We start from the raw sequence: 110,545 nt of genomic DNA on the forward strand, positions 1-110,545 counted from the left end.
CGTGTACTACGGTCTTGAGGATAGCGACCTGCACGGCCGGAGGTAATCCCAATGGATCACCAGAACACGCACTCAGTCAGCGTGGCAGGCGTGATCATCGACGACCAAGGCCGCGCCCTCCTCACCCAACGCCGCGACAACGGCCACTGGGAAGCCCCCGGCGGAGTCCTCGAACGCGACGAGGACATCATCACCGGCCTACTCCGCGAAGTCCGCGAAGAAACCGGCCTCGACGTCGAACCCGTCACCCTCACCGGCATCTACAAGAACATGACCCGCGGCATCGTCGCCTTGGTCTTCCGTTGCAAGGTCATCGGCGGCCACCTCACCGAAACCGACGAGACTCGCTCATTCCGCTGGGTCGCCTCGGACGAAGTACGTACCCTCGCATCCGAGGCATTCGCCGTCCGCGTCCTGGACGCCCTGCGCAACGACCCGACGCCGGCCATCCGCCACCACGACGGCACCCACCTGCTCTAGAGCGTGTCTGACATTTCGAGCTGGCGGAGCCAGAGCATCAGGCAGCCGATGGTGGCGCCGGCCAGGTAGCGGCTGGCGAGCTTGTCGAACCGGGTGGCGATGGCCCGCCACTGCTTGAGCTTGCCGAAGCAGCGTTCCACCAGGTTGCGCTCCTTGTACGCCTCGGCGTCGAAGGCATAGGGACGGCCTCCGCGGCCGCCTTTACGCCTGCGGTTGGCGAGCTGGTCCCTGCGCTCGGGGATGACCGCCTGGATGCCACGCCTGCGCAGGTAGGTGCGGATCTTCCGGGAGGAGTAGTCCTTGTCTGCGATCAGGCGATCGGGACGGGTGCGCGGCCGTCCCGGCCCAATACGCGCAAGCCGCCGCCCGGCCATGACAGCCTCGAACGCCGAGCAGTCCACCACATTGCCGCCGGTCACATGCAACCTCATCGGAAGCCCGCGGGCCTCGGTGATCAGATGCAGCTTGGTGGTCAGCCCTCCCCGGGACCGGCCGAGCGCCCGCCGCCTTTGCGATCGCTTCGTATCGATCGTCCCGCCGTCGTCCCCTTTTACGCGCGCCAGGGTGCTGGTGAGCACGAGCGATGGTGGAGTCGATACTCACACTCCACTCCACATTGCCCACCGAGTCGTCCGTGACCCGCAGCTGCTCCAGAAGCCGAGCCCAGGTGCCGTCACCGTCCCACCGCTTGAACCGCTCGTAGCATGTCTGCCAGGGCCCAAACCGCTTCGGGATGTCCCGCCAGGGCGCTCCGGTCCGCAATCGCCACAAGATCCCATCGATCACCTGGCGATGCCCACGCCACGGACGACCACGACCATCCGTGGCCGGCAGTAACGGCTCGATCCGCTGTCAGGCCCTATCGGTCAGCTCACCACGTCGCACCACCAACGATCATGAACGATCATTCAACCGCAGCAGCGTGATCATTTGTCAGACACGCTCTAAGCCAGCACCGGGCGATCTCTCGCACCCGTAGCGCGGATCTTTGCCGAATTGTTCTCTTAGGTATCAAGGCGGCGGCGCGGCGCGCCGCCGCGCCCCGGCCCTGCGCCCGCCCGCCGTCCGGGCGTGCGGCCTGGGGGCCGGTCCCGGCCGGCGCGGGACTCCGGGCCGCCCGCCGCACACCTGCCCCGCCGTACGGACCCACGGGTCAGCGCGGGGTTGTCGCGCCGCCGCACAGATACAGCCCTCACGATCGCCACAGCATGGCTGGTCATGGTGCGCGGCTGGGGGCGATCGGGGATCCGTGCTTCGTGCCTCAGCACGGCTCGGCGAATGGGAAGGTTACGGTCTTTTCCAGCTGCGCAGCTGTAGCCAGGACATGGCCTAGGCAGCCCGCGGTCCCGGCTAGGTGCCCTTTCGATGGAAGGTGTGATCGCTCTATGTGGCAATGAGATCAATGATGGCGACGTGGAAAACACTCAACGCCCTGACCTCTAGGAAATGATTTTACGGCAAACATCATACCCTTGAACTGCGCAAACGTCAGTTGCCAGGCTGTCTCGACGCCCATAGCTTACGTGTCCCCGAACCCCTGCTGCCTCCCTCGGCGGACACACATGAACGGTGGCGTCTATGTCGCCTTGGCCTTGTGCATTGGCATCGTCGCGGGTCTGGTGGCGGGAAGGGCCTCCCCCGAAGCGTCGATAACGCCACGAGGAGGCACGGATAACGATCAAGGTGTCAAGCATCAAGCGAGGCCAGAGTGTCAACCATCAAGCGAGACAGGACAGCGGGCCCCAGCCATCCGGTGAGAACTTTCGTTACGGTTTCGAAGCGGTCCGCTCCGCGGCCTGCTGCCAACTGTCCGCCGAAGCAGGCGTGCGGCCAGTTCCGTCAGGTCCTGCCCCGGCGGACAGCCGCCGGTATCTACAAAGTGACAGATTCAGGCTTTGGCGCCACAATAAGATCCTTCTCTCGTCGACTTATACAGGGGAAGTTTGGTGCCGACAGCCCGCCCGGACGAAAACGATCTTCAGGTTCCACGCGCGACCCGTCTAATCAGAGAGGAGATAGCCAAGTTCTTGGCCTCGGAAGACCCGAACAACCCGTCGAGCAAGCTGGGCAAAGCGAAGGCCGCTATATATGCTTTCTATGATTACGATGGCGAGCCAATCTATGTGGGCCAGACTTCAGAGGGCGTTTCTTCTCGAATTGGACGCCATCTGACAGGGCAACGATCTGACGCGGTTGCAAAATTCGTTCTAGATCCGTTCGAGGTCGCTGAAATCCAGGTCTGGACGATACATGGGATCATCGTACCAGGAATGTCAACCAGCGAGAAAAGGGCTTTGCTCAACCGCTATGAGTCGACCGTATACCAGGAGCTCCGCAATCAAGCACGTTTCCGGGCTATCTTGAACGAGGCCGTTCCTGCGGAAATTCCTCCGGTAGAGCTTCCGGATTCTATTCGCGGGCGAATAATTCCCGACGAGCTTTGGGGCGATAGGAGGCATTCTGATGTTCGAATCGCACGGAGGGCTAACCATGTAGCTCGCTTGTCTCAACTTATCAGTGAGCGCCAGCCTAGTTCTGGGCTGCGACGAACCCTTCATCTTCAGACCCAACGCCTGGAATGGCTGAGCAACAAGCGCCTTGAAGACCTAAAAATCCCTCGATACCACCAAGAAGGAGAACAAACCGAAATTGAAGACGATTAGTAGAGTGAAGCCCGGCACTTGTCTATTTATCGTCCCTTAACGGCATCTCTCACTCGCTCGGCAGCTAGCTGAGGGTCTTCGTGCTCCCAAATGCGAATTACCAGCCAACCTGCTTCCCGTAACCTTTGGTCGGTGTCGGCATCTCGCTTCCTGTTGCGCTCTACCTTTTCAGACCAATAGCTGCCGTTTCTCACTGCCCGGGTATGATGTTCGGGGCAACCATGCCAGAAGCATCCGTCCAGGAAGACAGCGACCTTCGCCCGCGTGAACACAAGATCCGCTGTGCGGCGAAGATCAGAAACGGGTCGCGCCGACACCCGATACCTCACCCCCAACCGATGCACAGCCCGTCGAAGGGCTAGTTCGGGCTTAGTGTCGCGGCTCTTGTTCGCCTGCATGCTCGCCCTGCTTGCCGCAGTTGAGGCCCATGATGTCGTGTCTGGCACAGTGTGACACTAGCGCGCCGCGCGCGAACTAGAAGACAGAGGTGGGGACAACCTGCACTCACGTTCCATCCGTGTCTTAGTATCAGGGGCGTGACTCAAGCAGCGGTTCAGCACCCGTCCGCCTCCACAACCTCAGAACAGGCCAAGGCAGGAGAGGAAGCCACGTCCCCGACGGTGGCCGAGTTCTTCGCGGGGATCGGACTGGCACGCATGGGTCTTGAACGGGCCGGCTTCCGAGTTGTCTGGGCCAATGACATAGAGGAAACCAAACGAGAAACGTATCTCGGCCACTTCAAGGATTCACACAGCAAGGAGCACTACAAACTCGCGGACATCGCAGATATCGCCCAAGACCCCTCCGGAGAAAACTTTCCTCCTGTAGTCAGCCTGGCATGGGCATCGTTCCCTTGCACTGACCTGTCACTCGCTGGCGACCGGAGAGGCTTGGCCGGAAAGCATTCCAGGACCTTTTGGCATTTTACCGACATCCTCGAACGATCTGAAGATCTGCCCCCAGTCGTTGCTATTGAGAATGTTAACGGGTTCGCTACGAGCCATCGAGGTGCCGACCTAAGGGCCGCAGTCAAAAGGTTGGGTGATCTCGGGTACTGGGTTGACGTCCTGACTCTAGATGCGCGTAGCTGGGTGCCTCAGTCTCGGCCCCGCCTGTTCTTGGTCGCCTCTCTCAAGAAGGCAATACAAGAAGTAGAGCGTGACTACACTCTGAGGCCGCATTGGCTCGATCATGTATTTGACGACTCCAATCTTCGGACACAGCGTGCCTTCATCCCCTCCCCCCCTCTTCACAAGACCACAGGCTGGACGGAACTTGTAGAGGAAATACCGATCGAAAATAAGATCTGGTGGAACGAAGAACGAACCGCGAAGTTCATCGAGCAGCTTTCTGAAATACAGCTTAAGAGAGTATCCTCTTTGCAGGAAACCGGCTTGATCCACTATAGGACTGCCTATCGTAGAACCCGTGACGGGAAGCCGGCGTGGGAGATTCGCGCAGACGATATCGCTGGCTGCCTTCGAACGGCTCGTGGTGGATCCTCTAAGCAGGCCGTTGTGCGAATGGAGAGGGGTACGCTACACGTTCGATGGATGACTCGTCTTGAATATGCCCGCCTTATGGGTGCGGGCGAATACACTGTTCCCGAGCGCGATAGTCAGGCAGTCATGGGTTTCGGCGATGCTGTCTGTGTGGACGCCGTCGAATGGCTAGCCAAGAATTACCTTGAGCCTCTTCTCAAAGGTGACCTACTCATCGAAGGTGTGGAAACAACACCCGCTCTCTAATATATTCGGCCCTTCCGGTGGTCATACCTTGGTTGCTGTAGGTGGGCTCTGCTGAACGTAGGGAGGCTACGGCACTGACTAAGAAGAGCACGGGCCGCCTTGGTGTCGAGGACTGCTGCCGGCAGCCGTGAGTGGGGCAGGCTAGGCGGCGGATCCGCACTACGATCAGTACACGGCGGGCTGCGCTCGTGATAGCTAGAACGCGGGCCGTGTTAGCTCCGCAGCACGGCAGGCGACGCCTTCGTCCGGTGCCCGAACCCCATATCCGGAGTTGCTCGCCTTCGCCCGTCACGTCCTCCACGATGAGTGGAGATAACCCGGAAAATACCGTACATAAAAGATCATCTACACCAAGTACGACTCAGCGTGACGCCGTGACACCCAATGTCGCCACCGAATTGGAGACAGAGCCGAAGACCGTACAGTCCCCATGGCAACGCTGTGGCAGGGAGCTCACAGCCTCCTCCCACTCCGAACTTTTTCGATCATGCCAAGGAAACTGCAAATCCGACCAGCAACCATGACACAACCAGGAACTCTCGTGAGCGTAGATGGACCTGACGGAGATAGGGAGCGCGCGCCCTTCATGGCAGAGGACGCTGGAAGTCGCTAGCAATCGGCGCGATGGTCGTCATCTTGCTCATGCTTCTCGGTAGATGTAGCAGTCAGGGCACTCACTGGGGTGAAGGAGAGTCCTGTGACAACGTGAGCGTCGAGCTTGCGGTTGTGGTTAAGTTCTGACCGGCATCTGTCGAGGTGGTGACAGATGACTAGAGGACCGATACTGCAGTACCTTTAGTTGGCTCGGTAGACGGCCGATCGATGCCAGGCGTAGTACTTCTCGCGTTTTTTGTTCCACCAGGGCGTTGCTCGGCCAGCGAGCCGGGCTTGCACGTGTGAGGCCAGCGCAGAGCCATGAGCCGTTGACGGGCTGATCATCAGTTGTCCTCCAGTGGCAACCGAGACAAGACCTTCTTCGTAGAGAGCGTCACAGCCTAAGAGGCACGTAAGCATTCCAATGTTGGCAAGGTCTCTGCGTTCTTCGTCTGTGCAGTCCTTGCGCCTCTTGATGTGCGCGGCGATGAGGAGTCTGGGCGGCAGGTCCAGTCCGCACAGAGCACAGGTGCCCAAGGAAGAACCGGGTGGCATCAGGAGCAGTCGGAGGTTGGCTTGTTCGCCTCGTTGAGGAACCAAGCCTATGCGCTCAAGGGCGCCCTCGAAGGTGGTTGGGGGGTGCTGCGCTGCCGTGGGCGAAGTCGGCTTGTAAGCCATAGTGGGAAGCAGATCGACGATGGAGGGCGCAGCGAGATCCGCTTCGAGGAGGGCGGCATCGGCAGGGGTGTAGCCAGGCACCTTCAGATGCAGCCTGATGCGTTTATTCCGGTTTCCGTCCGAAGACCGCCCGATATGCCGTTGCCCGCGTTTCAGTTTCTGAAAGACCTCGCTTGTACCTGGCTCATCCAGCAACCGGATTGGTACGTCCAAGAGCCTTCGCTCAGACTCCGGCACGTTCGCCTTCTGCGTGGTCTTCGAATCCACCATCGCGTCCAGGAGGAGAGCGTCCATGTCGCGTAGTCGGCTGAGAAGCAGCACGAGAGCCGCATTGTAGTCGGAGTTCCGCGGCCGGCCTTGGGGGGCGTCCTTCCCCGGCCTGCCGCCCCCGCTTTCCAGAACCAGGGCCAGACCTTCTCCGTCTGACTCAATCGAGTAGGCGGCATTCAGGATCTTGCCACGATCATCACTGGGACGCATGAACCCACCATGTCACACCTGCCGGATACAGCGATGTGGGCATGCAATGACAGATTGCTAAGGCCGAGGCCTTGACTGGCAGTGATGGCAGTCGATGTGAAGATTTCGGCGCTGCGCCCGGTCCAGTTAGCAGCCGCCCCGTGGACGATCTTGTTTGCCCACCATTACAGTACTAGAGACTGTTGCTATCACAAGCCGATTGATCGAGCCTGAAGCGGGAGCTCGTGATCTCTAACCCCCTCGGGCGTGAGTGCTCGCCGGCGACGAACACCTCTGTCGCACCGTTCCGACCGGTAGAGCAGACCGCTTCACTCGTGTGCTGGCTCCTGGCTGGTGGCAGTGAGATTTGTTGCGGGTGCGGCGTTCGAGCAGGCAGGAGGAGGTCTGGTTGCGGGCGATTACCGTAGTTTGCGCTACATCATTGAATCGCGCCGTCCAAGCCGTGCGGCTATGGCACAATGGTGCGGGAACCGAGGACAACGGGATAAGTGGGAGAAGAAATGGTCGCGCCAATTCCAGAGCAAGTAGTACTCAAGTCTCTCTTCGATGAATTCTGTGCAAATGAGTATCCCGGAGAAAAAGTCGATGATGTCTTTGAGATTTACGGATCATCACAGATTTTGAAGCCGAGAGAAATCTCGCCGGATGAGCTTTCTGCTGGAATTGTGGATGGCGAAAAAGATGGTGGAATCGATAGTTTTTTTGTCTTCTTGAATGGTGCTCTTCTAAGTCCCGATGATCCCGTTCTTACGCCAGGCGACCCTTCGGTGAAGAAGATCGGTCATCGTCCACTTGTTGAAGTTTTCCTGATTCAGTCAAGGAACACAGATAAATGGAGCGAGTCGGTCTGGGGGAATCTTCTTTCTTCCCTGGATGTTCTCCTCGATCTGAGTACTCAGGACAGCGAGATGGAGGAGTTCTACAACGTAGCGGTCATCGAGAGTACAGGAATCTTGAGGCGTGCAGTAACGTCTCTTGCTGGCAAGTTCCCTCGAATCAAATTTAATCTTTTTTATGTGACGCGGGCACCCGAGGAGAACATCTCCGCAACCTTGAAAATGCGCGCCGCTCAGGTTGAGCAGCGCGTTGAGAGTAAGCTAACTACTGGCTCTAAGGTGAGCGCTACTCATGTCGGGGCGCAAGGGCTGTATAAAATAGCTGGAGAGGACTTTGGTCAGCCCGCAAAGCTTGAATTTCGTAACCTGATTCGGGAGAAGAGCTCTTACTTGGGTGTGGTTACACTCCGGAGTTACCTGGATTTCGTGCGGTCAGACCAAGGGAAGCTTCGAGATGAGCTCTTCGATTCGAACGTTCGAGATTTCGAGGGCGATAATTCGGTTAACGAAGCGATCGGGTCGACTCTGGCAACGGATGACGATGCCGAGTTCTGGTGGCTGAATAACGGTGTAACCGTACTAGGGACAGAGGTCGATGGGCCGCAGAACACGCTTACGGTCTCGCAGCCACTCATAGTGAACGGACTACAAACGACTCACGTTCTCGACGAGGCTGAAAGATCTGGAACGCTAAATCCTTCGCGACTTGAGGATGGAATAGTCGTACGCGTCATCGAATCAGATGATGAAGACACTCGCGATAAGGTAATTGCGGGCACCAATAGACAAACTCGGGTGCCGACCGTTTCCCTCTATGCAACCCAGCCTCTCCAGCGCGATATTGAACGTTATCTACTTGCTCACAACTGGTATTACGAGCGCCGCAAGAACCGCTACAAAAATCAGGGAAAGCCCGCCAAGAGGAGGATCACTATGAACCTCTTGGCGCAGGCGATGATTACATTGATGTTGGGTCAACCGGATACGGCACGTGCGCGGCCCTCCACTGCACTAGGTCGTGTGGCCGGATACGCATCGGTATTCCCTGAGGATTTGAATGTTAAGGCCTACTTGACAGCCGTGGAAATTATCAAAGCGGTGGACGACTTTCTCAGAACGGATGCCGCAAAAGAATTATTGGACGAGTACAGTAACACTCGCTTCTATGTGGCGGTCGGATACGAGATTTTGGCGCTAGGAATCAAGAACCCAAAGCAGATCCATTTCAAAGAAAACTATCATCGCCTTACCGCTCCGCTTGACATGGCGGTCGCCGGGAAGGCGTTGACGATCCTTGCCTTGACTGCCGACTCGTATCAGAAAAAGTTCTCCAAATTGTCGCGAGATTCCATATTTAAGAGCGTAGAATTTCGCGATCTCTACTTCGATGCGCTTGTGGAGTAATAGTTGTGAGGCTGGCCATGACTCTAGGATGATCGGTCCACCGAAGTCCAAGAGAGCGCTGTAGCGGCGCATGAGGATGAAGTCCATACGTCCGATGGCCAGACGGCCGAGACGCCCTGCGCCCTGACCGTTAGTACTCTATCGGTCTTCGATCCCTACGGTGCGATTGCAGAAGTCGTGAGCCAGTCGAGAAGCTCCTCCGGGGCGTCGAGCCGATGGAGAGCGCTAAGCTTATTTCAGGACCGAGCATCTGGACTTCCTGGACCTTCCCATCAAGCGGAGAGCTTGGGGTGAACGTGACGATCTATGGTCACTGACGGACGGCTGCCTTGTTGAGCCACCCAGCATTCAGCTATCCGGGTACTAGACGATTGTGGTTGGCTGCGGAATGGCCTCGGGTGAGTGACAACCGAGGCCGACAAGAGCGGACGCTGCCGGACATGGGGGAAGCTCCGGCGCTGGCTAAGGGGAGCGTCGGGTCTGCTGGGGATCTCGGTTCAGATGCTTCGCATCGAAGAAGTACGGCTGCTGCTGAGGTCAGCCGGCTGAGCGAGCTCGAAGCGGGGGGCTCGGGATCCCCAGCTCCCGCGGAGCCGGAGTGCTCGTCCGCGCGAATCCCTCTGTCACACTGTCCCGCCGTTCGCGCGGACGAGCACTCCGGAACGGCCGGGCTGCTCGCTTGTCGACACGACCTCTTGCCCACACAGGGGTGGGCGGCTCGTTGCGGGCGGCAGGGGTGGCATGGCGGATGTCCAAGTCAGGGAGGAAGCCGCGTGCAATTAGCCAGGGCGGGCAGGGGCCAGTCGGGGTAACTCGCGGACGGAGTGGTTCGCAGGTCGGATACGCAGCGCGAGGAGGGCCGCTCATCGGAGCCTGCGCGTCATCGGCGTCGTGCCGTTCCCGCAGCTGCTCCCTAGTTGCAGTTCTAGTTGCAATCCAGCGCCGTCCTACTTTGTTTCAGGCGGACCGGACAGGCCTGTTGATCCAGGTTGAACGGATCTGTACGGCCGAGATCCGAGCTGCTAATGCGGTTTGGGTCTACAGCCCATCCGGGGTTCAAATCCCCGAGCCTCCGCACCTCAGAGGCCCTTTCGCCGTAATCGCGAAGGGGCCTTTCTGCTGCACTGAAAGATCCACCACGGGAATGCCGGACCATTGCCGGTCCATCCGGCAGACGATCACGCCGAGCCGACCGCCTTACGACGCCCGGGAATCATCGCCACCGTGGCCTCCGCCGCGCGGGCCGGCGCGTCGAACCGCTCGGAGACGTACTCCTCCCGCATCCGAGGCAATCGGCATCCCTATACTATTTTAGTGACGCTTCGTAGTCAATCATGTACTCCTAGTAGGGTACGGTGACCTCATGCTCCTGCATGGATGAGGCGACTCCTTTGTGCCGTTCGCCTCGTCCCGCCGCGAGCAGACATCACCGGTGCCCGGCGCACCGGCGGCGAGCGGAGAGAAAAATGGCCATGGAAGATGTAGACGTCGCTCCCAGGCATGGGCGGGTAACGCATCCACGTTCTCGTGCGGACATCGAGTTCAATAGCGGCTGGCTGGCCAACGCGCTGGAAGGGGGCAAGTTCTTCCCGGCGACCCGGATCGGGCTGACCGACCCGGACGTGCCGACGGATGTTCCCAGCGGACCCAAGCCGGTACCGCCGGACGGGCAGATCGCCAGTGGCGGAAGCGAGCCGGAGGCGGTCAGGCTTGATGAGGTGCGCGACTGGCCGAAGGTCGATCTGCGCTCGGGGGCTGAGGTTCCGTTCCAGTGGAGCTTCTCGGCCAAGCACAAGACGCGCCGTTACAACTACTTCGTGACCAAGGAAGGCTGGGACCCCCAGGCGCCGCTGAGCCGCGACCAGTTCGAGCCCGAGCCGTTCGCGACCTACAAGCCCTACGGCGACATCCCGCAGTGGGAGATGCCGGACGCCAGCCAGGACCCGCACCTGGACAAGCCGCACACGATCAGGCTGCCGGAGCGCTCCGGCTACCACGTGATCCTCGGCGTGTGGGAGGTCGCCGACACCGGCCACGCCTTCTACCAGGTCATCGACGGCAACTTCACTCAGTAGAGCACGCCTGGGCCAGCCACCTGCCGGCCGGTCTTCTTCCCGGCCGGCCGGAAGGAGACCGGCGGCCTCGCGGCGTTCGGTGGCGGCGATCCCGTCGACGTAGCGTCCGGCGCGCCGTTCCCGCCCGTACTCGGCGGCCGCGGCCAGGACCGCGAACATGAAGGGAAGAAATCGACCGGGAACGCGCGGACGCACTGGCCGCGCTGGAGCAGGCGCGCGCCGCCGTGTCGGCCGCGCCAAGGCCCGCCTCAGCCGGGCTTGCTAAGCCGAGGTCGAGATGGTTGGCCATGCTTGGCGCGGGCCGGGATCAGCCGTCCGGGTCCTTTGGAGTCGCCTCCACGATGGACAGGACGGTACCGGTGGGGACGACGCGGGACAGCTGTAGATCGGCCGCCTCGAAAAGCCGAGAGAACTCCTGCGCCGTGCGCTCACGACCGACCAGGGAAGCCATCAGCAGAAGGTCGACGAGCTTCGCCTGGTGCGGGGCGTTGCCGGGGGGAACGACCGCGTCGATGACCAGGATCCGCCCGCCCGGCCGCATCGCCGTACGGCAGTTGCGCAGAATGGTCACGCACTGGTCGTCGTCCCAGTCGTGCAGGATGCGCTTCAGCAGGTAGACGTCCCCTTTGGGGACCTCGGTGAAGAAGTCCCCCACGGCCGGTTCCCAGCGGCCACCGGTCTCCGTCACGTCCAGCAGGTGGTGTCGCAGGACGTGCTCGGCGTCGAAGAGCACACCCCGCAGGCCGCCCCTACGGCCCAGCACCGCCAGCAGCAGCCCGCCCTGGCCGCCGCCGACGTCGACGACGACGCCCGAGTCGGGAAATTCGTAGGCCGCGGCGATCGGCGCGTTCTCCTGGGCGGACATGGCCGCCATCCCATGGTGGAAGATGGCCGCCGTCGCCTGATCTTGTGCGAAATGGTCGAAGAACGGCATGCCGAAGATGTCGTCGAACGCTGGGCCGCCCCGCTGCAGGCAGCGTTCCATCTCGCCGGCGGGCCGCCACATCGACTGGTCCGTGAGCATCAGTACGGCCGACCGCGCGGACAGGGGCGCGTCCGTGCGCAGCGCGTCCCCCGTAGGCGTGAGGCGGAACCGGCCGTCGTCCAACTCCTCGAAGATCCCGCGGGTCGCCGACACCCGCAGGGCCCGGTACAGGCTCTGTGTGTCGACACCCGTAAGCCGGGCCAGGTCTTCGACGGTACGCGGACCGTCCGCGAGATGATCTGCCACGCCGGTCGCGGCCATGGCCCGCAGGGCGGCGGGGTAATAGAACATGAGCGCTTCGTCGATCAGGAAGGACGCCGACGCCCGGCCGTCGGCGGGCGCGCTGTCCTGTTCGTGGCGGCCTTCCATCGAGGTGCCTCCCTTGGTGGGATCCGCGTGCTCTTCGCCGGCGCGACGGAGCACGCCGTCCGCCGATTCTGCGGTGTGGGACCTCGTTCGAGCCTAGGGGCCCGCCGGATTCTCGACCATTGGTCCAGGGGGCGATATCCGGCTGCACCGTGAGTGAGCATAGTGTCGCGCGCGTCACCGACCCGGTCGGCCGGTTCCGCGCGTTCACTGCGATCCGCCGCACAGGGGACGGCATCGTCAGGCCACGGTGAGCTGTTAGCCGACCCGCCTGATCTTTTGCCGCTGTCTTGACCATGTCTATGATTCCGGTGCCTGCGGGCTGGGTTGAAAGGAAGGGGTACTGGGGTGACGTAAATCAAGCGCACCATCTATCCCGTATTACCGCCGACCGGAAACTGATCGAGCGGCCCGGCCGTCGCTCACGTGGTGGAATGATCGACCGCCGAACGCCACATCGGCGCCACCGGCCGGCTCACCTGATCGCTTCTTGTCTGCGAGCCGTTGACCGTGCATACCCCTATCCCATCGACGGGTTCCGCGGTCGGCTCGCGCTTTCCGGTCCGGCCTATCAAAAGGCATGCTGCGCCGTTATCGATTCGGCCGCGTGACATCGGGAGGACGTTATGAGTGATCGTCTTGTGCGCACGGTGGAGGTGCCGGTAGGCGGGGACGAGATCGTCCGTGTGCAGATCCGCGAAGTGGACGAAACGCTCGTTCGGGTGGGCAGAGGCGACCGCCCCATAGTGCGGGCCCAACGATCGCTCGGGCAGATGCTGGACACCGTTCGCCCCGTGGCCGAGAGCTTTGTCACCCGGTTTCAGGACCTCGCCAACGCGCCGGACGAGATCGTGCTGGAGTTCGGGGTCTCGCTGTCGGCCGAAGCGGACATCGTCATCGCGAGCACGGCGACCGAGGCCAACTTCTCGGTGAGCCTGACGTGGAAACGCGGCGAGAGGCCGGGCGCGACCGGCGAGTGACCGGCAGGGGGGATTCGGTCCGGCCTGAGGTGCGGAGGAGACCAGATGGCGCAGACGGCACGGACCTGGTCGGGCAGCCCGGACGAGGCCATCGCCGCAGCGGTCGTCCAGGTCAGGGGACAGCACGGCGCGCTGGGGGGCGCGGGCTTTCTCATCACCCCGGACCTGGTGCTGACCTGCGCCCACGTGGTGTCGGACGCGCTGGAGAAGTCCCGGTGGGAACCCGTGGCCACGGGGACGCCGGTCATGGTGGAGTTCCCGCTGCGGGAGTCGCCGAACGGCGGTGACGGACGGCGGACGTGGCACGCCATGGTCGAGGACTGGGTGCCGATCAGGGCCGAGCGGACCGGCGACATCGCCGTCCTCCGGCTGCCCGAGCCCGTCCCCGGCACCCGCCCGCTCCCCATGGCCGACCCCGACAGGGTGCAGGGCGGCGAGGTGCGGGCGGTGGGATTCCCCCGTGACGCGCCGGGCGGGACCTGGTTCGACGGCAGGATCAGCGGCGCGACGGGCGAGGGCTGGATGGAGCTGTCGAGGGCCAGCGGACAGACCGTCCACGTCAAGCCCGGTTTCAGCGGCAGTCCCGTCTGGCACAACGGGCTGAGCGCGGTGGTCGGCCTGCTGGTGGCCGCGCAGCCGGCGGGCGACGCCCAGCAGGCTTACGCGCTGCGCACGCGGACCATCGTGCGGGAGATTCCCGGACTCGGCCCCGTCATCCGCCCGCCCTCCCCTTTCCGCGGCCTGAAGCCCTACGAGGAAGGCGACGCCGACCTCTTCTTCGGGCGCGAGGAGGACATCGCCGACGTCGTCACGGCCCTGCGCGGGGCGCGCACCGTGACCGTCTACGGACCTTCGGGCTGTGGCAAGTCCTCCCTGGCCCTGGCCGGCGTGGTGCCCCGGATGCGGGCGGACGGACACGAGGTGCTGGCGTTCAACGCGGGGTTGATCTCCTCCATGCGGGCCGCGCTGGCCACCGAGCTGTACGAGGCCGTCCGGTCCGGGCGGTACGGGCCCGCGCGTGCGGACGGCGCCGATCAGGTCGAGGCATGGCTCGCGGGCAAGGGGTTCGCCGACACGCTGCACCGTGTCCGGGGGACGATGTCCGGCGATCTGCTCGTCGTCCTCGACCAGGCGGAAGGGCTCCTGAACCGTACCCAAGCGGAGATCGACGAACTCGCCGACCTGCTGTTCCCACGGCACCGCCCGATCGGCGGGGTACGGATTCTGGTCACGTTGCGTTCCGACCTGATGGACCCGGTTCTGAGACACCCGCGCCTGGGGCCCGCGTTGCTCGGCGGAACGACGTTGCCGCTCGCGCCCATGTCCGGCGAGCAGTTGGAGGAGGTGATCGTCAAACCCGTCGAGCGGCTCGCGGCCGTGGCCTACGAACCGGGGCTGACCCGGCGCATCCTGGACGACGCGGGCGGCGAGCCGGGCATCCTCCCGCTGCTGGGTTTCGTGCTGCAGCAGTTGTGGGAACAGCAGGACGGCGGCTACCTGCGGAACGCGGCCTACGAAGAGATGCAGGGCGTGTCCGGCGCGCTGAGACACCACGCCGAGCAGGCATGGCACGATCGGGTCGACGGCGAGCCGGGCACGGAGGGGGCGGCGCGGCGGCTGCTCACCAAACTGGTGCGGATGCTGCCCGGCAGCCAGATCGTGCTGCGCCGCAGGCTCACCCGGGACGAGGTGGACGAGACACAGTGGGAGCTCGTGCGGGCGTTCGCCGAGCGGCGGCTGCTGGTATTGCACGGCGGCGAGGGCGAACCGGAGAGCGCGGAACTGGCCCATGAGGCGCTGATCACGGCATGGCCCGCGCTGCGGGACCAGGTGGCGGCGGACAGGAAGTTCCTGGCCGGGAGGGCGGAGCTGGCCCATGACCTGCAGCGCTGGCAGCACGGCGCGCAGTCCGCGGGCCTCCTGCCGACCAGGGGAGAACTGCAGGCGATCGACCAATGGCTGGGCGGGCGTGAGCGCGAACTGGCCGAAGAGGAACGTGAGTTCCTGGCCGCGGCCCGCCGGCGGATCCGGAAGCTACGACGGCGTACCCGCGCGGCGCATACCGCGGTGGCCATGGTGCTCGCACTGATCGTGGCCCTGGTCGGGTTTCTCGTCAACCAGATGCGGGTCAGCGCGGAGCGGGCGGACGAGAGCAGGTCACGCGCGCTGGCCGGTTCCACAGGGGAGATGGCCGAGGAGGACCCTGGGCTCGCGGCCCTGGCGGCCATCGCCGCGTACGACATCGCGCCGACGCAGGAGGCCCGTAACGCGCTGTTGCAGCAATACGATCGGCTCAAGGACGTCGCCTGGATGCTGACGGGCTCCGAGGGGCCGATCCTGGACACCGCGATGAGCGCCGACGGCACAGTGACGCTGGCCTCCTCCGAGCGCGGCCGCGCGACCCTGTTCATCCGCCAGGCCGGCGGCAGGGTCCTGCGCGAGCATCTCGGTCCCGCAGGCAGGTCGCTCTTCCCGCTGGTCAGCAGGGACGGCCGGCGCATCGCCTACATGCTGGAGGGGGACGACTCCATAACCTGGCACGATGTGCGTTACACGGCGCACGACATCGTTGTAGGACCAGCACATCGGCTGCGCGGCGCCGCATTCCGGGCATATATGTCGGGAGGACGGGTCGGTAGCTTCGACATCGTCGCCTTCTCACCGGGTGCGGATCGGATCGCCACGGTGGCGTTCGACGGACGGTTGCGGGTGTGGGACCTGGCGACACAGCGGCTCCAGGAGCTGCCGGGTCGTCTCCCTGCCTTGCGGCAGGTGTGGTTCGGCTCGGATGAGAACACGCTCGTGGCCGCGCGGCGGGACCGTGGAAACTCCCTGGTGTCCCTTGATCTCCGCACCGGCGACGTGCGGGAACTGGAAGATCCCCACAACGGCTCAACGTGGGGTGCGATGGACGCCGAGGTATCGGCGGACGGAAGCATCCTGGCGGTCTGCCGTGAGTCGTTCAAGCCACACGATAAACCGGTCTATCGGATCGTCCGCGTGTCCGACGGGCGGGAGTTGGTCCGCTACGCCGTGCCCTCGGACTCCTACGCCAGTTGCCGGCGCCCCGCCATCGACCTGACAGGCGAGCACGTCGCGATCGGTGACGTAGCCGGTCAGTGGCTGGTTTTCGACACTCGGTCGGGCGCGCCCCCCAAACGGTTCATCGGTCCTGAATTCACCTCCGGCCAGGTCGGTCCCCTGCTCGGCACGCCGAGCGACCTCATAGTGGTTCACACTGACGAGATCGGCGTGACCGGCTGGAGAATCTCCGCGGACGGCGGATTGCGGGCGTTGAGCCCGCCGGAACTACTCGACCGAGGTCGCACCATGGTCGTCCGCCTCGGAAAAGACGGCGGCAAGGTCGATGACCGGCTGGCGGTCATCGAGACCGAAGGGCAAGGAAGAACGCTCGCCGAGGTCCGCTTCGCCCCCATACCCTCCGACCCGAATCTGCTGTTGACCGTCAACCGTGCCGAGACGCTAGTTGCTGATATGGCCGACCGCAACAAGTTCGTGATCTACGATCTTCCGCGACTGCGCAAGGTGACCGAGATCACCACCCGTATGCCCCCGGTGCGCAAGGATGGGAAACACGAACAGGTGGAGTCCTTCTTCCTCACCGGTGAGGAACTGGTCACGGTCTCCGGAAGTGTGATCGAACACTGGAACGCTCGCGATGGCCGCCGCCTGTCCGATCCACTCGACATTCACGATCTTTACCCTGATCTCAAGGGATTCTCTGTTCAGCGGCATTACAAGCCGGGATATGTGCAGATCACCAACGCGGGCGACCATACCCTGCGCGCCGTTCGGCTGGCGGCCCGCGCGGAGAATCCGGATCTGCGGATCCGCCTCGGAATCGACGCGGCCACCGCATGGGTCGAGCCCAGCGGTCGCTACGCCATCGTGCTGACCCAGAAGCAGATGATCGAGCTGTGGTCGGTGCAGGACCGTCTGCGACCGCGGAAGCTCCTGCCTGCCACCGGACCGTTGTCCGCGGATGAGTCGAAGTTAGGGATCTTTTCAGATGGCGGATCGGAGAGTGCCGGATTCTTCCTGGCCTATGGGCGCTCCGTGCGCTTCATGAGAGTGACCGGCTCCGGTGATGTCGACGTGGCCTCCTACGTTTTCTCCGGCCGGCAGATCTTCGTAGCGTCGACTGAGGACGGGAAGGCCCTGCTGAGGAGACGCACGTCCGGAGGCGTTGTAGATCTGTTCCGGCTCGATCCTGACGTATGGAAATCTCACCTGTGCGATGTTTTCGGACGCGACCTCACCGAGGAGGAACGCCGCGGCCAGCTCCGGGGCGTGCCGGACGTCATATGCCCACCCCGGTGAACGACCTCGGCGCATGAGCTACAACCGACGCAGCGCCTGCATGGCCTCCTTCTCGATGCGTGAGAGATCGTGGAGGATGGCGCCGGCCTGGTCGAGGTATCCCGTGTCGCTGCTTTCTCCCGCCTTTGCGATCAACGTGGACACGTCCGTCCACAAGGTGGCGGCTTCGGCGTACAGCCTGTGGCCGGTGCGCAGGTCGTCGTCGTCGATCAGCCGGGTGCATTCGTCGAGGAAGTCGCGGTAGAGGGCGCGGAACAGGGCGCCGCCGGTGCCGCCCTTCTCCATGAGGAGGGCGGCCTGGGGGAGGTCCTGCTGCGGATCGTCGGCGCGTGGCAGCCATTCGGGCACCTGTTCGCCGGCCTTCTCGATGCCGCGGTGGCCCAGGTTCGCGATGGGGGCGGCGAGGAAGGCATCGGCGCAGTGTCTGATGGCGGGGATGATCTGCTCCTGCCAGGGGAGCGGGTGCGCGGGCAGGGTGATGGTGAAGGACCGGTGCCTGGCGGTCATCGGGCCGCGCTCCGCCCGCGCCTTGGCGAGGGCGGCCCGGCTGGTGCGCACCGCTCCTCCCTGCTGGTCGGTGTCCACGAGGTGGACGTCGTGCTCGTCGTAGCCGTACATGGCGACGACATGGCCGCCGAAGTGCACCTTGGAGCGGAAATAGTCCAGGTGGTACGAGTCCAGTTGGAGGCCGACCGGCCGGCCGGCGTCGATGGGGGCGGCCGCGTTCTCCCACGCCTTACGGGGTGAGGTGGTCTCCTTGGTCGTCAACGTCAGCCCCAGCCTTGCGGCCAGGTTTCTGGTGAGCTCGAAAGGCTTGACGCGGCCTCCGAGGAAGGGGAACGCCATGCCCTTGCCGTCCCAATAGACGAAGGACAACCCCGAGCCCAGCCCGAACAGCATGGGCTCGGACAGATCGAGCCCCTCATGCCGCAGCAGCACCCCCAGCGCGGTCGTCTCGCAGTGCTGCGTGCCGCGGGCCTCGCTGTCCTTCACGATGGTCATGCGTCGCTCTCCTCATACCGCCGCGGCGAACGGCCCCGCACCGTCACCATCCCTGAGACCTCCGAGATCAACCCTGGGGGTCGCCAGGAGCAGCATGGGGCCTCCCACAGTAGGAGACTCCAGGGCAGCGGGGCACCGGGGCAACCTGGCAGCCGCGGCCCCTGACGGCGGGCCGTCACGAACAGGGGGGCAGCGTGGGCAGGGGTTGTGCGGTGGTTTGGATGGAGGCGGCGGGGGTGGTGGGGCGCCATTCGATGAGGAGGACGGTGGCATCGTCGGCCAGGGTCGCGCCCGCTTCTTCGCTGAACAGGTCGTGGACCAGGCGGCGCAGCGCCTCGGGGGCGGACATCCCGGCCGCGGTGGTCCGGATGATGGTGTCGGCCAGCCGGTCCAATCCGAACAGCTCGCCCTCGGGGGTGCGTGCCTCGGTGACGCCGTCGGTGTAGCAGAGGATGCGGTCGCCCGGTTGCAGGGTCTCGTGGTGGACGTGTGGCCTGGCGCCGCCCAGCAGCCCCATGGGCGGGTCGGGCGAGCCGGACAGCTCCTTGACCACTCTTTCCCGCCGGAGCAGGAGCGGGGGCGGGTGGCCGCAGTTGACCCACTCCAACTGGCCGGTCAGGGTCTGCAGGTTCAGCAGCAGGCCGGTCATGAAGCGCCAGTCCGAGGAATGTTCGCGGATCGCGCCGTCGGCGAGCATGGCGATGTCGGTCAGGTCGCCGCCGGCACGGCGGGTGCTGCGGCAGGACGCCAGCCCCACGGCCGCCACCAGCCCGGCCATCAGATCGTGCCCGGCGGCGTCGAACAGCGAGACGTGGACCAGGCGGTTCATGATGGAGAAATCATAGGCGTCCCCGCCGAGCCGGTAGACGGGCTCGGCCGCGGCGCAGATCACCACGTCCTGGGTGGCGAAGGTCTGACCGGGTATGAACGCCCAGACCATCTCGGCCGACAGCCGCATCGGCTCGCGGCGGCGCAACTGGTTGAACACGTCGCTGTAGACGCCGTGGCTGACCACCAGCAACGCCACGACGCCGGCGAGCAGCTGACACCGTTGCAGCACCTGCTCGTCCAGGTGCTCGACGGTCAGTTCCAGCACGCCCAACCGGACGTTGCCGTCCACCAGCGGCAGCCACATCCGGTGCCGGTGCGCCGGCTCCCCCACCCGGATCAGCTCGCCGGCGGCCTGGTTGTCCTCGGCCGTCACCACGGTCAGCTTCCGGTAGGCCAGCCCGGCCACCGTGCCCTCGATCCGCACCACACCGGGCTCCCGCTGCTCGGCGAATCCCGGATCGTCCAGGTCAGGCGCGAAACCCGCGGGGTCATCGCCGCCCGCCTCCGGGGGCAGCGGCACCAGGACCCTCTCCTGCAGATCCGCCAGGTACACCACCACATGCCGGATCCCCAGCGGCCCGGCATGGTCGGTGATCACATCGGCGAGCCGGGCGGGCGGCTGGCTCCGTGCCACCCGCAGCAGCTCGGCCAGCACTTGTTCTCCTACCGACAGATCGGCAGATGCGTCGCCGTTCATGACCTTGACCCGTAACCCGCTCGATACGGCCGCCGTCCTGCGTCCTGTCCCACCGCAGTTCGGAGCCGTCTGCCCACTACGGTTGATACCCGCCAAGCTCCGCACCAACAATCGCCGGCCCAACGGATACGCCTCTGACCTGGGGGCTCGCCCAACTCGCCGGCGTCGTCAGAGGTCAGGACAGGGTGTCCTTGATCGCGATCTGGCCGTCCTGGATGACGAACTTCTGGTTGGTGTTGTTGAAGTCGCACCGCCACAGGTACACCTGGGTGCCGTTGCCGCGGCCGTTGGTGGCGTCCAGGCACAGCGGGTCGGCCGAACCGAGCGTGGACTTGAGCATGATCAGGTTTCTCCTGATGACCCAGAGCTGGTTGGCGTTGCTCACGCACTGCCACTGGTAGACCCGGGTGCCGTTGGCTCGGCCGTTGGAGGAGTCCAGACACGTCACCTGGCTCTTGCCGATGGTGTCCTCCACCTTCACGAGGCCGTCCTCGACGACGAACTTCTGGTTGGTGTTGTTGCCGTCGCACTGCCACTGGTACATCAGGACGCCGTTGCCGCGGTTGTTGCTGACGTCGACGCACATCGCGGTCGAGACCTGGCTGACGGGGCCGGGGGGCTCGTGGGCGGAGGCCACCGCGGGCAGGGGGGCGACCGCGCCCAGGGCGGTGGAGATGACGGCGGTGGCCAGCAGATGGCGAGCGAGCATGGCGGCCTCTCAGGGTAATTGATCAAGACATAGGCACCCTGTCACAGCGAGCCGTCATCGATCAATCACTGTCCGTGATCGTGTCCGCGTGCTGCCCGCGGCTGCGACCGGGGGCTGGTCCGAGGTCGCGTGGGCGGTGGCGTGAGGAGGCGGCGCAGGGCGAGCGGGGTGTGGCCCAGGTGTTCGCGGACGGTGCGGGTCAGGTGGGCCTGGTCGGCGAATCCGAGTTCGGCGGCGAGGGCGGCGAGGCCGGTGTCGCCCTCTTCTAGCCGGTCCATGGCCCGGGCGACGCGGACCCGGTTGCGGTAGCGGGTGAGCGACACGCCGACCTGCTGGGAGAACACCCGGCTCAGCCGGTACGGCGAGACCCGCAACGCCGCGGCCAGCGAGCACAGCCGCGCCCCCTCCGGCACTCCGTCGATGATCGCCGCGCGGGCCGCCGTGGCGAGGGCCCGGTGGTCGGGCCTCGGCCGCTCGGCCGGCGGCGGGGAGGTCAGCGCGACGAGACCGAGCAGTTCCTCCGTCAGCGCGTAGTCGATGTCGCCGCCCTCCGCGGCGGCGAGGACCCGGCGGTGGGCCAGGTCTAGGCGGGCGTCGACGTACACGCTCCCCCTGCCGGTGCGCCCGTCCCAGAGCGAGGGGGCGAAGCCCACCGAGGTGCAGACGTCGCCGCCGGCCGGATGGGCGAACCGCTCCTCCTCGCCCGGCGCGCCCAGATAGCCCATCGTGGGATCCAGGTCGGCGTCGGCGCCGTCGGCCCGCCGCCGGAACCGGCCGCGTCGTACGAGCACGAGGCGGTGGCCGTCGTGCGCCTCCGGCGCCGACCAGCGGGTGTGGTCGGCGCGGCAGGCCACCGTGCTCACGGTGAACTCGGGCCGGGCGGCGAGGGTGACGGCTGACAACACGCCGCCGAGCGTACGCGGGGGGTACGACGAAACGGCCCGCAAGAATCTTCAAGACCCCGCGATGCCCGGGGGCGGATGCTGGGCGGGCAAACGACAGCAAGGGAGTCGATCGACATGTCCGTCCAGGCAGAGCTCACCGCGATCATCATCGACTGCGCCGCCCCGAAGGCGCTGGCGCGGTTCTATCAGGACGTCACCGGCTGGCAGATCACCCACAGTGACGACGACTCCGCCTACCTGGGAGAGGGGCCGTTCCAGCTCGCCTTCCAGCGGGTCGACGGCTACCGGGGGCCGGGCTGGCCGGACGCCGCCAAGCACGCCCACCTCGATTTCAAGGTCGCCGACATCGCCCAGGCCGTCGAGCGACTGCTCGCCGCCGGCGCGACCAAGCCCGAGTTCCAGCCCGGCGGCGAGGACTGGACCGTCCTCGCGGACCCTGAGGGGCACCTGTTCTGCCTGGCCGCGAGCGACTGACCGTCCCCGCCGCGCCTCACGGGGTGAGGACGGGGTCCTGCCGTGCGGCGTGCTCCAGGAAGGCGCGGACCTCCTCCGTCTCCGGAACGCCGAGATCCCCGTAGAGGGTCGTCGCCTCTCCGGCAAGGTCGCCGACCTCGCGGCGCAGCGCGAGGGCGAGGTCGAGATGGCGCCGGGCCTCCTCCGGACGGCCGGTGCGGTCGAGCACGAGGGCGAGCACGCCGAGCGCCTGCGCCTCGCCCCAGGTGTCGCCGCCGGTCCGGGTGAGGTCGAGCGCCTGCCTGAGGTGTCGCTCCGCCTGGGCGTCCTGCCGCCGGCGCAGGGCCACGTTGCCGAGGGCGAGCAGCGCGCGGGCCCGTTCGCACGCCTCCTCGCACACGTCGAGGGCCTGGCGCGCGTGCTCCTGCGCCGGCTCGTCCTCGCCGAGCCGCCAGTAGGTCCACGCCAGGTCGCTGAGCGCCCGCCCCTGGACCTCGCGGTCGCCGAGCTTGCGGCTGCGCTGGAGCGCCAGGGTGTGCAGCGTGAGGGCGTCGTCGTGGTGCGCCTGCCGGTCGAGGAAGGGCCGCATGGCCAGGGCCAGCAGGCCGAGGCAGATCTCGGGCCCGTGGACGGCGGTCGCGATGATGTTGGCGCGCTCGGCGTCGAGCCAGGCGATCGCCTCCGCGGCGTCGCGGATGGGGGCGACGGGGGTGGCGGGCTGGGGGATGCCCTCCCGCTGGCCGACGCTGTGCGGGAAGAGCCGGTCCATCGCCGCGCGGGAGCGGTGCAGGTAGTAGGCGAGCAGCCGCATGACGGCGCCGTCGTCCTCGGCGATCGAGCGGGCGTGCTCGCGCAGCAGGTCGTGGAAGGTGTACCGGCCGGGTTCGAGCTGCAGGAGCATGTGGGCGTCGAGGAGCCCTTCGAGGAGCTCCTCGGCCTCCTCCTCCGGGATCCCGGCCAGCGCCGCGGCGCCGCACGGGTCGATGTCGCGGCCGGGCACCAGCCCGAGCAGGCGGAACATGCGCTGCTCGTCCTCGTCGAGCTGCTCGTAGGAGAGGGCGAAGGCGGCGGACACCCCGTCCAACAGCCGGCGATGGTCGCGCAGCCGGCCCGCCAGGTAGGACACGGTCCAGCGCGGGCGGTGCTGGAGGCGGGCGGCGGACATCCGGATGGCGAGCGGGAGGCGCCCGCACAGGCCCAGCACCTCGCGTACGGCGTCCGGTTCCCGGCGCGCGCGTTCGCCCACGATCCGTCCGAACAGCTCGGCGGCGTCCTCCTCGCCCAGCAGGTCGACCGACAGCGCGTGGGCGCCGTCCAGGTCGACCAGACGCCGCCTGCTGGTGACCAGCATGAGCGTGTCGGAGCGTCCCGGCAGCAGCGGACGCACGTGGTCGGCGTCGCGGACGTTGTCCAGGACGGCGAGCACGCGGCGGTCGGCCAGCTCGGCCCGCCACAGGGCGCTCCGCTCGGCCGGCGTGACCGGGATGCGGTCGGCGGGCACGCCGAGCTGGCGGAGGAGGGCCTCCAGCGCGGCGGCGGCGTCGATCGGCTCCCGGCCCGCGGTGTGGGCCTGCAGGTCGAGGAAGAGCCGGCCGTCCGGGTAGCGGGCGGCCAGCCGGTGGGCGACGTGGACGGCGAGCGTGGTCTTGCCGATCCCGGCCATGCCGTCGATCGTGACGACCGCAGGCCCGTGGTGGTCGTCCACGAGCCGCTCCAGCTCGGCGGTCCGTCCGGAGAAGTCGGGAATGTCGTAAGGCAGGAAGGTGGAGCGACGCGGCGGGCCGGGTACCGCCGGTGCGGGGCCGGCCAGGCGCAGGGCCGGGTCGTCGGCCAGGACCGCCCGTTCCAGCGCGGTGAAGGCGTGCCCGGGATCAAGGCCCTGCTCGTCCGCCAGGGCCGTACGGTACGAACGGGCCGCCGCCAGCGCGTCGGCCTGCCGCCCCGCCCGGTGCAGGGCCAGCACGAGGTGGCCGTTCAGCTTCTCGCGCAGCGGGTCGAGGGTCACCTGCGCGGCGAGCTCGTCGAGCAGCTCGCCGTGCCGTCCGGCGGCCAGCTCGCCCTCCACCAGGCGCTCGTACGCCGACAGCCGCCGGTCGTTCCACAGCTCCCGGACACCGGTGACGTAGTGCGCGTGCACGTCCTCCAGCGCCTCGCCGCCCCACAGATCCAGGGCTTCACGCAGCTCGCCGGCGGCCACCAGATCGGTGAACTCCTGCGCGTCGACCTGTCCGGGCTCCGGCCGCGCCACGTAGCCGCCGGCGCGTGTCTCCAGGAGCCCTCCCGCTCCCGCGCCACGCAGCACCTTGCGGATCGCGGTGATCGAGGCATGGATCTGCGAGCGGGCGGTGTCGGGCCGGTCGTGGCCCCACATCGCGTCGATCAGCCGCTCGATGCTGATCACCCGGCCGGCGTTGAGCAGCAGGTAGGCCAGCACGGCCCGGTGACGTGGGGCGATACCCGTCAGCGGCGCGCCGTCGACGGTCATCTGGACGGGGCCGAGCAGGGTGAAGCGCGGCATCGTCCCCCCATCACCGTCGCATCGTGCGCGCATAGCGAATGTATCAATCCGGACAACCACTCTGTTCTCACACGAAGTTCGCGCAAGACCCCAGACGGAGGACACACCATGGAAGCCCGGATGAAGAACCCCGCCACGATCATCCCCGCCGCGCTGAAGCCGATCCAGGAACTGATGAAGGCCGCGCACTCGCAGGGGCTCCCCCAGGAGCTCATGGAGATGATCCACCTGCGGGTCAGCCAGATCAACGGCTGCAGCTTCTGCGTCGACGCCGGCCTGAAGGGGCTGCGCAAGCTCGGCGCGAGCGACGAACGCATCGGCCTGGTCGCCGCCTGGCGCGAAACCCCCTACTACACCGACGCCGAACGGGCCGCGCTGGCGCTGGCCGAGGCCGCGACCCGGCTGGCCGACCGCACCGACGCCGTCCCCGACGACGTCTGGAACGACGCCGCCGACCACTTCGACGAGCGGCAGCTCGCCTCGATCCTGCTGATGACCGCCGTCACGAACCTCTTCAACCGACTGAACGCCCCGATCCGCCAGGTCGCAGGAGCGTGGTAAGCCCTTCGCGGGACGCTCACCGGCCGCCACCCCCGCCGGGCACGGGCTCGATCACCGTCCCGGGGTGGTCCGGGACGGGAGGCGACGCGCCGGTGACGCGAGTGAGGGCGAGCTTGGCCTCGTCCTCACTGCCGGGAACCGCCGTGTAGATGATGATCTTGAGGTCGGTGTCCGCGTCGGAGAGCACGTCGCAGTCGATGGTGATGTCGCCGACCTGCGGATGCCGGATCGTCTTGCGGTCCTCCGCGTGATGGCCGACCGCGCCGGAGTGCCACAGCGCGGCGAAGCGCGGGTTGCCGTCCAGCGTCCGGCGGATCAGCCCGCTCAGGCGCGGGTCGCCGGGGTAGCGGCCCGACGCGCGGCGCAGGTCGGCGACGATGGCCCGGTCGGACGCCTCCAGCTTCTCGGAGATGACGGGCCATCCCGCGAGACCTCCGCGGTCGGAGGCGACCGGGAACCGCGCGCGCACCAGGTTCCGGTCCTCCGGCGCGACCCCGGAAGGGTCGCCGAGCAGCGCCGCCCAGCCGCGGCTCCACCACAGCAGCCGCCAGTCGGCGGCGAACACGGCGACCGGCGCGTCCCCGAGCCGGGTGAGCACACGCTGGATCCCGGGCGGGATGTGGTCGCCGATCAGGCCGCTTCGGGGCGGCTGCAGGCCGGCGAGCCGGTAGAGGTGGTCGCGCTCCGCGCCGGTGAGCTGCAACGCGCGGGCCAGCGCGGCGGCGACCTGGGCCGACGGCGTGGTCGCCCGGCCCTGTTCGAGCCGTACGACGTAGTCGACGGAGACGCCCGCGAGGTCGGCGAGCTCCTCGCGGCGCAGGCCGGAGGTACGGCGAACCCGCCCGGCGGGCAGGCCGACCGCCGCCGGGGAGAGCCGGTCGCGCCAGGCGCGGATCGTCGCGCCCAGGCTCGTCTCGTGCGTGGTCATGCCCTCATTCTGCGCCGACGGCGCGACGCCAAGGTGGTACCAGCGGTCCTACCGGCGGAGTCTCCCTGGTTGTCCGCGCCCCGGGCGCCGATGCTCGCCTCATGACCATCACCTTCATCACCGGCGCCAACAAGGGCCTCGGTTTCGAGACCGCCCGCCGCCTCCGCGACCTCGGCCACACCGTCCTCCTCGGCGCCCGCGACCCCGGACGCGGACGGGCGGCGGCCGGCGAGCTCGGCGTGCGCTTCGTACGGATCGACGTCACCGACGACGCGTCCGTCGCCGCCGCGGCGGCCGACGTCGCCGCGCACGAGGGCCGCGTCGACGTCCTCGTCAACAACGCCGGCATCATCGGCCGGCGCCTGCCCGCCGAGGAGCTGACCGGGGACGTCGCCGCCGAGGTCTTCCAGACCAACGTCGTGGGCATCGTCCGGGTGACCGGCGCCTTCCTGCCCCTTCTGCGCCGGTCGGAGCGCCCGGCGATCATCAACGTGAGCAGCGGCATGGGGTCGTTCGCGCTGACCCACGACCCCGACCGCGTGGAGTCGAAGGTCGTCTCACCGCTGTACGCGCCCTCGAAGGCCGCGGTGACGATGCTCACGACGCAGTACGCCAAGGCGCTGCCCGGAATCCGGGTCAACGCCGCCGACCCCGGCTACACCGCGACCGACCTCAACGGGCACAGCGGCACCCAGACCGTGACCGAGGGCACCGACGCGATCGTCACGCTGGCGACCGAAGGGACGGACGCGGGCACGGGCCGCTTCATCGACCGCTTCGGGCCGATGCGCTGGTGACCGCCGCGCCGGTGCCTACGCGCCGGCGGGCAGCTCGCCGATCAACGCGACCTGTTCGCCGGTCCGCGGGCAGAACCAGGCCGCCCGGCCGTTCTCCGCCTTGGCGGTCAAGGGGTGGGAGTCAGGGTGTGCCGGACAATGCGGCCATACCGCCGGCAGCCTCGCCGACCACAGCGCTTCCACCGCCCATTCCTGCGCCTGATCGGCGAGCCAGGCCGTCTGCTCGGCCGGATCCGCGCCGAGCGTCACCGAGACGCCCTGCCCGCTGCCGCCGGGCTCGTACAGCATGACGCCCGCCAGTCCGTCCCAATAGAGCTCGGAAGGCTCGCGGATGTCGAAGGGCACCACGCAGGTCGTCCGCAGATCCCGGAGCACCGGTTCCAATGCCGCCGCGAGTTCCTCATGCACGTCACCATCGTAGGCCGGGCGGTGGCAGAAAAACTGCGCTATATGGCAGCCCCGGCGCTTTCCTGGAGTCGGAGCGCGGGTGAGAATCCTTGAGAACGCGGACATCGCGTCGATCCCTGAAGGCGGAAGGGAGAACATGACGCTGATTCGGCGAAGGTGAACCGATACGACCGAGCAGGGTGGCCGGCGCACGGTTCCGGATACGGGGCCGACGACGGGCGCGTGGTCGCGGGGGCGATCACGACGGCGCGTTGCCGCCGGTCGATGTCCGGGGAGAACGGGGTGTACTGACGAGGTTCGGCGCCGACGGAGGGCTGTGCGGGCGCCGGGCTCCGAGATCGAGCCGATTCTGACGCGGGCGAGCACGCCGGCGTCTTTCGCGTACCGGAAAACGGCGGCGGCCGCATGCGAAACGCGTCGTCGCTGAACCGGCATGCCCGGCGGAGTGGATTTTCCGGGCTCCCGCGGCCGGTTTTCCGATTCCTTTCACGACGAACGCCGTCGTGCCGTGGAAACGGTGCGGCGTGCCCTTTCTCGACGGACGGTCACGGGCGCACGCCCGTCCGTCCGGCGGGTTTCCGATGCTTTCCGAGCCAACCCGGAAACAGACGAAGGAGAAGGTCTCATGACCCGCTTGCTGACCACGTTCGGCGACCGGCTGCTCACGATGGTGGCCCCGCGCGCCGAGGCGGCCGCCGACCCGACGTACCTGCAGTGCCAGTGCTGGGACTGCGTGCTCTGGCAGAGGGTCTGCGGCCCGAGCGGCTGCGGAAACTGGTACCCCATCGGCCAGTGCTACGTCGACTGCTACATCGAGCGGCCCTGGACCTGCTGAGCAAGCGTCCCGCTCGACACCGAAGACGGCTCCCTTGTTCCGACGGAGGAGGACTCCGTGCTCGCATATGTCGCCTTATGCTGCCGCGTACTGCTCGCGGTCGTGTTCGTCGCCGCCGCCGCGACCAAGGTGCGCGGACGCCGTGACCTGGAGGAGTTCCGCGCGGCCGTGCGCGGGTTCGGCGTCACGGCCCGGTGGAGTTCCGCCGTGGCCGGCGTGGTCATCGCCCTGGAGTCCGCCGCCGCGGCCGCCATGCTCGTCGACGCCGTCGCGCCGGCGGGCCTCGGCCTGGCGGCGGGGCTCCTGGCGGCCTTCACGGCCGCGATCGTCTCCGCCCTTCGCAAGGGCACCCCGGCGAACTGCCGGTGTTTCGGCGCGTCCGCGCGTCCGCTCGGCACGCGGCACGTCGTACGCAACGGAATTCTCCTGCTCGTCGCGGTCGCGGGAGCCGTGACAACGGCGGGCGTGCGCGTGACCGCGGACGCGCGGGAGCTCGCCCCGTCGGTCCTCGCCGGGTTCGTCGCCGTCGTCCTCGCGCTGCTGGTGATCGCCTACGACGACCTGGCGTCCCTGGCGCACCCGCGCGGCGCGAGAGCCGTCCAGAACGCGAACCGATGAGATCCGCCGAGGTAAGGAGCCTGATCCGATGAGTTCGGTACTGATCGCCGCGGTCGTGGTCGTCGGCGTTCTCGGGGTGCTCAACCTGCTCCTGCTGTCCGCCGTGCTGCGCCGGTTGCGCGAGTACGACGAGAAGTGGACGCGGGCGGGCCTGGACCGCATCGTGGAGCGGAAGACGGGGCCGCGACCGGGAGAACGCGTCACCGACTTCGCCGCGACGACGATCGACGGCGCCGAGGTCTCCCTCGAGGCGTTGCCGGGACCGTTGCTGACCGGCTTCTTCTCCACCGGATGCCCCTCCTGCCGCGAGGAGATCCCCGGCTTCGTCCGGCACGCCGCGGACCTGCCGGGCGGCCGGGCCCAGAGCCTGGTCGTCGTCTCGGGCACGCGCGAGCAGGCGGCCGACATCATCGACGCGGTGCGCGAGGTGGCCCGCGTGGTGGTCGAGCCGCAGGACGGCCCGGTGGCGACCGCGTTCGGCGTGCACGGCTCGCCCACCTTCGTCCTGCTCGACCAGGACGGGACCGTCCGCAAGGGCGCGGTCAGCGTCCGCGAGCTGCTCGCCCCGGCCGCGGTCTGATGACCGGTCCCGCGAGGGGAGGACACGGCGGCGACGCGCCGTGGCGGGAACGCCTCGCCGCCGCGCTGGGCATCGCCTGGCACGCCCGGCCGGCGCTGCTGTTCGCCTACCTGGCCACCGCGATCGCCGGCGGCGCCACGCCCGTCGGCGTCGCGTGGCTGACCAAGCTCGTGCTCGACGAACTGGCACGGCGTGAGCGCATCGGCTGGCTCGTCGGCGAGGCCGTGCTGCTGGGCCTTCTCGGGCTGACGGCGGCCACGGTGCCGCAACTCTCCCGGTACGTCCAGGCGGAACTGGGCCGGGCCACCCGCCTTCGCGCGCAGGAACGGCTCTACGAGGCGCTGTCCCGGCTCCAGGGCCTGGCGCGGTTCGACGACCCGGCGTTCTTCGACCGTATCGGCCTCGCCCAGCAGGCGAGCGGGATGGCGCCGCAGATGGTCCTGGAGGCGTCGCTCGGCGGGCTGCGTGCGGCGGTCACCATGGCGGGTTTCCTCGGCTCGCTGCTCGCGGTGCGCCCGGCGATGGCCGCGGTCGTGCTGGTGTCCGCCATCCCCGCCGTGGCGGCCGAACTGGCGCTGAGCGGGAAGCGCGGGCAGATGCTGTGGACGACCAGCCCGATGGCGCGCCGTCAGATGTTCTACTCCCAGCTCATGACCGACAGGACCGCGGCCAAGGAGATCCGCCTGTTCGGCCTCGGCGACTTCCTGCGGCTGCGGATGCTCGCGGAGCTGCGCTCCCTGCACGGCGAGGAGCGCCGTATGGACCGGCGGGTGTTCGGCGTCCAGGTCGGCCTCGCGGCCCTGACGGCGCTGGTCTCGGGCGCCGGCCTGGTGTGGGGCGTCCTGCTGGCCCGCGCGGGCGAGCTGACCCCCGGCGACGTGATCGTCTTCGTGGCGGCGGTCGCGGGCGTCCAGGCCGGGCTGTCGGGGCTGGTCACGCAGCTCGCGAGCGGGCACCAGGCGTTGCTCAGGTTCGGCCACTTCGTCGACCTGCTCAAGGCCGCCCCCGACCTCGCCACGCCGCTCGCGCCGGCGCCGGCCAGGCCGCTGCGTGACGCGATCGAGCTGAGGGACGTCTGGTTCCGCTACGGCGACGACCAGCCGTGGGTGCTGCGCGGCGTCGACCTGCGCGTCCCCCGCGGCGGGCTGGTGGCCGTGGTGGGGCTGAACGGCGCCGGCAAGAGCACCTTGGTGAAGCTGCTCTGCCGGCTGTACGAGCCGACCCGCGGTTCGATCACCTGGGACGGCGTGGACATCCGCGACATCCCGGTCGCCGACCTGCGTGCGCGGATCGGCGCCGTCTTCCAGGACCACATGAACTACGACCTCAGCGCCGCCGAGAACATCGGCGTCGGCGACCTCGCCGCGCTCCGGGACCGCGACCGCGTCCGCGCCGCCGCCGCCTCCGCCGAGGTCCACGAGACCATCACCGGCCTGCCCTACGGATACGACACGCTGCTCAGCCGCATGTTCTTCATGAACTCCCCCTCCGACGGGGAGAAGGCCGGGGTGACGCTGTCGGGCGGGCAATGGCAGAGGATCGCCCTGGCCCGCGGCCTCCTGCGCGCACGGCCCGACCTGCTGATCCTGGACGAGCCCAGCTCGGGCCTGGACGCGGAGGCTGAGCACACCGTTCACCGGCGGCTCGCCGAACACCGCCGAGGAACGACGGGCGTCGTCATCTCGCACCGGCTGAACGCCGTACGTCCCGCCGACCACATCGTCGTCCTGGACGGCGGCCGGATCACCGAGGAGGGCACCCACGAGGAGCTGATGGCCGTGGACGGCGAGTACGCGCGGCTCTTCCGCATCCAGTCCGCGGGATACGCCGCCGCGCCGCGGGTGACCTCCTGAACGCGGGGGCGTCCACGGCGCGGGACGGCGGGGATCAGATGCTCCTGGATCGGTACCGGGTCGCCGTCGCCCTGGTCCTGCTGGCGCTCCTCACCCTGGCCGTCGCCCGCCTGCGGCGCGGACTGGTGGTCGTCACGGTGACCGGCACGAGCATGACGCCGACGCTGCTGCCGGGCGACCAGGTCATCGTGCGGAGGTGCGACGTCACCGGTCTGCGGGTCGGCGACATCGTCGTGCTCGAACCGCCGCGCCCGCCCAGCCCGTACGCCGTCACGGTCACCGCTCCTGACCGCGTGAGGCCGCGCTGGAACGTCAAACGGGTGGCCGCCCTGCCCGGCGACCCCGTGCCCGAGGAGGCGCGCGCCGCCGCCGGCGGGCTGCGCGTCGTCCCGGCCGGGTCCTTGGTCGTCATCGGGGACGGGACCGGCAGCCGCGACTCCCGGCACAACGGCTTCTACTCCGCCGGCCGCATCCTCGGCGTCGTCATTCGCCCAGGACGCCTCGCACGACGATGAGCCCGTGCGGGCTCAGGACGAGCGGCGCGCCGCCCCGTCCAGGCTCGCCAGCAACGCCGGGACGTCGTGGAGGGTCTGGATGGCGGGGATCCGCGGCGGGCGGCCCGTTACCCCGGAACGGTTCAGCCAGATGCCGTGCATGCCGGCCCGCGCGGCGGGGATCGCGTCCACCTGGAGGCGGTCGCCCACGTAGGCGATCCGCCCGGCGGGCAGGCCCATGCGCTCCCGGGCGCGTTCGAAGATCAGCGGATCGGGCTTGGCGGCCCCGGCCTCGCTGGAGACGATCAGCTCGGGCAGGTCCCTGGCCAGGCCGACGGCCTCCAGCTTGCGGCGCTGCTGGGCGGCGTCCCCGTTGGTGAGGACGCCGAGCAGCAGGTCGGGGCGCTGCTCGGCCAGCGCGTCCAAGGCCGGCCGCACGTCGGGGAAGAGCCGCCACGCCGCCTCGTAGTGCCCGAGGTACTCGGCGAACCACGCGTCGGCCTCCGCGTCGTCCCAGGCTCCGAGCCCGAGCTCGGCGGCGAGGGACACCACGCGCAGCCGCCGCTGAGCGGTGAAGGTCAGCTCCCCGGCCAGGTAGCGGTCCATGGCGTGCCGTTCCAGCTCGGCCCACCGCCGGCCCGCGCGGCCGAGGTCCACGCCGGGGACCTCCGCGAGCGTCTCGGCCAGTGCCGCCGCCGCGGCCGCGTCGTGGTCGAGCAGCGTGCCGTCGAGGTCGAACAGCAGTGCTTGGACGAAGGGTTTCATGCGGACGGCCTCTTCCCAGGTCTGTACGCGGCGGTCTCTCCGGCGGCGGTGCGCCCGCGCCGTCTCCGCAGGGCCTGATCGTGGCTCTGTGGCAGGCGCCGCTCTGGCGATGGTTCCCGCCGTCGCCGCCGGAAATCCAGGGCCGGAGCAGGGCGTCGCGGACCGCCGGAAGGCCTGCGGACATTTCAACCCGTCTGGCCGACGGCGTGTCGTTATGGGGGGCGGCAGCGCCGAGCCCCGTGCAATCATGTGTCTCGGTCCAGGGACCCACTCTGGAGAACAGGCAGCTTCCCATGGAAACCCCCCCTTCGGAACCGCCGCCGCTTCCCCGGCGAGACGAGGCCATGCGCTGCGCGGAAACCGACGGCGACCGTCGCTGCGTCCTGCCCCTGGATCACCCCGGTGACCACGTCTACCCCCGCCAGCCCGACACCTGACCCGCGCCCGCGGCAGGACGCGCCCGCACCGCCCGTCACGTGCTTGGATACCTGTGTGGCCGAAGGAGGCGGACAGTCGCGGGAGGAATGGGCGCGCGCGAGGCTGGCCGACGCGCGCGTGGCCAGGCTGGGGACGACCGGTGACGACCTGGCTCCGCACCTCGTCCCGATCACGTTCGCCGTCCAGGGCGGCCGCATCCTGACGGCCGTCGACCACAAGCCGAAGACCACCACCGACCTGCGGCGGATCCGCAACATCCGCGCGAACCCGAAGGTCTGCGTCCTCGTCGACCACTACGACGAGGACTGGACGCGCCTGTGGTGGGTCCGGGCGGACGGCCTCGCGACGGTGCTGCGGGACGAGGACGAGCGCCTCCCCGCCCTCGGCGCCCTGATCGCCAAGTACCCGCAGTACGCCGAGCGCCCGCCCGCCGGGCCGGTGATCGCCATCGACGTCGTCCGGTACGCCGCCTGGTCCTCCGGTGAAGGGACCACGCCACAGGGCTGACCCGCCGGTCGCCGTACGATGACGCCATGCGGATCTTCGCGGGCGTCGAGGAGCTGAAGGCGGCCCAGGGCGAGCACCTCGGGGACACGCCCTGGCGCGAGGTGACCCAGCGGCAGGTGGACCTGTTCGCCGACGCCACCGGCGACCACCAGTGGATCCACGTCGACGCCGAGCGCGCCGCCGCGGGCCCGTTCGGCGGCACCATCGCGCACGGCTACCTGAGCCTCGCCCTGCTGCCCTCGCTCGTCCGCTCGCTCTACCGGGTCGAGGGGCCGAAGATGATCGTCAACTACGGCCTCAACAAGGTGCGCTTCCCCACGCCCGTCCCCGTCGGCGCGCGCGTCCGCGCCGGCGCCGAGATCGTCGAGGTCAAGGACACTCCGTCCGGCGCGCTCGTCACCCTCCGCGTCACCGTCGAGGTCGAGGGCGCGGCGAGGCCCGCCTGCGTCGCCGAGACCCTGACGCTGCTCGTCACCGGCTGACCGGGCCCCCTTCACATACCGGAGTAGAGGATCGCGGCCTGAACCCGGCTGCGCAGGCCGAGCTTCCCCAGCATGCGGCTGACGTGCGTCTTCGCCGTCGCCTCGCTCATGTGCAGCGCACGGGCGATCTCGGCGTTCGACATGCCCCGCGTCACGCAGGCGAGCACCTCGCGCTCGCGCGGCGTCAGCACGCCGAGGTCCCGCGGCTCGTGCTCGTGCGTCCGGGTGAACGCCGTGATCAGCCGGCGGGTCACGGACGGGGAGATGAGCCCCTCGCCGCGCGCCACCAGCCGCACCGCCTGGACGAGCGCGTCGGCGTCGGTGTTCTTCAGCAGGAACCCGGCGGCCCCGGCGCGCAGCGCGCCGAACACGTACTCGTCCAGGTCGAACGTGGTCAGGACGAGCACGTCCGCGATACCGGCGAGCCGGCGCGTGGCGGAGATGCCGTCCAGCCTGGGCATGCGGATGTCCATGAGCACGACGTCCGGCCGCAGCTCCTCGGCCGCGCGCACCGCCGCCTCCCCGTCGGAGACCTCGCCGACCACCTCGATGTCGGACTCGCCTTCCAGGATCAGCACCACCCCGGCGCGCACCGCGGCGTGGTCGTCCGCCACCAGCACCCTGATCATCCGCGGTCCTCCGCCGTGATCAGCTTGGCCTCGAACGGCTGCGACTCCACGGTCAGCGTGGCCACGACCCGCCAGAAACGGCCGTCTTGATCGTCGGAGCCCGCCGTGAACGTGCCGCCCACCAGGGCCGCGCGCTCGGCCATGCCCACCAGCCCCGCCCCCGACCCCGGCAGCCCCGCCGGGCCGGTCGCGCACGGGTTCTCCACGGTCAGCACGACCTGGTCCTGCCCGTACCGGACCCGCACGTCCGCACGGCCCGTGCCGTGCTTCATCGCGTTCGTCAGGGACTCCTGGAGGATGCGATAGCCCGCCAGCTCGATGGACGGCGGCAGATCGCGCGGCGTGCCCGACACCGTCAGATCGACGGCCAGCCCGGCGCGGCGCGAGCGCGCGACCAGGTCGGACGCGTCCCTCAGGCGGTGGCCCGTCGTCTCGGGCTCCTCGTCCTCGGCGCGCAACAGGCCGATCATCGTCCGCATCTCGGCCATCCCGCGCACGCTGTTCTCCCGGATCGACTCCAGCACCTTACGCACCGCCGCCCGGTCCAGGTCCGTGCGGGCGATCACCGCCGCGGACTGGATCGCCACGGCGCTGAAGTGGTTGGCGATGATGTCGTGCAGCTCGCGGGCCATGCGGGTGCGCTCGGCCGTCACGGCCGCCTGCCGGTCCAGGGCGGCCAGCCGCGCGACCTGCTCCGCGCGGACGCGCTCGGCGATCACCTGGTCGCGGTGCTGACGGATGATCATCGCCGTGATGGTCGGCATCGTCAGCACCAGACCGGCCTGCACGCCGGCGACCGCCAACGCGCCCCAGTCCCTGGCGACGAACCCCACGACCGCGCCCGTCACCACGGCCAGCACGACCGTGGCGCCGAGCAGCCACGTGGCCAGGCGGCGCGGGCCGTACAACGTGGGGGAGTACAAGTTGTCGGTGAAGACCAGGACCGTGCCGAGCGAGGGTCCGACGCACAGGTCGGCCACCATGCCGGCCACGCCGACCACCAGCGCCGCCACGGGCCTGCGCCGCCGCAGGACCACGCCCGCGCAGGTCATCGCCAGCGGCACCGCCAGCAACGCCACCGGCTGGCCCCGGTGGACGTACGCGCCGCTGGCCAGCAGGACGAGCCCGAGGGCGAACACGGCGACCCCCATCAGGGCGTCCTGCCGGAACGGATTCATGCCTTTCATCGCACCACGTCCGCACTCCCCGCGACACCGTCCGTGTTACGGCACGCCCGTACATACAAGGATGTAGACGGGTTCATCATCGCCGACGACGACGGCCGCTCCGACATGGCCAAGGCTGGAGGTGTGATCGTAGCCGTCATCATCGGATGTGAGATCGGGTTCTGGATCTTGCTGGGCCTCGGCCTGCTGACACGCTACAAGCTGCGCCGGCGCGCTCTGAGCAACGCGTTCCTGATCGCCGTCCCCCTTGTCGACGTCGTCCTGCTCGCCGCCACCGTGATCGACCTCCGCGCCGGAGGCACCGCCGAGTGGACCCACGGCCTGGCCGCCGCCTACCTCGCCTACTCGATCGTCTTCGGCCACCGCACCATCCGCTGGGCCGACCAGATAGCCGCCCACCGCCTCGCCGGCGGCCCACCCCCCTGGAAGCCCCCCGCAGGCGGAATGGCCAGAGCCAAGTACGAATGGGGCATGTGGCTCCGGATCATCCTCGCCTACGGCATCGCGTGCGCCCTGCTCGCCTCGGCCATCTGGTTCATCGGCGACCCCTCCCGCACCGCCGCCCTCAGCGACTTCATGCTCGGCCTGGCCCGCGTCCCCGTGATCGCCCTCCTGTGGCCCCTCTCCTACACCCTGTTCCCCAAGAAAACCCGCGACCAGCCCCCACCCACCCCAACCCCCACACCTGACCGCGCCCTGCCACACCCCGCCCAAGACAGCTCAACGCGCCCCGACGCCGGCACGCACGGCCAGCCGCGTCACGCCCCCTGATCGAAGCGGCTTACGGCCATCCCCGGAGCAGATCACATCCAATGGGCCGAGAACGCCGTCAGGCCACCTGGTGCCGTCGAATCACCGGGGTGCCGTCAGTTCACCAAGTACCGTCAGGCCACTTGGTACGGCAGCTCCGCGTGCACCCGCCAGCCGCCCTGATACAGCCCGGCCCACGCCGACCCGCCCAGCTTCGCCGCGCGCCGCCGCATGGTCTCCACCCCTTGGCGGGCGCCGTGCGAGCCCGGCAACCGGCCCTTCAGCCGGTTGTCCACGGTGAGGACGATCCGATCCGCCCGGTACGCCAGCACGACCGTCGCGCTCGGCGCCCCGTGCCGCAGCGTATTGGTCAGCGCCTCCTCCAGGATCCGCATCCCGGCCAGATCCACAGGATCCGGCAGCGGCCTGGGCGTCCCCGCCACGTGCAGGCGTATCGTCAGCCCCTCCAGCCGCGACGACTGGACGAGACCGGCCAGAGTCGGGCGCGGATAGTCGTACTGGGTCCGCTGCAGCAACCGCCTGAGGCGCACGACCTGCTGCTCAAGCTCGTCCACAGTGCCGGACGGCCGATGCCGCCGCCTGACCAGCACGACCGCCACCACGATGACCGCGACACCGAGACAGGCCAGCCCGACGGCGACGACGATCGGCGTCGAGAACCCGGCGATGCCGTGAAGGGCTGGCTGGTCCATATCTCGACCCCGAAGTGCTCGCCACGTACAGGGATGTCGCGGTTGTCATTGCCACCCACCCCCACCGCCACGCCCACCCCCGAGAAACCTTGACCTCCTTTTGCCCACTTCCCCCAGACTCACCCAATAGATCCACCAAACCCCCCTTCTGTCCCCCGCCGCCGGTTGCCTCGCTGAACATCCCAGCAGCATCGACCCAGCGACCTCGACGGATCCCCCGGGCCTACGACCTCGGCAGCGCTGGTCCCTCGTCGCAGGGGGCCGCATGACCGTCATGACACCGTCCGGCCATCCAACTGTCCATATGCTGGGGCTTGTGGACGATGTCCATATGCTGGGGCCCGTGGACGACGAGACCTTCCTAGAGGAGACCTTCCAGCTCCGCACGGACTACATCCCTCTGTGCGACCTGCTGAAGTACTGCTCCATCACCGAAAGCGGCGGCGAAGCCAAGCACTTGATCGCCGAAGGCAACGTCCTGGTAGACGGCGACGTCGAACTCCGCAAAACCGCCAAGATCAGACCCGGCCAGATCGTCAGCGGCCTCGACTTCCAAATCCACGTAGTAGCCGCCCCCTAGCCCCACCCGCACACCACCCCTCCACCCCCACCGCCCCCACTCCGCCAACCGGTTCGGCACACTGCCCAAGACCCGCTATGCTTAGCGAGGCAGCCAGGCGGCCGTAGCTCAATGGATAGAGCATCTGACTACGGAATATACCGAATTTAGCGACGTACGGTATCCCATTTGACCTGGACGCCACACAGCGACGTACATGTGAAATCAGATTGCTAATCAGGGCTCTTGAATGGGCCCTTTTTCATTGCACGAAAGAGCCCCCGGTCCCTGCGCTACCGCGCGCGCAGGGACCGGGGGCTCACCCCGCCCGGTGTGGGGACCCGGGCGGGAGCCTGGGGGTTAGGAGGACGGGCTCGGCCGCGAGGGCGGCGGGACCGCCCCGGGATCGGGCAGCGGCCGGCCGCGGCGGCGCGTCTCGGCCTGTGCCTGCTCTTCGAGCTGGCGGGCGAGCTCGTCGAGGGTGTCGGCGCCGAGCACGTTCGCGATGCCGTACCGAGCCGCGGCCTCCTCCGACCAGGGGTGGCGCCGGATCGCGACCCACCCGCCGTAGAAGTCCATGACATCCCACGTGCGGCCGTAGCGGTGCTGAACCTGGGGGAGCGTCAGGGCACTCATATCGGCGCGTCGGCGACTAACGCTTCCTGCTTGCGGATCGTCTCGACCAGCTCGTCGAGGGTGTCGGCGTCGTTGGTGCGCCAGATCGCCGCGCCGAGGCCGGCGGGGACGTGCGGCCACGGTCGCAGGCGCGTGCCCCAGAACCGGCCGCTATCCGATTGGAACACCAGCCACCCCTCGACGGGCTGCTCCAGGCGCTTACAGTTGGTCATCAAGTCGGACCTCCGATGTCCGGCGAGGAGCCCGTACGGCGTGTCAGCGCCTGCGGGCTCCGCTTGTTTTCGCAGGGTACGTTACTTCCCCATGGTTCACCAGGGGTCATCAGTGGGTATCTGGGGCCACCACTGCCGACCTAGGGCATTGGTGTACACCGGCTTCTTGGACGTCAGGCCGAGCGACAGCAGGAACGAGCCGAGGGCGGGCTGCCACTTTTCGACCAGCCGGGCCAGCGTGTAGTAGGCCGTCGTGACGACCACCGTGACGACCTCGGTGACCGCCCCCTCGGGCAGGTTGAAACCGACCTTGGCGGCCTGGCCGAGCAGCACGCCCACGATGACGGGGACGACGGTGCGCAGGATCGATGCGAGCATGACGGGCTCCTTGGAGGGGTTGGGGGGTCAGGACAAGCGCAGCAGGACCGGCCAGGTCTTCGGGCCGACGATCCCGTCGGCCTCGATGCCGGCGGCCGCCTGGAGGCCGCGCACGCCCTCGGCGTGCGCCGGGGTGAACACGGTGTCGTCGACGCCGTCCAGACCGCCATAGTCCCTGGCGAGCAGCAGGTAGTGCAGGGTCTTCACATCCCAGCCCTTGTCACCCTGGCGCAGGACGGGCAGCTTCTTCACGATGACCTCCGTGGGGTCGGGGGCGGGGGGTGCCTCGCCGTCGATCGGCATGCCCTGGTCCACCCACGCCTGAAGACGGCTTCCGGGGCAGGCGGTAGCGAATCGTTCGCCGTGGCCGAGCATCTTCAACTCCCGGCCGGCGCGGCGGCAGGCTTCGTCGTACAGCCACCGCATGCTCCGGAGCGCGGCCGCCGTCGGCGTGTCTCGGCCGATGTAGGCCACGCTGTGGCCGGTGCGGTTGTGGCCTGGGCAGTGCGCGCCGACGACGAGCCAGCCGCGGCCCTCGTAGATGGTGCCGCTGTCCCGGACCAGGTGGTTGTATCCGATGTCCGACCAGCCGTTGCCGTCCATGTGGAAGTCCTGGATCGACCGCATGGTCTGGTCGACGGGCCCATCGGTGTGGTGGACGAAGAACTCCGTCCTGAGCGACCACGGCACGGTGTGGCGCTGGCGAGGCGCTCGGGCACCCCACGCGGCGCGTGACACGAGATCGATCTGCACGATCAGCCTCCTCTGGCGAACGTGATGACGGCGAGGATCAGCGACGCGAGGGCGATCAGCGCGGCGAGGGACGGCAGCGGCCAGCGGTTTCGCTCCAGCGCGCGGATCCGGGTCTCGTGGTCGAGGTGATCGCTGCGGATGTCCTCGTGTGCGATGGTGACCGCGTCGATCTTGTTGCCGAGCTGGTCGACTTTCCCGGACACCGTCCGGAGCTCGTTGTACACCTCGCGAGCTCCTATGGTCACTGAGCCGAGCGGCTCGGTTGTGGTCACGCGGTCTCCAGGGGTCAGGCGCGGCGGCGCACCGCCGCGGTGTGAAGAGGGCGCCGCCCGGGGCGTGCGGTTCCCCGGGCGGCACGATCAGGGGCGGTCAGCCGAGCATCAGGTCGGCGTTCTTCAGTGCGATGAGCGTCGCGTTGATCGTGTTCTTGCTGGACACGAGGCCGTCGTAGATCTGCTGAGCCCAGCTCTGCGAGTACGACGAGGGCGCGTTGCCGGAGGTGATGTTGGCCGCCGGGGCGACCTCGGCAGCCTGCGGGATGTCCGGGGGCAGCGTGCTGTAGTGCCTGCTCGCCGATCGGACGTACACCTCGCCGCCCGACACATACAGGTACGCGCCGCTGCTCGGCGCGGCCGGGGCCGACGCCGAGGGCACGAGGAAGGGGGCCGACGCCCGGGTGACGGGCACGCCGGTGACCCTCTTGACCTCGGCGGCCAGCGCGTTGATCTGCCGCTGGAGGTCACGCAGGATCTCGTTCTGGTCTGCGGGGTAGGGGTTGAGGCTCACAGTTCGACCTCCTGGTCTGTGATGAGGGTGAGCCGGTCCTTGCCGCCGGACCCCCGCTCGGCCGGGGTGAGCTCCCAGCCGATGATCCGCTGCCTCAAGTTGAAGCTCGCGCCGCCGTCGTCGGTGGGCGGGAACCACGGGTTCTCGAGGACGAATTTCGCCCAGTCGCCGCAGGAGTTCGGCCCGAACGTGGACTCCTTGCCGAGCAGGACATCGAAGGCGAACGTGCTCGGCGCCCCTCCGGCGCGCGCCGCGGCGTAGGCGGCGTAGTCCTGCACCACCTGCGGGTCGATGCTCGCGCCCGGGTGATTGATACGCATGTCGTAGATCGGCCACCCGGCCGCGACGTGCTCGGTGGTGATGAGCGTCGAACGGACAGGCTGGCTGCTGGAGGTGACGTCGTCGGCTGGTGGGGTGCCGCCGGTGACTCCGAAGCGGGTGCCGCCCCGCAGCGCGGAGGTCTCGATCCGCCAGGCGGTGATGTCGCCGCCGTCCGCGCCCTCGGAGAACACGTGCTCGGTGTCGGTGTTGCTGATCTTGGGAGCGCCCAGTTTCACCAGGCGCTGGATCGACCCTCCGACGACGGTCGGGTTGAGCACGTACTCCAGTCCGCCGCCCGCGCGGGCGTAGGTCTGGAGGAGCTGGCCGTAGGAGGTGCCGGTGTCGTCGGCGGTCAGCGGGCGGGACACCCCGGCTGTCCCCGCCGAGCAGGACAGGCCGAGGTTGGAGCCGGTGGCCTGCATGTCGGTGATGACGGCGCGGAACACCTCCAGCAGGTCGCCGTCGAAGTCGGGCGGGCTGGTGGGGTAGAGCCTCTGCCAGTGTCCGTCGAGGGTGGTGCCGCGCAGTTGCACGCCGACGCCGCCGCGGACGGAGCGGGCGGGCAGGGCGTCGGTAAGCCAGTGCATGCCCCACAGCGCGCCGCCGCGCCAGGAGTGCACGACGAGCCGGCCGGGGCCCGTGGCCAACTCGGTCCGGCCACGGGGGATGATCTCGGCGAGCTGGTCGGCCTCCCGGCGTGACGGCAGCGGCACGAACCCATCCCACGAGGTTTCCTGGCCGATGCGCCGGCCGAACCTCACCTGCCGCACGGTGGGCAGGTCGCCGACGTAGGAGCCGGTCAGGTAGTCGTGCACGGTGTAGCGGATCTCGGCGTCGCCGGCGGTCGGCGTGAAGGCCGGGAAGGTGGGTGGGGTCGGTGGCGGGCCACCCGAGCTGACCTTGCTGCCGATGATGATGGTGACGCCGACGTAGTTGCGCAGCTTCCCCTCGATGGCCGGAAACGCGGCTGCGCCGACTGGAGCCGAGGACACCAAGGACCGTGTGGCCAGAGCCGAGAGCACGAAGAAGGATGCCCGCTGCGACGCCCTGGGCTCGTACCCCGCGGGAGCGCCGAGGCTGTCGGCCGGATCCGATCCGTCCGGCACGCCGGATACGAATCGGATCTCCAGGCTGGATGCGGGCGTCGGCGTGATGCCGGGCGTGGAGGCCGCAGTGATGACGTTCACGCCGGACTCACCCGAGACGGCGACCTGAAGGGCGGCCGCGTCGGCGTTCTTCACCGCCAGGATAGCGAAGGTGCAGTCCGCGAAGCTCTCCGGCACCGGGATGGAGTAGGTCGCCGGCTCGCCGCTGGTCATGGTCCGCCGCCAGACCCGCACGCCGCCGTTGTCCACCCCGGTCCGCTCGGCGATCGGAGCGCCCCAGTCGCCGGACGGCGGGCCGAACGCGCTGATGGGGCCTACCCACGTGCTCGCGAACAGGATGAGCACGTCGCCCACCTGGGCGCCGCCCGGGCGGGCGATGGTGCCGGGCCCGTCGGAGATGGCGACGGAGACGTCACGCACGTCAGCGGGCACGGTTGTCGCCTCCTCGCGGGTCGATCAGATCCAGGCGTCGCGCCACAGCACCGTGACCGGCGGGGCGCCGCCCTCCTGGGTGGCGTACTCGATGGTGGTGGCGCCGCGGCCCAGCACCCACGAACCGACCGCCAGGGACGCGCCGGTGAGGTACCGGACCTTGGAGCTGCCGCCGATGGTCGCGGTGTTGTGCTCAGGGTCGATGATCAGCGTCTCGCCCGCGGCCACTTCGAGGTCGAACTCGATGACGCGCAGGATGGACCGGCCGTCGCCGAGGATCTGCTCGGAGGTCAGCGACGGCCCGTGCGCGGGCCCGGGCACGCGCACCAGCGGCCGGGTCTTCCGGTTGCCGGCGTTGAACACGTCGACAGCCGAGCCGTCGGGGATGGTCGCCGAGTGCAGGGCCCGCGAGTACAGCCGCGGATCCGACAGCTCCCACTGGACCACCGCCTCCACCCGGCCGAGGCGGAACCTCTTGTCGATGGGGGCGGCTCGGCGGATCACTGCGCCCCGGCCGACGTAGATGGTGTCCATGATACGGATCGCGAGCGGCAGTTCCTCGTCGGCCTCGGCGGCGGGCAGGCCGTTGAGGAAGTCCAGCGCTGCCTGTTCGATCTGGTCGCGCGGGGCCCGGATGCGGGTGGTCAGTGTGATGATCCGGGACTGGGGGAGCTTCTGGCCGGAGATGGATCCGTCGGCGGTCGGATGGGGCACGTTGCCGTTGTCGAGGGCGGGCAGGTCGACGGACGCCCCGTCGAGCTGGATGAACGGGTAACGGGTGCCGGATCCCAGCTTGAAGCCGTTGAAGCTGAGCTGTCCCGGTCCGTCGAGGTCGTCGCCCGCGTTGACGGGCACGGACACCGCGGGCGCGGGCATCGACCAGGGGGCGGCGATGAGGGGGGCGGCCACCGTGGCGTTCTTGAACGCCTGCACCGAGGGCGAGGGCATCGACCAGGGCGCGGACAGTAGCCCCGCCTCGACCGGGGTGACCGGGTCGCCGGTGAACACCTCGGGGGCGAGCATGGCCCACGGCGCCGCGATGACGCTCGGATGCTCGGTGACGCCTGTGGCCACGCCTGGGGCCGGCATCGACCAGGGGGCCGCGATGGTGCCCGGTGTCGCCTCCGCCGGGACCGACAGGGGGGTGAGGCGGCGGGGGCGTCCCTGCCGCCAGGGGATCGGCGGTCCGTCCTCGGTGGCCGCGCCGGACCCGCCGGACAGCGTGCGCCCGGCGCCGGAGTAGTCGACGGTCTCCGCGCGGGTGAGCGGGTACCAGGCGGCGAGGTTCGCCGTGCGCCGGGGCAGGTACGACCACGCTTCGGCCTCCAGCTCGGCCTGCGACAGCGCGGCACCGGACCAGAGCTTGACCGCGGCGAGGGCTCCGTTGAGCCAGTCGGAGCCGAAGCGGTTGCCCAGGTACAGGTTCGTGAGGGTCAGACCGGCGTTGCCGCCCGTCCAGGTGGAGACGGTGAAGCTGCTGTCGCCGGCGGCGCGAGACAGGACGGTGCCGCTGGTGCCGTTGACGAGAACGGCCCAGTAGTACCAGGTGCCGGCGGTGAGCGCGCGCGTCCCGGTCTCCTGCTCGGCCTCGTAGTCGAGGACGGCGGCGGTCGTGCCGTCAGAGTCTGTTTCCAGCGTGAACGCGTCGAAGACGGAGTTGCTGCCGAGCGACCAGATGGTGGATGTGACGTTGCGGTCGACGCTGATCTTCGCCCAGCAGGCGAGGGCCCACTGGGTTTGGACGCCGAGGGAGAGGGCCCGGGTATACGCCTGCCCGTCGGCTGAGAACCTGACCGCCACGTCGCGCCCCCTTAGGTGTCGGAGTAGGAGAGCCGGACCTCGGTGACGGCCACGTCGTTGACCAGGGTGTCGTTGGCGTGGCCGCCGAGGCGCGACACGCGTAGCCAGCACTCGTCGCCGGCGGCGATGCTGTCCAGGTTGCTGATCGTGATCGTGGCCTTGTGCAAGCGCTTGCTCGTGGTGCCGAGGTGGGTGTCGTCCACGGTGAGCGCCGTGGCGAACGCCTTGGTCTCCACGTCCTGGGAGTCCGACTCCTGGGTGATCGCGGCGAGCGCGACCTCCCAGCGGACCACGCCGGTCGTGGCGTTGACGGCGTACCAGATGATGTCGCAGGTCAGGTTGCCCGACCCGTAGTTGACCGCCTCGAACTTGAAGTAGGCCGTCTCGGTGGCGCCAGGGTCGAACAGCAGCCGCGTCACCGGGAAGTTCGTGCCCTGGACGCGGTCGAAGGCCGGGAAGGAGGAGGCGGCGAACTGCGCCAGCTCCGGATCGAAGTTCAGTCGGACCGTCGCCATGCTCGCCTCCTCACGGCGTCAGATCGAGGGCCGCGATGCCGTTCGCGTGCCAAGTGATGAGGAACGTGCCGTCCTGGGTCTCCTTCACCGCGCCGAACCACGTCGCCGAGATCAGGCGGTTGGAGTTCGACGGTGCGTAGATGATCAGGCCCTCGGCGGTGATGGTGGAGTTGTCGAGCTGGATGTTGTCGGCGTCCCACCGCATCGAGCCGGACACGGCGGCCAGCGTGGTGCCGGTGAGCAGTGGACCGCCGGAGGTGTAGCCGGCACCGGACGACTGCCCGCTGTTCCACGGCGCGGTGTTGTAAGCGGTGTCGGTGTCGAAGTTCGGCGTGACGCTGGAGCCCCAGAAGGCGGCCTTGTGCGTCTCGGCGGTGAGGTCGATGCCGAGGTTGCTCGCGTCCCACTGGTCGATGTGGGTGGCGACGAACAGGCCGGACGCGGACCACGCCATCAGGCACCTCCGGCGGTGTTGGCGCGGCCGCGGCCGCGGATGGTCTTCGCCTGCACCTGGGCGTCACTCGGGCGAGGCAACGACGGCGGGCCCTGGCCATCGGCGAACGCCCCGAACTCGGGCTCCAGGCGCGCCAGTTCCCTCTCTGCGGCAGCGCGCAGGTCCGGGCGCGCCTTGAGCAGGGAGCTATGGGCAAGGTCGTGTCGCAGTTGGCGCACCCGCGCGACGGAACGGATGAAGGCACGGAACTCGTGCATCTTCGCCATGGCGTCACGGCGCGCAGTGAGGGTCTCCTCGGAAGGGTCGGCCTCGTACGCCTGCTTGGCATCGGCGAGCGCTTCCTGGAGGACGGCGCACGCGTCGAGCATGTCGGCCTCACGGCGGGCCGCGATGGAGCGGGTGCGGGCGGTGGTCACGCGTTCACCGCCTTGCCGACCCCGGTGATGAGCGGGGCGTGGATCGTCAGGTCCTGGTGGTCGCCCCGCGCGTCGCTGCGGTTGGTGACCTGGGCGATGGCGCCGGAGTCGGTCCGCTCGGTGACCACGCGCCGCCGCCGGCCGTCCTCGTCACGGGTCTCACGGCGCCGCGGGCGGCCCTGGCCGGTGGCGAACTGCAACGTCTTGATCTTCTCGGCGAACGACAGTTCACCGTCGTTTCCGGGCACGCGGAACCGCCTTTCGTCGCTGGGTGGGGTCAGGGGGTGGCGAGGTACTTGAAGCCGAACTCGTTGCCGAGCCGCTGGGCGTCGGCCTCCTCGCGCATCACGGCGTTCGGCATGTTGACGACGACGGACGGCTTGCCACCGCCGGCGTCCTGCGGCGAGGAGTATGGGTCGCTTCCGCCGGTTGGCGCGGCCGGGGGAACCGACCCCGAACCCCCGCCGCCACGCTCGGGCTGGAGGCCCTCGACGGCGAGACCGAACTTTGCCCCGCCGAGGAGCCGCTTGAGCTGGGCCTCTTCGGGCGTGGCCTGGTAGGCGCTGCCGGAGATCGCGGCCTGGGCGGTGGCCGCGACGGCGTCGCCCATCTGCTTGCCGATGGTCTTCAGGTGGTCGAGCACGCCGCCCGCGCCGGACTCGATACCGACAGCGAGGCCGTCCATGGTCTGCTGGCCGATCTCGGCCATCACCTGGGACGGGCTCTTGATCTTCAGTTCCTTCTTGATGGCCTTGACCAGGGCGTCCACAATCTTCTTCATGACGGAGTCCAGCTTCTTGAGCTGGTCCTCCAGGCCCTTGAGGTAGCCCGCGCCGGCCTTCTTGCCCGTGTCGTACAGCGCGTCAGCGCCGATCTTCCCGAGCTTCTTCGACATCGAGTCGATCTGCTTCTGAGCCTTGTTGAGGGCCTTGATCTCCGAATCATCGGCCCCGACCAGCATCTCGGCGAGGCTGCCGCCGCCCTCGACGCCGGCGTCGATGATCTGCTTGAGGATCGTCTTGTTCAGGCCGCGCTTCGCCAGCTCCTGGATGTTCTTCGCGAAGTCCTTCATCTGCTGGAGCCGATCCTTCAGCCCGCTTGTCAGGTCGGACGCGCTGGTCGGGTCCTCGATGCCGGTGAGCTTCGCGAAGTCCTTCGCCGACTGCTCGATCTGCTTGGCGTACTCCTTGGCGTCGGCGATGCGCTTCAGGATCGCCTCGCGTTCGTCCGCGAGCTTCGACAGCTTCGTGGTGTTGGCCGCGATGAAGTCCACCATGGGGTCTGACTTCGGGGTCTTCCCGAAGCCGTCCTTGATGATCCCCGTCAGCTTCTCCAGCGCGCCCTTGAGCTTGTCCTCCGACCCGCGAATCCCGTCGATGAGGCCGTCGATGATGGCCTTTCCGGCGGGTTCGAGAAGTTTGCGGTCCTTGTCGATGGGGCCCTTGTGGTCCTTGATGAACTGGGTGATGTCCGCGAGGTTGTCACCCAGCTCTCTGACCTTGGACTTGATGCCGTCGATCAGGCCCTGGATGATGGACTGCCCGGCGGCCTTCAGGATGCTCCCGGCGTTCGAGAAGAAGTTCTTGACTTTCTCCGGGAGCTTCTTGACGAAATCGACAACGTCATCGATCTTCTGGCGGACGGTCTTCTTGACCTCGTCCCAGTCGACGCCCCAGTTCTTGAGAATCGCCTTCATCGCGCTGTTGATGATATTGCGGATTCCCGCCGTCGCGCCGTCGACGATGTTCCCGAGACCTTCCCAGACCTGGGACCAATCGCCCTTGATCAGGCCGGTGGCGGTCTTGAAAATGCCTTTTATTACTTTCAAGGCGCCCTCGATCAGTGCTCCGATGTGGTCGAGAGCGAAGGTGACGACGCCCATGATCTCGTCGCCCCACTCGTCCCACACGGCCTGGATGAAATCGAGCGCGGTGTCGACGACTTCGCCGATCTCTTTGAAAATATCGGAGAATCTGTCTCGGATGCCGTCGAGGGTTTCCTTGTTATCGGAGGCCCACTGCTTTATGTCGTCAACGATACCGCCGAATACTTCTCCGGCTTTATCGCGGATTCCGGTGAGCGTTTCAGAAAGTCCGGAGTCCTCGAATCCCTTCCACAATTCTTCCAGGGCGGGAAGAACTTTTTCGCCGATGAAGTTGGTGACGTTCTGCTCAAGGCCGCGCTTGAAGGCTTCGACCTTGGTGGAAGCCGTGTCCTGAAGGGTGTCGCCGGCGTCCTTCGCCGCCCCGTCGACCTCACCGATCGCGCCTGCGGCCGTCGACAGGTCGAGTCCGGAAAGAGCGCCGGCCATGTCTTCTGCTTTGGTCCCGAAGAGCTGCACGGCGAGCTGTGCGCGGTCGGCGGGGTCCTTAACGTCACGCAATTTGCCGAGAATCTTCTCAAGCGCATCATGGGCCTTCGGGCCGCCCTCGGCGAACGCCTGCGCCATATCCTTGGCGTTCAGGCCGAGTTCCTTGAGCGCAGGCGCGGCAGACAGGTCCTTAACCCGGATGTTCAGTTCTTTCAGACCGTCGGCGACGGTGTCAGAATCGCGGGCACCTGCCTTCAATCCTTGCACCATCAGGCCGAGCGCCTCGTCGGCGGTCAGGCCGAGATCGCGAAACTGCGTCCCATACTCGTTGAAGGTGTCGAGCAGGTCTTCGGATTTGTTGGCTCCGAGCTGAGCACCACGCACGATGACGTCGAAGGCGGCTTCCGCGTTCGGCGCGAGATCGTTGCGCAGAATCTGGGAGACAGCCCGGGTGACCGCTGAGACGTCCTCGTCCATGATGGAGCCCACGTCCATGGCCCGTTCGGTCATGCTGGACAGGGACGACTCTGAGGCGTCGTCCATCCCGTCGAGGTTCTGGACGACCGACTTGATCGCGTCGGTGACGTCGCCCATGGATTCGCCGTAGGCGTCGGCGTACACCTTGCCCGCGACCTTGCCCAGCTTGCCCGCGTCGTCGCCGAACGCGCCCACCTGGGCGAACAGCTTCGCCTTGGCCTTCTCGGCCTCCATGGCCGATTCCAGGCCGCTCATTAGCGCGCCGCCGATGGCCGCGCCGGCCGCCGCCGCGGCGGCGAGCCACGGGGCGGCCTTGAGGGAGCTCATCAGCCCGGACATGGCGCCAGACATGCGGGAGCGGCCCGAGGACTCGGTGCCCTCGCCGAAGCTTTCGCCTGCGTCCTCGCCACCTTGGCGGGCTTTGTCCGCGGCATCGTCCACGCCGCGCTTCAGCTCGTCAGCAAGGGCCTTCCCGGCGCGGCGTCCCCCCTGCTCGGCTTCAGCTTCGGCTCGGTCGAACGCCTCCTCCAAGGCGGCGTCGAGGTCGGCGGCGAACTCGTCGGCCTCATCGGCCATGGCGGCCATGGTGGCGTCGAGCTGGGATTCCAGCCGATCCAGATCAGCGATGGCCGCAGCGGGGTCGAGGCCGTCATCGATGGCCTTGGAAATCTCGGCAAGGCTCTTAACGACGTCCCGCTCCATGGTCGCCGTCGCCCTGGAGGTCCCCGACTGGAGGCGGTTCATGGTCTGGTCGACCTGCGCGGCCCCCGAGGTGAAGCCCTTGTTGTCGAGCTCCATGAACGCGACCAGGTCGCCGACCTTGAGGGCCACCTACTCCACCCCCTCGCCTTCCTCGCGCGTAGGTTCCGGGCGGAGCGCGGCGGCCAGCCACGAGTCCAGGGAGAGCAGGGAGACGATGCGCAGGCGGAGCCACCGCCAGGAGCGGCCGGCGAGCAGGCCGGGCTGTTCCAGGTCGATCTGGTAGACCTTGTGCAGGTCGAGCTCTACGAGCTTCCAGCGCTCGAAGATGTCCCCCCAGTCCGGGCCCTGGTCCGGCTCCGGGTTGTACCACTCGCGGAGGCCGGTTTCCGGGTCGATCGGGCCGCCGCCGGGGTCTCCGGGTTCTCGCTCGTCGAGGTCGAGTCCGAGGTCGCCGATCGTTTTGGGTCGCCGCCGGCCTCCCAGTAGAAGGCGGCGGCCTTCTCTCCGTAGACGTGCCAGATGACAGCGGTCTGGCCGACGACCTTCAGCGTCGAGTACGGCACGCCGTCGGCGACCAGCTCGTCGTAGACGTCGCCGAGGGCGGCCCGGTACAGGCCGGTCTCGGTCTCGTCGTCGACGACCTCCTCGTCGGCGTCGTCGCTGTCGGCGGCCTTCTTCTTGGCGTCGGAGAAGCGCGCGGTGAGACGCAGACCGACCTCGGCGGAGCAGGGGGCGACGCTGTAGGTCTTCTCCTTGCCGCGCACGAGGACCGGCAGGTCGAGGGTCTCGCCGAGGAATTCGGCGATGGGAGCGAAACGGGGCATGAGGGGACGGGCTCCTAGGCGGGCGTGAGGTCGGGGTAGGGGTCGAGCTGGGTGCGTGCGCCCTGGCCGCCGAGCTTGAAGTTGAAGGGCTCCAAGGCGGTCACGGCGCCGCCGCCGCCTCCGTAGTCGACGGTGACGAAGCCCTGCCAGGCGTCGGGGGCGCCGTCCTTGCGGTAGTAGCGGATCTCCACGTTGGAGCCGATTCCGACGAGGTTGCCGGCGTTGAGGATGGCCTGCTGGCCGGGGTCGGGGACGAACGTGACCAGGTTGGAGGCGTCGCGCTTGCGGCGGCCCTCGCACTCCAGGCTCCATTTGCGCTGGGTGACCTGGTCGGAGCCCCAGCCCCCACTATCGAAGTCGCTGTCGTCCTCCATGGTGGAGGCGATGGCTTCCTTGAGAGTGGTGAGGCCCTTCACCGGCGTCCACACCGGCGCCCCGGAGGTCCCGGTGTTGATTTCCAAGGCCCAGTCCTTGGCGAGCAGCGAACGGGTTGCCATGTGGTGATCTCCCTCATCCGGGACGGTGGGTGGTGACGTGATGGGTGAGCAGGCGGTAGGAGTCGGCGCGCTCCCACCTGCCGGACTGGTCCTGGCCGAGGGGGGCCACGATGTTGCGGGTGCACAGCAGCACGCCGGCCGCAGGGAGCTCCAGGCCCTGGAGGGCGTCGAAGACGGCGTCGGCGAGGTCGTCGGCCGAGCGGGGGTCGTCGGTGCCGCGCATGCGGACCTGAAGGCCGAGGGTGCCGTCGGGGCTGACCGGGTCGTCGGTGGACTGGTCGGCGCCGTAGGCCGCCAGGGCGATGGCCCGGTCGGGCGTGGGTGGCAGCGCGCCGAGCGTGATGGGGATGTCGCCGGGCTGGTAGGTGGCGGGCGGTGCGCGCCAGGTGCCCGCACCCGCGTCGTCGAGCTGGGCGGCGAAGGCGGTGAGGAGGTCGGTGGTCCAGCTCATGACAGGGCCCGCCGGACCTCGGCCGCCACGATCTCCAGCATGGCGCCCTGCTCGCGATTCCACGGGTCTTCCAGGTACTTCGCCTTGCGCCCGGCGTCGTGCCGGAGCGTCAGGTCCTCGTGCTGCCTGGTCGCGTATGGGGTGTCGTAGGAGACGGCGCCGGTCAGCGTCGCGGGGTCCACCGAGGCCGTCCCCGAGCGCTCCAGGGTGCCCTCCTCGTGGGGGACCTCGGTGCGGGACACCTGGAGGCCGTGCTCCATGGCGAGCCGGAGCCCGCGCACGGCGCCCTCGCGCGCCTTGCCCTCCAGGGGGCCGAGGTTGAGGGTCAGCTTGGCGGCCTGGGTCACTGGAGGCTCACCTCCAGGTGGTCAGGGGTCGGCAGCCCGCCGCCGTCGCGGCGTGCCACGGCGAGGACGGTCGAGGCGCGGCCGTTGACGGTCACCCGCGAGCCGACAGGGCAGTCGGTGTCGAGCGGCAGGTACAGCGTGGTCTGTGATGTGACTTCACGGGCGTCGGGGCCTCGGACCATCTTCCGCTGATCGTCGGCGAAGCACGCCGCGGTGAAGGCAGTGCCGTACACCGGCCCGGTGGCGGACTCTCCGCGGTACGGTTCGATGCTCGCCTCGTGCGCGAGCATCAGCGCGGGCAGGCGGCCCATCAGCAGCTCCGCACGGTGTGGCCGAGCAGCCCGGCGCCCGCGAGGATCTCGGCGGCCTCCTGGGACATCCGCGGGTCGGCGGGGGTTCCGCCGGCGCCCGGCGTGCGAGTGAACGACGCCGAGCCGATCGACACGGTGGTGTAGACGGTGTTGGCGTCCTCGCCGGTGATGCCCTGGGCGTTCCACCAGGCGGCCAGCGCGCACGTGGCGTCCCGCAGGGCCTTGATGACCGTCGCGCCCGTCGGCATGCCGTCGAGGTTGACCTCGTACACCGCGGCGACCAGCACCACGTTGTCGAGGAAGCGGGTCGCGCCCTCCAGAAGGGCCTGAGCGTTGAGCGGCGGTGCCGCGCGCATCCAGTTCGCCAGGTCGGTCGTGGTGGCGTACGAGCGGCCGCGTGCGGGCGCGGGGGCGACGGTGGCCTTCTGGTACTGCACGCCCCGCCCGGTGCCGGTGACAGTCCACATGAACTGCCAGATCCCGGGCATCGTGTACGTGACCTCGTACGACCACACGGCGTTGCCGTTGGAGGGTGTTGGCTCAAGACCCGTGGTCACATCTCCCTCAGGTGGGATGATCGCGAGCGTGGCCGAGGTAGTCCCGTCGGCCGGGCTCACGGTCAGCTCGACGATCTGGGAGTCTCCGACATCCGGCACGGCGGCCACCTCCTACGGGGTGAGGGTGACGATGAGCGTCGAGGTGTCGCGCACGCTGGTCGTGAGTCGTCCGGGCCCCGTCGGGCCGCCTGCGCGGATGAACGCCTCGGCGGTGATCGAGCCGGTGCCCGCCGCGCCCTTGCGGCCCGTCGAGACGAACGTCGCCGCGGCGGCGAGCAGGCCGGCGCCGGAGCGTCCGGCCGTGCCGGAGCCGGTCAGGGCGGCCGAGGCGGCGATCGTGCCGGAGCCGCGCCGCGCGGCCGTGCCCGAGGAGGTGAGAGCGACCGTCGCCGAGATCGCCCCGGTTCCTGCTCGCCCCGCGACCCCGGACGACGTCAGGGACGCGCTGGCCGAGGTGTTGCCGGTCCCGGAGCGCCCTGCGACGCCGGAGGAGGTGAGCGTCGCGGTGGCCGAGAGGGATCCGGTGCCGCTGTGCTCCTCGGCCACGGGGGCGGCCGTGAAGGTCAGCGCGATGGCGTACCGGTCGAAGGCTCCGTCGGTCCACGTGCACGAGGGGCTTTCGGCGGCCAGGCCGGCGTTGGTCTTGTACGCGGTGAACTGGGTGCAGCCGCTGCTGCCCGACCCGATCGTGACCTCGGTGGCCGGGGTGTACCCCGACGACCAGAGGGGGGAACTGGGGGCGGGGGTGGCCAGCCGGTGGAGCAGCGCGGCGGCGACGACCAGCTCGCCGGTCTCGGCGAGCGCGCCGGTGGCGATGGCGGGGGTGGCCGCGCCGACCGAGGAGTTGATCTGCGCTCCGGCTGCGACGTCGAACGCCTGTCCGCCGCGCCAGCGCATCCAGCCGACGACGCAGTTGAAATCGCCCGTCGTCTGGATGGTGACCGTCGACCCCTCGCCGCCGACGGCCTTCCTGTAGAACCCGTAGGCGCCCTGGTTGTTGACCTGGGAGGCGTTCGACGGACAGGTGAAGTTGGTCGGAGTGGCTACGACGGTGTCGCTGTTGGCGAACAGGATGTCGATGTCGCCGACGGCAGGCGCGGAGCCGAAGTCGATGACGTGGCCGGCGTTGCCGTCGGCGAAGGCGAAGGTGTCGGAGTCGATGGGAGTCCACCCCATGGCGAGCCCCCGATCAGGTCAGCGAAACGTCGACGTCGGCGAGCTGGTAGGTGCCGCCGGCCGCACCGTAAGACTCCGAGCTCGACAGAGGGCCGGCGCCAAGGAACGTCCCACCGGTCGCCTCGGTCCACAGGCCGAAATGGGTGATCGTGGTCAAGGCGGGGATGTTGAAGGTCGGCGCGTTGGAGTCGTCCAGGTTGCCGCCGGACGCCGGGTTCCACGCCTTGGCCTGGCGGGCGTAGGAGCCGCCGGTGACCTCGCTGGCCCCGGTGGTGCCCGGGTCGGCGGTGTGCAGGGACACGAAGTCGGCGGCGGCGCCGAGGGCGTCCAGCGCGATGTTCTTGCCTGCGGGGCTGAGCGCCACGGGGCGCCCCCTTCCTGTCTGATCATGTTTGACGCACGCGGGTGCGGGCCCCGACGAGTCCCCTCAGCCCTGACGCAACCCGTCACCCGCGCGCGCGTCTGCGGGGCCGCTCAGGCGTCGAGGATGGCCGCGGTGATGTTGGACGGCGTGGTGCCCGACCAGTTGACGTGGACGCTGCCGTCGGCCTGCCGGAACTCGGGCCCGAACGGGCCGTAGATCCGATAGGCACCCGCGGGGCACGCGCCGGCCTGGTAATCCGGGATCGCGAGCGCCTGGCGGCCGATCGTGCCGGGGGTGAGGAACGTCGGGGTGACGGCCGCGTCGTCGCCGTTGAGGACGAACAGCAGGCGGTGCTCCTTCCAGGGGAAGGAGTTGCCGTCGGTGGCCTCGATGGCCGCGTCCACGGCGGTGGGGTCGATACCGGCCTCGGTGAGGGTGGTGGAGGCGGTAATGGGCGTGCGCGCCATGAGCTACTTCTCCTCGTCGGCCTGGTCGCGGCCGTAGCGGTCGATCAGATCGGCCTTGCTGGTGGCTTCGGCCTCGCCCCGGTCGGCTCCCTGGCTGACCGCGTAGTCGACCCATGCCGCCTTGGGCGCGGACTGCGGCGGCCGGGACCGCTCGGCCACGACCGTGGCGGGCTGGCCCTCGACGAGGACGCGCTGGGCGACCTCGGTCTCGGCGGCCTGCTGCTCATCGGGATCGGGGGACACCGGGCCCGGGACGATCGGCGCCGGGGGGACGGCGTGCGCGCCCGGGGAGACGACCTGCGGGCCGTGCGGATCGGCCTGGCCGGCGTTGGTCGGCGGCAGGAAGTCCTCGGGCCAGGGGTCGACGGCGGCGTCGCGCAGGGGCGTGCCGAGCCGGACGCGTTCGACGTCGCGGGAGTCGACCGGCGGCTCGTGGGCGGCCTCGATGGTCTCGCCGTCGACGGTGTAGCCGGCACCGCGGCAGTAGGCGATGACGGCGGGGTTGTCGGTCTCGGCGACGCCGTTCTCGAAGACGACGTCGCCGATCGTGCCGTTGTACCCCTGGACGGGGGCGGTGATCCGTGCCATCGGGCGGCCTCCGATCAGGCGCTCTTGAGGTTGCGCAGCACGGCGGCGGCCTTGGTGGCCTTGAGGACGACGGCGGCCGGGCCGAGCTCGACCTCGCCGGTCTTGACGGCGCCCGCGTCGCTGAAGTTCGGCAGCCAGGTCTGCACGAGCGGGGCGCCGGCCATGGACACGCCGTGGAAGCCGTCGAGGCCGAAGCGAACCGCGTACAGGTCGCCGAGGTTGGTGATGTTGCCGCCGCTGCCCGCGCCGTCGGCGTCCTTGGTGGCGAGCGCGATGACGTCGTTGTTGCTGCCCGCCTTGGCGCCGAGGTCGATGAGCGGGATGCCGTTGTAGGAGGTGACCGGCCTGCCGAAGCTGTCGGTCGTCTTGTCGATCTGCTCGGCCCAGGCGGCGACGTACTTGAGCAGGGCGATGGTCTTGCGGTTGCCCATGATGGCGTCGGGGGCGCCGTCCATGAGGGCGAGCCAGGAGTCGATGTGCGCCATGACGGCGAGCGCCTCGGCCTTGGTGTCGACCGTGGTGAGGTCGATGTAGCCGGTGGTGACGCCGTTGGACAGCGGCAGGTACTCGGTGCTGGTGCCCGTCAGGATCTTGTTCAGGCCGTCGAAGCCGTTGGTGTCGACGGCGCTGTCGCCGTTGATGACCTGGTCGTTGAAGAACGCGCTCGCGGCCTTGATCTTCTGCGTCATCTGGAGCGCGGTCTCGGCGCCGGCGGCCATGCGGTTCAGCACGCGGTCGATCTGGAACGAGCCGCCGAGCGGCTTCAGGTCGACGATGTACCGCTGCTTGGTGACCTCGGCCGGGGTGTATTCGCTGTTGATCGCGCGGAAGGCGGCGGTGGGCTGGGTGATGAGCCGCTGATAGCCGTAGGTGAGCGTGGCGCCGTTGCCGGCGCCGGAGACGACGTCGTCGAAGGTGAGCCGGTCGAGCAGGAAGTTGTTCTTCTGGAACTCGTCGATGACCTTGATGTCGACGTCGTCGGTGGTCATCAGCTTCGCCTGGGCGAGCGAGACGGGCATCGGTTACTCCTGATTCGGGTCAGCCGCCGCCCGTCTTGGCGAGCTTGGCGGTTATCGCGTCGGTGAGGGTGTCGGCTTGGCCGGCCTTGCCGGGGCGGCCGGGGGGTTCGGCGCCGCCGCGGGGCGCGGGCGCGGTGTCGGCGCGGTAGATCGGGTTGTCCTCGATCGCGCGCTTCATCAGCTCGCGGAGCTTGGCGTCGAAGCCGTCGCCCGAGGGGTCGAGCTTGTCGAGCTGGGTGAGGAAGGATCGGGAGTCGGTGAGCTTGGCGGCGTCGGCGCCGACCTTGGCGGCGGCCTTGAAGACGGCCAGCTCGGTCTTCAGCGCCCTGTTCTCGCCGGTCAGGTTCCCGACCTGGGTGGCGAGCTGGGCGGGGTCTGTGGGCTGGTCGTCCTTGACGAGGCCGAGGGCCTTGCCGATCTGCTGGGCGAGGTCCTGCCGGGCCTGGTCGGCGGCCTGCTGCTTGGCGTTGACACGGTTGTTGGCCGCCTCGCCGCGCAGGTCTCGGATGAGCTTCTGGACGTTCTCGGGCAGTGAGGCGACGTCGACCCCGCTGTCCTGGCCGCCCTGCTGTCCTTGCTGGCTGGGCTGTTCGCCCTGATCGGAGCCCTGCGAGCCCGTGTTCTCGGTGCCGGGCTGTCCGGTGTTCTGCCCGCCCGGGTCGCCCTCACCGGACCCGCCGGCGAGGAGGTAGAAGGGCGTGCCGTTCTTGCGGTAGCCGAGGAGCGCGCCGGGCGTCGTCGGCAGGGGGTGCTGCATGCTGGTGCCCTCCTGGGGCGTTGGTGTGGCGGGCTCCTGGCCCGTCATGATTCGGGTTGTGCAATATCGCCCTTTTCGGGCATCCATTCAGGATCAACCTGATGGAACGATCTACGCAGGGCCGTACGGTTCGGGCATGCAGCCTCAGCAGCCCCCCGCGCCCGGCCCGTGGCCCCCCGCTCCTCCTCAGCAGCAGTGGGGGCCGCCTCCGCTGTATCAGCCGCCGATGCCGCCGCCCGCTCCGAAGCGGAAGAGCCGCGTGCCGCTGGTGCTGGGGGTGATCGGCGCGCTGGTCGTGGTGGGCATCGTTGCTGCGGTGCTGGACGGTGGGGAGGAGCCGGCCGCGGCGCCGAGGGCATCGGCGAGCAGCGCGCCGCAGATCACCTCTGGGATTCCGAAGCCGGACGGCCAGCAGACCGAAGACCTGCTGGCCGGCTTGCGGCAGATCGACAAGGAGCTCGACCGGGCCCGATCGGTGGACCGTGCGCGGAACACCTGCGCGGACCTGCTCGCAGGGGAGAAGCGCAGTGCGATCGTGGAGAAGACGCGGCTGCGCTTCGACGGCACTGCCCAGATCGATACGGCGGACGCCCAGGCGATCGTGAAGCTGATCGAAGACAGCGGCTGGTGCCGCTAGAGCGCGAGCACGTAATCGGGGGCGTACAGCGCCGGGTCGAGCAGGGCGCTCGCGGGCGTGCCGGCGGCGTAGGCGTCGCGCAGGATGGCCCACATGAGGGCGCCCGCGCGCACGCCGTCCGCGCCCGCGGCCTCCTCGTCGAGGAACCCGGCCGCGGCGAGGTCGTCGGTCCAGACGTGGCCGAGGAGCCGCCCGTCGTGGTCGCGCAGGGCCGCCCGCCGCACGGGGCCCTGCGCTTGCCAGTCGTAGGTCTGGGGCGTGGAGACGTTGACGGGCGTCAGCGCGTCGAGGTACTCACGCTCGTCCTTCACCGTCGCTCCTCCTACCTGTAGTCGCCCCACGGGTTCGGCTGCCATCCCTCGGGCCGCTGGTAGTCGTCGGGGACGATCTCCAGCTCGATGTACCAGTCGAGGAGCCGCTTGTAGGCCGCGTGGACGATGAAGCGGGTGTTCCGCCGTAGCAGGATCTCCCGCTCGTCATCACCGTATACCGACAGCGGCATCATGTTCAGGCCCTCGTGCCCCTTGGGGGCACGGATGACCAGGTGCAGGTTGCCGTGGAAGCCGGCGCGGCGTCCGACGGCCGTGGACAGGTAGCTCTTCTCGCTGATGACCCGGCCGATGAGCGACTTGACGCTGGCGGGGTCGTTGAGGTCGATGCCGAGCCAGTCGAACCACGGCTTGCCGACGTCGCGGTGCAGGATGACGTCTTCGGGGAGCTTGGACTTGCTGATCGCGGAGTCGAGGTCCCGGATGACCTTGCTGATGTCGTCGTCGCGTTTGCGGGTTTCGTCGCGGAGGACGTTGTTGATGCGCTGGAAGCTGCTGCCGGAGTACCGTTCGGCGGCGGCGGCCTCGTCGTAGGTCAGCTTGGGGATGGGCAGCTTCTCGTGCGCCCAGCGGATGCCTTCGCCGTCGGTCTGGTGGCGGAGGGCTTCCTTCATGCCGGGCGTCTTGCGTGCCCCGGTCTGGCGGCGAGCGCGCTCGGCCGCTTCGGCTTTCGCCTTGGCGGCGGCCTCCCGCTCGGCCTTCTCCCGTGCGGCTCGGGCTTCGGCTTCGCGGCGCGCCTTCTCTGCGGCCTCCTCGGCCTGTCGGCGGGCCTTGTCTTCGGCCTCTTTGCGCGCACGCTCCTCGGCTTCGCGCTGAGCCTTCTCGGCGGCTTCCTTCGCTGCTTGCTGAGCCTTGTCAGCGGCTTCTTTGGCGGCACGCTCTGCTGCCTCGCGGCGCGCCTTCTCCTCGGCTTCCTGGGCGGCACGTGCTGCGGCTTCCGCCTCGCGACGGGCCTGCTCTTCGGCTTCGCGCTGAGCTTTCTCGGCGGTTTCCTGGGCGGCGCGCTCCTCCGCTTCGCGTTGTGCGCGCTCGGCGGCCTCTTCTGCGTCCCGCCGTTCCTGCTCTTGGGCTTCGCGTTGCGCACGCTCAGCCGCCTCGCGCTCAGCCTGCTCTTCGGCCGCGCGCCGCCGGGCTTCCTCGTCCGAGCGAGGCGGCTCGGCCTCGGGCGCGGGGCGCGGGGCGCGGGAGCCGTCGTCGAGGGCGGGCTGCACGGGCGGCTGGAGGTCGCCGACGGGCCCGCCGGCCGGGCCGCCCTTCGGCGGGGTGTTCCCGGCTCCGGGCTGCTCGCGGTAACGGAGCCGCTTCAGGTCGGGGTGGGCAGCGAGGTGGTCGCGCAGCTCGGCCTGCCACTGGCGGACCTTGGCGTTCGCGGCCTTTTTGCCCTCGGGGGTGAGCGCGGTGTTGGCGCGCTCCTTGTGCTTGCGGATCTGCCGTTCGATCTCGCGCTGGCGCTGGCGGGCCTGGTCGCCTTGCGGGTCGGCGGTGTCCCGGAGCTGCTTGGTGAGGCCGGGCAAGTAGGCCGAGACGCTGTGCCGGCAGTTGGGGTGCTGAAACCCCTTGGCTCGCGCGCCGTCGAGGGTGTCGACGACGTCGACGGTGATCATCTCGCCGTCGCGGGTGGCGTGCTGGACCTGGACCTGCCCCGTGGGCCCGGAGATGGCGAGCACCTTGCCCTCGTAGGGGCGGCAGAGCTTGCACTCCTGGGAGTGGTCGGAGGCGATGACGAGGTTGACGCCGATGGAGGTGAGCCGGTCGGTCTGGCCCTGCACGGCAGCGCGGGCGGCGTTGGTGCGCGTGATCATCTCGGCGTAGCTGGAGAGCTTCCAGCGGCGGCCAGCCGAGTCGACGAACGAGGTGACCCCGCGGTCGACGAGCTTCTGCCATGCGGCCTGTGCGGCCTGCCGCCGGGTGAAGGCGCCGGAGACGATGCGCGCCGCGGCGGCGGCCTGCACCGAGCGGTAGGCGTCGAGGGTAGCCCGGAGGATGTTGCCTTCGACGCGGCCGAGATCGCGGTGCAGGGCGGCGGCGATGTTCTCGATGACGGGCGCGCCCGGGAACTCCTGCTGGGCTGCGCGCGCGGCCTGGCCGATGCCGGACCGCGGGAACCATCCCTCGGGGAGGTCGGTGAGCGCCGAGCCGTAGCCGTCGCGGTATGCCTGGCCGATGGCGTCGCGGATGACGCGCGCGCGGGTGGCCTGGAGGGTGGAGATGAGGAGCTGGGCGGAGCGGCGCAGCGCGCCGACGGCGTCGAGCTTGGTGATCTGGTACGGGGAGTCGAGTTCGTCGTCGAGGCGGTCGGCGATCTGCTTGTTGAGCGCGGATTCGAGATCGCGGTAGAGGTCGGCGACGGTGGCGGCGATGTCGTCGAGGAGGTCCTGGTCGACGGCCACGAGGACCTCCTCGGGCAACTCCCAGAACTGGGAGATGCTGGGAGTTACTGGGAGTTGGGCCCTCCGGCCGGCGGCCCGGCGGCCGGAGGGACATCCTCGGGTGGCGGTTCCTCGGCGCCCGCGGGCGGCTGGTCGCGGGGGCGCACGGCGAGCGGGTCGCCGACGGGCGCCCCCTCGTCGTCCTTGATGCGCTGCACCTCTTCCCGCACCTGGTCGTCATCCCAGTCGGGATGCAGCATGCGGACCTTGGTGTCGAGGGAGGCGGCGCGGGCGGCCTCGAGGAGCTGGAGGGTGCGGGCAACGGACTCGGCGTCCTGAGAGACTGCCGAGCCGAACTCGACGGTCGGCATCACCGGTTCGACGCTGGACCAGCCGAGGGAGCGGTCGAGGGCGAGGGTGGCCTCGACGATGCGCCGGAGCGCGGGTGCCCAGTATTGGATCTTGCGGTCGCGGGTGACCATCGAGCGGCGTTCGCGCGCGGCGACCTCGGTCGCGGTGGCGGCGACGTCGCCGGCGAGGCCGAAGGTCTGCGCGGAATACCCGGCGGAGCGGACGGCCTGGCCGATGATGGACTCGGCGCTGGCCTGGTGTTCGGCGACGCGGATGGCGAATTGGCTGAGTGTAATCCCGCCGCCCTGTGTCGGGTCCATGTCGAGCTCTTCCCAGATCTCGCATTCCGCGTCGAACGCGGCGCCCTGTCCCGGGCCGAGGCTGGTGAGGTAGCCACGAGGGACGATGAGCCGGGCCCGGGCGAGGCGTATGTCGCGCATCCAGCTCGTCCACACCTGGTCGAGGGCGTCGAACAGGTCGTAGCAGGGGGCGGCGTAGTCGGAGCGGCCGAAGGGCAGGCCGCGGTGCTTGCGGTTCGGCCGCATGTTCGGGATGTGCGTCGCGGTGAGCAGCGGGCCGATCTTCGTGTCTTGCCGGCCGTCGGCGTCGGCGCCGCGGGTCATCTCGGCCACGTCTTCGCGCGAGTCGAGGGGGACGGGCTGGCCGAGGTTCTTGCCGGTGCCCTCGAACAGGGCGTAGGTGATGAGGCCGGGCTCGTGGTGTTCCAGGAAGCGCATCACCTGGTCGCCGTTGCGCTCCAGCTCGCGCCAGAAGGTGACCTCGGTCAGGCGGCCCCAGCGGAAGGTCGGGATGGCGGCGTCGCCGTGCTCGATGGCCCAGATGGGGCGCTGGGCGACGTCGCCGTCCCAGCAGAGCTTGATGTAGACGTCGCCGAGCCCGGAATCGACCTCGGCGGCCTCCAGTAGCCGCATGTGCACGCCGCCCTCTTCGAGGATCTCCTCCAGGCGCTCCTGCGTGGTGGCGTCCTCGACGGTGAACGTGGGGGGTTCGCTGAAGAGGAGGTCGGCGCTCGTGGCCGCGATGTCGCCGGCGAGCGGGACGTGCAGGCGGGAGTCGGGCCGGGTGAGGTCGTGGGATTGGGCCCACATGCGGTGGACGTACTGGTGCCAGTGCTCGCGGTCGCGTTCGGGCTGGGCGGCGCGAGTGTAGTAGGTGGCGAGGCGGGTCTTGTCGCCGGAGTACCAGGCGTCGGCTTCGTCGTAGTCGCGGTAGATGTCGGCGAGGGCGGGCGGTGGCCATGCCGTGTTGGGCGCGGGGAGCGGCATGGCGTCGTCCTCCTCAGGCGTCGGTCTGGCGGATGCGCTCGGCGATGCGTTGGCGGGTCTCTGGGGTGCGCATGGCGTGCGCCACGAGGGCGAGGAAGACAGCGGGAAGCATGAAGAGGGCGCCGATTCCTGCGAGCTTCCAGGAGCCGTACCAGACGGCTGCGAGGAAGATGAGCCATGCGCCGCCCGTTATCCACAGTGCGTAGCTGCTGTAGCTGCTCGCCTTCCTGTGGATCTTCGCGATCTGTTCAGGGGACAAGTCGCTCATGAGGGACTCTCCGAGGGGTGAGAGATCGGGCACGAGAAGTGTGGTTCCCGCAAGCTACCGGTGGGTTCAGGCAGCGAGCGAGAGCGCCGGCCGCACCAGCGGACGCCACAGCCACGCCGAGGAGTGCAGGGCGTACCGCAGGGCGTCGCAGGAGTGGTCGTCGACCTTCAGGGGCTTGTCCTCACCCTTCTCGGCGGCCTTGTCGTCCCACGAGTACCCGGGCAGCTCGGCGAGGAGGCCCTCGCATGAGTGGTGGATGCGGAGCTGGTCGGCGCCGAGGAGGGTGGAGACGGTGCGGATGCCGTCGATGACGCTGTTGTTGGCAGCCGAGACGCTGGGCACCTTGTCCGACCAGAGCTGCGTCATGAACGAGGCGGCCGAGGGGTCGACGTAGATGCGCTCGGGCTGGATGCCGCGGGTCTTGCCCTGTTCCCGCGGGCGCTCGACGAGGGCGAGCCATGCGCGCAGCTCGCGCGAGTATTCGCCGTCGGTCAACTGCCGGCGGGCGGTGCGCGAGTCGTGCCGGTACTCGGCGACGACGTGCAGGCGGCGGTCTTCGCCGAGGCCGACGGCGAGCGCGGCGAAGGGGTTGACGGTGCCGTAGTCGATGCCGAGGGAGAACCATCGGTCGATAGCGGGCAGGTCGTCTGTGACGTGGTGCTGGTCGTCGAACATCTCGTAGATGGCGCCCTCGGCGAGGCACCAGGCGCCTTCGATGAAGCGGCGGTACCAGAGGCCCACGTACTGGGCCTTGAGCCGGGCGATGTACGACGGTTCGAGACTTGGGTTGTCGTCGAGGCTGAAGTGCCAGTGCCGCATGCCGATCTCGGCGGCGCGGGCGATGAAGTCCCGCTTCAACCAGTGCCCGGGGCCGTCGGGGTTGGTGGTGGCCAGCATCTTGGCGCCGGGGACGCGCAGGCGGGACAGGAGCATCATCCAGAACGACTGTGGCAGCAGCGTGGCCTCGTCGACGTAGGCGAGGCCGATGGTGGCCCCGCGGATGCGTCCTTCGGCGCGGGCGTCGGCGGCGCCGATGAGGTGCACGGTGCGGCCGAGGATGACGGCGGTCGTCGACCCGGTGGTGTGGTGGATCTGGCCGGCGAGCATGCCGAACAGGTGGCTGCTCTGCAACGGGTCGATGATGTTGCGCTCGATGGTCTGGAGGGTGCGGCCGACGATGACGACGAGGCCGTGGTCGGGCGCGGCGAGAAGCGCGATCAGGAAGGCCAGCAGCGAGGCGATCGTCTTGCCCGAGGAGACCGCGCCGGACCACAGGGCGATCTGTGGTGTGGTCTGCGCGCCGACCACGGAGCGGATCTGCTTGGGCGACAGGACTCGGGTAACGGCGTCAAGAAGCATCGGCGGGCGGTGGTTCGTCGAGGGCGTTGGCGGCGACGTCGAGGGCGGCGGCGAGGGCGCCGAGCATGCTGCGTGCCTGCGCGGCCCCGTTGTCGGTGTCGAGCTTGACGAGCTGGGCGTGCTTGTCGACGGCGATGCCGAGCGAGGTGTAGGCGGCCTGGACGTCGCGTAGCGGCGGGAGAGCGAGGTCGACGACCTCGGCGCCGTCGCGCCCGTTGGTCACGACCTGGTAGGCGGACCAGGCGCGCTCACGCAGCCGCTGGACGTCGTCGAGGAGCTGCTCGGACAGCTCGGCGCGGCGCGCCCTCATATCGGCGACGCGCGCCCGCGTGGCGCTTTCGGTCTGCGCGCGCGAGAAGGCGTCGCGAATGCCGTTGTCGCTGGCGATCTTTCGGACGGTGGCGTCGCTCACGCCGTGCTGGCGGGCGATGCCGCGACAGGATTTCCCGCCGGCGCGGATGGTCTCCAGGATGGCGGCGCGGAGCACGGGGTCGAGGGGCGGGGGCACACGCGGTCACCCCCTGACGCGGGTCATGGTCTTCGGGCACTTCGTGCAGCGGTAGGTGTAGACGTTGCCGATGCACTCGACGAGGATCCAGAAGTGTGTGAAGGGGAGGCACATGGGCACCCCCGAGAAACGCGAAAGCCCCGGGCGTGACCTCCGGGGCTGTTCGTGATCAAGGCATGAAGTATCAGGGGCGATTATCCACAGCCCTCCGAGCTGCGTCAACCTGAACGATCATCGAGTGCCCGTGACCGCCTCGCGGGCCCTGGTGATCTGCTCGTCGGCGGACATGACGCGCCGGGCGAGGTTCTCCCAGTCGGTGAGCGGCCAGCAGGGTTGCCCGCGCCACCAGGTGCCGACCTCGCGGTGCGGCGGCTCGCAGGCGCCCTCGCAGACGATGGCGATGTGCTGCTCGCAGGTGGGGCAGAACCGGCGCGGGTGGCCGTGGCGGCAGTCCTGCTCGGCGAGCAGGTTGCGGATGCGCCAGGTGCGCGCGCCGCCGGCCGGGGCCTCGGCGGTGACCCCGCGGCACCAGGGGCAGACGACGTCGAGGAGCTGCCCGTCGAGGACGAGAGCGAGGGTGCGCGCGGTCTGGTCGACGAGGCGGCGGGCGATGGGGGCTGCCCAGTCGGCGATCTCGTCGGGCAGGTGGGCGGCGGCGTAGTCGAGGTAGGGCCGGGCGTCGGCATAGGCGGTGCTCGGGTACTCCAGGGGCGCCAGGCCGTGGTGCTCGGTGACCGCGTCGGCGAGCTGTACGGCGTCCCACAGGATGCTCGCCATGGTGTCCAACACCCCGACGTCGACCGGCGCCGGGTGCTCGCCTGGCATCACGCCGACGCGTTCGAGGCGTTCGATGCGCGCCTGCTGGTCGCGCTCCTCGGCCTGCTCGGGGGTCAGGTGCGGCTGCCGCCAGGGCCGCGCCGTTCCCGGCAACCGGGACTCTGCCAGATCGTCCCAGTAGTGCGCAACCCAGACCAGATCGGCGGCGACGGCCGTGGTGAGTTCAGAACGGGCAGCGGTCGTCATCAAATCCCCCTGGCGATTTATCGGGTACCTCGGTGGGTGGTGCGGCCGGAATAGGAGCCCCGCATTTGTGGGCCACTAATACGGGATATCTGCGTTTGGCTCGGATATTCCATTCGTAGCGGTATTCGAGTTCTTTTCTTCTGCTGTCGCCGACGAGGTCGTATGTCGCGCGGCCCTGGGCGATGGCGATCACCTCGCCCATTTCGTCGACGGGCGCCAGATCGACGACGGCGTTCATGGCGGCGCGGTCGGCATCCAGGCCGGCGAGCACCGTGGCTCCGCAGGCGCACTGCCGGGCGCCGGCGGTGCGGAGGTTGCCGCCGCCCTTGGCGAGGAGCCAGGCGGGGATCACAGGGCGTCCTCGGGGTCGAGAAGGAGCCCGGTGGCGGGGTTGACTCGCGCGCCGTCGACGAGGATCCAGTCGGGCACCGGGGCGATCAGGTCTGAGGGGTCTCTCGGGTCGGTGTCGGAGGCGGAGTGTGCGCCAGTGCGCCACCCCCCTTTAGGGGGGCGCACTGGCGCACTCCCGCCGATGGGGGGTGGCGCACTCGTGGCGAGGTGGCGCACTGAGCCTGTGACCTGCGGTTTGAGTGCGCCACCCCCCTGGCGCACTGGTGGCGCACTGGACTCGGGTTCGTGATCTTCGCCGGAAGAGGGTGGCGCACTGAAAGTGCTGGTCACAGAGTCAGTGCGCCGATGATCTGTAAGGAGTGGCGCACTCGACGGTCCTGACACCGCCCAGTGCAGGGTGCTCCCGCGCGCCCCATCGGCTGCCCGCAGCAGTCCCAGGGAGACCCCTCTCTTGATCGCCTTGCGGACCTCGTTGCGGCCGAGGTCCTCGCCGAGGGCGTCCTCGATCTGCCGCTTGGAGGAGCCCGGAGACAGCGTCAGCCACTCGCTGATCGCGTCGATGACGACGTCGCTCTTGGCGTCCTTGCGCGAGCCTCCGGCGATCTCCAGGCACCGCGCGGCCGGGTCGAAACTGAGCAGGGATTCGGGCACATCGACGTCGCGTCCATAGGCGGAGAAGAAACGCTTCGCCGAGGGATCCATTTCCCCGTCGTCGCTTTTCTCGCGCACGAGCCGCCATTCCACGTCCGGCCAGTCGCGCAGGCGCGACGCACCCCGGGACCGCTCGCCCTGGTGCCCCATGTGGTGCACGAGAACGGCCTCTTGGACTCCCGCCTCTTTCAGCATTTCGTCGAATGCGACGAGGAATCGCCCGGCCTCTTTGTCCTCGGAAAGGCCGAGGGCGTCGAGAATGGGCGCGAGGCAGTCGAGGATGACGACGGTGGCGCCCGCGGCGCGCAGGTCCGCGGCCCACTCCGATCGCGTCTGCGGGTCGAGCAGGTCGAAGCTCGACAGCCGGCCGCGCAAGGAGACGACGGCCGCCGCCGCGGTGTTCTGGACGCGCTGGTCGCGCAGCCACCGGCGCACCATGCCCTCATCCAGCTCGTCGTCGAGGAGGACGACCTTCCCGGCGAACGGCTCGACGTCGAACTTGCCGAGGAACGGGGTGGAGTCGACGAGCGAGCGCAGCAGGTTGCCGACCATGGTGGTCTTGCCGGCCTTGAACTGCGCGGCCAGCACGACCCGGCCACCCTTCGGCCACAGGCCCTGCACGCGGTAGGCGACGGGCTCGTCAGGCACGGCGAGGAAGTCGTCCAGGCCGACGATGGGCGGTCGGGTGGCGACGCCCCCGCGGGCCTTACGGGCGCGCCGGGCCGCCTCCTCGCGGATGCGGATCCGGCGCAGCTCGGCGGCGACCTCGCGCTCGAACGCCAGGGCCTCCAGGTCGATCGCTTCGGCATCTCCCGAAGTGATGTCGCCCTCGTCGTCGACCTGGCTTTTTGCCACCTCCGGCAAGAAGGTGTCACCGGCGAAAGGGGGCGGCTCCGCGGTACGGTTCTCGCTCGGCGCGATCAGCCCCGCCAGGGCGTCGCCGGGCGCGAGCCGGGTGTCCACGTCGGCGCGCACCGCGGCGAGGTCGGCGGCGCGCACCTGGGCGACCGCCCAGGCGAGGATGCCCATGAACTCCCCGCGCGCCTGAACCCGGGTGAGCGTGCGCTCGCTGCCGTCACGGCTGGTGGCCATGGCCCGGGTGAACGCCTCCAGCAACGCCGTGGCGGCCTCCAGCGCCGGGTACAGGCCGGCGGCGGCCTCGCGCATCGCCCCCGCGGTGGCGCGCAGCGCGATCCCGTGCCGAGACTCGCCGGTCGCCAGCGCGGTGGCGACCTGCGTCAGCACGCCGTGCAGCAGCTCGGGGCGCTCGCGCGCGGTGTGCCGGTCGAGGAACGCCTTGACCTCGCCGTCGGTGGCCGCGTCCGCCGAGTCGCCGGCGTCGGGCAACTCGGCCGCGACGGGCTGCGGGAGCAGGGGCAGCGAGCCGGTGCGCACCCAGTGATACCGGCCGCCCTGCTCGTGCTTCTCGTGCGTCGAGGGCGCGACGACGACGATGCCGTTCTTCCCGCGCACCTCGCCCCAGCCCTTCCCGAGGCCGCCGAGGCGGTTGCCGAGGACGCGGCCGGGCGGGGCGAGGTAGAAGTAGTGCCCGCGCCGCTCGTCGGTCGTCCTGGTGGACTGGAACGGGCCGGGGACGACGCCGAGCGCGGCCACCATGAGCGAGGGCAGCGCCTCGGGCCGGTCGACGTCGAAGACGATCGCGCCGGACCGGCCGACGTGCAGGGCGAGCGCGTCGTCGGTGCCCGCGAACCAGGCGATGATCCGCTCGGCGTCGCGCGAGCTCTTCGACGGCCAGCCCTTGCCGAGGACGCTCCCGGCGTGCTTGGTGGCCTGGTCGACGGGGAGCACGTACCAGCCGGCGCGCGCGTAGGCGAGCGCGGCGCCGAGGGTGTCGGAGTCGTCGTCGACCTCGGGGATGTGCAGGTCGGTCACGCGGGGGCCTGCGCGGTCGATCTGGAGTGCATGAGGCGGCCTCCCTGCGGTCGTCGGGGTTTGTCTGCGTGCCCGCCCGGGGCTCGAACCCGGGTGCCTGCCAGTCGGGCGGGGGGCCTACTCCCCTTCGGGCAGGAGCGCCCGTACCTTCTCGGCGGCCTCTTCGAACGCGGTGTGCGCCCCGTCGAGCGCTCGCCACGCCTCCGCCAGCTCGGTGTCGCCCTCAGGCAGGTCGTTGACCTTGATGCCGTACTCCAGCGCCTCGTACAGGCCGCCCTCCCAGGCGACCTTGAAGGCCACGTCCTGGCGGCTGTCGAATCGGCTCACGGTTGATTCCTTTCGGTTGAGCAAGGGGCGAGGCCCCTGCGCCACCCCCTCCCGAGGAGTGGCGCAGGGGCCGGGTTCCCGCGCTGGCCGCTTCCCCGCGACCGGCGGGAACAGGGGCCCGCGCCATGCCGGCCACCGCGAGACGGCGGCACGGCGCGGGGGCGGGGGCGCCGGGCGCTGTAACCGGTCGACGCCCCCACGATCGGAAGATCAGAGCTTCAGTGCCGCCCGCTGCTCGGGCGTCAGGCTGGCCAGCGCGGCCTGGAGCGCCCCCGCGTCGACGTCGGCCGGGGCCGGCGCCGGGGCAGGCGCAGGCGCCGCCTGCTGGGCGGCCTGCTGCTGGTCGAGGACGTTGTACCTGTTGTCCACCGCAGCGGCCGGGGCCTGCCCGCCGTTCAGGAAGTCGTTCGCGGCGGCGGCCGACGGCGGGGTGTACGTCGCGCTGTACAGCTTCGGCGGGTTGAAGCCCCTCTTGGTCGCCTCGCCGTCCCCGGTGTAGGTGATGGCCAGCGTGCCGCCGACCTCCAGCCCCTTCGCCCCGGCCCGGCGCACCGCCTCGCGCACCGCGGCGAGCATCTTGGCCTTGATGTAGAACGTGCGCTCGCCGTTGTCGTCGTCGACCTCCGGGTCGCGCAACGTCGTCTGGACGGTGACCAGGAGCTGCTGCATCGGCTTGCCGTCGTTCCAGAACTTCGGCTCGCCGGTGTTCAGGTCCTTCTGCTGCTCGACGCGCGGCGACTGGGTGATCTGCCCGGACACGGTGGTGCCGACGACGTCGAACTTCGCGGCGGCGATCCCGCCGCCCATGAGGAACTCGTTGGCGGTCATGGTCATGGTTTCTGTGCTCCTTGGCTACTGTGCGATGAGATCGGTGAGGGACGAGTCCGGCGCCGTGGCGTCGGGGTGACCCGGGCAACCCCGGGCCAGGTCGGTGGAGCCCGGGGCGAGCCACGGGCAGGAACGGCACCAGGCGGGCGCGCGGCGCAGCAAGGGCAGCGCGGCGGCGCCCAGGGCCGAGGTGAGCTTGGCGATGCCGTCGACCTTGGACACGGTCTCCAGCGCGAGCGCCTGGTCGTACGGCTCATGCCAGAAGTGGCGCTGCTTCCACTCCTGGTCGCGGGGGAGGAAGTAGATGGCGACGTTCTTGACCGGGAAGCCGAGCTGCGCCCAGCCGGCGCCGTAGGTGTGGACCTGGCGCTGGTACTGGTCGCCGGGGCCCTCGGCCTTGTACTTGCGCAACGACGGCCCGCCCACGATCTTCCAGTCGATGACCGTGCCGTCCACGTACAGGTCGGTGGTGCCGTCGATGTCGTCGCCGTTCACCTGCCCGACGACGACCTTCTCCTCGACGTGGTATCGGGGGATGCCGTCCTCGCGGAACGAGGGCAGCGCGTGGTTGGCGAGGGCGAAGATGATCGTTAAGGCGTCGTGGACGGCGGTGCCGATGAACGGCTTCCAGGCCACCGTGCGCGAGGCGTTGGTCTCGGGGTGGCCGAGCAGCTTGTAGCCGAGGCGCAGGTCGCACGGGATGCCCATCTCGCTCGGCCCGATGCGCGTCTGAAGCGAGCGGGGCGCGTTGGCGATGGCGGACTCGATGACGCCGTCCAGCTCGGCGACGAGGGCCTCGACGGGCGTGCTCACTGGAGGGGTCCCTCGAACGAGGTGACCGTCTCCGGCGCCTCGTGCGCCACCTCGACCATGTGGGTGATGCCGTCGGCCGTGGCGATCGTCTCGGAGACCGGGGAGCCGAAGGTCGAGGTGAGGATCTCGCGAATCTCGGCGAGGTTCTCGGCGGGCACCAGCCAGACGGTGACCGTGCCGGACCCGTCGGGGTGGCGTTCGCCAAGGGCGAGCGTGCTGGGGATCATCGGGTCTTCTCCTTGCGGTACTCGTCCTCGGTGGCGGCGTCCAGCTCGGGCCCGCCGCGCACCGACACCCGGGTCTGCTCGGCCAACTCGTCGAACAGGGCGGGGTCGCGGCCGGCGAGCCGGGACAGCATGCGGATGTGCCAGTCACGGGACATCGAGCAGATGAGCTCCGTGCGCTCGACGGTGGTCACCGCGCCCCCCAGGCGGCCGCCGTGCGGGCGATCCTGGCGAGCCCGGCGGCCACGTACAGCAGGAAGCGGACGCGCAGCGGGAGGGCGATCACGGGGCGTTCTCCGCGGGCGGCGTCAGCGCGAGGACCACCCGGTAGGCGCGGCGCTCGCCGGGGTCGCAGATGATCCGGTCGCCCACCAGGTGGCCGTACATGCCGGTGACCTCGCCGCACTGCGAGCAGTGGTAGTGGGAGTCCGGCTGGTCGCAGCACGGGCTGTTCGCCTCGGTGAGCAGTTCGGGCCGGGGGCGGTCCTGCGGGCGGCCGAGGCCCAGCTCGGCCGGGTTGATCGCGTTCACGGAAGTCCTGCTTTCGGGAGGAGAGGGGAAGGAGGGGCGGCCCGTCCCCACGCGGGCCGCCCCGGGGGGCTACTCGCCGCGCGCCTGGCGGATCTGCTCCCAGAACGTGGCCCGGTCGGCGTCGGTGGCGAGGAAGCTCGCGAAGTCGTGCAGGTCGGCGTCGGGCTGGGCGGCGAGGGTCGCGGAAATGTTCATGGGTTCCTGCTTTCGGGAGGTGGTGTCTCGCGGTGTGTGCAACACGATACAAGTCGATACAATACGATGCAAGATGAGGCGAGGAAGTTTTTCGCCATCGCAGGAGGTGCCTACTATTTCAGCAGGTCAAACGGCGAGAAGCCAGACCTGGCACCTGTCGTCCGGCGCCGCGTCCGCGCGCAGAATCTGTGCAACTCGATCAGATCGGCGGCGGTGCGATCTTCAGCGTCAGCCCCTGGCCGAGCTCGACCTCGTCCAGCCCGAACGCCACCACCGTGCGTGCGACCGCGGCCGCCGGCGCCGTGTGCATCCCCGCGGCGACCAGCCGCGCCAGCAGGACGGCGATCGCCACCTCGGCCGCCGGCCACTCCTGTGGCGTGCCACGCCCGCGCGGGCGGGGCTGGAGCAGGCCCTCCTCGACCCAGCGCATGAGCGTGGTGCGCGGGACGCCCGTGGCCTCGACGACGGCCTTGGCGCCCCTAGTCACCGCGCACCTCGGCGTTGCTCTGCTCGCCCCTCGCCTCGGCCTCGCGGTCATCGAGGAGGTCCGCGAAGCTCCGGTCGTGCATCGCGGCGTGATATCCGTCGTCGACGCCCTGCCGATACAGCGCGGTGAGGACCTGCCGCCACACGTACACACGCTCGTGCGCGTTGGAGGACGCGGCACCTGCGAGCGTGCGCATCGCGTTGGTCAGGTCAGGCGCCATGGTGCACCTCGGCGCGTTGGCCCGGCTCGCCGAGCCAACGCAGAATGGTTGCGGCGTGCGACAGCACGCAGTTATGCCCTTTCTCAACGCGGTGGACAGTCGACGCGGCCAGCCCCATCCGTTTGGCTGCCGCACGCTGGGACAGTCCGCGCGCCCGGCGCGCCTCGCGAAGTAGCAGCGGTAGGGCGGCGATCACCTCAGCCAGCTCTGCGTACGGCGCCAGGTCGCCCTTCGGGCTAGCCACGGTGCACCTCGGCGCGCTGGCCCGGCTCGCCGAGCAGCGTCTCGACGAACCCGGCCACGCCCACGCAGGTGTCCCACGTCGACACCGTCACCCGGTCGCCGTCGCGCCGGGTGAGGGTCACGGTGGCCGAGCGGGGCAGGGCAGCGGTGAGCCCCCCGGCGGCGGGCGTGACGCCGAGGGGCTCGGTCGTGCGGGCCGTCATGCGGACCGCCTTTCTTCTTCGGGGGACATGGGGGCGGTCACGGCCAGCCACGCCTGCACGCGGACCTGAGTCTGTTTCGACAGCAGGCCGCGCCGCATGCTGTTGAGCGTCGAGCAGTTCGACCCGGCGGCTATGGCGACCTGGGACCAGGTCAAGCCGAGCAGTTCCTTGCGGGCCTTCATCTGCTCGTACAGCTCGCGGGCGTCCACGGGGCCGCTCGGGACATGTGTGAGGGTGGCTAGCCACCGCTGGGCCCGCTCGCACACATCAGGGGAGGCCGTCCCGTCGTGCAGGTCGGCGAGCGACCGCAACGTGAGCCGCATCTGAGCGCGAACGTCGCGCCAGGTGAACCCCAGCGCCGCCCGGCGGTCGTCGACCTGCGCGTGCAACGCCTGGACGGCGTCGTCCCCCCGAACCGACGGTTCGACGACTTCGCCGAGCAGGACGACCCGGCCGCCCGTGTCGAGTTGCAGGCGGGGCTGGCGGGCGATGAGGCGGCCGATGGCGTGCGCCGGCCACCCGGTGAGCCGCTCGGTCTCCGCGATGGTGCGGCCGCCCGTGGTCAGGTAGGCCAGCACGCGCTCCGCGGACGCTGGGCCGGTCACGACGCGGCCTTGAGGGCGCGTTCGTACTTGCGCGCGGTGCTCTCGCTGATGCCGAGGCGCTTGGCCGCCTCCTCGACGGACTCGCCCCACGACAGCAACTCAGCGAAGTCCTGGACGCGGTACTCATAGGCGCGGCGGCGCGTCTCAAGGCCACGGCGCTGCGCCTCCAGCAAGGACGACGGGTCGCGCGGGAACTGCTCCAGCGTTCCGGCCACGCGGTGGCGGTAGTAGCAGACGCCGATCAGACCACGCCCGCGGTGCGGCCCCTCGGTGCCGCAGCAGACGCACTCGACGATCCGCCGGAGGTGCGGCGCACCGACACCAAGGCGTACCCGGGGAAACTGCTCCAACGTTCCGGCCGCGCGGTGGCGCATGTAGCAGGCGCGGTCGAGGCCGCGGGCGATGAGCGCGCCCTCGGTGCCGCAGCACGCGCACGCGCCGATCGAGCGGTCCTGGGAGCCCATCACGACGACTCCGGCCAGGCGACAGAGCCCAGCGCGGCCCGCTGCGCGGCGGGCAGCTCGACCAGAAGCTCGCCGAGGTGGTGGTGGCCGGCCGCGGCCAGCCACCAGGCGTCCACCTCGTTGTCGTCGCGCAGGTCGATCCCGGTGCGCTGGAGCAGCGCGACGCGCATGTCGGCCTTGGTGGCGTTGCCCCGGCCGGTGGCGTACTTCTTCAGCACGCTCGGCGGGACCACGGCGACGGGCAGCTTGTACAGGTCGAGCTCGTAGCGGATCAGCCACCACAGGCCGGCCGCCTCGTGGTGCCCGGCGCCCGACATCGACCCGTAGGAGGGGCCCTCGACGACGACGAGTTCGGCGCCGTCGATCTGGTCCCCCACGGCGGCGTAGATGTAGCGCAGGCGCTCGGTGCCGCGCAGGTCGCCGGGGCGGATCCGCGAGGTGTGCCGGGGCGCGGACAGGTCGGCCACGCCGGTGGCGGTAAGCGACAGGTCCAGTCCGACGACGGACCGCTTGGGGGCGTGGTCGTCGCACGGCTCGGTCTCGACCGGCATGGCGCACACGTTGCACACGAAGCCGCCGGGCGGCACGGAGGTGTCCCAGACGGGGGCGTAGAGGGCGGTCACGACAGCGCCACCATCCTCGGGCCGACCAGCATGCGCGCCGCGGCGTAGGTCGCCAGGGCGGTGGTGACGCCGCAGGCGAGGGTGAGGGTCCAGTGCCGCCGCCGGGCGGCCGCCACCGCGATGAGGGAGGCAGCCGTCGCGGCGGTGACCGCGATGAGGATTCCGGAGGTCACGGCGTGGTCCCGTTGATGACGCGGGCGACGGCGAGCTCGAACTCGGCAGTCGGGAGCGCCTTGTCGCCGAGATCGGCGAAAAGGTCCAGGCGGGCCGCCGCGTCATCGAGGAGGGTGGCGAGCGGTTCACGGGCGCGCAGCAGGTTGCCGATCAACTGGACGAGTGCCGGGTTGGTGGTATCGCCCTCGATCGAGCCATGGTGCTCGGTGCCACGCAGCTTGGCCGCGGCGGCACGCAGCTCCTCGGCCGGGGTCACGACGCGCTCCGGGGCTGGTCGATGACGGCGAGGATGTCCTTGGCGTATCGGCCTGCCACGCCGTTCGGCGAGCACCAGTACCGGAAGTCCTCGTCGATGAACCTGCGGATCCGCTCGATCTCCGCCACGAGCGCCGGCACGTCCGTACGAGCATGGACGATGAACTCGGTGTCGGCCGGTTCGATGATCCCGCCCGCCTCGTAGTCGTAGTTCCCCGCGACCACCTCGCCGTTGGAACCGGTGATCTTGTGGTCCGGCTCGTACGGGTTGGGGTCACGGTGGCGATGCGCCGGCATCATCCGGCCGTTGATGTTGGCGTCGCCTGACCACACGGGGTCGCCGAGGCGGCAGAAGGCGCACTGTCCTGGAGGCATGCCGAACCCGACCCCTGCGGTCAGGTAGACGTCCCCGCGTTCCCACGGTCCGGCGCTGGCAGCGTTGACGCGCGCCTTGATGGCGTTCAGCTCTTCGGGGGTCACGATCCACCGTCCCTGGCGTACGGGTCGCGGCCGACCGGCTCGCCGTCGGCCCGGCCCAGCGTGACGCCCTGCTCGGCGGCGTGCTCGCGGTGAGCCTCCTCGAACGCCTGGAAAGCGCCCTCCTGGCCAGGCGTCCACCCGGGCGGCAGGACCTGTGTCGAGCTGAGCACCCGCCCCTCGACCTGCGGGATCGGCGGCACCTGCCCGGCCGGGCTCGGCGCCTCTGGCGCCTGGCATCCTTCGGGGGAGTGGGCGACGCCCGGCACGCCCGGCAGGCCACACGCGCACGGCCGCGCGGGCGGCTCCAGGCGGCCGCCCGTGGAGTACTGGGCGATGCTCTCGGTAAACGAGCCGGGCAGGGACGAGTGCGCCTTGTGGGCGTCGGCGTAGTTGTGCAGCGTGCGCCACCCCTCGGCGACCTGCTCGGACTCGCCGAGGGTGGCCTTCAGCGTGTCGACGACGACGCGGGGACAACGGGACACGGCGTAGTCGACGAGCGCCTGCCAGCCGCGGACGATGTCCTCGGCGTTGTCGAGCTGGCCGCGCAGGTGACTGGCGTGGACGTCGGTGAACATCACGCGGCCTCCTCGGCGTCGAGGTCGTCGGCGGTGGCGTTCAGGGCGTCGATGACCTGCTGGTCGGTGCGGTCCTCGGCGTCGTTCCAGTGGCCGATGATGCTGATCACCGTCTCGGCGGACAGCGGCTCCGGGGAGAAGTTCAGGCCGAGGTGGCCGATGAGGGCGCGCCCCGCCTCGACGGCCAGGGGGCCGGTCTCCTCCAGGAACGGCATGCAGGTGGTGACGTCGGCCCCGGCGGCGAAGCCGAGGGCGCCCGCGGTGCACATGCGGCAGCGGTCGACGGGCACGCCGTCGTCCTCGTGCTGCGCGAAGTCGAGGTAGGTCTCCCGGTTGCGCCCGTTGGCCTGGATGAGCTCGGCGGCGCGGCGCAGGACGGACTGCGGGGTGATCGTCGGGGTGCTCACGACTGCGGCTCCTCGACGATCGTGACCCGGAAGTCGGCGGGGGCGAGAGCGGTGTCGGCGGCGCAGTGGCCGCCGATGTCCTGGTAGCGCACGCTCACCTCGTCGTGGTGCTCGCCCGCGTCCAGAACGGAGAACACACGAACCGGCTCGCCCGCGTTCCACTTCGGGGTCTGCACGATCGTGCCGGGGGCGACGCCCGCGATCGGCACGGGCTCCGGCTCGTCGACGGGCCACCGCTCGTCCTCGGCGGTGCGGGCGGCCGCCCTGCGCAGCAGGGCGCCGATCTCGGGGGAGTCGCCGCCAGCCTCGCGCAGCCGCCGGCGGATCTCGGCGGCATCATCGTCAACCGGCTCGCGGTGCACCAGCTCGACAAGCACGTGCCGCCGGTGGACCTCCTCGGGGATGTCGTAGCCGTACGCGGCCCGCTTCGAGGTCTTGACGGTCGCCATCAGGAGTGGCGTGCCGTCGCCGTCGAGGTCGCTGTCGACCAGCGTGGCGAACCACAGGTCGCCGTCGGCGTCGCGCCACAGGTCGCCCGCCTGGACGCCCCCGGCCGGGGCGAGGCGCGTGATGGTGGCCCCGGGCTGGTCGATGGGGATCGGCAGGCATCGGCTGTATGCCTGGTCGTTGTCGTGGGCGACGTGCAGCACGCCGTCGGCGACGTGGTAGACGGTCGTCTCCAGCGTGATGCGGAGGCGCTCGCCGGGTCGATACTCTTGCATGTGGGACTGCTCCATTTCCTTGACCGGTCAAGTCGGTGTGGGGTGGTGCCGGCGGGCCTCGGGTCGTGGCGACGACCAGGGGCCCGATCTACGCCGAGCGGCGGATACGCCGGGCGCGGGGCGTGATGTCGGCCTTCTTCGCCTTGCGCGAGGCCGCGGAATTCTTGGCGAGCTGCGACATGTACGCGCTGCGGCGGCTGGCGGCGGCGAGGGGGATCTCCTCTTCGCAGACGATGCCCTCCTCGCGGATGACGCGCTCCCAGTAGGCGAGCTGGCCGCGGTTGGCCTCGGTGGCGGGGCGCGTGCGCTCGGCGCGGACCGGGGTGCGGGACCACGAGATGTTCACGGCGATGCGCGCGGCGGTGCTGCGCTGCTGCGGGGTGGACATCAGGAGGCCGCCTTGATGGCGCGGTCCCGCTCGTACTGCTCGTAGGCGGCGACGGGGATGCGGACACGGCCCGGCTTGGCGGGGTGGTTCTTGATGGCCCTCAGGCGGCCGTCGCGAATCGCGCGGGTGATTGTGAGGCGGGACAGCTTCAGCTTTATGCAGACCTCGTTGATCGTGTAGTACTCGTCCTCGCTTGCTTCCATGAGGGAGCCTCACCTTGTACTCTGGTGGATCTGTCTAACGATCTAACACGGTACATCTCGATTATCCACGATGCAAGACGATCCAAGAGATGTCCGATATCGGCCCGATAGGCAATGTAGGCGTGCCTAAGTTGCTGCAACGTGATACAACTTGATACATGAGCGAGGGTATTGAAGCCCCCGCGCGGCCGTTCTGGCAGCGCATGGAGCGCGAACGCAATCAGCGGGGCTGGTCGAAGCTCGAGCTGTACGAGAAGGTGCGCGAACAGCTCGGCGGATCCTTCTCGCGCATGACCCTGGACCGGCTCCGCACCCAGAAGCGCCCGCCGGCCGCCACCACCATCAACGCCATCGCCGAGCTGCTCGACATCCCATTGCCTGAAGCCCACGTGCTCGCCGGCCTCATTGAGACGAACGACATCCCCACCGAGCCGCACGGGGTCTCCGTCGAGCCGTCCGATTTCGCCGGTCCGGTGCCGGACGTCGTCTACGACCCTGAGATCGCCCGCCTGTACGAAGCGCTGCCGCCAGAGCGTCGTGAGCTTCTGGAACGCGTGCGCGAGAAGACCCGCACGCGCCTGGAACGTCAGTGGCTCCGCGCACATCAGGATCTAGAGGAGGCTCGCCAGGACTTCGCTGAGCTGGTGCGGGCCGAGGCTGAGCGGTCTCAAACCGACGAAAAATGACGAAATCGGTCCGCCGATTCGTTGATTTTTCAATAAAACACCGTTCCAAACGAGAGTATCCTCCCGTGTGCTTGTGCGGATTCAGCGCGTGATTCGCCGTTTGGGGGCGGCAAACTCATTTGCGCGCAAACGAAAACGGGAGGTCAGAAAGTGCGCGCCATCATCGCGGGCGCGATCCTCGCCTGGATCATCACCATCGGATACATCCCCCTGACGATCATCCTATGTCTGCACGAATGGGAATCCCTCCAGCGTGCAACCCTCGCCATCGCAAGCGTGCTAACCATCATCGCGTTCCACCGCGGCGGCGGTGAGTACAAGATGGGCTACAGCCGAGGCTGGCTCGACCGCGACAGCGGAATCAGACGGCACCGATGGTTCCGTCGTCGTCGATGAACACAACTCTCCGGCATCCGCCACCGCGAGCCTGACGCGCGGATGCGGGCCGGCCACGCTCGCATATCGCGGTGCGAGCGCGGCCACAGGCCCGTCCTTCAGAGCCGATCGCCCGGCGACAACCTCCGATGTGCCTCGCGGGCCCGCTCATCGCTCAGCTCCTCGCTGTAGCGGCCCACCATCCCCGGGGTCTTCCAGCCCAGGATCCGCTGCACGTCCCCCTCGCTCGCCCCCGCCTTCAGCAGGTTGTGCGTGGCCGTCCCCCGGAAGCGGTGCGGATGCACCACCCCCTCGATGCCGGCCTCCTCTCCGCGCCGCCGCAGCATGCGGTACACGCCCGCGTGGCCGAAGTGCTCGGTGCCCCGGCCCTGGACGCCCAGCCACAGCCACGGCGAGACCCGCGCCTTGGCGTGCGCCGAGCGCGCGCGGATGTAGCGGTCGAGCGCCGAGGCCGCCTTGGCACCGATCGGCGCCCAGTGCTCGTCCCCGCCCTTCAGCGTGATCCGCAGCCGCCGCCCGCGCAGGTCGACGTCCTCCACTCGGAGGTTGGCCAGGCCGCTCTTGCGGGCTCCGTTGTCGTAGAGGATCCAGACGATCGCGCTGTCGCGGCGTGCCTCGAACCCAGTGCCGGCGCACGTCTTCAGCAGCGCGCGGACCTCCTCCTCGGAGAGGTACTTGCGGATCTTGCGGGACACCTTGGGACGGTCGGACTTGTGCACCGGCGAGGGCTGGGTTCGCTCGGCCTGCTCCGGCGCGCACATCCAGTTCCACCACACGCCCAGGTTGCGGAAGCGAACGTCGGCGCTCGCCGGGCTGGTGCGCTCGATCTCGGCGCGCAGGAAGGCGCGCACGTGCTCGGCCTGCACGCCCTCGGCGTCGGTCGGGTAGCTGTTGCCGGCCAGGAAGGCGATGAACGCCTTAGCGGTGTCGGTGTAGGAGCGGACGGTCCGCGGCGACTTGTTGGCGGCCTCCAGGGCGAGCGTCCAGGAGTCGAGCAGGGTCTCCAGGTCCGCGCCGCGCGGCACGGCGGGCGCGCGGCGCCCGGGTCGCCGGCGCGTGCGGGAGGGGTCGAACGAGATCACTTCGGCCATGCCAGAGCCTCCAGAGGGGGAGCGCTACGGCCTATCGATTTGCCGTGCGCTGCCTGGAAGTAATACGCTCTAGCAGCGACGTACGACGGGGCGGGAACCTCCACGGAGGAGGAAACCGCAGGTCAACGGGGCAAAACGAGCGGCCGTAGCTCAATGGATAGAGCATCTGACTACGGATCAGAAGGTTAGGGGTTCGAGTCCTCTCGGCCGCGCCAGCTAGAAAGGCCCGTCACCAGGGAAAACCCGGGACGGGCCTTTCGCTTTGTCCGGACAATCTTCGGATCTTGCTAACACGCTTGCTAACGGGGAGCCACCAGGTGGCTCCCACCTACTCCCCAACCGCCTGCGCGAACACATCAGCCGCGGACGCCTCCGCCGCCCTGATCACGTGCGCGTAGACCCGAAGCGTGATGGACGGGTCCGCATGCCCAAGCCGAGCGGCGACCACATGCACTGGGACACCGGCCAGAAGCAGAGTCGTCGCGTGAAGGTGCCGAAGGTCATGCAGCCGCGCATGGGGTAGTGGGTTCTTGGGGTTGGTGCCCTGCTGGGTTGTTGTAGCGCTTGATCACTGTCGCTATGAGCGAGCTCACGGTGTCGGGATGGATCGGCTCACCCCATCCGGTGGTGAACACGTAGTCGTCGGTCCCTCGCCACTCCTTGCCGACGGCGAGCTTGTCGGCGGCCTGCCGTCAGCGCTGCTCCCGCAGTGATTGCACGGTCCCGTCGTCCAGGCTGACGATGCGCTTGTGCCCGCTCTTGGTGGTGCCCTCGATCCGCTCACCGTCGACGAACGCCGCCGACCCTTGATGGTGATCTGCTTGCCGTCCAGGTCCACGTCAGACCACCGCAGACTCAGCAGCTCCCGCGGCGAGCCCCGGTGTAGGCGGCGACGTGGAAGAAGGTGCCGGTGCGGGTGTAGGCGATGGCGTTGGTAGCCAGCTCGCTGTGATGAGCTCGGCGTCGGGGTGGTCGGGGAGGTGGGTGCGGGCGAAGCGGCGGGCTTCGCGTACCTGGTCGGTACTTCCGGGGAATGTGTGGAAGCCTCACCGACATCTGGGACCTCGGCCACCGCCGCATCGGCGAACTCGAAGTCGCCCTGATCTACATCGGCACACCCCACCCAGGCGACACCCTCACCAACGACGGCGCTTGAGACGTCGTCCAGAACTACGAGGTTCGGGCAGCTCGAACGCCCCAGCACACTAAATCAGCCGAGTCCTCGAGCTGTCGGACCTCGGTTGTGCTTGACGCTTCGGCCCCGCCTGAAGCTTTACATGATCACGACGTGGCGTGCCGGCACGGTGGTGCCGGGCTGGGTGTCCGTACGGCCGACGTTGCGAGCCATCGGCGATCCGTGAAGCAGCGCGGCGCCAGAGGGTGTGGTTTCCGGTGCCCTGCCCGTTGACGCAGCCGCGTCGACGAAAACGGAAGGCGCTGGCCGATCTTCAGTGCCCATAATGGTTGACATGAAGCTTGCTGAGGCACTTGCGCTTCGCGCGGATGCGGCGCGCCGCGCCGAACAACTGCGCGCCCGCATCGCCGCCAGCGCCCGCCCCGCCGCGACGTGCTGCGGCTGCGGCACGCCACAGTCACCTCCGCCGCGGACTCCGCCGCCGGTGACGGGCAGCGTGGGTTCCGGCAGCTGCGCTCGGAGCTGAAGATGATCCCGGCCCTGCCGGTGGCCGCGCTGCGCGCCGAGTCCGACGACCTCGCCCGGCAGGTACGCGAGGTCGACACGCTCATCCAGCGCACCAACTGGGAGGTCGACCTGCTGGACTGACAATTCAGGTGCGGAGCAGGTAGCCGACGTGGGGGTGTGCACGAACCCGCGAGCCGGCGGGCAATCCGGCTCACTCCTGGCGCGCCGAGGGCAGGCGCAGGCGTTCGACTCCCCGAGACACACACCGCATGCCCAGCACACCGCACAGGTGACGGCGCACAGGGCACGGCACACCACCGGGTGCAGATCCACGATGGCGAGGGCGGGCAAGGGCACTCCGCACCCCGATCACACGGCCACTGCTCAGCCATGACATCAGAGATCCGACGACCGTATCCGGCAAACATCCGCTCATGCCGCAAGTCCCACACCCAGCACGACTACGGGTTGATCACGTCAAACCCTCCACCGAGGCTGCAGAGTCAGGCATCAACCGAAGCAGGACAGCCGAGGCCTCGAGTCTGGATGAGGACTTTCTCTACGTCCTCAAGGGCAGCCCGCCTGCGGCGGCCTGCTGCGCGGTCACTGGCCGCCTGCTGCTCTCCGGCCGGTCGCGGCCAGCACCGCCCACGCGCGCGAAACCGCCAACAGCAACGGACACGGGGCAGACGCTCAGGGGGGAGATCGACCAGCCGATCCGATTTAGTCGAGAATAGTCATATTCCGAAGGAAACTGGGAGGGGCTCCTTCCAACCGTCGAGCAAGTTCAGCGATCTCTATAGCGACTCGCTGCATCTCGTCCCATAGTTCAAATTCTCGAAGTCTGTCCATAAGGTTTCCTAGAACATGGAGCAACGTCTGATCGCCCGCCACCCCATCGATCGCCCTCAGAGATCGTGCAGCTTTGACGGCCTTGCGGGCATAGCGCAACGCTTCGCGCTGATCCCCCATTTGAGCATGAGAACATCCCGCATTGTCGAGTGTCCGCGCATATTGCTCTAGATAGCCTGCCGGATCTCTACTCGCCAATTCACTATAGATTTCTATGGCCTGCAGTTCGCAATCTAAAGCATCTCGCGGCTTGCCAGATTCAGACAAACTTATGCCGAGATCCACGAGCACTCCTCCAATCGATCCTGAATGCAGCTCGGGCCCGGCCACAGATAATGACTTGAATAGATCAAGAGCTTCATGGCTACAGGGTATTGATTTACCGTAGTCACTAATTGCTGCGTACCGCTTCCCAAGTGATGCTAGCATATGGGCCAACGTACTAGAATGACGTCCTGGATTCATAGCGTCTAGTTCTCGATAGGCGTTTACGGCCTCGACGGTAATGAAAAGTGCTCTTTCGTGATAACCTGAAACCGAAAGTATCGTTCCGAGAGTCGTGAGACATTTAGCCCAATCTTCAGTGTATACGTTTGGATCGCTTCTGCGATAGGTTAGGAAGATATTTAGCGACTCCTCTGCTGTCTGCAGAGCGCCCGCTAAATCATTGCTGGAGGCCTGGCTTGACGACAGATTCATAAGAGCTCGACCAAGGTCGATATTGAAACGTTCGACCTCGCCAATTTTCGTCAGATCCTTATAAATATCAACACCCCTCGCGATGGAAGCCAGGGCTTCACTATGACGGCCAGCCCGTCTCCTCAATAGGCCCGTGTGCACATATATCTGAGCAAGAAGCCCTCCGTGAGCCAGTCGGTCGACAGAAACCAGCTCGCGAGCAATGTCCATGGCCTCGGACATTATTGATATTGCGTCCTGCATGCGATGCTCAAGCTTGCTGAGGGTCATGGCGTAGTTGATTAAGCTATTTGCCAGCGTGACATCATGTCGATTGGGATATGCCCTAGAAAGTCCCCTTAGAAGCTGGACCCCATCCTCGATGCTTGCTATTGCTTCACGCTGACAGCGAAGCTCTGCAAGACAATTCCCTTGATTGATAAGTGCCGAAGCGTAGTTATATTGATGAACATCGGGAGACTCGGTTATAACGTCACGATATATAGCGACCGCCGTTCTTACCTGTTCGAGAGCATCCCTATGAAGACCACGGTCAGCCATTCGCGACGCGAGAGCCATTTTGGCTCCAGCGAGCTCTGCTTGATGATCACCTGGATGGTCCGCCTCGGATGCCTCTAGCAACTGCACTGCTTCGCGAGCGAGCGCGAGAGACTCCTCGGAAGGGCTCAAGAGGTTTGAAAGATTGCAAAGGCTAACAGCCAACTCTGGCTGATGCCGTCCGGATAGTTGGACAATCTTTCTCCTTATTCTTACAGCCTCTCGAAGGAACCATACCCCCTTGTCGTCCACCCCCTTTTGGGACAGCACCGTGCCTAGGTTATTGACGATCCTGCCGAGCTCCGATATATCGAGGGATGGGGATTGAGCCCTATTTGCATAATATTCAAGGGCCAGTGTTGTGTGCGTTAGTGCGCCATCAAGATCTCCAGCTCTCAAATCTAGTGCACCTAAGACTCGATGCCAATATGCCTTTTGGTTGCCCCCCATATTATCGAGGTGCTCTGCAAGCATCTTCTCGACAACATGACGGCTCGCGTCGAGTAGGCTAGAGCTTTCCCAAGGTAGCGCATTGGCCATAAATTCGAGATCATCATGAGTAAGGACTTTTCTTTTCAGTGAGGCATGGAGAGCCTTCCCAGCATGAGTGCCGCCCTGAAGCGCTACCGACACGATTTGGTTGATCTGATACGGCACACTCGCCTCCACGGCACGAGCCAATATCCCGTATGCCTTGTCGTGATGACTGCAGGCTCGCGAGAGAAGGGTTAGCGCACGTTTCACCTGTAGAGGCGTCAAACTGGTGAGGCATAGTCGAACCAATTCCGAAGACTTGATCAATTGATCGACAACATGCCGCTCAGCAAGCAGATCGGGCCGCAACATCCCAACTGGTTCCCTGACTCCGGGGTATATCTGGCGCAGCCATCGCACCACCGCACCGATTCGCATGTCATCCGCTCGTGCGAGGTCGGGCACCAGTCTCACCACAGCCCGCACAGCCTCCTCATCATGATCTCGAGGATCCAGCAGGAGCGCCACAGCAGCGATCACCTGCTGCAGCACCGCGAGATCCATCCCCACCCCGGCACGCCGGGCGGTCTTGTCCCACAGTCGTCGCTCGTGCCCAAGCAACCGCTCCAACACCCCGAACTCCGCAGCAGCGCGTCCTCCCGCTGTGCCCTGTTCCTGGTCCAGCACCGCCACCAGCGCTGCAGCATGCAGCACCAAGACAGGCAACCGCTCCTCCGAATCCACGGTGAACGTCACCTGGGGCACTGGGCATCCAAGTGCAGCGGCGAAAGAAGGCAATGCCTCTTCAATCACTTGAAGGTCTTCGCGATTGGTATCCAAGGCCGGCGCCAACTCCAACACCGAAGTACGAGCCACCAGATCCCGAACTGCATGTGATTCGGTGTCTAGCTCAGTCCACCATTCACCAGCTTGTCGAGCCAACAGCAGTACCCGCAGCCGGCTCGCATGCCCAGCAGCTTCCAAACGGGCTACTTCAGTCAGCATCTCCGCCAGTTCGGACCGGGTCTCTGCGTAATCGACCAAGAGCAACACCCGCTGATTCATCTGGGCGGCCGCCCGGAGGGCCTCTACCTCGCGTCCCTGCCGAACTGGCAAGTACTCCCACTCCTCAAACGGCAGGGACTCGGCAAGATGCAGGGCCAACCGAGTCTTCCCCACCCCGCCCTGACCAGTCAGCAACCACACCGGACACGCATCTTCATTGCCGCACCAACCAGTCAGCGACTTCAACTCTTCTACACGCCCAGCGAACATCACCGCCCCACGCTCGGGACGCAACAGTTCCGCTACGCTTACACCTGCCGCAGCCACCTCACGAGTGGCCACCAAGGCCTCCCGACGCTTCTCCTCCTCCACGATCGCGGCCTGTTCAGCCGCTTTTATGGCCCGTCGTGCAGCGAGCCACTCGCTGACGTACGACCCGGCAGCCCCCGCCGCGATGACCCCAATGGTTGCTAATAGCAACTGCACCGCCAGAGGCCAGGTGGAGGGTGCCAACGGCACCACCGCCGCCACCACACCCACGACCATCAGCATGAGTACGAACCCGAACGGCCGCCGCCTGCGGCGTCCCTTTCCCATGCCTTAAGGATCGCCACTAATCGAGATCAACAAGCTTGAACATCTAGTCGCTTCAAGATTGTGACCAAGCACTGCAAGGGAACCACTGCAAGATGGGAGGTCTGGACACGTCTCGCAGATGCCAATTGGCAGCCGGAACAATCCGTACACACTGCTACCCAAGCCGTGTACAGGCAAGACCGCCGCGCCGTTCCTGGTGCTTGGGCCTTGGGGGCCCTGCACTCCGGGTCGGCTTGCTATCGAATGATCGTGTGGCCGTCGGGGGGTTGGTTGGGTAAGCTCGATGCGGGAGTCTCGCGACCTCCATCCCATGGACCGGAGCACTCACCCCCGCGAATTCTTCTGCCACAACATCTCGCCGTTCCCAGGCAAGCACCCCCGGAACGAGGCGGACGGCCCAGGCCATCGATACGGTCTGTATACAAAGCCTGGACCAAGGTGTGGAATGCACACAGTCGATCTTGCTGACCATGTGCTTACAGCGGCTACGGACGTCGATGAGTGAGGGTAAACCACCGTTAGGTGCGGCGCAGGGCGGATGGCTGATCTGGACTGTGTTGGACAGCCTCGCTCCCGCTACAGATCAGATGGGGCAACACGGTGGCTGAGGCCCGTGACGATCGCGTACTTCGGCGCCCGTCTCACGGGCTGGGTGATCGCCGGCAAGGTCCTCCTCCGTCGGGCCTTGCCACTGGGTGACCATGTCTGAGGTGACAGCAACGTCCCCATACGTCGACGCACCCGCACCCCCCGTCCACACGCGCCTGACCACGGTCTCGCTCAGGCGAGCAGGGCGATTGCTCCGCCTGAAAAGCGGCAGGTCATCCTGTCGTATCACCCGACTCGGCAGGTACGGGACATGCACGAGATGATCCTGCAAAGCATGCGGACTATGCGGGACGTTCGGGCAGCTCACGCGAAACGAACGAGCCATACAGCCGCCGCTCTCAAAACGCGGGTGCCAGTCAGGCTGCCGCGCGCCTTTCGCTCCTCGGGCCTATCGATTCACATCCCTGTCGCAGACTACGCAACCGATCAGCCGCGCACAGCGTCACACGTCCATGATCCTGCTCGCGACCCGCCAAGACCTTGACCTTTGCCGGCATATGGAACTGGCTCACCCATCTGAACTATGGCGACGTCCCTACCTGGGTGGCGAGCGTCGGCACGGTCGGCGCCCTCTGGTTCGCCGCTTCGACGATCAAGCACCAGACGAAGCAGATGGAAGATGACCGCAAACGGCGCGACGAGGAGGAACGCCAGCGCAAGGTAGATGCGAAGAAGACTCAACTCGGCCAAGCACGCCAGGTGATGCGCGACGTCCAACCGCTCCAACCGAAAGACGAGGCCCTGAACGCACTCGTCCGACTGGTTTTTTGCTTTCCACGTTCACGCGGTGCCTTTCAGCTCTGTGGGAGCTACCGGCGGGAATCTTCCCAGGAGAGCTTCAGAGATCGTCTGCGTCGTCGGGTGTCAGGGGCAGTGGCCGCCCGGCCTTTCTGGTGAGCTTGGAGAGCAGGTGTGAGAAGGCGTCCAGGCAGTGCCGGGCGGGTCATTGAGACAGGAGCAGGCCGCTGTAGGAACACCAGGAGGATGTCATCGGTGTTCGCTTAGATGGGCGTATGACTGCTCATGATGTGGCCTGTCTGCTGCCTGGCATTCCGGTGCTCCGTGACCTCTGCCGGTCGGTGGCGGTATTGGAGGCGATCCTGAGCCCTGACTGGGAGAGCCGATATCACTCCTTCGATGTGATGTGGAGCCCTGGAGAGGAGATGGCCTCGATGCGGAACGGGTCGGGAGATGAGTACTCCATCGTCTTCTCGGCGGCCGGTGCGTACATCCGCGGCTTCGACCATGAGGCGGTGATGAGCCCGTACATGGAGGACGGGCCGTGGCCGGGAGTGCTCGACTCGGTGCCCGGTGTCTTTCGTCACCTGGTGGAGGAGGCCGCGTTCTGTGACGAGGACGGTATGCCGGTGGTAACTGCCTGCCTGTGGCGTGAGGCACGGGATGAGCATTGGCGGGTGGGAGAGATCGAGTACCCGGACGGTGAGAACGACCCGGATGGAGCCGCTCGCCTGTTCGGACTGCTCGTCGATCCGTCGCCGGAGGCGTTTCAGCGGTTCGCCGAGGATTATTACGAGATCTCCGTGGACCTCGATGCTGTGCGGCACCTCTATGCTCTTCGCCCTCTCACGTCGGCAGTCGTCACCGCGTTGAACCCTGATCTCACCTTGGGGGATCTGGCCGAAGACCTCGCGGCGGCGAGGTATCCGTCTGTGGCCGGCTGAGTGATTGCTCTGTGGGGACTGGGTGAGGTGCCTCCAGGGCCAGCCCCCGTGAGATGAATGCTGTACAGCAGTCTGTACAGCGACATCGCCTCACTCGATCACACTCCACCAGCCCGTTTCCACCGCCTGAGCAGGCCGAGACGTCGCTGACGAGGTATCTGCTGCCCTTCCCTACGGATCAGAAGGTCGGGGGTTCGGGTCCACTCGGCCGCGCCAGATGGAAGCCCTGGTCATTTCAGCGATGGCCAGGGCGTTTGTGCGTTGGTGTTCGCATCCATACTGAAGGCGATTGATGCATCTGCCTGCGGGGCGGTCAGCGAGGCCGGGGGCCCTTCTTCTTGCGGCCGGCTAGTGCGGTCCGGCGGGCGGAGCTGTTCTGTGTGGGTTTTTGTGCTTTTCGTGGAGTCGGTTTCTCCGCGGGGGAGGCGGGGGGGCGGCCGCGTGAGCTGTTCACTGTGCGGCCGCGGACGATGCCGATGAAATCTTCGACCAGCTCGGTGGTCGCGTCCGTGGGCCAGGTCAGTGCGACCTGGGACTGCGGGGCGTCCGGCACCGGTCGGTAAGTGAGATCTCTGCGGTGGTGGAGGCGTGCCAGTGACAGCGGGACCAGGAGAATTCCGGTGCCGGACGCCACCAGCTTGATCGTGTCCGCCGTTGTGGCCGGGCGGGTGAACGCGGGTAGCCCGGGGCGGGCCGTCCATTCGATGGTGTCGTCCAGAGGGTGGAACACCTCCTCGTCGACGAGGTCGGCGATGGTCACCTCGTCGGCGGCGGCGATCGCGTGGTCCTTGGGCACCATGACCACCGTGGTCTCCACGTAGAGAGGGATCACGCTGAGTCCGTCCCGGTCGACCGGCAGCCTGACGAAGCCGGCGTCGGCGCCGCCGTTCCGCAGGACTTCCACCACTTCGGCGGCGGGAACCGCGACCAGGGTGACCGGCACGCCGGGCATTCTCTCGCTCCAGATGTCGACCCATTTCCCGAGTGTCACTCCGGGCGCGTACGCCAGTCGAAACATCCTGCCGGTCTCTCCATCAGTCACTTCCTCAGGGTACCGATGGCAGGGAAACCTGTTCCGGCTCACTACTCTTGACACCATGAGCTCGCCCAAACCGAAGAACACCCAGACGATGAAGCCTGTGACCGCGGCCAAGAAGCTGGGTGTGCCCCTCTCGGCCACTCCCGCCGAGTTCCAGGCGGGCGTCGTCTCCAGGGACGAGTTGAACCGGTTGCAGTCGACGCCACCCGCCTGGCTCACTGACCTGCGCCGTAACGGCCCGCACACCAAGCAGGTCATCGCCGCGAAGCTCAAGGTCTCCGTCGCCGGACTGATCAGAAACGGAGTCACCGGACCGCTCACCACCGCCGAGATCGAGGCGTTGAAAGCGGAGAACCCGGAGTGGCTGGAGCGCGAGCGGGCCCTCCAGATCGAGGTCCGCAAAGAAGCGCTCCGCCTGAAGCAACGCTAGAAAACCGAGATCCCGCACGTTCCACCTCAGACGCGTCTTCAGGCCGCCGTCACCGCGTCGCCGAGCGACCATCTGCTTGGTAACGAGCCTGGACGAGGCCGGCAGCGAACGACGATAACGGGATCCGGCCTTGTGTCTCAGGTCGCTCTCACGGGCGTGCGATAGGTTGCCTGCCATGGCTGAACTCGGGCCCGTCGCCTGGCCACCTGCCAGGATAAGGACCGAACGGCTCGTGCTTCGTGAGCCCGAGGTCCGAGACCGTGCGGCGCTCGTCAAGCTGTTCACCTCGCCCGAGGTGGGCGCCTACATCGGTGGGCCCCGGCCGCGTGACGAGTTCGAGCGCGCGTTGCCCGCCGTGCCCACGCGGCGCCCTGGCCTCTTCGTGGTCGATCTCGATGGGACGATGATCGGCATCATCGAGATCGACCGGCGCGACGCCGAGCGTCCGGGGCACGTCCGGCCGGATGGCGGTGAGGTCGAGGTCGGGTACATGTTCCTACCGGAGGCGTGGGGATACGGGTACGCCGCCGAGGCGTGCGCGGCGGCACTGGACTGGGTCGCCGACGCGCTGCCGGGCGAGCCGGTGGTGCTCACCACCCAGACCGCCAACGACCGCTCGATGCGCCTCGCGGCGAAGCTGGGGTTCACCGAGGTGGAGCGGTTCGAGGAGTACGGCGCCGAGCAGTGGTTCGGTGTGCGGTCCTCGGTCACGCTGTCAGGTTGAACTCGGCCCTTCTGTCGCATCATCTCGGCGCGGATGTCGTCAGAGGTCATGGCGCGGCTCGGTGAGTTGGGCGTGGAGGCGCCCGCGCTCGCGGGTGAAGCGGGTCCTGCGGCGGCTGCGGGCGAAGGCAGTGATGATCGGGATGCCGCGTGCGCCGGTCCGGCGGGCCACGCGGCGTACGTGTACGCCTGCGTCGCTGCGGTCATGGCCGGGACCGCAGATCACCCCGCCGACGAACCGGCGCGGCAGATTTCGAGGAGATTAAAAGTGCCTTTGAGCTGGGATGATGGGCTTATCTAAAGTCTTGTCCACATCGGCTCACAAGGTACTTCTCCCGTGAGGACCGTCGCGCGGTGGACGGCGACACCGTCTTACTCGCGCGGTCGTACGTGTCCCCCGCGTTTTCGGAGTGTCCATGGCTGGAGCGGTGGGTGTCTGTCTGGAGCTTTCGACTTCGTCATCACTGTGCCGGGGCGCGGGCGCGGTCTGGATGAGGACGAGGTGAGGAGTTCGGGGTGGGCACGGTCAGTGTTTTCGCGAGTGTTTGTGTTGATGGGGTCATGCAGGGGCCGGGGCGGGCGGATGAGGACACCAGGGGTGGGTTTCGGCACGGGGGTTGGGGGGTCGGGTACGCCGATGAGGTGATGGGGAGGTTCGTCGGGGGGATGGGGAGGGCGGCGGCGATGCTGTTCGGGCGGCGGTCGTACGACGATCTGCTGGGGTACTGGACGTCGGTGACCGAGCCCAACCCGTTCACCGAGGTGCTGGTGGGCTCGCGGAAGTACGTCGTGTCCCGGGAGGCAGGGGCTCGGCTCGTCCATCCCAACTCCACCCTGCTGGTGGGGGAGGCGGCCGGTACCGTCGCACGGCTGAAGGGCCGGATCGACGGTGTGATCAGGGTGCTCGGGAGCGGCGAGTTGGTGCGGTCGCTGCATGCGGCGGGGCTGGTCGACGAGTATGTCCTGCTGATTCACCCGATCGTGCTCGGCTCGGGCGCGCGGCTGTTCGGTGAAGGAGAACGTGCCGACCTGATGCTGCGAGAGGCGGTCACCACCACGACCGGTGTGCTGGTCGCGCGCTACGGGGTCACGTGACGAGGGAGGATCGGGACATGCGGTACATGCTGCTGTTTCATTACGGCGAGGCGAGCGAGGAGTCGATCGGGGCCGAGGCGATGGCCGCGGGGATGCGGGCCATGGCCAGTTACGCCGCGACGCTGGAGCAGGCCGGGATTCTGGTGAGCGGCCAGGTGCTGCGACCGTCGATCAGTTCGACCACGCTCACGCTGGTCGACGGGGAACCGCGGATCCAGGACGGGCCGTTCGCCGACACCAAGGAGCAACTCGGGGGCGTGATCGTCATCGACGTGCCGGATCTGGACGCCGCCCTGGAGTGGGCGCGGCAGGCGCCGCCGCTGGCGTGGGGCGCCGTCGAGGTCCGGCCCGGTGCCGTGCACATCGAGGGCGGGACGTGGGTCGCGTCATCGTGACCGGGGAGACGGCCGCGCACGTCGCCGAGCGCACCGCGCGGGCGTCCTACGGCCGGCTGGTCGCCCTGCTGGCCGCGCCGGCCGGCGACCTCCAGCTCGCGGAGGACACGCTGGCGCACGCGTTCGAGCAGGCTCTGACCACGTGGCCGCGCGACGGTGTACCGGACAACCCTGAAGGCTGGCTGCTGACGGTCGCGCGCAACCGGCAGCGGGATCTGTGGAAGTCCGCCGCGCACCGCCGCAACCAGCCGCTGGAGGCGGCCACCGACGCCGTCGAGCCACTGAATGACCTCGAACCGGACCGGATCCCCGACCGGCGGCTGGCCCTGCTGTTCGTCTGCGCTCACCCGGCCATCGCCGCCGGCGTCCGTACCCCGCTGATGTTGCAGGCCGTGCTCGGGTTCGACGCCGCCCAGATCGCGCGGGCCTTCGCCGTGCCCGCCGGGACGATGTCGCAACGGCTGGTGCGGGCCAAGCGGCGGATCAGGGACGCCGGAATTCCCTTCGTCGTTCCCGGGCGGCAGGCGATGCCCGAGCGGCTGCCGCCGGTGCTCGAGGCGGTGTACGGCTGCTACGCGCTGGCCTTCTCTGAGCGGGGCGAGGGGACGTCGGTCGCGGGGGAGGCCCGGTACCTGGCCGTCACGATCGCCGGGCTGCTCGGCGACGCGCCCGAGGCGTGGGCGCTGGCGGCGCTGCTCACCCTGGCCTCGGCGCGTGCCACGACACCCGGCGACCGGTATCTGCCGTTGCAGGACCAGGACCCGGGCGAGTGGGACCGTGACCTCATCGCCGAGGGTGAGTCCTATCTCCGGCTGGCCGAGCGTCCCGGCCAGGCGCCCGGGCGGTTTCAGCTGGAGGCGGCGATCCAGGCGGTCCACTGCGATCGGGCCCGGAGCGGCGCCACCGACTGGGACACCCTGTGCACGCTTTACACCGCTCTGGTCGCGATCGCGCCGAGCCTGGGCAGCCGGGTGGCCTACGCCGCCGTGCTGGGCCGTACCCGTTCGCCGCAGATGGGCCTGTCGGTGCTGGAGGCGTTGCCCGTCGAACGGGAACGGTTCCAGCCCTATCACGCGGCACACGGGGACCTGCTCGCCCGGCTCGGCCGGCACGAGGACGCGGTCGCGGCCTACACCCGAGCGTCCATGCTCAGCACGGACCCGGCCGTCCGGACCTTCCTCGAACGACGCGCCGAGGAGCTGTCCCGCTGACCGCCGGCGACAGGAGCCGGACTCCCCGCCAGGAGGAGCCCGGCCCTCTGCCGAAAGGCGACAAGACGGGCGAGATCGGTCAGGTGCCGGCGGAGACGGTGACCGTCAGGCGCCCTTCGACCGGAGCCTGACCGGGCAGGCGGACCGAGAGTGTTCCCGTGTACGTTCCCGGCTGGGTGAAGGTCCGGTTGGATCTCGCGGTGAAGGCGTCGTTGATCCGCATGTCGGGGATGCTCGCCTCCCGGGTGGTCGTCGGGGTGAGGTTCTCCTGCACGCCGTCGCTCCAGACGACGGTCGCCACGAGGTCGGCGGACGCGGCTCCCGGGGCGGTGACGGTCCAGGTCGCCCCGGCCTGCTGGCCGGTCCTGACGGTCACCGGGGCGCCGAGCGCCTCCGTCCGCCACGCCACGTCCGCGGTGGGGAAGAAGTTCGTTCCCTGGACGGTCAGGCGGCCGCCGGCCTTGGACAGGCGCGTTCTGAAGTCGGCGTAGTCGCGCTGTGCCTGCGGGGTCCATCCGGCCTCGGCGGTGGCGATGAGGCGGGGGAAGCTGTAGTACTGCGCCTGGCCGAGGCGCCGGATGAACTCGCCCCATAGGGCGGACTCGACGCCCAGCACGTTGGACTCGGCGACGCCGGGGACGAACGCGCCGGGGTTCCAGTTGTAGTGGCGATCCAGGCCGCAGACCCCGCCGCAGGCCCACGTGCCGCCCTGGGGCTGGCGGGAGTCCTGCTTCTGGGGCACGTAGGTGTTGGGCGCGGGGGAGAGGATCACCTTGGCGCCGCGGTTGTTCACCGCGTTGGCGACGGCCGTCAGGTCCCCGGTCCAGAACTGCACGACGGCCTTGTTCTGCGGCAGCGCGGTCCCGGCGTACTCATTCCAGCCGACGACGGTCTTGCCGAGGGACGCGATCTTCTGCGTGAAGGCGTTGACCATCTTCGTGTAGTCGGCGTGGCTCGTGACGTGCGCCTCGTCCCCGCCGATGTGCAGGTACGGCCCGGGTGTCATCGCGGCGATCTGGGTGAGGACGCGCTCGGCGAACTCGTAGGTCACGTCGCTGTTCGCGTCCAGTGACGAGTAGCCGACCGCCCCGGTGCCGTTGGCGGGCACGGTCGACTGTCCCGGCTGGAGCTGTGGCCGGGCGCCCGCGGTGTTGAGCTGCGGGACGGCGTGCAGCGCGGCGTTGGTGTGGCCGGGCATGTCGATCTCGGGGATCACCGTCATGCCGTTCTCGCCGGCGTAACGGACGATCTCGGCGTAGTCGGCCTTGGTGTAGTAGCCGGTGATGCCGGGCTCGGTGCCCCGGTCCGTCATCGCGGTGCCGCCGCTCACCTCGGTGAGCAGCCCGTAGTCGATGCCGGACGGGTTGCTCCGCGGGTCGTCCAGCGCGATGCGCCATCCCTGGTCGTCGGTCAGGTGCAGGTGGAGACGGTTGATCTTGAACTGTGCCGCCGAGTCGATGTACGCCTTGACCTCGTTCACCGGATAGAAGCTGCGGGCGACGTCGAGCATCATCCCGCGGTGCGGGAAACGCGGGTAGTCGGTGATCGTCACCGTGGGCGCCGTCCACGGGGCGGTGACGACGGTGTCGGACTCCAGCCACTGCGGGAACAACTGGCGCAGCGTCTGCACGCCGTTGAGCGCGCCGTTGGGCGTGTCCGCGCTGATGAGGACGCGACCGGCGGCGACGGTGAGCTTGTATCCCTCGGCCCCCTGGCCTGCGGGTCCCTTGCCCGGTCCGACGTCGATGACGATGGGCGCGGGCCCTGCTTCCGTCCCGACGACGGGCAGGGCGTATCCCGTCGACGGACGGAGCAGCCTGGCGAGGTACCCCGCGGGCGCCTGGGCTCCGGCTCCGAGCGCGACGACGCGCGTGTCCCTGTTCAGCGTGTACGGTGTGCCGCCGTTCTCCTGGACCGAGACCGGTTTGGGCAGCAGGCCGAGCGTCGGGGCGGGCGGCGCGGGCGGGGAGTCCCAGATCTGGAACTCGGAGATGGAGTACCCGTAGCCCGCCCAGCGCTTGCGGCCCTGCATCCGGACATGGGAGACGGGCGTCGTGGACCGCACCTCGATGACGTCGGTCCTGGGGCAGGTGCCGCGTTGCAGCGTGGCGACGTCGGTCCAGGTGGTGCCGTTGGTCGAGGTCTGCAGGACGAAGTCGCGGGCGCAGGCGTTGGGCCAGGTGAGGGTGACGTGGTCGACGACGGACGGCTGGGCCAGCTTGACCTGCACCCAGTTGTCGTCCTGGTACTTCGACGACCAGCGGGTGTTCGTGTCACCGTCGTTGACGTGCGCCGCGACGAAGGTGTCGCGGTCCAGCTCGACGCTGGAGGCGGTGGCCGTGCCGGCGAGGGCCAGGTTGACCGGGGCCGCCGCGGCGGCGACGGCGACAGGCCGGGCAGGCGACGCGGACGCCTCTGCCGTGCCGGCGGGGGAGATCGACAGCGTCGCGGCCAGGACGGCCGACAGGGCGGCGGGGATCGAGCGGTGTCTCGACCGCCAGGTTGGCAGGGGGGTTTCCGACATGGGGCTCCTTTGCGATGTCCGCCCGGCACCGCCGGGCGTGTCTCGGGCAGGCCTCTCGATAACGGTGAGTGTGGGCCCCGAGTCCCATTAGGTCAATGGACTTGACATAAATCCATGATGTGGATCAACGGGATGCGTGCTCCCGGGCCGGGTCCGCCTCCGGGCTGTCGGCCGTGACGTGGCCGCCGCACGCGAGGTGCCGACGGTCGGGCCGCGTGGAGATGGCGTTCCGGGCCCGCAGCGGGCTTTCGGACACGTTCCCCCTTGTCACCCACCCAGCGGCCCATTAACGTCAACTCTTAGGAATAAAGTGATCGGAGACCGAGTGACCACCCCACGCAACGTCCTCTTCCTGATGACCGACCAGCACCGGGTCGACACGCTTGGCTGCTACGGCAACCCGGTGGTGCGCACCCCGGCGCTGGACGACCTGGCCGCGCAGGGCGCCCGCTTCGACCGCTTCTACACGCCCACCGCGATCTGCACGCCCGCGCGGGCGTCCCTGTTCACCGGCCTGCACCCGTTCCGGCACGGCCTGCTCGTCAACCCCGAGCGCAACGGCGGCGCCCGCGACGAGGTCGCCGACGACCAGCCGGTCCTGCCCGCGCCGATGCGCGCGGCCGGGTACAACCTCGGGCACGTCGGGAAGTGGCACATCGGCCGTGAGCGTGGACCCGAGTTCTACTCCATGGACGGCGAGCACCTGCCCGGTGCGCTCAACCCGTTCCACCACCCCTCCTACGAGCGCTGGCTCAAGGAGAACGGCCACCCGCCCTTCGCGGTGCGGGACCCGGTCTTCGGCAAGGCCCCCAACGACTCCGGGCGCGGCCACCTGATCGCCGGGCGGCTCCTCCAGCCGGCCGAGGCGACCGTCGAGGCGTTCCTGACCGACCGCACGCTGGAACTGCTGGAGCGCTACGCCCGCGACTTCCACGACGGCGGCAGGCCCTTCATGCTCTCCTGCCACTTCTACGGCCCGCATCTGCCGTACCTGATCCCCGACGCGTACTACGACATGTACGACCCCGAGCAGGTGCCGCTGCCGGAGTCGATGGCCGAGACCTTCGCCGGCAAGCCCGACGTGCAGCGCCGCTACGCCGAGTACTGGTCGGCCGACCACTTCGACGCCGACGCCTGGCGCAAGCTGATCGCGGTCTACTGGGGCTACGTCACGTTGATCGACGACCAGGTCGGCCGGATCGTCGCCGCGCTGCGCGAGCACGGGCTCTGGGACGACACCGCCGTGATCTTCACCGCCGACCATGGTGAGTTCACCGGGGCCCACCGGCTCAACGACAAGGGCCCGGCGATGTACGAGGACATCTACCGCATTCCCGGCATCGTCCGCGTCCCCGGCGCCCCGCCCTGGGTCGTCGACGAGTTCGCCACGCTGGTCGACCTCAACCCGACGATCCTGGAGCTGGCCGGGCTACCGCCGCAGGACCCCTGCGACGGCGAGAGCCTGATTCCGCTGGTGAACGGCGAACCGGTGGACGGGCGAACCGAGGTGGTCGCGGAGTTCCACGGCCACCACTTCCCCTACTCTCAGCGCATGCTCCGGGACCACCGCCACAAGCTGGTGTTCAACCCCGAGAGCGTGCACGAGCTGTACGACCTGGAGAGCGACCCGCACGAACTGCACAACGTCTACACCGCTCCCGCCTACGCCGCCGTACGGCGCGACCTCACCGTGCGGCTCTACCGCGAGCTGCTGCGCCGCGGCGATCCGGCCTACACCTGGATGAGTTACATGTCCGACATCGGCGAGAACCGCGCTCCCGACGTCGACGGCGTCGCCGACGAGGTCGCCTGAGGCTTCCGGCGCTCTTTCCATCACCACCCCACCCCCCTCGAAAGGACCTCCATGAGGCGTCCTCGCAGGCTGGCCGCGGCTTTCACCGCGGCGCTTGCCCTTCTCATCTCCGCCGCCTGCGGTTCCTCCGGCAACGGGACGGGCGCCGCGGAACCTAAGACGGTGAGGTTCGGCTACATCGCCGACTTCGCCGGCGCCGCCGTACTGGCCACGGCCGACAAGCAGGGCCTGTGGGCCAAGCACGGCCTGAAGCCCGACCTGAAGGTCTTCACCAACGGACCACTGCAGATCCAGGCGCTCGGCTCGGGTGACATCGACTTCGGCTACATCGGCTCCGGCGCGACCTGGCTGCCGGCCAGTGGCAAGGCGAAGATCATCGCACCGAACATGCTCGGCCAGGCCGACCGGATCGTCACCCACGCCGACTCCGGGATCACCTCCGTCGCCGCTCTGAAGGGCAAGAAGATCGGCGTGCCCGAGGGCACCTCGGGCGACATGATCCTGCAGCTCGCGCTCAAGGAGGCCGGCCTGACCGTCAAGGACGTGCAGAAGGTCAACATGGACCCGAGCACGGTGGTCACCGCCTTCTCCGCCAAGCAGATCGACGCCGCGGCCATCTGGTACCCGTTGATCGACACGATCAAGAAGAACGCGCCCGGCCTGGTCGAACTGACCAAGAGCGAGGACTACTACCCGCGGCTCAGCTTCCCCAGCTCCTTCGTCGCCCGCAACGAGCTGGTCGCCGACGACACCGCGACGGTGACCAAGGTGCTCAAGGTCATCCAGGAGGCCGACGACTGGATCGCGGCCAACACCGCCGAGGCGGAGACCCTGACCGCCACGTTCCTGAAGGTCCCGGCCGAGCAGTTCAAGGGCGCCGCCGCGGTCACGAAGATCCTGCCCACCGCCGAGCTGGTCAAGTTGACCGAGGACGGGTCGGTCGCCGGCTGGTACAAGGGCCTGGCCGACATCTTCGTCGCCATGGGCAAGCTGCCCCAGTCCCCCGACCCCGCCACCTATTTCACCGCCGACCTGTACAAGTCGGCGCGCTCCGGATGACGTGCGGCGACCGTGCGCCACATCCGGCGAAGCGGTCGCCCGCCATGATGCTCTGGCACGGCGAAGGGCCGGATGAACAGGGGGGCCGCCCTGTTCATCCGGCCCTTCGTCTCGGCCGGGGTCCGGGCGGCCGGGGTGACCGGCCGCCCGTCCGGGGTCAGGCGGCCGGCGCGGCCGGCGCCTGGTGATAGACCGAGTGCCAGACCTCGTTGCGGATGCGCCCGAACTCCGGCGACAGCCGGATCTCCTCGGTCCGCGGGTAGGGCAGGTCGACGTCGATGACCTTGTAGATCCGCCCGGGTCGCGCCGCCATGACGACCACCCGGTTGGCCAGGTAGACCGCCTCGTCGACGTCGTGGGTGATGAACATGACGGTCCTGCGCTCCTGGCTCCAGGTGCGCAGGAGCTGGTCCTGCAGCTGCACACGGGTCAGCGCGTCCAGAGCCCCGAAGGGCTCGTCCATGAGCAGGACCTCCGGGTTCACCGCGTAGGCCCGGGCGATGGCGCAGCGCTGTTTCATGCCGCCGGACAGGGTCTTCGGCAGCGCGTCGGCGAAGTCGGCCAGGCCGACCAGGTCGATCGCCCGCTGGGCCCGCCCACGCCGCTCCTCGGGAGAGATCGCGGAGAGCTTGAGGCCGAACTCGACGTTCTTGCGTACGGTCAGCCAGGGGAAGAGGGCGTACTGCTGGAAGATCACGCCGCGGTCCGGCCCGGGTCCGGCGACCGGACGTCCGTCGATGAGGATCTGGCCGGTACCGGGGTCGATCAGCCCGGCCGCCATGCCCATCAGTGTGCTCTTGCCGCAGCCGGACGGCCCGACGACGGTCACGAACTCGCGGTCGGCGATGTCCAGGGAGACCTCGCTGAGCGCGACGAAGTCGGTGTCCTTGAGCGGGAAGCTCTTCGACACGCCCTGGAAGGAGATCTTCTTGCTGTTCATCGGCGTTCCTGCCATCCGGTGAGGCGACGCTCGGCCAGGAGCAGTAGGCGGTCCATGGCCAGACCGAGCACGCCGATGCTGATCAGACCGACGAAGATCGTCGGAAGGTCGTAGTAGAGCTGGGCCTGCTGCATCCGGTAGCCCAGCCCCTCCTGGGCGGCGATCAGTTCGGCGGCGACCAGGGTGCCCCACGCCGCGCCGAGACCGATGCGCATGCCGACGATGATGAACGGAGTGGAGGCCGGGACCACGACCTTCAGGAAGATGACCCGGTCGGAGGCGCCCAGCACGCGGGCGGCGTTGATCAGGGTCTTGTCCACGTCCATCACCCCCTGGAAGGTCGCCACCACGCTGGACAGGAAGGCCGCCAGGAAGATGACGAAGATCTTGGGGGTCTCGCCGATGCCCATCAGCAGGATCGCCAACGGGATGATCGCCAGCGGCGGGATGGTGCGGAAGAACTGGACGTAAGGCTCGATGAGGCCGCGGGCGGTGCCGTACCAGCCCATGAGGAAGCCGACCGGGACGGCGAGCGCGGTCCCCAGCGCGAAGCCGGTGAAGACCCGGCGCAGGCTGGCGAGGATGTCGGCCGGGAGGGTGCCGTCCGCGATCAGCTCGGCGCCTCGGACGGCCACGTCGACGGGACCCGTGAGTCCCTGGATGCCGGATCTGGACAGCAGGGTCCAGATTCCGAGGCCCAGCACCACGGCGATCACGTTGAGGGCGATGCCGCGGACCGGCCCGCGCGCCCGGCGGCGTCTGGGAGTGGGGGTGGGGGTGTCGGGAACGGTCACGGCGGTCATGGCCACTGGTCAATCGTCACTGGGAATATCCTCTTCAACGGGACGTGAGCCGCTCGGCACGGTCGGATACCAGGTGGGCGGCGGTGATCGGGCAACCCCCGCTTCCGGGGCGGCGTCGTCTGCGCCACAGGCCCGGCAGCCGTTCCCCGTGGGTTTCCCTTGGCCACCACCCTTCGGGACGGCGGAGCACCGGACCTCGGCGCCCCGCGGCCGATGAGCTCTTCCATTTTTTCCGAAGCACGGTCAAAATTACCTCACCGGCGGTCGGACGTGAACCCCCACTCGCAAGGACGGAGACGACCGGCGAGGCCACCCGGCGTCCGCCGCGCGAGGGACCACACCGCACGTGATCACTGAGAGGACGGGATGACCAGCTGCTGCTCCCCCGGGAGGGAACCCGCGCGGACACCTGTGACGGTCCCGGCGCCCCCGTACCGGATCGGCCTCACCGCCGAGGCGGTCGCGTCTCCGGGCCGCCACGACCCCGCGGCGCCCCCGGAGGGCATGGTGACCATCCCGGGCGGGACGTTCCTCATGGGCGGCGAGGATCCGGACGGCTGGGCGGCCGACGGGGAAGGACCCGTCCGGGAGGTGACGCTGCGCCCGTTCCTGATCGACGCGATGTGCGTGACCAACGCGGAGTTCGCCCGGTTCGCCGAGGACACCGGGTACCGGACGGAGGCCGAACGGTTCGGCTGGTCCTACGTCTTCCATCTCTTCGCCGACCGCCGCCACGCCATCGACGGCCACGTGCCCGGCGCCCCGTGGTGGCTGGCGGTCACCGGCGCGACCTGGCGTTCCCCCGAGGGCCCCGGCTCCGCCGTCGCCTCCCGGCAGGACCACCCCGTGGTCCACGTCTCCTGGAACGACGCCGCCGCCTACGCCGCCTGGGCGGGCAAGCGCCTGCCCACCGAGGCCGAGTGGGAGATGGCCGCCCGCGGCGGACTGGCGCGGGCCCGCTATCCCTGGGGGAACGAGCTGACGCCGGACGGTGCGCACCGGTGCAACATCTGGCAGGGCCGTTTCCCGCACGCCGACACCGCCGAGGACGGCTACGCGGGAACCGCTCCGGTCGACGCCTTCCTCCCCAACGGCTACGGCCTGTACAACACCTCGGGCAACGTCTGGGAGTGGTGTGCCGACCGGTGGAGCACCGACTGGCACACGGCCGGATCGTCCCGGACCCGGATCGACCCGCAGGGCCCTCCGGCGGGCACGGCCCGCGTGGTGCGCGGCGGCTCGCACCTGTGCCACGACTCCTACTGCAACCGCTACCGTGTGGCCGCCCGCACGGGGAACACCCCCGACTCCTCCACCGGCCACACCGGCTTCCGCTGCGCCGCCACCCCGCGACGCGTCTTCGCGTGAGCCGGACGGCGGTCAGAAGGCGGCGGGCTGCAGATGCAGGGGGACAGGCGGCTCCTCGTGCAGAAGCAGAGCGATCGCGCCCATGGCCGAGGCGTTCGCCCCGAGGTCGGCCGGCACCACTTTGATCCGCCGTGGCGACCTCGGCAGCGCCTGCCTGGATATCTCCGCGTCGATCGGACCGAGGACCAGGCTGCCCAGCGCGGCGAGCTCCCCGCCGATGACGACCTGTGCGGGATCGAGCTGCGTGACGGTACCCGCGAGCACCCGGCCGAGGTCCGTCGCGGCGGCCGCGACGACCTCGCACACCTCCGCGACCCTGTCCTGGGCCGCGGCGACCAGCGCGTCGACGCCGGCCAGCGCGACGCCCCTGGCCGCGCACGCCTCCAGCAGCGCCTGCCCGCCGACCCGGCCCTCCAGGCAGCCACGGCCGCCGCAGTGGCACAGCGGCCCGCGGGGATCGAGGGAGACGTGCCCGAGTTCCCCGGCCGCCCCGTGCGCCCCGCGCAGCAGCCTGCCTCCGCACAGGAAGCCGCCGCCCACCCCCACCGACCAGCGCACGTAGACCATGTCACGGACCAGTCTGGCCGCACCCCAGGTGGCCTCGGCCAGCGCCGCCAGCCTCGCGTTGTTGTCCACCATGACGCCCACGCCGAACTCCTCGGCGATCCGCCGCGTCATCGGCGCGTATCGGGCGGACACCGTCTCGGCGGGCAGGTCCGGCTCGCCGACGACGCCCACCAGGCCGACTCCCACCGACTTCAGCGCGCCCAGCCGTATCTCCCGTTCCTCGGCGACCCGCCGGACCAGGCGCACCGCGGCCTCGGTCAGCTCCTCGACTCCGGCCCCCGCGGGGACGTCCTCCGTCTCGGTCGCGACGACCTGGTGCGCCATGTTCGCGATGGCCATCCGGACACGCCGCCTGCCCATGTCGAGTCCCAGCAGGAGGCCGGCGGCGGGGTTGAGCGCGACCAGCGACGCCGGACGTCCGCGCCCCCGCGGCCCGGTGGGCACCGCCTCGGTCTCGACCACGGCGCCACGCTCGATCAGGTCCGAGATGATGGCGAACAGGGTCGTACGAGACAGTCCCGTGTGCTGGGTGAGCTGTGCCCGGCTCAGCGCCCCCGCTGAACGCAGCGCGGCGAGGACGGCGTCCTCGTGCATCTGGCGGAGCCGCTGAAGTGCGTCGACAGGGCTGGACATGGCACCATGATGATCGATCAGGGAAATCTGTCAACTTTCCGAGTTAAATACTAACACCGCGAGAAGGCAGGGCCGGGAGCCGCGACCTAGGCGCGAGGGCCGGTGCTCAAGACGGCGAACAGGCCCCGCGCGCGGGTGCCGTCCGGCATGTGCCAGGCGCCGGCGACGTGGCCGAGCGCGTGCGGAGGGAGAGGCGCGTTGTCAGGCGCGGGACGCAGGACCCGGTGCAGGCGGAGGACCGTACCTCGCGGCGCGGGCAGCTCGGTGCCCTCGGGGTCATCGGTGGCGGTGACGGTGAAGTCCGTGGGGGCGAGGCCGTCACCGATGTAGGAGTGGACGACCTCCGGGTCGGGGGTGTCGCTGGTGCTCTGGTCCTGGGCCTGGACCCGGCCTTCGATCAGGGCCGTCAACTGGGCGACCAGCACCGGGTCGTGGCAGCCGTCGTAGGCCCAGCGCCGCCCCAGCACTCCGTGCTCCATGGTGCCGACGAGGGCGTGCTCGGCCCCGTCGAGCGGGGCGCCGCGATAGGTGAGCGGCACCAGGTAGCCGGCCGGGTGAGTGCCGGACGTGTCGGTGACCACCATGAACTCGATCCCGACCTCGCCCTCCGGGTCGTCCAGCCGGAAGCCGCCGACCTTGGCCAACTCCGGTCCGCCCCCGCCGCCGGAGTACCACGGCCGGGAGGGAAGCCAAGAGCTGAGCAGTTCCAGCTTGGTCGGCTTGAGGGTGGTGTGGTGAATAACGGCCATGCCGAGGGCTGCCTTCCGTTGCGGGCTGTATGTCGCGCTTGCCGTCCGATTGTCTGTCAGGCGGCGCGTACGCCTGTACGGCGAGTCCGCCGGACAGGCTGACAACACGATCTTCTAGCGGACAACGTGAGCGATCCGAAACCGTGGACTTCGCCGCAGGAACCACCCCCAGCGTCCGCGATCAGGAGAAACGATGAAGCTGCCTTCGTACACTGCCGCCCTCGTGGCGGCCGGCCTGTTCACTTCCTTGGCCGGAGTGTCCGGAGTGTCGGTGGCACAGGCGGCCGACGACAGGGCGCTTCCGAGCGTGGACATGGAAGCGACCGTCAAGGCCGCCCAGATCGATCCGCGGCGGCCGGACGACAAGCTGACGCCGGGCGCCAAGGCCGGTGTGCTGCTCGTCGAGCGGGCGCTGCGCGATCGGCGTCTGCTCGACGCGAAGTGGGTGGACGGGTACTTCGGCACCACGACGGTCGCCGCCTTCGCGAAGTTCCAGAGGTCGCTCGGCCTCACGGGCCTCGCCGCCAACGGCCTGCCGGGCAAGGCGTCGCTCACCAAGCTCGGGGCCGGCCGCTTCAGGGTCACCCACGTCATCGGCCCGGGCGGCCGGGTGTCCGCCGGGGGCTTCGTCCTCGGCACCCGGACGCGGAGCATGCTGGCCGAGGCGAAGCGGCTGCTCGGCCGCGACCTCGTGCTGTTGCAGGGGTCGTACAACCCCGGCGGCGACCCCACGTCCGCGGGTACCCACGACGGCGGGGGCGTCGTCGACATCTCGGTCAAGGGGATGAGTTCCGCCACCCGCACCACGGCCGTCCGCGCGTTGCGACGTGTCGGCTTCGCGGCGTGGCTGCGTAACCCCGATCAAGCCGACTGGCCGTGGCACGTCCACGCCGTCGCCATCAACGACACCGACCTCTCCAGCCAGGCGCAGCACCAGGTCGGCGACTACTACCTCGGCCTGAACGGGCTGTCCGGCCGTGGCCGGGACGACGGCCCGAAGGTGCCCATCCGCACCTGGGAGGAGTACCGGCGCCGCTGACCTTCCGAAATCCAGGCCGCACAGACACAAGGAGAACACCATGAACACGCTCACCAAGATCCTCACCACGGCGTCCGCCGCGATGGTGGTCGGCGGGACGGTGCTCGCCGCCGCCTCGCCCGCCTCGGCGGCGAGCCGCAACGGCGTCTGCGAGACCGGCGAGTTCTGCTACTACTTCAACAGCGACACCAAGGGATCGGTTTCCGACTTCGCCGGATCGGTCGGCGACTACGGAACCAAGCAGCCCTCCTGCTTCGACTTCAAGGGACCCGGCAACGGCAAGGGCAAGTGCGTCAAGAACTCCGCCGCCTCGGTCTGGAACCGCAGCGGCAAGACCGTCCGGGTGTACTTCAACAGCAACTACGGCGGCAGCATCTACCAGGACTTCAAGCCGGGCGCCAAGGGCAACCTCAAGGCGAGCCTCAAGAACCAGAACGCCTCACACCAGTTCGGCCCGTCGTCGTCGGCGCGCGTCAACATGTCGTACGCGCTGTACAAGACCAGTGGCGGCCACATCAGTTGCGGCTTCGACGGCTACACCAACACCCCCGGCCGGCATGAGGGCATCGACATCGCCCGCGGCATAGGCGCGGACGTCCACGCCCTGGTGGGCGGCCAGCTCATCTATCTCGCGCGCGGGCGCAACGGCGGCTCGGGGCTCTCCACGATCGCCATCTACAACGCCTCGCTGAACAAGACGATCATCTACCTGCACTCCGCTCCGCTGTCCTCCCTGCGGGTGGGCCAGCAGATCTCCCGCGGTCAGACCATCGCCGACGAGGCCTGGCACGGGGTGTCGTCCAGCCGGGCCGCGCACACCCACGTCGAGATGCGGCCCGGGCGGCAGAAGCTCGCCGCCAAGAGCGTCGGCGACCCGACGCTGAGCAACCCGAACCCGAACGCGTTCTGGGTCTCCCAGGGCTACAACGTCCGCTAGCGCGCCTCGGCCTCTGACGAAGAAGAGAAGGCGACTGTGTCTGTACGAATCACACGGCTGATCTCGCGGTTAGCCGCGGCGTCCGCCGCGATGGTGGTCGGCGGGACGGTGCTCGCCGCCGCCTCGCCCGCCTCGGCGGCGAGCCGCAACGGCGTCTGCGAGACCGGCGAGTTCTGCTACTACTTCAACAGCGACACCAAGGGATCGGTTTCCGACTTCGCCGGATCGGTCGGGGACTACGGGACCAAGCAGCCCTCCTGCTTCGACTTCAAGGGACCCGGCAACGGCAAGGGCAAGTGCGTCAAGAACTCCGCCGCCTCGGTCTGGAACCGCAGCGGCAAGACCGTCCGGGTGTACTTCAACAGCAACTACGGCGGCAGCATCTACCAGGACTTCAAGCCGGGCGCCAAGGGCAACCTCAAGGCGAGCCTCAAGAACCAGAACGCCTCGCACCGGCTCCTGAGCTCCACGCCGCCGACCGGATGCAAGACCGACGGCACGCACAGCAGGCTGCCCACGACGATCCTCGTCTACCGGAAATCCCTCAACCGCGTGGACCGGGTGGATTTCAAGACCTACATCAAGAACGTCCTGCCCAACGAGTGGCGGTCGCACTGGCCGCAGCAGTCCCTCAGGGCGGGGGCGATCGCGGTCAAGAACTTCGGCTGGTACTGGGCGCTGCGTTCGGCGAGCAAGACGCCGAGCGGCCAGTGCTACGACGTCACTGACCACACGTCCAGCCAGGTGTACAAGCCCGGCTCCGCGACGGCGGCGACGAACGCCGCGGTGGACGCGACGTGGGGCGTCCGGATGACGCGCGGTGGGAGCATCTTCAAGGCCCAGTACTGCTCCACGACGACGGCGTGCGGCAACTGGGTCACCGGCGACTGGATGTCGCAGACCGGCTCTCGCGACAAGGCCAACGCGGGCTGGAGCTATTCGAGGATCCTCAAGTACTACTACAAGGGGATCGCGCTCACTTCCTGAAACCCCCGGCGACCCTCCGGTTCATCGTTCCCCGCCGTGTGAACGCACGGCGGGGAACGGGCGTCACTCGACGATGATCTGGAAGTTGAGCGGCCGGCCTCCGGGGAACGCGACCTGTCCCGAACCGTCCAGCATCTTGAACCGCACGTAGCACAAGCCCGGGTTCCTGGGCGTGGTGATGTCGGTCTGGACGTCGACGATCTCTCCGGGGCGCGTGTCCTTGATGTGGACGTCGGAGATGGTCTGGCATTGGTCAGGTCGCTGCGGAAGGTCGAGGCGATGCAACGAATATCCCTTCCACCACACGGTCCCGGCGTTCTTGAGCCGCCACACCTTGGTCTGGGTCTGGCCGGGCCCGACACGCGTGCAGTCGGGGAGCGTGATGTCCCCGATGAACGTCGCCGAGTCACCCTGGTGCGCGGGCGGCGCCCACGGCGGGGTGGTCGGGCGCACCGGACAGTCGGCCGCCGACAGCGTGGTCTTCGATGGGCTGCCGGACGGGTCCAGAGCGCGCCCGTCGGTCCCGGAGCCGCGATTGACGGCGACCACGATGAGGACCGCTGCCACACCGGCCCCCGCGGTCGCGAGCGCGGCCACCGCCAGGCGGGTCGGCCGGAACCGCCCCCGGCCCGCCGGCGCAGGGGGGACCGGCTGGACGTCGCCCGCCATCTCGCCGGGCGGTGACGGCGTCAAGGTCTCCGCGCGGAGCGGAGGATCTCCCGCGCCGGCGGACCTGACCGCCAGATTCGCCCTCTCCCAGCGTTCGCGGTACGCGGCCGGGTCCGCGCCGCACGCCTTGACGAACTCGACGGTGGTCTCCCAGCTGGGGAGCCGGTTGCCCTTCGTGGCTTCGTGCAACGTCGTGTGCGAGATCGCCCCCGACCGGCCGGACATCTCCCGAAATGGTGGATTGCCGACTGATGCGCGAAGCTCTCGCAGCGCCGCCGCGAAGTCCTCGATGGCCCCCGCCCGTGCAGGCATGTCGTCCACCGGCCGAAGCTAACAGCGCCCACGCTCTTCACTCAAGCCGGAACCCCGGCGGCGATGGGGTCATCAGGTGGCGTAAGAGCCGTCCCAGGGTTCGCAGAAGCCGACGGCGTTCGAGTAGAGCTCGGCGACCTGCTCACCGTCGGGCAGCTCGCCGGCCTCACCGCGCTCTCCGCCGCAACCATCCTGTCCGGGGCTCGACGGAGGCGGCTTCACCAGTCGGTGAGATCGACGATGCGCGCGCAGTGCGGGTCGTCATCGTGCGGCGCGCTGAGCACGGCACGCAACAGGGAGATGATTTCGTAACCGCCGCGCAGGCCGTCGTCCTCGCGCAAGGGGATCTCATAGGCCGTCAACCGATCCGCCCGATGGCCGCCAGGAGCGCCGATCACCACCCTGACCGCCTCAGCCGGAAATGCCACCGGCAGAACGCCGCGGACATGCTCGGCGGCGACGAGTGGGGCCTGGAAGTAATGGAGCAGCAGGCGGACGATGTCCGCCTGCTGCTCCATGATGTCTTGGCGTGTGTATGTCACCCGTTGATCCAATCAGGGCACTTGTTCATGCCCTGGCAGTAGGCCGTTATGACGCCGATCTTCTCCCCGCGCCCCGCTCTTCTTGTCGACCTTCCCATTGAGACCGCGCCTGCGCGCATCACAATTCTCTGACTCGTGACCTCGCTAGTAGCCGATCCAGCCGATTGTCGGCGCCGAGAGGATCGAGCGATGTGACGACCGAGTGCGGTTACCCTTTTTTCGCCATGCGGCCACTGCCGCGCGCGTGGTCGGTGTTGCGGGCTTAGGGGTTATGGGGGGTACGGGGTACGGGGCTGGGTCAGAACGTGTGGGTGAGTTCGTGGACTATTAAGGCGCCGAGTTCGATGAGGCGGGGCTGGGGCATGCGGGAGGTCGGGCCGGAGAGGGCGATGGAGCCGATGCATCGGCCGTGGTCGTTCAGGGGGGCGGCGACGCAGGAGGCGCCGATGAGGGTCTCGTCGAGGTCGAGGGCGAAGCCGGCGTTGCGGGCTTCCTCCACGCGTTGGCGCAGCTCCAGTGGTCCCTTCGGAGCGCTCTCTGTGCCGCCTGAGTAGTTCAGAGTGCCGAGGACCTCGTCGAGGGCCGTGTCGTCGAGCGTCGACAGGTAGGCCCTGCCCACCGCGGAGCAGTGGATGGGGCGCACGGTGCCGAGGCGTTCGCGAAGGGTGAGCACCTCCGACGAGGGCTGGTACTGGACGTAGACCATGTTTCCGCTGGCGGGGGCGGCGAAGAGGGAGGCTTCGCCGGACGCGGCGGTCAACCGCTTGAGCAGGGGGCCGACCCTCTCGATCAGCTGCTCGTGGGCGGGGTGGTTGACGATCAGCCCGTAGAACCGCTCCGGGCGGATGGTGAACTCCTTGGTGGCGTCGTCGCGGGTGACGTAACCGGCGTCCACGAGGTCGCCGAGAATCCGCAGAGCGCTGCTGCGGTTCACGTTGACCAGCCGGCCCACCTCGGCCGCCGTCGCCGGCTTGGTGGCCAGTTGTTCGAGAACCATGAGGCCGCGCCTGATGTGCGACATGTTCCCGAGGTCGCCGTTGTCCCGCGATCGCTTCTCTGGCATAGAGATGATTCTCTCCTCACCAAGATCCTGGACTGACCGTGTTCACGGAATTTCCGCAACGTGCCGTGGGACGCGCCCCGGCCTGATCGGTGTTGCGCTGCCGACAACATAGCACGCACCTATCGGGCCGGAAAGCGCTCCGGCCCTGCTGGATCGCGCTCCCGTAACCAGGACAAGTGTCGCTTTGTCGCCCAAGACCCCCTTGACAGTCATCCGGAGGCTACCTAAGTTCAGCCATACGCGTTGCATTGATTGCAACTTCCCCGAGGAGCTGAGTGTGTCCGAGGTGTCGGAGGGCGTCCGGGTCGTCGACCAGGTCGCGACGGGCGGTGAAGTTCAGTTGGACGGCCTGTCGAAGAGGTACGGAACAGTCGAGGCCGTGCGCGGTGTCTCGCTGAACATCCGTCGCGGTGAGTTCTTGGCGATCCTGGGTCCCTCCGGTGCGGGGAAGACGACCCTGCTCAACATGCTCACCGGCTTCGAGAAGCCCACGACCGGCGCCATCCGCATCAACGGCAGGGACGTCGCGCGGCTGGCCCCGCACAAGCGCGGGATCGGCGTCGTGTTCCAGCACTACGCGTTGTTCAAGCACATGACCGTCGCCCAGAACGTCGGGTTCCCGCTGCGCATGCGGCGGATGTCGACGCGGGAACAACGCGGCCACATCCAGCACGCCCTTGAGCTGGTCAAGCTGGAGGGGTACGAGACCCGGTTCCCCGACCAGCTGTCCGGTGGCCAGCAGCAGCGCGTCGCGCTCGCCCGCGCCATCGTGTTCCGGCCGGCGCTGCTCCTCATGGACGAACCACTCGGCGCGCTGGACAAGCGCCTGCGCGAGCACATGCGCGTCGAGATCAAACGCCTCCAGCGAGATCTCGGCGCGACCGTCATCTACGTGACCCACGACCAGGGGGAGGCCCTGACGATGGCCGACCGCGTCGCGGTGATGAACGGCGGCACGGTCGAGCAGCTCGGGACGCCCACCGACCTGTACGAGACGCCGGTGAGCGCCTTCGTGGCCGACTTCGTCGGAGAGACCAACTTCTTCCGTGGCCGCACCGTCGCCGGCGCGGACGGCAAGGTCGGCGTCGAGCTCGACGGCGACCGGCCGGGCCACCGCTGGGAGGTGGAGAACGCGTCGTCGCTCCAGCCCGGCCGCGAGGTCGAGGTCGGGGTGCGCCCGGAGCAGATCTCGCTGCAGCCCGTGGAGAGCGCCGACGGCCCGGCCGTGCCGGGCACGGTGAGCGAAGTGCTGTACGAGGGCGCGACGGCCCTGCATGTCGTCGAGACGGCGATCGGCAACCTCAACGCGCGCCTCTCGCTGAAGAACCTCCGGGAGACCCGATGGGCTGTGGGCGACAAGGTCGCCGTCCACTGGGACGCCCGGGCGGCACGGGGCTACCACCCCGCGGGTCAGGCTTCGTCCCCGTCGTCGTGACGTCGCGGCGGCACCTCACACCACGCTGCCGGCCAGGACTCCAATCCGCGTCAGAGATCTGCATGACAGAAAGGTTCGGCTGATGAAGTTTTCTCGGAAGACCGTACTAGGGGCGGTGATCGCGGCCGGCACCCTGCTCACGACCTCCGCCTGTGGCGGAGGAGACGACTCGGCGAAGAGCGCGTCGGCCGGCAGCGTCGTCGTCCCCGATCCCGGCGGTGATCTAGGCAAGGCGATGAAGACGGCCTTCTTCGACCCGTTCGAGAAGCAGACCGGGATCGACGTCGTGCTCAGCCCGGGCGAGTTCGACGCGGCCGTCGTGCTCGCCGGTGTCAAGGCCGGCGCTCCCGCCTTCGACCTGGTGAATCCCAACGGCGCCGTGCTCAAGCGTTTCCGTGACGCCTCGGCGATCGAGCCGATCGACTACACGCAGTGGAAGGACGGCGTCCGCGACAAGATCTCCCCGGTGAAGGCCGCCGACGACGCGGTACCGGCCTACTACATCTCCGTCCAGCCGAGCTGGAGCACGGCCAAGCTCGGCGACAAGAAGCTCAACTCCTGGGCGGACTTCTGGAACGTCGGCGACTTCCCCGGGAAGAGGACCCTCGCGCCGGGCTCATGGGGAGCCGGCGGTGCGACGTTCGAGATCGCGGCGATGGCCGATGGCGTGGCGCCGAAGGACCTCTACCCGATCGACTTCGACCGGGCCTTCAAGAGTCTGGACCGGCTCAAGCCGGATCTGGTGAAGTTCTGGGAGACCGGCGCCGAGCCCATCCAACTGCTCACCGGTGGCCAGGCGACGGCCGCCAGCGCGTGGAACGGCCGCGTCGCCGGCGCCAAGGACAAGGGCGCGCCGGTGGACGGCACGTGGAACCAGTCGATCCTCCAGTACGACAACTGGGCGATCCTCAAGGGCGCCAAGAACGCGAAGAACGCACAGAAGCTCCTGGCCTTCATGATGGAAGCCGGGCCTCAGGCGGAGTTCGCCAAGGCGATCCCTTACTCGCCGGCGAACTCGGCGGCGTTCGACCAGCTCCCCGCCGACCGTGCGGCTCTGCTTCCGACGTCGCCGAAGAACGTCGAATCCGCGGTGACCCAGGACTACGAGTGGTGGACCGCCACTGCTCCGGGGTCGGACAAGACCAATGAGGAAGTCGCCATCGAGCGCTGGCAAGCGTGGGCTTCGAAGTAGCCCGCGGCCTGCCCGCGACCAAGACGACCTCGATCTAGGAGATCCATGTCGGTCGACAGCTCCCTGGAGCAGTTCACCGGTGGTCCGGCCATCCGCTCAGCGCGCCGGCCGGACCGGCGGTGGCTCACCCTCGTGCCGCTGCTCGCGGTCCTGACCCTGCTGTTCGTCGTCCCGCTGTTCTCCCTGCTGGTCGACAGCTTCCGCGGCGGGCAGGGGTTCACGCTGGAGAACTACGGCGAGCAGGTGACCTCG

124 protein-coding genes and 1 tRNA gene (1 of these 125 running past the window's edge) are annotated in these 110,545 nt (G+C 68.6%); 41 read left to right on the forward strand and 84 right to left on the reverse strand.

Going from position 1 to position 110,545, the window contains the following annotated elements:
• Positions 1-51 precede the first annotated feature (51 nt).
• The gene (locus BJ981_RS11380) at positions 52-480 is read left to right on the forward strand and encodes an NUDIX hydrolase (protein ID WP_184610599.1); all 429 of its coding nucleotides are present in this window, start codon (positions 52-54) and stop codon (positions 478-480) included.
• Here the strand turns inward: BJ981_RS11380 and BJ981_RS11385 are convergent.
• A protein-coding gene (locus BJ981_RS11385; RefSeq protein ID WP_375784436.1) for an IS5 family transposase occupies positions 477-1,326 on the reverse strand; the annotation gives its coding sequence in 2 pieces (ribosomal slippage) (positions 477-1,005 and positions 1,004-1,326; 852 coding nt in all). The genes BJ981_RS11380 and BJ981_RS11385 overlap by 4 nt on opposite strands.
• A gap of 1,100 nt (positions 1,327-2,426) precedes the next feature.
• Between BJ981_RS11385 and BJ981_RS11390 the strand changes: the two genes are divergently transcribed.
• Positions 2,427-3,143: a GIY-YIG nuclease family protein gene (locus BJ981_RS11390; protein ID WP_184610601.1), complete on the forward strand. Its 717-nt coding sequence runs from the start codon at positions 2,427-2,429 to the stop codon at positions 3,141-3,143.
• A gap of 26 nt (positions 3,144-3,169) precedes the next feature.
• Here BJ981_RS11390 and BJ981_RS11395 read toward each other — a convergent pair whose 3' ends face one another.
• The gene (locus BJ981_RS11395; protein WP_275422310.1) at positions 3,170-3,589 is read right to left on the reverse strand and encodes a very short patch repair endonuclease; all 420 of its coding nucleotides are present in this window, start codon (positions 3,587-3,589) and stop codon (positions 3,170-3,172) included.
• A gap of 90 nt (positions 3,590-3,679) precedes the next feature.
• Here BJ981_RS11395 and BJ981_RS11400 point away from each other — a divergent pair, with 90 nt between their 5' ends.
• Positions 3,680-4,891: a DNA cytosine methyltransferase gene (locus BJ981_RS11400; protein ID WP_239139382.1), complete on the forward strand. Its 1,212-nt coding sequence runs from the start codon at positions 3,680-3,682 to the stop codon at positions 4,889-4,891.
• 795 nt (positions 4,892-5,686) lie between these two features.
• Here BJ981_RS11400 and BJ981_RS11405 read toward each other — a convergent pair.
• On the reverse strand, positions 5,687-6,643 hold the full coding sequence (locus BJ981_RS11405; protein WP_184610604.1) for a hypothetical protein: 957 nt from the start codon (positions 6,641-6,643) through the stop codon (positions 5,687-5,689).
• 488 nt (positions 6,644-7,131) lie between these two features.
• Here BJ981_RS11405 and BJ981_RS11410 point away from each other — a divergent pair, with 488 nt between their 5' ends.
• Together BJ981_RS11410 and BJ981_RS11415 are read left to right on the forward strand one after the other, a co-directional pair.
• On the forward strand, positions 7,132-8,883 hold the full coding sequence (locus tag BJ981_RS11410; RefSeq protein ID WP_184610606.1) for an AIPR family protein: 1,752 nt from the start codon (positions 7,132-7,134) through the stop codon (positions 8,881-8,883).
• 1,466 nt (positions 8,884-10,349) lie between these two features.
• Positions 10,350-10,958: a lytic polysaccharide monooxygenase auxiliary activity family 9 protein gene (locus tag BJ981_RS11415; protein ID WP_204070382.1), complete on the forward strand. Its 609-nt coding sequence runs from the start codon at positions 10,350-10,352 to the stop codon at positions 10,956-10,958.
• Positions 10,959-11,265: 307 nt separating this feature from the next.
• Here BJ981_RS11415 and BJ981_RS11420 read toward each other — a convergent pair whose 3' ends face one another.
• Complete coding sequence (locus tag BJ981_RS11420; RefSeq protein ID WP_184610608.1) at positions 11,266-12,312, reverse strand: methyltransferase; 1,047 nt, start codon at positions 12,310-12,312, stop codon at positions 11,266-11,268.
• A gap of 638 nt (positions 12,313-12,950) precedes the next feature.
• Between BJ981_RS11420 and BJ981_RS11425 the strand changes: the two genes are divergently transcribed.
• Together BJ981_RS11425 and BJ981_RS11430 are read left to right on the forward strand one after the other, a co-directional pair.
• Positions 12,951-13,289: a CU044_2847 family protein gene (locus tag BJ981_RS11425; protein WP_239139383.1), complete on the forward strand. Its 339-nt coding sequence runs from the start codon at positions 12,951-12,953 to the stop codon at positions 13,287-13,289.
• Between the two features lie 45 nt (positions 13,290-13,334).
• Entirely contained in the window at positions 13,335-17,630 is a 4,296-nt protein-coding gene (locus tag BJ981_RS11430) for an nSTAND1 domain-containing NTPase (RefSeq protein ID WP_184610612.1), read from the forward strand.
• Positions 17,631-17,648: 18 nt separating this feature from the next.
• Here BJ981_RS11430 and BJ981_RS11435 read toward each other — a convergent pair whose 3' ends face one another.
• The 4 genes from BJ981_RS11435 to BJ981_RS11450 all read right to left on the reverse strand — a co-directional run bounded on the left by BJ981_RS11435 (position 17,649) and on the right by BJ981_RS11450 (position 21,774).
• Entirely contained in the window at positions 17,649-18,632 is a 984-nt protein-coding gene (locus BJ981_RS11435; protein WP_184610614.1) for a BtrH N-terminal domain-containing protein, read from the reverse strand.
• Between the two features lie 175 nt (positions 18,633-18,807).
• On the reverse strand, positions 18,808-20,118 hold the full coding sequence (locus BJ981_RS11440; RefSeq protein WP_184610617.1) for a PP2C family protein-serine/threonine phosphatase: 1,311 nt from the start codon (positions 20,116-20,118) through the stop codon (positions 18,808-18,810).
• A gap of 217 nt (positions 20,119-20,335) precedes the next feature.
• On the reverse strand, positions 20,336-20,869 hold the full coding sequence (locus BJ981_RS11445) for an RICIN domain-containing protein (RefSeq protein ID WP_184610619.1): 534 nt from the start codon (positions 20,867-20,869) through the stop codon (positions 20,336-20,338).
• 65 nt (positions 20,870-20,934) lie between these two features.
• Positions 20,935-21,774, reverse strand: coding sequence for a helix-turn-helix transcriptional regulator (locus BJ981_RS11450; protein ID WP_184610621.1), 840 nt, complete (start codon positions 21,772-21,774; stop codon positions 20,935-20,937).
• Positions 21,775-21,888: 114 nt separating this feature from the next.
• On the opposite strand from BJ981_RS11450, the gene BJ981_RS11455 reads away from it, so the two are divergent.
• Positions 21,889-22,248, forward strand: coding sequence for a VOC family protein (locus BJ981_RS11455; RefSeq protein ID WP_184610623.1), 360 nt, complete (start codon positions 21,889-21,891; stop codon positions 22,246-22,248).
• 16 nt (positions 22,249-22,264) lie between these two features.
• Here BJ981_RS11455 and BJ981_RS11460 read toward each other — a convergent pair whose 3' ends face one another.
• Positions 22,265-24,745 (reverse strand): AfsR/SARP family transcriptional regulator, encoded by a 2,481-nt coding sequence (locus tag BJ981_RS11460; protein WP_184610625.1) that lies wholly within the window; start codon positions 24,743-24,745, stop codon positions 22,265-22,267.
• 108 nt (positions 24,746-24,853) lie between these two features.
• Between BJ981_RS11460 and BJ981_RS11465 the strand changes: the two genes are divergently transcribed.
• Positions 24,854-25,306 (forward strand): carboxymuconolactone decarboxylase family protein, encoded by a 453-nt coding sequence (locus BJ981_RS11465; RefSeq protein WP_184610627.1) that lies wholly within the window; start codon positions 24,854-24,856, stop codon positions 25,304-25,306.
• Between the two features lie 16 nt (positions 25,307-25,322).
• Here the strand turns inward: BJ981_RS11465 and BJ981_RS11470 are convergent, their stop codons facing one another.
• Positions 25,323-26,234, reverse strand: coding sequence for a helix-turn-helix domain-containing protein (locus tag BJ981_RS11470; protein ID WP_184610629.1), 912 nt, complete (start codon positions 26,232-26,234; stop codon positions 25,323-25,325).
• 101 nt (positions 26,235-26,335) lie between these two features.
• Between BJ981_RS11470 and BJ981_RS11475 the strand changes: the two genes are divergently transcribed.
• Positions 26,336-27,031: an SDR family NAD(P)-dependent oxidoreductase gene (locus tag BJ981_RS11475; protein WP_184610631.1), complete on the forward strand. Its 696-nt coding sequence runs from the start codon at positions 26,336-26,338 to the stop codon at positions 27,029-27,031.
• Positions 27,032-27,046: 15 nt separating this feature from the next.
• Here BJ981_RS11475 and BJ981_RS11480 read toward each other — a convergent pair whose 3' ends face one another.
• A complete protein-coding gene (locus BJ981_RS11480) occupies positions 27,047-27,439 on the reverse strand; it encodes a hypothetical protein (protein ID WP_184610633.1) in 393 nt (130 codons plus the stop codon).
• Between the two features lie 625 nt (positions 27,440-28,064).
• Here BJ981_RS11480 and BJ981_RS11485 point away from each other — a divergent pair.
• The 5 genes from BJ981_RS11485 to BJ981_RS11505 are packed head-to-tail and all read left to right on the forward strand — an operon-like array spanning position 28,065 to position 31,840.
• Positions 28,065-28,274, forward strand: coding sequence for a hypothetical protein (locus tag BJ981_RS11485; RefSeq protein ID WP_184610636.1), 210 nt, complete (start codon positions 28,065-28,067; stop codon positions 28,272-28,274).
• Between the two features lie 57 nt (positions 28,275-28,331).
• Positions 28,332-28,892 carry a MauE/DoxX family redox-associated membrane protein gene (locus tag BJ981_RS11490; protein WP_184610638.1) on the forward strand — a complete coding sequence of 187 codons (561 nt, stop codon included), beginning with the start codon at positions 28,332-28,334 and terminating at the stop codon, positions 28,890-28,892.
• A gap of 28 nt (positions 28,893-28,920) precedes the next feature.
• Entirely contained in the window at positions 28,921-29,472 is a 552-nt protein-coding gene (locus BJ981_RS11495) for a TlpA family protein disulfide reductase (protein WP_184610640.1), read from the forward strand.
• A complete protein-coding gene (locus BJ981_RS11500) occupies positions 29,472-31,325 on the forward strand; it encodes an ABC transporter ATP-binding protein (RefSeq protein ID WP_184610641.1) in 1,854 nt (617 codons plus the stop codon). The genes BJ981_RS11495 and BJ981_RS11500 overlap by 1 nt, the downstream gene beginning before the upstream one ends.
• Before the next feature lie 38 nt (positions 31,326-31,363).
• Entirely contained in the window at positions 31,364-31,840 is a 477-nt protein-coding gene (locus BJ981_RS11505; protein ID WP_184610643.1) for a S26 family signal peptidase, read from the forward strand.
• A gap of 12 nt (positions 31,841-31,852) precedes the next feature.
• Here BJ981_RS11505 and BJ981_RS11510 read toward each other — a convergent pair whose 3' ends face one another.
• Entirely contained in the window at positions 31,853-32,584 is a 732-nt protein-coding gene (locus BJ981_RS11510; RefSeq protein ID WP_184610644.1) for an HAD family hydrolase, read from the reverse strand.
• Between the two features lie 492 nt (positions 32,585-33,076).
• On the opposite strand from BJ981_RS11510, the gene BJ981_RS11515 reads away from it, so the two are divergent.
• Together BJ981_RS11515 and BJ981_RS11520 are read left to right on the forward strand one after the other, a co-directional pair.
• Positions 33,077-33,529 (forward strand): TIGR03668 family PPOX class F420-dependent oxidoreductase, encoded by a 453-nt coding sequence (locus tag BJ981_RS11515; protein ID WP_184610646.1) that lies wholly within the window; start codon positions 33,077-33,079, stop codon positions 33,527-33,529.
• Positions 33,530-33,555: 26 nt separating this feature from the next.
• The gene (locus BJ981_RS11520; protein WP_184610648.1) at positions 33,556-34,011 is read left to right on the forward strand and encodes a MaoC family dehydratase; all 456 of its coding nucleotides are present in this window, start codon (positions 33,556-33,558) and stop codon (positions 34,009-34,011) included.
• Between the two features lie 11 nt (positions 34,012-34,022).
• Here the strand turns inward: BJ981_RS11520 and BJ981_RS11525 are convergent, their stop codons facing one another.
• Positions 34,023-34,640, reverse strand: coding sequence for a response regulator (locus BJ981_RS11525; RefSeq protein WP_184610651.1), 618 nt, complete (start codon positions 34,638-34,640; stop codon positions 34,023-34,025).
• Entirely contained in the window at positions 34,637-35,818 is a 1,182-nt protein-coding gene (locus BJ981_RS11530) for a sensor histidine kinase (RefSeq protein ID WP_239139384.1), read from the reverse strand. Before BJ981_RS11530 ends, BJ981_RS11525 begins: the two co-directional genes overlap by 4 nt.
• A 132-nt stretch (positions 35,819-35,950) precedes the next feature.
• Between BJ981_RS11530 and BJ981_RS11535 the strand changes: the two genes are divergently transcribed.
• On the forward strand, positions 35,951-36,598 hold the full coding sequence (locus tag BJ981_RS11535; protein ID WP_204070383.1) for a hypothetical protein: 648 nt from the start codon (positions 35,951-35,953) through the stop codon (positions 36,596-36,598).
• 113 nt (positions 36,599-36,711) lie between these two features.
• Here the strand turns inward: BJ981_RS11535 and BJ981_RS11540 are convergent, their stop codons facing one another.
• Positions 36,712-37,290 (reverse strand): sensor histidine kinase, encoded by a 579-nt coding sequence (locus tag BJ981_RS11540; RefSeq protein ID WP_184610655.1) that lies wholly within the window; start codon positions 37,288-37,290, stop codon positions 36,712-36,714.
• Between the two features lie 343 nt (positions 37,291-37,633).
• On the opposite strand from BJ981_RS11540, the gene BJ981_RS11545 reads away from it, so the two are divergent.
• Positions 37,634-37,870: an RNA-binding S4 domain-containing protein gene (locus BJ981_RS11545; RefSeq protein WP_311745392.1), complete on the forward strand. Its 237-nt coding sequence runs from the start codon at positions 37,634-37,636 to the stop codon at positions 37,868-37,870.
• A 339-nt stretch (positions 37,871-38,209) separates the two neighbouring features.
• Here the strand turns inward: BJ981_RS11545 and BJ981_RS11550 are convergent, their stop codons facing one another.
• From BJ981_RS11550 to BJ981_RS11670, 25 genes are all read right to left on the reverse strand, one after another.
• Positions 38,210-38,485: a hypothetical protein gene (locus tag BJ981_RS11550; protein ID WP_184610657.1), complete on the reverse strand. Its 276-nt coding sequence runs from the start codon at positions 38,483-38,485 to the stop codon at positions 38,210-38,212.
• Complete coding sequence (locus tag BJ981_RS11555; protein ID WP_184610659.1) at positions 38,482-38,697, reverse strand: hypothetical protein; 216 nt, start codon at positions 38,695-38,697, stop codon at positions 38,482-38,484. Before BJ981_RS11555 ends, BJ981_RS11550 begins: the two co-directional genes overlap by 4 nt.
• 96 nt (positions 38,698-38,793) lie before the next feature.
• The gene (locus BJ981_RS11560; RefSeq protein WP_184610661.1) at positions 38,794-39,075 is read right to left on the reverse strand and encodes a hypothetical protein; all 282 of its coding nucleotides are present in this window, start codon (positions 39,073-39,075) and stop codon (positions 38,794-38,796) included.
• Between the two features lie 27 nt (positions 39,076-39,102).
• Positions 39,103-39,828: a peptidoglycan recognition protein family protein gene (locus BJ981_RS11565; protein WP_184610663.1), complete on the reverse strand. Its 726-nt coding sequence runs from the start codon at positions 39,826-39,828 to the stop codon at positions 39,103-39,105.
• 2 nt (positions 39,829-39,830) lie between these two features.
• The gene (locus tag BJ981_RS37965) at positions 39,831-40,100 is read right to left on the reverse strand and encodes a hypothetical protein (RefSeq protein WP_184610665.1); all 270 of its coding nucleotides are present in this window, start codon (positions 40,098-40,100) and stop codon (positions 39,831-39,833) included.
• Positions 40,101-40,197: 97 nt separating this feature from the next.
• The gene (locus tag BJ981_RS11575) at positions 40,198-40,614 is read right to left on the reverse strand and encodes a hypothetical protein (protein ID WP_184610667.1); all 417 of its coding nucleotides are present in this window, start codon (positions 40,612-40,614) and stop codon (positions 40,198-40,200) included.
• Positions 40,611-42,473 carry a hypothetical protein gene (locus tag BJ981_RS11580; RefSeq protein ID WP_184610669.1) on the reverse strand — a complete coding sequence of 621 codons (1,863 nt, stop codon included), beginning with the start codon at positions 42,471-42,473 and terminating at the stop codon, positions 40,611-40,613. The genes BJ981_RS11575 and BJ981_RS11580 overlap by 4 nt, the downstream gene beginning before the upstream one ends.
• Positions 42,474-42,497: 24 nt before the next feature.
• Entirely contained in the window at positions 42,498-44,273 is a 1,776-nt protein-coding gene (locus BJ981_RS11585) for a LamG-like jellyroll fold domain-containing protein (protein WP_184610671.1), read from the reverse strand.
• A gap of 11 nt (positions 44,274-44,284) precedes the next feature.
• Complete coding sequence (locus BJ981_RS11590) at positions 44,285-44,788, reverse strand: hypothetical protein (protein WP_184610673.1); 504 nt, start codon at positions 44,786-44,788, stop codon at positions 44,285-44,287.
• Positions 44,789-44,798: 10 nt separating this feature from the next.
• A complete protein-coding gene (locus tag BJ981_RS11595) occupies positions 44,799-45,242 on the reverse strand; it encodes a hypothetical protein (protein WP_184610675.1) in 444 nt (147 codons plus the stop codon).
• Positions 45,242-45,658 carry a hypothetical protein gene (locus tag BJ981_RS11600; protein WP_184610677.1) on the reverse strand — a complete coding sequence of 139 codons (417 nt, stop codon included), beginning with the start codon at positions 45,656-45,658 and terminating at the stop codon, positions 45,242-45,244. The genes BJ981_RS11595 and BJ981_RS11600 overlap by 1 nt, the downstream gene beginning before the upstream one ends.
• Positions 45,655-45,906, reverse strand: coding sequence for a hypothetical protein (locus BJ981_RS11605; RefSeq protein WP_184610679.1), 252 nt, complete (start codon positions 45,904-45,906; stop codon positions 45,655-45,657). Before BJ981_RS11605 ends, BJ981_RS11600 begins: the two co-directional genes overlap by 4 nt.
• Positions 45,907-45,935: 29 nt before the next feature.
• Positions 45,936-49,277 (reverse strand): phage tail tape measure protein, encoded by a 3,342-nt coding sequence (locus tag BJ981_RS11610; RefSeq protein WP_184610681.1) that lies wholly within the window; start codon positions 49,275-49,277, stop codon positions 45,936-45,938.
• A gap of 173 nt (positions 49,278-49,450) precedes the next feature.
• A complete protein-coding gene (locus BJ981_RS11615) occupies positions 49,451-49,972 on the reverse strand; it encodes a DUF7426 family protein (protein ID WP_184610683.1) in 522 nt (173 codons plus the stop codon).
• A 14-nt stretch (positions 49,973-49,986) separates the two neighbouring features.
• Positions 49,987-50,469: a phage tail tube protein gene (locus tag BJ981_RS11620; protein WP_184610685.1), complete on the reverse strand. Its 483-nt coding sequence runs from the start codon at positions 50,467-50,469 to the stop codon at positions 49,987-49,989.
• A 13-nt stretch (positions 50,470-50,482) separates the two neighbouring features.
• Positions 50,483-50,920 carry a minor capsid protein gene (locus BJ981_RS11625; protein ID WP_184610687.1) on the reverse strand — a complete coding sequence of 146 codons (438 nt, stop codon included), beginning with the start codon at positions 50,918-50,920 and terminating at the stop codon, positions 50,483-50,485.
• A complete protein-coding gene (locus tag BJ981_RS11630) occupies positions 50,917-51,267 on the reverse strand; it encodes a hypothetical protein (protein ID WP_204070384.1) in 351 nt (116 codons plus the stop codon). The genes BJ981_RS11625 and BJ981_RS11630 overlap by 4 nt, the downstream gene beginning before the upstream one ends.
• Positions 51,264-51,578 carry a hypothetical protein gene (locus BJ981_RS11635; RefSeq protein WP_184610689.1) on the reverse strand — a complete coding sequence of 105 codons (315 nt, stop codon included), beginning with the start codon at positions 51,576-51,578 and terminating at the stop codon, positions 51,264-51,266. Before BJ981_RS11635 ends, BJ981_RS11630 begins: the two co-directional genes overlap by 4 nt.
• A complete protein-coding gene (locus BJ981_RS11640) occupies positions 51,578-52,234 on the reverse strand; it encodes a hypothetical protein (RefSeq protein WP_184610691.1) in 657 nt (218 codons plus the stop codon). The genes BJ981_RS11635 and BJ981_RS11640 overlap by 1 nt, the downstream gene beginning before the upstream one ends.
• A 12-nt stretch (positions 52,235-52,246) precedes the next feature.
• Positions 52,247-53,311 carry a hypothetical protein gene (locus BJ981_RS11645; RefSeq protein WP_184610693.1) on the reverse strand — a complete coding sequence of 355 codons (1,065 nt, stop codon included), beginning with the start codon at positions 53,309-53,311 and terminating at the stop codon, positions 52,247-52,249.
• 13 nt (positions 53,312-53,324) lie between these two features.
• Entirely contained in the window at positions 53,325-53,675 is a 351-nt protein-coding gene (locus BJ981_RS11650; protein ID WP_184610695.1) for a phage tail fiber protein, read from the reverse strand.
• A gap of 110 nt (positions 53,676-53,785) precedes the next feature.
• Positions 53,786-54,142, reverse strand: a complete 357-nt coding sequence (locus tag BJ981_RS11655; protein WP_184610696.1) for a hypothetical protein — start codon at positions 54,140-54,142, stop codon at positions 53,786-53,788.
• 3 nt (positions 54,143-54,145) lie between these two features.
• On the reverse strand, positions 54,146-54,730 hold the full coding sequence (locus tag BJ981_RS11660) for a hypothetical protein (protein ID WP_184610698.1): 585 nt from the start codon (positions 54,728-54,730) through the stop codon (positions 54,146-54,148).
• A 14-nt stretch (positions 54,731-54,744) separates the two neighbouring features.
• On the reverse strand, positions 54,745-55,749 hold the full coding sequence (locus tag BJ981_RS11665; RefSeq protein ID WP_184610700.1) for a major capsid protein: 1,005 nt from the start codon (positions 55,747-55,749) through the stop codon (positions 54,745-54,747).
• A 19-nt stretch (positions 55,750-55,768) separates the two neighbouring features.
• On the reverse strand, positions 55,769-56,554 hold the full coding sequence (locus BJ981_RS11670; RefSeq protein WP_184610702.1) for a hypothetical protein: 786 nt from the start codon (positions 56,552-56,554) through the stop codon (positions 55,769-55,771).
• 211 nt (positions 56,555-56,765) lie between these two features.
• Here BJ981_RS11670 and BJ981_RS11675 point away from each other — a divergent pair, with 211 nt between their 5' ends.
• The gene (locus BJ981_RS11675; protein ID WP_184610704.1) at positions 56,766-57,143 is read left to right on the forward strand and encodes a hypothetical protein; all 378 of its coding nucleotides are present in this window, start codon (positions 56,766-56,768) and stop codon (positions 57,141-57,143) included.
• On the opposite strand, the gene BJ981_RS11680 is transcribed toward BJ981_RS11675, so the two are convergent.
• The 31 genes from BJ981_RS11680 to BJ981_RS11825 all read right to left on the reverse strand — a co-directional run bounded on the left by BJ981_RS11680 (position 57,140) and on the right by BJ981_RS11825 (position 76,498).
• On the reverse strand, positions 57,140-57,454 hold the full coding sequence (locus tag BJ981_RS11680; RefSeq protein ID WP_184610706.1) for a hypothetical protein: 315 nt from the start codon (positions 57,452-57,454) through the stop codon (positions 57,140-57,142). The two genes, BJ981_RS11675 and BJ981_RS11680, sit on opposite strands and share 4 nt — an antisense overlap.
• Before the next feature lie 11 nt (positions 57,455-57,465).
• Complete coding sequence (locus BJ981_RS11685) at positions 57,466-59,862, reverse strand: phage minor capsid protein (protein WP_184610708.1); 2,397 nt, start codon at positions 59,860-59,862, stop codon at positions 57,466-57,468.
• A 44-nt stretch (positions 59,863-59,906) separates the two neighbouring features.
• Positions 59,907-61,478, reverse strand: coding sequence for a phage capsid protein (locus BJ981_RS11690; protein ID WP_184610710.1), 1,572 nt, complete (start codon positions 61,476-61,478; stop codon positions 59,907-59,909).
• Positions 61,479-61,491: 13 nt separating this feature from the next.
• Positions 61,492-61,746 carry a hypothetical protein gene (locus BJ981_RS11695; RefSeq protein WP_184610712.1) on the reverse strand — a complete coding sequence of 85 codons (255 nt, stop codon included), beginning with the start codon at positions 61,744-61,746 and terminating at the stop codon, positions 61,492-61,494.
• 66 nt (positions 61,747-61,812) lie between these two features.
• Positions 61,813-63,105 carry a PBSX family phage terminase large subunit gene (locus BJ981_RS11700; RefSeq protein ID WP_184610714.1) on the reverse strand — a complete coding sequence of 431 codons (1,293 nt, stop codon included), beginning with the start codon at positions 63,103-63,105 and terminating at the stop codon, positions 61,813-61,815.
• The gene (locus tag BJ981_RS11705; protein ID WP_184610715.1) at positions 63,095-63,613 is read right to left on the reverse strand and encodes a hypothetical protein; all 519 of its coding nucleotides are present in this window, start codon (positions 63,611-63,613) and stop codon (positions 63,095-63,097) included. Before BJ981_RS11705 ends, BJ981_RS11700 begins: the two co-directional genes overlap by 11 nt.
• Before the next feature lie 231 nt (positions 63,614-63,844).
• Positions 63,845-64,636 (reverse strand): hypothetical protein, encoded by a 792-nt coding sequence (locus tag BJ981_RS11710; RefSeq protein WP_184610717.1) that lies wholly within the window; start codon positions 64,634-64,636, stop codon positions 63,845-63,847.
• Positions 64,614-64,988: a hypothetical protein gene (locus BJ981_RS11715; protein ID WP_184610719.1), complete on the reverse strand. Its 375-nt coding sequence runs from the start codon at positions 64,986-64,988 to the stop codon at positions 64,614-64,616. Before BJ981_RS11715 ends, BJ981_RS11710 begins: the two co-directional genes overlap by 23 nt.
• Complete coding sequence (locus BJ981_RS11720; protein ID WP_184610721.1) at positions 64,985-67,531, reverse strand: bifunctional DNA primase/polymerase; 2,547 nt, start codon at positions 67,529-67,531, stop codon at positions 64,985-64,987. The genes BJ981_RS11715 and BJ981_RS11720 overlap by 4 nt, the downstream gene beginning before the upstream one ends.
• A gap of 117 nt (positions 67,532-67,648) precedes the next feature.
• Entirely contained in the window at positions 67,649-67,858 is a 210-nt protein-coding gene (locus BJ981_RS11725; RefSeq protein WP_184610723.1) for a hypothetical protein, read from the reverse strand.
• A 210-nt stretch (positions 67,859-68,068) separates the two neighbouring features.
• Entirely contained in the window at positions 68,069-68,692 is a 624-nt protein-coding gene (locus BJ981_RS11730; protein ID WP_184610725.1) for a hypothetical protein, read from the reverse strand.
• 18 nt (positions 68,693-68,710) lie between these two features.
• Positions 68,711-69,499 (reverse strand): hypothetical protein, encoded by a 789-nt coding sequence (locus BJ981_RS11735; RefSeq protein ID WP_184610728.1) that lies wholly within the window; start codon positions 69,497-69,499, stop codon positions 68,711-68,713.
• The gene (locus BJ981_RS11740) at positions 69,496-69,726 is read right to left on the reverse strand and encodes a hypothetical protein (protein ID WP_184610730.1); all 231 of its coding nucleotides are present in this window, start codon (positions 69,724-69,726) and stop codon (positions 69,496-69,498) included. The genes BJ981_RS11735 and BJ981_RS11740 overlap by 4 nt, the downstream gene beginning before the upstream one ends.
• Positions 69,723-69,917, reverse strand: coding sequence for a hypothetical protein (locus BJ981_RS11745; protein WP_184610732.1), 195 nt, complete (start codon positions 69,915-69,917; stop codon positions 69,723-69,725). Before BJ981_RS11745 ends, BJ981_RS11740 begins: the two co-directional genes overlap by 4 nt.
• Positions 69,918-70,005: 88 nt before the next feature.
• Complete coding sequence (locus BJ981_RS11750; protein ID WP_184610734.1) at positions 70,006-70,254, reverse strand: hypothetical protein; 249 nt, start codon at positions 70,252-70,254, stop codon at positions 70,006-70,008.
• A gap of 69 nt (positions 70,255-70,323) precedes the next feature.
• Positions 70,324-70,449, reverse strand: a complete 126-nt coding sequence (locus tag BJ981_RS37970) for a hypothetical protein (RefSeq protein ID WP_260324628.1) — start codon at positions 70,447-70,449, stop codon at positions 70,324-70,326.
• Between the two features lie 199 nt (positions 70,450-70,648).
• Positions 70,649-70,936, reverse strand: a complete 288-nt coding sequence (locus BJ981_RS11755; RefSeq protein WP_184610736.1) for a MerR family transcriptional regulator — start codon at positions 70,934-70,936, stop codon at positions 70,649-70,651.
• Positions 70,929-71,156: a hypothetical protein gene (locus BJ981_RS11760; RefSeq protein ID WP_184610738.1), complete on the reverse strand. Its 228-nt coding sequence runs from the start codon at positions 71,154-71,156 to the stop codon at positions 70,929-70,931. The genes BJ981_RS11755 and BJ981_RS11760 overlap by 8 nt, the downstream gene beginning before the upstream one ends.
• Entirely contained in the window at positions 71,146-71,400 is a 255-nt protein-coding gene (locus tag BJ981_RS11765; protein WP_184610740.1) for a helix-turn-helix domain-containing protein, read from the reverse strand. Before BJ981_RS11765 ends, BJ981_RS11760 begins: the two co-directional genes overlap by 11 nt.
• A complete protein-coding gene (locus BJ981_RS11770) occupies positions 71,393-71,602 on the reverse strand; it encodes a hypothetical protein (RefSeq protein ID WP_184610742.1) in 210 nt (69 codons plus the stop codon). The genes BJ981_RS11765 and BJ981_RS11770 overlap by 8 nt, the downstream gene beginning before the upstream one ends.
• The gene (locus BJ981_RS11775; RefSeq protein ID WP_184610744.1) at positions 71,599-72,207 is read right to left on the reverse strand and encodes a hypothetical protein; all 609 of its coding nucleotides are present in this window, start codon (positions 72,205-72,207) and stop codon (positions 71,599-71,601) included. The genes BJ981_RS11770 and BJ981_RS11775 overlap by 4 nt, the downstream gene beginning before the upstream one ends.
• Positions 72,204-72,674 carry a hypothetical protein gene (locus BJ981_RS11780; RefSeq protein ID WP_184610746.1) on the reverse strand — a complete coding sequence of 157 codons (471 nt, stop codon included), beginning with the start codon at positions 72,672-72,674 and terminating at the stop codon, positions 72,204-72,206. The genes BJ981_RS11775 and BJ981_RS11780 overlap by 4 nt, the downstream gene beginning before the upstream one ends.
• On the reverse strand, positions 72,671-73,294 hold the full coding sequence (locus BJ981_RS11785; protein WP_184610748.1) for a RuvC family protein: 624 nt from the start codon (positions 73,292-73,294) through the stop codon (positions 72,671-72,673). The genes BJ981_RS11780 and BJ981_RS11785 overlap by 4 nt, the downstream gene beginning before the upstream one ends.
• Entirely contained in the window at positions 73,291-73,467 is a 177-nt protein-coding gene (locus BJ981_RS11790) for a hypothetical protein (RefSeq protein ID WP_184610750.1), read from the reverse strand. The genes BJ981_RS11785 and BJ981_RS11790 overlap by 4 nt, the downstream gene beginning before the upstream one ends.
• Positions 73,464-73,724, reverse strand: a complete 261-nt coding sequence (locus BJ981_RS11795; protein ID WP_184610752.1) for a hypothetical protein — start codon at positions 73,722-73,724, stop codon at positions 73,464-73,466. The genes BJ981_RS11790 and BJ981_RS11795 overlap by 4 nt, the downstream gene beginning before the upstream one ends.
• Positions 73,721-74,203 (reverse strand): hypothetical protein, encoded by a 483-nt coding sequence (locus tag BJ981_RS11800; RefSeq protein ID WP_184610754.1) that lies wholly within the window; start codon positions 74,201-74,203, stop codon positions 73,721-73,723. Before BJ981_RS11800 ends, BJ981_RS11795 begins: the two co-directional genes overlap by 4 nt.
• Positions 74,200-74,781: a hypothetical protein gene (locus BJ981_RS11805; RefSeq protein WP_184610756.1), complete on the reverse strand. Its 582-nt coding sequence runs from the start codon at positions 74,779-74,781 to the stop codon at positions 74,200-74,202. The genes BJ981_RS11800 and BJ981_RS11805 overlap by 4 nt, the downstream gene beginning before the upstream one ends.
• Positions 74,778-75,185 (reverse strand): DUF6197 family protein, encoded by a 408-nt coding sequence (locus BJ981_RS11810; protein WP_184610757.1) that lies wholly within the window; start codon positions 75,183-75,185, stop codon positions 74,778-74,780. The genes BJ981_RS11805 and BJ981_RS11810 overlap by 4 nt, the downstream gene beginning before the upstream one ends.
• Entirely contained in the window at positions 75,182-75,907 is a 726-nt protein-coding gene (locus BJ981_RS11815; RefSeq protein ID WP_184610759.1) for a hypothetical protein, read from the reverse strand. The genes BJ981_RS11810 and BJ981_RS11815 overlap by 4 nt, the downstream gene beginning before the upstream one ends.
• An 88-nt stretch (positions 75,908-75,995) precedes the next feature.
• Complete coding sequence (locus BJ981_RS11820) at positions 75,996-76,295, reverse strand: hypothetical protein (protein ID WP_184610761.1); 300 nt, start codon at positions 76,293-76,295, stop codon at positions 75,996-75,998.
• Positions 76,295-76,498 (reverse strand): helix-turn-helix transcriptional regulator, encoded by a 204-nt coding sequence (locus BJ981_RS11825; protein WP_184610763.1) that lies wholly within the window; start codon positions 76,496-76,498, stop codon positions 76,295-76,297. Before BJ981_RS11825 ends, BJ981_RS11820 begins: the two co-directional genes overlap by 1 nt.
• Before the next feature lie 158 nt (positions 76,499-76,656).
• Between BJ981_RS11825 and BJ981_RS11830 the strand changes: the two genes are divergently transcribed.
• Positions 76,657-77,184, forward strand: a complete 528-nt coding sequence (locus tag BJ981_RS11830) for a hypothetical protein (protein WP_184610765.1) — start codon at positions 76,657-76,659, stop codon at positions 77,182-77,184.
• 150 nt (positions 77,185-77,334) lie between these two features.
• A complete protein-coding gene (locus tag BJ981_RS11835; RefSeq protein WP_184610767.1) occupies positions 77,335-77,580 on the forward strand; it encodes a hypothetical protein in 246 nt (81 codons plus the stop codon).
• A gap of 98 nt (positions 77,581-77,678) precedes the next feature.
• Here the strand turns inward: BJ981_RS11835 and BJ981_RS11840 are convergent, their stop codons facing one another.
• Positions 77,679-78,671, reverse strand: coding sequence for a tyrosine-type recombinase/integrase (locus BJ981_RS11840; RefSeq protein WP_184610769.1), 993 nt, complete (start codon positions 78,669-78,671; stop codon positions 77,679-77,681).
• Positions 78,672-78,810: 139 nt separating this feature from the next.
• Between BJ981_RS11840 and BJ981_RS11845 the strand changes: the two genes are divergently transcribed.
• Positions 78,811-78,886 (forward strand) — tRNA-Arg (locus BJ981_RS11845).
• 113 nt (positions 78,887-78,999) lie between these two features.
• On the opposite strand, the gene BJ981_RS39625 is transcribed toward BJ981_RS11845, so the two are convergent.
• On the reverse strand, positions 79,000-79,179 hold the full coding sequence (locus tag BJ981_RS39625; protein WP_184615945.1) for a tyrosine-type recombinase/integrase: 180 nt from the start codon (positions 79,177-79,179) through the stop codon (positions 79,000-79,002).
• A gap of 525 nt (positions 79,180-79,704) precedes the next feature.
• Here BJ981_RS39625 and BJ981_RS37975 point away from each other — a divergent pair.
• Positions 79,705-79,827 carry a hypothetical protein gene (locus BJ981_RS37975; RefSeq protein ID WP_260324629.1) on the forward strand — a complete coding sequence of 41 codons (123 nt, stop codon included), beginning with the start codon at positions 79,705-79,707 and terminating at the stop codon, positions 79,825-79,827.
• 411 nt (positions 79,828-80,238) lie between these two features.
• Positions 80,239-80,454: a DIP1984 family protein gene (locus tag BJ981_RS11855; RefSeq protein WP_204070385.1), complete on the forward strand. Its 216-nt coding sequence runs from the start codon at positions 80,239-80,241 to the stop codon at positions 80,452-80,454.
• 582 nt (positions 80,455-81,036) lie between these two features.
• On the opposite strand, the gene BJ981_RS11860 is transcribed toward BJ981_RS11855, so the two are convergent.
• Positions 81,037-84,432 (reverse strand): tetratricopeptide repeat protein, encoded by a 3,396-nt coding sequence (locus tag BJ981_RS11860; protein ID WP_184610771.1) that lies wholly within the window; start codon positions 84,430-84,432, stop codon positions 81,037-81,039.
• Positions 84,433-85,566: 1,134 nt separating this feature from the next.
• Here BJ981_RS11860 and BJ981_RS11865 point away from each other — a divergent pair.
• Both BJ981_RS11865 and BJ981_RS11870 read left to right on the forward strand, forming a co-directional pair.
• On the forward strand, positions 85,567-85,983 hold the full coding sequence (locus tag BJ981_RS11865) for a hypothetical protein (RefSeq protein ID WP_184610773.1): 417 nt from the start codon (positions 85,567-85,569) through the stop codon (positions 85,981-85,983).
• Positions 85,984-86,099: 116 nt separating this feature from the next.
• Positions 86,100-86,768, forward strand: a complete 669-nt coding sequence (locus BJ981_RS11870; protein ID WP_184610775.1) for a hypothetical protein — start codon at positions 86,100-86,102, stop codon at positions 86,766-86,768.
• 313 nt (positions 86,769-87,081) lie between these two features.
• Here the strand turns inward: BJ981_RS11870 and BJ981_RS11875 are convergent, their stop codons facing one another.
• Positions 87,082-87,786: a LysR family substrate-binding domain-containing protein gene (locus tag BJ981_RS11875; protein WP_184610777.1), complete on the reverse strand. Its 705-nt coding sequence runs from the start codon at positions 87,784-87,786 to the stop codon at positions 87,082-87,084.
• Positions 87,787-87,865: 79 nt separating this feature from the next.
• Here BJ981_RS11875 and BJ981_RS11880 point away from each other — a divergent pair, with 79 nt between their 5' ends.
• The 5 genes from BJ981_RS11880 to BJ981_RS11900 all read left to right on the forward strand — a co-directional run bounded on the left by BJ981_RS11880 (position 87,866) and on the right by BJ981_RS11900 (position 91,661).
• Positions 87,866-88,237 (forward strand): DUF5997 family protein, encoded by a 372-nt coding sequence (locus BJ981_RS11880; RefSeq protein ID WP_184610778.1) that lies wholly within the window; start codon positions 87,866-87,868, stop codon positions 88,235-88,237.
• A 175-nt stretch (positions 88,238-88,412) separates the two neighbouring features.
• A complete protein-coding gene (locus BJ981_RS11885) occupies positions 88,413-88,961 on the forward strand; it encodes a GNAT family N-acetyltransferase (RefSeq protein ID WP_184610780.1) in 549 nt (182 codons plus the stop codon).
• 515 nt (positions 88,962-89,476) lie between these two features.
• Entirely contained in the window at positions 89,477-90,055 is a 579-nt protein-coding gene (locus BJ981_RS11890; RefSeq protein ID WP_184610782.1) for a dihydrofolate reductase family protein, read from the forward strand.
• A 17-nt stretch (positions 90,056-90,072) separates the two neighbouring features.
• Entirely contained in the window at positions 90,073-90,450 is a 378-nt protein-coding gene (locus BJ981_RS11895) for a YciI family protein (protein WP_184610784.1), read from the forward strand.
• Positions 90,432-91,661 carry an RNA polymerase sigma factor gene (locus tag BJ981_RS11900; RefSeq protein WP_239139387.1) on the forward strand — a complete coding sequence of 410 codons (1,230 nt, stop codon included), beginning with the start codon at positions 90,432-90,434 and terminating at the stop codon, positions 91,659-91,661. The genes BJ981_RS11895 and BJ981_RS11900 overlap by 19 nt, the downstream gene beginning before the upstream one ends.
• A gap of 79 nt (positions 91,662-91,740) precedes the next feature.
• Here the strand turns inward: BJ981_RS11900 and BJ981_RS11905 are convergent, their stop codons facing one another.
• Positions 91,741-94,185 carry a family 20 glycosylhydrolase gene (locus BJ981_RS11905; protein ID WP_184610786.1) on the reverse strand — a complete coding sequence of 815 codons (2,445 nt, stop codon included), beginning with the start codon at positions 94,183-94,185 and terminating at the stop codon, positions 91,741-91,743.
• Between the two features lie 325 nt (positions 94,186-94,510).
• On the opposite strand from BJ981_RS11905, the gene BJ981_RS11910 reads away from it, so the two are divergent.
• Together BJ981_RS11910 and BJ981_RS11915 are read left to right on the forward strand one after the other, a co-directional pair.
• The gene (locus BJ981_RS11910) at positions 94,511-95,998 is read left to right on the forward strand and encodes a sulfatase family protein (RefSeq protein ID WP_239139388.1); all 1,488 of its coding nucleotides are present in this window, start codon (positions 94,511-94,513) and stop codon (positions 95,996-95,998) included.
• A gap of 51 nt (positions 95,999-96,049) precedes the next feature.
• The gene (locus tag BJ981_RS11915; protein ID WP_184610788.1) at positions 96,050-97,057 is read left to right on the forward strand and encodes an aliphatic sulfonate ABC transporter substrate-binding protein; all 1,008 of its coding nucleotides are present in this window, start codon (positions 96,050-96,052) and stop codon (positions 97,055-97,057) included.
• A 157-nt stretch (positions 97,058-97,214) separates the two neighbouring features.
• Here the strand turns inward: BJ981_RS11915 and BJ981_RS11920 are convergent, their stop codons facing one another.
• Together BJ981_RS11920 and BJ981_RS11925 are read right to left on the reverse strand one after the other, a co-directional pair.
• Positions 97,215-97,997, reverse strand: coding sequence for an ABC transporter ATP-binding protein (locus BJ981_RS11920; RefSeq protein ID WP_184610790.1), 783 nt, complete (start codon positions 97,995-97,997; stop codon positions 97,215-97,217).
• Complete coding sequence (locus BJ981_RS11925) at positions 97,994-98,800, reverse strand: ABC transporter permease (protein ID WP_184615952.1); 807 nt, start codon at positions 98,798-98,800, stop codon at positions 97,994-97,996. Before BJ981_RS11925 ends, BJ981_RS11920 begins: the two co-directional genes overlap by 4 nt.
• 366 nt (positions 98,801-99,166) lie before the next feature.
• Here BJ981_RS11925 and BJ981_RS11930 point away from each other — a divergent pair, with 366 nt between their 5' ends.
• Positions 99,167-100,168, forward strand: coding sequence for a formylglycine-generating enzyme family protein (locus BJ981_RS11930; RefSeq protein WP_184610793.1), 1,002 nt, complete (start codon positions 99,167-99,169; stop codon positions 100,166-100,168).
• A 12-nt stretch (positions 100,169-100,180) separates the two neighbouring features.
• Here BJ981_RS11930 and BJ981_RS11935 read toward each other — a convergent pair whose 3' ends face one another.
• Together BJ981_RS11935 and BJ981_RS11940 are read right to left on the reverse strand one after the other, a co-directional pair.
• Complete coding sequence (locus tag BJ981_RS11935; protein ID WP_184610795.1) at positions 100,181-101,368, reverse strand: ROK family protein; 1,188 nt, start codon at positions 101,366-101,368, stop codon at positions 100,181-100,183.
• 86 nt (positions 101,369-101,454) lie between these two features.
• Positions 101,455-102,117 carry a maltokinase N-terminal cap-like domain-containing protein gene (locus tag BJ981_RS11940; RefSeq protein WP_184610797.1) on the reverse strand — a complete coding sequence of 221 codons (663 nt, stop codon included), beginning with the start codon at positions 102,115-102,117 and terminating at the stop codon, positions 101,455-101,457.
• Positions 102,118-102,310: 193 nt separating this feature from the next.
• Here BJ981_RS11940 and BJ981_RS11945 point away from each other — a divergent pair, with 193 nt between their 5' ends.
• From BJ981_RS11945 to BJ981_RS11955, 3 genes are read left to right on the forward strand one after another with little or no spacing between them, the layout of a single operon-like run.
• On the forward strand, positions 102,311-103,156 hold the full coding sequence (locus BJ981_RS11945; protein WP_184610799.1) for a peptidoglycan-binding domain-containing protein: 846 nt from the start codon (positions 102,311-102,313) through the stop codon (positions 103,154-103,156).
• 40 nt (positions 103,157-103,196) lie between these two features.
• On the forward strand, positions 103,197-104,093 hold the full coding sequence (locus BJ981_RS11950; RefSeq protein ID WP_184610801.1) for a peptidase inhibitor family I36 protein: 897 nt from the start codon (positions 103,197-103,199) through the stop codon (positions 104,091-104,093).
• A 36-nt stretch (positions 104,094-104,129) separates the two neighbouring features.
• The gene (locus BJ981_RS11955; protein WP_184610803.1) at positions 104,130-105,080 is read left to right on the forward strand and encodes a SpoIID/LytB domain-containing protein; all 951 of its coding nucleotides are present in this window, start codon (positions 104,130-104,132) and stop codon (positions 105,078-105,080) included.
• Between the two features lie 63 nt (positions 105,081-105,143).
• Here the strand turns inward: BJ981_RS11955 and BJ981_RS11960 are convergent, their stop codons facing one another.
• The 4 genes from BJ981_RS11960 to BJ981_RS11975 all read right to left on the reverse strand — a co-directional run bounded on the left by BJ981_RS11960 (position 105,144) and on the right by BJ981_RS11975 (position 107,666).
• The gene (locus BJ981_RS11960) at positions 105,144-106,061 is read right to left on the reverse strand and encodes an NBR1-Ig-like domain-containing protein (RefSeq protein WP_239139394.1); all 918 of its coding nucleotides are present in this window, start codon (positions 106,059-106,061) and stop codon (positions 105,144-105,146) included.
• A gap of 72 nt (positions 106,062-106,133) precedes the next feature.
• Positions 106,134-106,283, reverse strand: coding sequence for a hypothetical protein (locus BJ981_RS11965; RefSeq protein ID WP_184610807.1), 150 nt, complete (start codon positions 106,281-106,283; stop codon positions 106,134-106,136).
• Positions 106,280-106,579: a hypothetical protein gene (locus BJ981_RS11970; protein ID WP_184610809.1), complete on the reverse strand. Its 300-nt coding sequence runs from the start codon at positions 106,577-106,579 to the stop codon at positions 106,280-106,282. Before BJ981_RS11970 ends, BJ981_RS11965 begins: the two co-directional genes overlap by 4 nt.
• Positions 106,580-106,901: 322 nt before the next feature.
• Positions 106,902-107,666: an IclR family transcriptional regulator gene (locus BJ981_RS11975; RefSeq protein WP_184610811.1), complete on the reverse strand. Its 765-nt coding sequence runs from the start codon at positions 107,664-107,666 to the stop codon at positions 106,902-106,904.
• Between the two features lie 277 nt (positions 107,667-107,943).
• Here BJ981_RS11975 and BJ981_RS11980 point away from each other — a divergent pair, with 277 nt between their 5' ends.
• From BJ981_RS11980 to BJ981_RS11990, 3 genes are all read left to right on the forward strand, one after another.
• Positions 107,944-109,101, forward strand: coding sequence for an ABC transporter ATP-binding protein (locus BJ981_RS11980; protein ID WP_204070390.1), 1,158 nt, complete (start codon positions 107,944-107,946; stop codon positions 109,099-109,101).
• A gap of 82 nt (positions 109,102-109,183) precedes the next feature.
• Positions 109,184-110,293: an ABC transporter substrate-binding protein gene (locus tag BJ981_RS11985; RefSeq protein WP_184610813.1), complete on the forward strand. Its 1,110-nt coding sequence runs from the start codon at positions 109,184-109,186 to the stop codon at positions 110,291-110,293.
• 45 nt (positions 110,294-110,338) lie between these two features.
• Positions 110,339-110,545 carry the beginning of an ABC transporter permease gene (locus BJ981_RS11990; RefSeq protein ID WP_184610815.1) on the forward strand. The gene runs 1,596 nt beyond the window's last position, so only the first 207 of its 1,803 coding nucleotides appear in the window; it begins with the start codon at positions 110,339-110,341; the stop codon falls past the right edge of the window.

The organism is Sphaerisporangium krabiense, assembly GCF_014200435.1.
Lineage (GTDB): Bacteria > Actinomycetota > Actinomycetes > Streptosporangiales > Streptosporangiaceae > Sphaerisporangium > Sphaerisporangium krabiense.

Coding starts and splice junctions, on each gene's coding strand:
- BJ981_RS11485 (WP_184610636.1), top strand. CDS start 28,065: ATGACCCGCTTGCTGACCACGTTCGGCGACCGGCTGCTCACGATGGTG.
- BJ981_RS11505 (WP_184610643.1), top strand. CDS start 31,364: ATGCTCCTGGATCGGTACCGGGTCGCCGTCGCCCTGGTCCTGCTGGCG.
- BJ981_RS11710 (WP_184610717.1), bottom strand. CDS start 64,636: ATGACGACCGCTGCCCGTTCTGAACTCACCACGGCCGTCGCCGCCGAT.
- BJ981_RS11445 (WP_184610619.1), bottom strand. CDS start 20,869: ATGCTCGCTCGCCATCTGCTGGCCACCGCCGTCATCTCCACCGCCCTG.
- BJ981_RS11925 (WP_184615952.1), bottom strand. CDS start 98,800: ATGACCGCCGTGACCGTTCCCGACACCCCCACCCCCACTCCCAGACGC.
- BJ981_RS11455 (WP_184610623.1), top strand. CDS start 21,889: ATGTCCGTCCAGGCAGAGCTCACCGCGATCATCATCGACTGCGCCGCC.
- BJ981_RS11595 (WP_184610675.1), bottom strand. CDS start 45,242: ATGGCGTGGTCCGCGTCCGGCCTGTTCGTCGCCACCCACATCGACCAG.
- BJ981_RS11960 (WP_239139394.1), bottom strand. CDS start 106,061: ATGCCTGCACGGGCGGGGGCCATCGAGGACTTCGCGGCGGCGCTGCGA.
- BJ981_RS11590 (WP_184610673.1), bottom strand. CDS start 44,788: ATGGCGACGGTCCGACTGAACTTCGATCCGGAGCTGGCGCAGTTCGCC.
- BJ981_RS11660 (WP_184610698.1), bottom strand. CDS start 54,730: ATGGCACGGATCACCGCCCCCGTCCAGGGGTACAACGGCACGATCGGC.
- BJ981_RS11695 (WP_184610712.1), bottom strand. CDS start 61,746: ATGAGCGACTTGTCCCCTGAACAGATCGCGAAGATCCACAGGAAGGCG.
- BJ981_RS11665 (WP_184610700.1), bottom strand. CDS start 55,749: ATGCCCGTCTCGCTCGCCCAGGCGAAGCTGATGACCACCGACGACGTC.
- BJ981_RS11690 (WP_184610710.1), bottom strand. CDS start 61,478: ATGCCGCTCCCCGCGCCCAACACGGCATGGCCACCGCCCGCCCTCGCC.
- BJ981_RS11920 (WP_184610790.1), bottom strand. CDS start 97,997: ATGAACAGCAAGAAGATCTCCTTCCAGGGCGTGTCGAAGAGCTTCCCG.
- BJ981_RS11510 (WP_184610644.1), bottom strand. CDS start 32,584: ATGAAACCCTTCGTCCAAGCACTGCTGTTCGACCTCGACGGCACGCTG.
- BJ981_RS11760 (WP_184610738.1), bottom strand. CDS start 71,156: ATGGCGCCTGACCTGACCAACGCGATGCGCACGCTCGCAGGTGCCGCG.
- BJ981_RS11465 (WP_184610627.1), top strand. CDS start 24,854: ATGGAAGCCCGGATGAAGAACCCCGCCACGATCATCCCCGCCGCGCTG.
- BJ981_RS11560 (WP_184610661.1), bottom strand. CDS start 39,075: ATGCTCGCATCGATCCTGCGCACCGTCGTCCCCGTCATCGTGGGCGTG.
- BJ981_RS37970 (WP_260324628.1), bottom strand. CDS start 70,449: ATGAACATTTCCGCGACCCTCGCCGCCCAGCCCGACGCCGACCTGCAC.
- BJ981_RS11635 (WP_184610689.1), bottom strand. CDS start 51,578: ATGGGCCGCCTGCCCGCGCTGATGCTCGCGCACGAGGCGAGCATCGAA.
- BJ981_RS11430 (WP_184610612.1), top strand. CDS start 13,335: ATGGCGCAGACGGCACGGACCTGGTCGGGCAGCCCGGACGAGGCCATC.
- BJ981_RS11740 (WP_184610730.1), bottom strand. CDS start 69,726: ATGATCCCCAGCACGCTCGCCCTTGGCGAACGCCACCCCGACGGGTCC.
- BJ981_RS11885 (WP_184610780.1), top strand. CDS start 88,413: ATGGCTGAACTCGGGCCCGTCGCCTGGCCACCTGCCAGGATAAGGACC.
- BJ981_RS11940 (WP_184610797.1), bottom strand. CDS start 102,117: ATGGCCGTTATTCACCACACCACCCTCAAGCCGACCAAGCTGGAACTG.
- BJ981_RS11500 (WP_184610641.1), top strand. CDS start 29,472: ATGACCGGTCCCGCGAGGGGAGGACACGGCGGCGACGCGCCGTGGCGG.
- BJ981_RS11555 (WP_184610659.1), bottom strand. CDS start 38,697: ATGACCAACTGTAAGCGCCTGGAGCAGCCCGTCGAGGGGTGGCTGGTG.
- BJ981_RS11420 (WP_184610608.1), bottom strand. CDS start 12,312: ATGGAAGGCCGCCACGAACAGGACAGCGCGCCCGCCGACGGCCGGGCG.
- BJ981_RS11530 (WP_239139384.1), bottom strand. CDS start 35,818: ATGAATCCGTTCCGGCAGGACGCCCTGATGGGGGTCGCCGTGTTCGCC.
- BJ981_RS11380 (WP_184610599.1), top strand. CDS start 52: ATGGATCACCAGAACACGCACTCAGTCAGCGTGGCAGGCGTGATCATC.
- BJ981_RS11550 (WP_184610657.1), bottom strand. CDS start 38,485: ATGAGTGCCCTGACGCTCCCCCAGGTTCAGCACCGCTACGGCCGCACG.
- BJ981_RS11975 (WP_184610811.1), bottom strand. CDS start 107,666: ATGCCAGAGAAGCGATCGCGGGACAACGGCGACCTCGGGAACATGTCG.
- BJ981_RS11905 (WP_184610786.1), bottom strand. CDS start 94,185: ATGTCGGAAACCCCCCTGCCAACCTGGCGGTCGAGACACCGCTCGATC.
- BJ981_RS11415 (WP_204070382.1), top strand. CDS start 10,350: ATGGCCATGGAAGATGTAGACGTCGCTCCCAGGCATGGGCGGGTAACG.
- BJ981_RS11915 (WP_184610788.1), top strand. CDS start 96,050: ATGAGGCGTCCTCGCAGGCTGGCCGCGGCTTTCACCGCGGCGCTTGCC.
- BJ981_RS11645 (WP_184610693.1), bottom strand. CDS start 53,311: ATGGGGTGGACTCCCATCGACTCCGACACCTTCGCCTTCGCCGACGGC.
- BJ981_RS11930 (WP_184610793.1), top strand. CDS start 99,167: ATGACCAGCTGCTGCTCCCCCGGGAGGGAACCCGCGCGGACACCTGTG.
- BJ981_RS11405 (WP_184610604.1), bottom strand. CDS start 6,643: ATGCGTCCCAGTGATGATCGTGGCAAGATCCTGAATGCCGCCTACTCG.
- BJ981_RS11460 (WP_184610625.1), bottom strand. CDS start 24,745: ATGCCGCGCTTCACCCTGCTCGGCCCCGTCCAGATGACCGTCGACGGC.
- BJ981_RS11525 (WP_184610651.1), bottom strand. CDS start 34,640: ATGATCAGGGTGCTGGTGGCGGACGACCACGCCGCGGTGCGCGCCGGG.
- BJ981_RS11520 (WP_184610648.1), top strand. CDS start 33,556: ATGCGGATCTTCGCGGGCGTCGAGGAGCTGAAGGCGGCCCAGGGCGAG.
- BJ981_RS11625 (WP_184610687.1), bottom strand. CDS start 50,920: ATGAGCTGGACCACCGACCTCCTCACCGCCTTCGCCGCCCAGCTCGAC.
- BJ981_RS11540 (WP_184610655.1), bottom strand. CDS start 37,290: ATGGACCAGCCAGCCCTTCACGGCATCGCCGGGTTCTCGACGCCGATC.
- BJ981_RS11495 (WP_184610640.1), top strand. CDS start 28,921: ATGAGTTCGGTACTGATCGCCGCGGTCGTGGTCGTCGGCGTTCTCGGG.
- BJ981_RS11860 (WP_184610771.1), bottom strand. CDS start 84,432: ATGCTGATGGTCGTGGGTGTGGTGGCGGCGGTGGTGCCGTTGGCACCC.
- BJ981_RS11620 (WP_184610685.1), bottom strand. CDS start 50,469: ATGGCAACCCGTTCGCTGCTCGCCAAGGACTGGGCCTTGGAAATCAAC.
- BJ981_RS11830 (WP_184610765.1), top strand. CDS start 76,657: ATGAGCGAGGGTATTGAAGCCCCCGCGCGGCCGTTCTGGCAGCGCATG.
- BJ981_RS11950 (WP_184610801.1), top strand. CDS start 103,197: ATGAACACGCTCACCAAGATCCTCACCACGGCGTCCGCCGCGATGGTG.
- BJ981_RS11985 (WP_184610813.1), top strand. CDS start 109,184: ATGAAGTTTTCTCGGAAGACCGTACTAGGGGCGGTGATCGCGGCCGGC.
- BJ981_RS11840 (WP_184610769.1), bottom strand. CDS start 78,671: ATGGCCGAAGTGATCTCGTTCGACCCCTCCCGCACGCGCCGGCGACCC.
- BJ981_RS11870 (WP_184610775.1), top strand. CDS start 86,100: ATGACTGCTCATGATGTGGCCTGTCTGCTGCCTGGCATTCCGGTGCTC.
- BJ981_RS11815 (WP_184610759.1), bottom strand. CDS start 75,907: ATGCAAGAGTATCGACCCGGCGAGCGCCTCCGCATCACGCTGGAGACG.
- BJ981_RS11895 (WP_184610784.1), top strand. CDS start 90,073: ATGCGGTACATGCTGCTGTTTCATTACGGCGAGGCGAGCGAGGAGTCG.
- BJ981_RS11880 (WP_184610778.1), top strand. CDS start 87,866: ATGAGCTCGCCCAAACCGAAGAACACCCAGACGATGAAGCCTGTGACC.
- BJ981_RS11435 (WP_184610614.1), bottom strand. CDS start 18,632: ATGACCATCGTGAAGGACAGCGAGGCCCGCGGCACGCAGCACTGCGAG.
- BJ981_RS11935 (WP_184610795.1), bottom strand. CDS start 101,368: ATGTCCAGCCCTGTCGACGCACTTCAGCGGCTCCGCCAGATGCACGAG.
- BJ981_RS11475 (WP_184610631.1), top strand. CDS start 26,336: ATGACCATCACCTTCATCACCGGCGCCAACAAGGGCCTCGGTTTCGAG.
- BJ981_RS11825 (WP_184610763.1), bottom strand. CDS start 76,498: ATGGAAGCAAGCGAGGACGAGTACTACACGATCAACGAGGTCTGCATA.
- BJ981_RS11700 (WP_184610714.1), bottom strand. CDS start 63,105: ATGCTTCTTGACGCCGTTACCCGAGTCCTGTCGCCCAAGCAGATCCGC.
- BJ981_RS11770 (WP_184610742.1), bottom strand. CDS start 71,602: ATGACGGCCCGCACGACCGAGCCCCTCGGCGTCACGCCCGCCGCCGGG.
- BJ981_RS11470 (WP_184610629.1), bottom strand. CDS start 26,234: ATGACCACGCACGAGACGAGCCTGGGCGCGACGATCCGCGCCTGGCGC.
- BJ981_RS11670 (WP_184610702.1), bottom strand. CDS start 56,554: ATGACGGGCCAGGAGCCCGCCACACCAACGCCCCAGGAGGGCACCAGC.
- BJ981_RS11875 (WP_184610777.1), bottom strand. CDS start 87,786: ATGTTTCGACTGGCGTACGCGCCCGGAGTGACACTCGGGAAATGGGTC.
- BJ981_RS11655 (WP_184610696.1), bottom strand. CDS start 54,142: ATGGCGCGCACGCCCATTACCGCCTCCACCACCCTCACCGAGGCCGGT.
- BJ981_RS11945 (WP_184610799.1), top strand. CDS start 102,311: ATGAAGCTGCCTTCGTACACTGCCGCCCTCGTGGCGGCCGGCCTGTTC.
- BJ981_RS11615 (WP_184610683.1), bottom strand. CDS start 49,972: ATGCCCCGTTTCGCTCCCATCGCCGAATTCCTCGGCGAGACCCTCGAC.
- BJ981_RS11970 (WP_184610809.1), bottom strand. CDS start 106,579: ATGGAGCAGCAGGCGGACATCGTCCGCCTGCTGCTCCATTACTTCCAG.
- BJ981_RS11820 (WP_184610761.1), bottom strand. CDS start 76,295: ATGTCCACCCCGCAGCAGCGCAGCACCGCCGCGCGCATCGCCGTGAAC.
- BJ981_RS37975 (WP_260324629.1), top strand. CDS start 79,705: ATGTGTGGAAGCCTCACCGACATCTGGGACCTCGGCCACCGCCGCATC.
- BJ981_RS11730 (WP_184610725.1), bottom strand. CDS start 68,692: ATGACCATGACCGCCAACGAGTTCCTCATGGGCGGCGGGATCGCCGCC.